The sequence below is a fragment of the Bacillus sp. Root920 genome (assembly GCF_001429445.1).
GTDB classification, from domain to species: Bacteria; Bacillota; Bacilli; order Bacillales; family Bacillaceae; genus Bacillus; species Bacillus safensis.
Map to the genome: position 1 here is coordinate 288,358 of NZ_LMJV01000001.1, position 115,343 is coordinate 403,700.

Below are 115,343 nucleotides of genomic sequence, written 5' to 3' on the forward strand. Positions count from 1 at the left end.
TGCTCGCGTTTCTGCTGCGCCGCTTTGTCCGTCCGGTCACTGTACTGCTGATCTACCCAATCATTACACTTGTTTCCATTTGTGTGCTCTTGGTCGTGAAATCCCCAGTCATAGGAACCGTCAATGCGTTTGTATTGGGATTTTCAACGGCAGGAGTTTTTCAGCTGACGTTAACTGTGATGGCTGAATTCTTCTGGAAAAACAAAGGGACGATGACAGGGATTATCTCTACAGCGGGCGGCGTGTCGGCTATCGTCATCCCGGTCGTAACAGGTTTAATTCAGAGTCACGCGTCCATTTTACAAATCTTTATGTTCGATGCAGTGGTGGCTGTTGCGGCCATTATCGGCGCACTGTATATCCTGTATCGATACCGTCAAATCATGGTACATGAATAAAAAAAGACGACCTCCGCAGGAAGTCGTCTCAGCGTGTAGACAAACCCTCACGCTGAAAAGAAAACAAAGGGCTAAAATGATCATCATTTTAGCCCTTTGTCTTTTTTATTTTAGAAACGGTCATTTTCAAAAAGAATTTGTTTTACTTGATCAACTGGCATATCTTCACCAGTAAAGAGTTTGTAAGCAAGTGCACCTTGCCATAACATCATTCCAAGACCGTTAATGGTTTTGGCGCCAGCTTCCTGTGCTTGCGCAAGAAGCTTTGTTTTTTGCGGGTTGTATACAACATCTGTCACGATCAAATCTTCACGAAGTACATCAAGTGTATCATCGATAATGCTGAGTTGATCTAGTGGTTTCATGCCAAGGCTTGTCCCATTTGCCAGGATCGCGCTTTCTGCTACTTCGCGGCGGAATGCGTCTTTGTCTTCAAGTGGGAAAATGTTTGCTTTGACACCGAAGGATTTCATTTCGTTGTTAATGTAATTTACATTTTCTTCTGCTTGAACAAAGTATTGATCATTACGAGCAAAAATGCTAATTTCACGAATGCCGGACTGTGCAAGCTGAATCGCAATCGGAGTCGCAGCGCCGCCAGAGCCAACAAGTGTAACTTTCTTGCCGGCTAATTCAACGCCATGTTCAATCAAGTTTCTTACATATCCAAGACCATCTGTGTTGTAGCCGATGAGCTTACCATCCTTGTTCACTACAGTGTTACTAGCACGTGTATATCTTGCAGAATCATCTAGTTCGTCTAAGTAATCCAGTACTTTCATTTTGTTCGGCATAGAGACGTTAAATCCAGCTGCACCCATTGCTTTCATACCATTTACGGCTGCTTCTAGTTCATCATTCCCTACTTCAAATGCAAGGTAAGCATAGTTGATACCTGTTAGTGTATAGCCAAGGTTATGCATACGTGGTGAAAGGCTGTGCCCGATTGGTGTAGCAAGAAGGCCGACTAATTTTGTTTTCCCATCAATATTTCGTTCATGTATGTTTGTCATGATTGACATCTCCTTTAATTATCTAAATAATTTTTTCATGCGTCCAAGAACAAAGACCGCTAGTAATACGCTAATAACTGCGATGATCATATCGAAAAATAACGTCATTTTAATATCGTACGAGCTGACCAATCCACTTGTAATGAGCGGCACGAGAATAAACGCTGAGCTTGCCGCAATGTTGACGTAGGATGAAGCCGTTGCTTTGTTTGTCGGGAACAATTTCATCATAATACTCATCGCCAGCTGGAAGATTCCCGCTGTAAATAGTCCTAAGAAGAAGGTGCTGACAATGACAATGCTGTACGTTTCGATTTGGAAAAGTGAAAGCATTGCAAGGAACGCCCCAATTGGATAAATGATCGCCACCATAATCGGTGAAATGAATTTATCTAAGACGATCGAAAGCAATAGAACAGATACCAGTGCACCAATACTAAAATAAGATAGAAGCTGTGTGGCTTGTTCTGTGCCAAGTCCGATTAATTTTAACCCGAGCTGCGGAAGCCATGTCTGCCATACGACAAACAATGCAGTCGATGTGAATCCCATCAGTACAACAGCTAAGCCTTCGCCAAGCATTTTTGGTTCTTCTTTCAGCTGGTCCTGTACTGGAAGAGCGTCTTGTGAAGAAACTTGCTTATGGTTCGGGAATGGCATAAAGATTAAGTAAATCCCTACAAGTAAATAAAGAAGCCCTAGACCAAAGAACGCCCAGCCCCAGAAGATGTCATGTGCCACTAGGAACGCCAAGATAAACGGAAGAACAGTCGCCCCAATGGATACAGACGCTTTTACTAAAACAGAAGCCGAACTTGCTTTTTTCGGAAATGACTCTGACAAAGCAGGATAGGTTCCTGAATCAAGCAGTGAGTTGGCAATACCTGCTGATATCGCAAAGATAAATGCCAGTGTATAACTTGTTGTCGTTGGAATACCGATTAAGAATAATAAGTAAAGAAAATTACCTGTAATAATGACAGGCTTACGTCCCCAGCTGTCGGCTAACCGGCCTGAGAAAAAGAGCGCAATGAGTTTACCAATTCCGATCGCCGATACAAGCAAGCTGATTTTCGGAATATCTACATGGTAGCGTTCAGATAAGCTGTCCATGTTGGAAGCTACAATAATATTGATCATGCCAAGCATGAAGTAGTTTAAATACATGCCAAGTGACGATTTTATATAAGGATTTTTCATGTTCCCACTCCTATATTTGAAACCCCATTTAAGGTCAAATTCTTTGTATACCCTTTGTTATTGTTTCCTTCAAAATGAATAATATGAAGCCCATCACAACACCCCTTATGTGATTGATGAAAAAATAATGAATATTCATCTGTTCTTCAATCAAGTACATCGTTCTACTAAAATGCAAAAAATAATAACACCCTTGATTAGAAAGTGAAACTTCATGATTTGATCAGAATCATAAAAAATCACTTTCAACTGTTTTTTGATAGAAATAAAGATATGACGAAACAGGTATAACGATATACTAAAAGAAGCAACGAGATAAATATACTCCTGCATTTTAAATGTGTCAAGTTTATGACTTTGTGATTTAAAAAAAGAAAAATGAAACAAAGAAATAGTTGACTTGATCAATAAAAAAAGAGAATTGCTGCACGCAATTCTCTTTTTATGATGAGGTAGAGGTTTCTCTAATATGAAGTTGAGGCTTTAAAATCAATCGCTGCAGCTCTTCATCCTGCTCGTTCATTTTATGATATAAAAGGTTCGCCGCTTTTACCCCGATGGATCGGGGGAAGGAGGATACAGTGGTGAGCGGCGGATGATACATTTCCGCTTCAGGAACATTATCGAATCCAACCACATCGATATCTTCACCAGGCTGGATGCCCCGTGCTGACAGTGCTTGAATGACCCCAAAAGCGAATAAGTCACTAAAACAAAAAATAGCAGTAGGGGGCTCAGGCTGATCCATTACTTGGGCAAGTGCTTCTTTCCCGCCTTCACGAGTAGGTTCTATATCAATAATAAGAGAATCATCAATCGTCACATTTTCTTCGTCATGAGCTCTTTTGAAACCTTTCATCCGCTCAATCCAAGTCGAAGAAGTCTTGATGCCGCCTAAAAAAGCGATGCGGCGATGCCCCTTTTGAAGAAGATGATGAACCGCCATCCAAGTACCTTGTTCATAATCAACACCGACATAGTCACATTGCACATCTGATAATTCACGATTTGCCAGTACTTTTGGGGTGCGAATTTGATTTAATTGTTTGACTGTTCGAGCAGAGCTTTTCGAAGCTGGGTTTAAAATAATCCCGCCCACTCGGTGCTCTACCATGGTGGAAATGAGCCGCTCCTGTTTATCGACACTGTCAAAGGTTGTACCAAGTAAAACAGTATAGCCCAGCGATTCAAGTGTGGTCTGTACGCCAATTAAAAACTCCGAAATAAAGGTGTTAGAAATATCCGTCACAATCACACCAACGATATTTGAGCTTTTTGACCGCATGTTAGCAGCAACGCGGTCGTATACGTATCCTAAGTCCTCCATGGATTGCAGTACTTTGTTTCGTGTGGCTTCAGAGATTCTAGGATTATTTCGAACAACGAGTGATGCCGTTGAAGTCGAGACACCGGCATGCTTGGCAACTTCCTGTAATGTAACACGCTGTTTGTTCATTTTTTTCATTTATCTTCACCAACTTCCATGGATTGCTTAACTTTGTTCATATCAAGAGGGATTTCTCCATCAAACGAGCCGAACATCTTTTGATTTATTATACATGAATCAGGGGGGATTGATGAAGTGAAGACATATGCGTACCGCCGTAAATCATAAAAGATTACCATTGACAGCTTTCTGAATGAGGCGTAAAATATGAAATTATTCAGAAATAGCAACATTTTAATTAAATAACGAAGGCTATGAATGCTGTGGGTCACACTATAGCAGGAGCAGCTTCTGGAGAGACCGCATGTGTGTGCGGCGCCGAAGGGTTCACAATCTCAGGCAAAAGGACAGAAGAGTACGAAATATTGTATTTGTGGTGCATGGATGATGCCGTGTATGACTTTTCTCTATTTTGCTATTCTTTTATGACCGTGAGATTGGAGCGCATCCAATCTCTTTTTTTATGGACTTTTTTAAAGGGTTCATTATTTCAGTATAAGATCGTGTCGTAGGAGGGTGTTAGCATTGGCACAACAAGAATTAAAACGAGATTTATCAAACCGTCATGTGCAATTGATTGCCATTGGCGGAACCATTGGTACAGGGTTGTTTTTAGGATCTGGAAAAGCGATTCAATTGGCAGGTCCTTCAATCATTTTTGCTTATTTAATTGTCGGGATGGCTATCTTTTTTGTCATGAGGGCACTCGGAGAATTGCTTTTATCGAAGGCGGGCTATCAGTCATTAACCGATATTGCTGAGGACTATCTCGGCCCGTGGGCATCCTTTGTAACAGGGTGGACGTATTGGTTTTGCTGGATTATGACAGCGATGGCGGATGTCATTGCGGTCGGGGTGTATGTGCAGTATTGGTTTGACATCCCGCAGTGGATTCCTGCCATCATTTGTTTGTTGATTTTACTCGGGTTGAATTTGTTGACGGTAAAGCTTTTCGGAGAAATGGAATTTTGGTTTGCACTCATTAAAGTAATTACGATTCTATTATTGATCGGGGTTGGAATGGTTCTTTTAATCATTGGTTTTCAAACAGATGCTGGACCGGTGACAGTAACGAATTTATGGTCTCATGGCGGGTTATTCCCGAATGGTGTCACAGGTTTCTTATTGTCATTCCAGATGGTGATTTTTGCGTATGTGGGAGTTGAACTGGTCGGTGTGTCCGCAGCAGAAACAGCCAATCCGCAAAAAAACATCCCTTCTGCGATTAATAAGATTCCATTAAGAATTCTATTTTTCTATGTGGGTGCGATCTTTGTTTTACTATGTATCAACCCATGGACTGAGCTCAGTGCATCAGAAAGTCCTTTTGTGAAAACCTTTGGACTCATTGGGATACCAGTAGCAGCAGGGCTTATCAACTTTGTCGTCCTGACATCTGCGGCATCAGCTTGTAATAGTGGCATGTTCTCGACGAGCCGCATTCTGTATAATCTCAGTCATCAAAAGCAGGGGCCAGCTTCCTTCGGACGTTTGAACAAGCACGCTGTCCCAAGCAATGCCCTGTTTGTTTCGACGATTGTGGTATCGGTTGGAGCTCTTTTAAGCAAGCTGATTCCCGAGCAAGCTTTTGGTATTGTTACCACGATCAGTGCCATTTGTTTCATTTGGGTATGGAGTATTATTTTAATTTGTCATTTGAAATATAAAAAAACAAAGCCTGAATTGCATGAAGCATCTACCTTTAAAGCACCGTTCACACCTTTTGTGAATATATGTGTTTTGGTTCTCTTCGCTGCGATTCTAGTGATCATGCTGTTTGCAGATGCAACACGCCCCGCGCTCTTATTAACGCCGGTTTGGTTTGGTTTTTTACTATTGATTTATGCGCGAAAGAAACGCCGCGCGTCATAATGAACGGAAAAAGCACAGCCTTTGCATTAGGCTGTGCTTTTGTTCATTTAACGATTTCTAATCTTTAGCACATAATTTGCATTCAAAATGATCAAAACAAGTCCAATCACCATGATCGAGAACAGCTGAGAGTGATTGGCTCCAAGGGAATACACAATCAAAATAAACATGGCGCTGGTCAATAGGATATTCATCATTTGATACGTATGAAACAGTCCGCCAAGCATCACATGCTTTTCGCCTTCGTCTGAAATGGCGAGCAGCTTTTTGCTATAGTCTTTGTCGGATGGACTTGGCAGGTTCCGATTAGGATAGACAAGCTTTAGAACAGATATCGATATATATGAACTGATAATGGTGACGATAAATAAAGCAGCATTGACCAGAATCAGCCAAATGGGCTGCTCGGTGACGATCGCGATACCGATGGCAACAATGGAAAAAATGGTACTTACCGTATTGGCTAAAGTCAAATCAGTAAAGGTCCGATATTGCTTTGCCTCCAGTTCATCCTCCTCATCTCCAGAAACCGAAAGAGATACTCTTTTCTTCATACGTGAAATCCCTGAAAAACAATAAATAATCAATAAAATCGTCAATCCACTGATGACAAGAGTCGCTTCAAATGCAACATCAAGAAGTGTCATCTCAAATTCGGCTGCCAGCAGACAGTAAGCGCCGAGAAAGCCAAGGAGAGCACCTAAGAGCATTTTGTATACAGTTTTCATGAGAGTTCATCCTCCTCGAATAGAAAAATACGTTCAATGGGTTCCTGAAAAATTCGTGAAAGCTTAACCGCGAGCAAGAGAGACGGCATTAACTCATCTCGTTCCATTAAGCTGATGGTCTGACGAGAGACCTTTGCACGCTTTGCCAGCTCAGTTTGGTTTAAACCATCACGCGCACGAAGCTCTTTTAACCGATTTTTCATTCTGTCACCTCAATTTTGTTAGAAATCTTTCCTTGATTGTAAAGCATTATATTCATTTTGACAAGTAAAGTTGTCAAAATGATAAAAATAATTGTCAGAAGGATCATCTTTATTCAAAAGGAGAACCATGATACGCTAAAGGAAAGAGAAACAGAAAACAGGTGATGTCCGTGTTCATTGATCAATTAAAAAATGACTTACATCAATCACAGCCGTTGTTCATTGGAGAAGAGACAGCGTTCAAAGCAGCAGTCCTTATCCCTTTGGTGCAAGTAAATGGAGAATGGCATATATTATTTGAGGTACGATCGTTGACCATGAGAAAACAGCCGGGGGATATTAGCTTTCCTGGGGGCAAGCTTGACGACAGCGAAACTGCACAGGAAGCTGCACTGCGAGAAACACATGAAGAGCTGGGCATTCCGCCAGAATCGGTCGAGATCCTTGGACAGCTTAGTCCTTATATCGCATCTCCATCCTTCGTGGTATACCCATATGTTGGTATCATTGATGAGCAAAAAGTGAAACACTCCTTTAATCAAGAAGAAGTAGAGGAGACTTTTACCGTGCCTCTATCATGGCTCAGCCAATATGAGCCGTACTTACATCATGTATCCGTTCAGCCAACACCAGGCGAGGACTTCCCTTATGAAAAAATCATGAATGGTGAAAAATACAGCTGGGGAAGCCGTTCGATTGAGGAATGGTTTTATGATTACGAAAACTACACCATATGGGGATTAACAGCCCGCATATTAAAGCATTTTGTGACCGTTGCAAAAAGAAATTCCTAGAGAATCGCTCTCTAGGAATTTGTTGTATTCAGACGTTCTTTCGCTGTTTGTTGTCCATTACTTATTGAAATAGGGGGTTTCGCTTGGCCCAGTCCGTAGGAAGGCATGTTCACATAGATGGATTCATACGAGCCGGCTTGAATTTGGTACGTTTCATGATAAATTCCCACTGCGTCATTATTTCGTGCTCTTTGGTTAAATTCTTTCCAAGCAGCCAAATGCTTCTCCATCTTCGCATAGGCAAGGAGGTCATCGGTTGATTTCCAATATTGAATCATCGCTGTCGTACGTAACCCGAAGTAATTCTCTGTCCCAAGAAACCCAAGCTCATCTTGATGGGTATACAGCTCCTTGATCATGCCAGGCATTGCCATGAACACAGGCAGCCATTGATGAATGGCCCAGCGCTTATTGATCCTCATTCCGATGATGAACACAACAATCGAATCAGAATTGTCCGTTGTAAATCTGCCAGCACGTATGTCTTTTTTCATTCATTTACCCTTCCTTCTTCATCGAATGGAATGTTTCCACGCACCAATCAATTCCTGCTTGAGCCACTCTTTTTCCATAATCTAAAGTAAACAGCCAATACTTCGCATCCGCTTCATCTGGATAAAGCTCTTGAATGTTTTGTTCAATTGAAACATAAGTTTCATAACGAATACGGAGCTGCCGCTCATAATCCTGTAAAAGCACCAATTTTTTCTCAAACGAAAGATACTGACCGAAGAATAACTTTAATAACACTTCATTACGCTCTGTTGGTAACTGATCGAGCGGCTGCGCCAGCCACTTTCTTAACGTATCCAGACCTTTTTCAGTCAAATGATATTCCCGCTTGTCTGAGCGGCCAGAAGCAGCAGCAGGTGAAACTTCCGCAAGCCCTTCCTCGACTATTAACCTTAAAGCTGGATAAATTTGTCCATAACTGATTTTCCAAAAATGATGCAGGCTTCTATCAATTAATTGCTTCACTTCGTACCCCGACTTACAATCTGTCGTTAAAATACCTAAAATCGCATACGTCGTATCATTGTATTTTTTCATATCAGCACACCTATCTAAAAGATATATCATTTAGATATATATAATATGCGATATCCATTGGTAATACAAGAAGTTTTAGAAAAAATCCAATGAAGGAGGTGAAGAGATCGCTGATTTTGTTTATGTAGGAGATGCATCACTCATATATTGATAGAAAAAATAAAAATCCGTCAAATCAATGATCAGAGGAGGTATGTATGAATAGATCAAAAATCTGGATCGTAGCAATTTTAGCGGTACTAGTCATCGTTGCTGTCAGCTGGATAGCATACCAAGCAAATGCAAAAAAGAGTGTATTGAACAACTATTACGCCTTTGTATATAAGACAAAGGATCAAGTGAACTGGTTCAAGGTAACGGAGAGAAAAGGGAAAGTCACTGGTTATCTGAATGAAACCATTTTGGAGGAAAACCCAAAAAGACACTTTGATCCCAACCTATTTATCAACAAATATAAATTAACTGGTAAAACTGTTGAAAACGGTTACGAATTTCAAGTGAAGCAAGGGAAAGAGACGATCACATATAAAGTTCACCTTGATGAAAAAGATCTTTCTGTGAAAAAACAAGGTGAAAAGCAAAGCATCACCTATAAAGCAGTTGATCAAACAAAACTACGTGCTGTTCAAAAGGACATTCATGACCGATATGATGAATTGATGGAGGACTCTGAGAATAGATTCCATGATTATGTAAGAAACTTTATTAAGAAAGTAACAGGCGCTTATGGTTATCTGTATACAGCGGAGGATGGTTCATACCAGCTATTTCTAAAAGTAAAACGGATGTATATGCAGTCTGAATGGGCAGGTTCTTTTTTGATGAGAACGGTCCCAGGAGATGGTGGTGAACCATATAAAGAAACGAAACATACAGCCGGTGGTGTTTCAGATGGGATAATGTTTGATTTGAGTACTTATCCTGCAATTGAAAAGGGGTTTATTTTAGGGGAAACTGATCGAGATGCAACATCAATTAAATTCCCTTTTAAAATGGCAGGCGGTACAATAGAATTTAAAGCTGTCACGAAAGAGGAATATCAAGAACAAACGGAAGCATTCAAAAAGCAGGCTGAAGAAAAGAAAAAATAGATGATGATAAACCAGATGGGTCATTTTAAACTTATCTGGTTTTTAGATGGAAGTAGTTTTTGGTGAGTGATAAAAGGATATTTATTGTATAAAAAACAGGAAGGTTACTTCAACAATGAAAGAAGAGTAATTTGGGTATATAGACCTTAATAATTTTTAGAAAATTAAATGTTGACGCTTTCATATAATCAATATATACTAAAAGCAAATCCAATATGAATAAATTAGACATGTGACTGGTCATGCAGGCAGGATCTAAAAACGATGAATTTCTTTTATTTGTCGTTTTAGGTCCTTTTTTTATTGCCAAAATATAGGTCTCGTGTATGAGAAAAGGGGGAGGAAAAATGAATTACACACAAGTTGCCAAAGACGTTTTACAGCATGTAGGCGGCAAAGAAAACATTGCGCACCTTGAGCATTGTTCAACAAGACTTCGCTTCACACTAATCGATCAGAAAAAAGCAGATGTATCAGCACTAGAAAAAACACCAGGTGTTATAGCTGTCAGAATGTCAGGACAATGCCAAGTAGTCATTGGGAATGACGTCATTGAAGTGTATCAAAAGGTAACAAGTTTAATAGGCAGCAGCTCATCAGGCCAAGACGTGCCTTCCAATCAGCCAAAAGAAAAAAGAAAAGCAGGCACAGTTCTGTTAGATTTCATTGTAGGTGTCTTCCAGCCGCTTGTACCAGCTATCGCAGGCGGAGGAATTTTAAAATCATTTCTTCTCCTTTTCTCTTTATTAGGCTGGATGGATGCAAAGGGACAAACCTATCAAATACTGAACATGGTAGGTGACGCACCACTTTACTTTCTGCCTTTACTAGTTGCTGTAACGACGGCGAATAAACTAAAAGTAAACCCGCTGGTCGCACTATCAGCAGTCGGTGCGCTCCTTCTGCCGAACATGACGGCGATGCTTACAGAAGGTGCGCAATTACTTTCATTCGATGTAAAAAATATAGCTTATGCGTATCAAGTGTTTCCGGCAATCCTTTCTGTATTGCTTTACGCGCAAATGGAAAAATTCTTTACGCGGTTTTCACCAAAACCAATTCGGATTTTCTTCGTTCCGATGATGTCATTGGTCATTACTGTACCAGTTACGCTACTTCTGTTAGGGCCGATTGGTTTTACAGCAGGGCAAGGTTTTTCATCTATTATTCTTGCGATGTTTAATACGGTAGGCTGGGTAGCTGTCGCCATTTTAGCAGCGGTTCTCCCGTTCATGGTGGCATCAGGCATGCACAAAGCAATGGTCCCTTATGCAGTCACAACGATGGGGAACCTAGGGAAAGAAGCACTTTATTTACCAGCATCACTTGCGCATAATATTGCGGAAAGTGGAGCTTGTTTTGCTGTCGCACTTCGAACAAAAGACAAGGTACTCAGATCAACAGCCATTTCGGCAGGAATATCAGCATTTTTTGGCATCACAGAGCCGGCGCTGTATGGTGTGACACTGCAAAATAAGCGAGTCCTTGGAAGTGTTATGATGGGTTCGTTTGTTGGCGGGATTTTCATTGGTTTAGTTGGTATACAAGCCTTTGTGCTTGTTGGCCCTGGATTAGCAAGCATGTCGATGTTTATATCAGATGAGCTCCCGCGAAATTTGATGTTTGCTATCATTGGAGCGGTCATTTCGTTTATTGTCGCCTTTATCGCTGCTTTTGTATTAGGTAAAGATCGAACTGTAGAAGAAAAGACAAAGGACCAAGCTGGGTTTGCTGAAAAAATTGGAGCAGGAGAAACATTCAAAAGCCCTGTGATTGGTCAAATGATCTCTCTATCTGAAGTGAAAGATGATATTTTCTCTTCAAAGGTCATGGGAGAAGGAATTGCCATTGTACCTTCAAAGGGAGCACTTTATGCACCACTAGATGGAGAGGTAACCTTACTGTTCGAAACAAACCATGCACTTGGTATGAAGACGGACCATGGAGTTGAAGTATTATTCCACATCGGCATTGACACCGTTCAGTTGGAAGGTCAGTATTTCCATCCAAAGGTGCAGGCTGGAGAGCGTGTTCAAGCGGGTGATTTATTGATTGAATTTGATCTAGAAAAAATCATGGAAGCAGGGTATGATCCAGTAACTCTTGCTGTAGTCACAAATACAGATCAATATGATATTAAGGTACAGCCATTACAAGAGGTCAATCGTCAAGATACATTGATGGTTGTTACACAATTAGGAGGATAATCATATGAAAAAAATCAAAGGTTTTCCAAAAGGATTTTTATGGGGCGGCGCCATTGCTGCTAACCAGGCAGAAGGCGCCTGGAATATAGATGGAAAGGGACCGTCTGTTGCAGATATTGCAATGTACCGTTCCAACTTGAGTGTAGAAGATTATGAAGGTCATCTTGCTGTTACCACTGAAAATATAGATCGTGCGATGAAAGACCCAGACGATAAAAAATACCCAAAGCGCAGAGGTGTTGATTTCTATCATCACTATAAAGAGGATTTGGCTCTCTTTGCTGAAATGGGATTTCAAACACTTCGCATTTCTATTGCATGGAGTCGTATCTTCCCTACTGGAGAAGAAGCGGAACCGAATGAAAAAGGGCTGCAATTTTATGATCGTGTATTTGCAGAAATGAAAAAACACAACATAGAACCGATCGTGACACTCTCTCATTATGAAATGCCATTAGCCCTTAGTGTGAAATATAACGGCTGGGTTGAAAGAAAAGTAATCGACCTCTTTGTGAAGTTCGCCAATGTTTGTTTCGAACGTTATAAAGATGATGTGAAATATTGGCTCACTTTTAATGAAATTGATAGTATTCACCGCCACTCTTTCATTACAGCGGGAATTATTCCTGATCGCTGTCCAGAAGGAAAAGTGGAAGAGACGGTGTACCAAGCACTTCATCATCAATTTATTGCATCTGCTCTTGTAACAGCAGATTGCCATCGTATCATCCCAGGCAGCCAGGTAGGATGTATGCTGACAAAATTGACAACGTATCCGCATACGTGCCACCCGAATGATGTGGAACAAGCTTTGAAACAAAACTTAGAAAACTATTTCTATGCAGATGTTCAGGTATTTGGCGAGTATCCACCGCTGATCAAGCGCATGCTTGAGAGAAAAGATATTCATATTCAAATGGAAGCAGATGATCTAACCATTTTAAAGGAAAACACAGTAGATTTTATCTCATTCAGCTACTATATGTCTTTAACGGAATCAGCCCAAGAAGGATTAGAAGAGACAGAAGGAAATACCATTCGTGGAGTCAAAAACCCTTATCTTCCTTCAACTGACTGGGGCTGGCAAATTGATCCGGTTGGTCTGAAAATTTCTTTGATCGAATTGTATGATCGCTATCAAAAACCTCTTATCATTGTCGAGAACGGCATGGGTGCAAAGGATGTAGTTGAAAGTGATGGCTCAATTCATGACGACTATCGTATTAACTATTTTAAGGAACATTTCCGTCAAATGAGAGAAGCCATTGAAGAAGGCGTCGATCTCTTCGGATATACGAGCTGGGGCTCAATTGATATTATTAGTGCAGGTACATCACAAATGTCAAAACGCTATGGCTTCATTCATGTAGATCAAGATGATGACGGGAACGGGACATTAAAACGATCTCGAAAAGACTCATTTTATTGGTACAAAAAAGTCATTGAGACAAATGGTGAATCGCTTGATTGAACACCACAATCATGAAAACAGGTGATGACGATGTTTAAAATCAAAAAAGTTTTAAACTCGAGCGTGGTCCTGGCTGAAGATCAGAACCAACAGGAGATGGTTTTGTTCGGCCGAGGAATTGGCTATGGACAGAAACCAGGTCAAATGATAGAAGAGAAAAAAGCGGACCAAGTCTTTATGTCAGTCGATAACATGAGAGCAAAAGAATTTCTTCAACTGTTAGATTCAATGCCTCAGGAATTTATCGATTTAACTCAACACATCGTCCAATATGCAGAAAAACGTTTAAACTCAAATTTAAATTCAGGTATTTATTTTACCTTAATGGATCATTTGAATTTTGCAGTGGAACGTCATAAAAAGAATATTAATATTACGAATCGCGTGTATTGGGAAATCAAAAATTACTATACAGAAGAATTTGAAGTAGGAAATTACGCACTTGAGTTAGTCAATGACACATTTGGCATACAATTACCAAAAGAAGAAGCTGCCAATATCGCCTTTCACTTAATTAATGCATTAGGTGAAGAGTCCGAGTCGAAAGATGGTATGAAATACGCCAAGATGATCGGAAGTATTGTCAATCTTGTGCGCTACACGTTGAATATGGAAATGGATCAAGAGAATATTCATTACAGCCGGTTCATTACACATGTGAAATTCTTCGTAGAAAGATTTTATGCTGATAAATTATTATCAGATCAAGAAAATGAGTTATTTGAACAAATTGCACACTTATATCCTCAAGCGATGGATGTTGCTTTTAAAATCAAAGACTATATTAAACAGGTGCATAATATCGTCATTCCTAATGATGAGCTTACTTATATTGCGGTACATATACACCGCCTCATATGTTATCAGCAACTAAAATAAATGTGGAACCACTTGCCTTGATGAGGCGAGTGGTTCTTTGTATGACCAATGTTATATTAAGTTCCGATAGGGCGTTCTGTTGTACCAGGATTGCCATCATTTAATGTATTGAAAGCCCCTGTTTGTCCTAAAACAACGATGGTCAAAGTGATGATCAATAAACTCATTTTTTTCATTAGAATTCCCCCAGTCAATGATAGGATGTTTCATGCGATCAGCTTCCTTTAAAAAGAGATAGGCTTGATGAATTGCTCCCAGCTCTTCAAAGTGTTTTGCAGCTAATGCACTTAATTCACAGACTCCTTCAGCATCTTTTAATTTTTTAAGAATGCTGATTTCATCGAAACAGGCTTGAGCTTTTTGAGCCATATCTTCAGTGAAGTATAGATGGTAAAGCAAATTCATTTTTGCTGTATAGATGGGGCATTTCTCTGATTCATGTTTTTGGTTCACCAATTCGAAGTAATAGAGAGCTTGTGTCCTTTCATCGATAGAAAGCAGCTCTTTCATTAACATGTACATGGAGTGATGAAAGTAACACGAAGAGAGGTAGTCTTCATCACTAAGAGCCTTTTCTAGGGCATCAATACATTTTTTGGCTTCGCCAGCTTCGGCGTACAAAATGCTGATATTATGATAAAGCTGTGATGTTAGAAAATGATCGTTGAGACTGTCTGCGATGTGTAATGCTTTTTTGTAGTAGTCTTCTGCTCTTATAAAGTCACCAATGTCCATATAATTAGCAGCGGCGATGACAAAGGCTGCAGCTAGTCTTCTCTCATATCCTTCATGACTTTTGAAAATATCAATAGCATTCTGAATATAGTGTAGAGAAATCAGGCTTTGACGAAGCAGCATATATAAGTTAGCGATTTTCGTATGAAATTCTGCTACTTCTATTTCATCAGGAATGTGTTGTAGTTTTTTCTCGGCAATTTTAAACAGTCCAATGGCTGATGCATAGTCTCTTTTATATGAAGCGTAAAGGGCTTTGTATAGGTAAAAGTAGTATTCAATTAAGTCGTTTGTTTTAGAGGGGCAATCTGGCTCTGGCTGTTCCTTCAGTTTTGTACCTCTCCGTTCATATAACATGAGCTTATACTTGCCTTCTAGCAATGAGTAATAGGTCAAAACTTCCTGATTTTCTTCCATTTTTTGAAGTAATTCTTTTAATTCTGTATACATTGCTTTTGCACTGTGTACATCATGCTTGCGAATTGCAATTCTCCAATCATTTAAACGATTCCCCACCTGTTCAGCAGAAATGATAGCCATGGAAATTTCACCTCTTTAAGATCCTTTCACCTGTTTCATAAAAAACGATATCACAATTTTTGGTAAAATATAATCGTTTCTGCGAAGTGATTGACAAGAGGTAATAAAAAGGACCTAAGGTCATGTGATGTACGATATTGTAAGGGTGATTGCTTGTTAGCACAAATGAATAAAATCTCTTTTTGGAAATCTAAAAAAGGGATATATACAATGGATTTTATGATAATGAACGAAAATATCACTCGTATATTTGGAATAAAGCAGTTTTAACTATTTCAGAGGAAAAATGGAAGGTCGATCTAGGAAAGAAAATCATGTATGATGTTGCTAGATCATGAGATAAGAAACTGGTAGATGACGACAAAAGTAAGTATTAAACACAAACTCCGACCTTTTAGAAAGGATGTTGAACTGAAAAAAAGATTTCAAAGTTTAAATAGACAAATCACAGTCATTATCGCGACTCTGTTACTTGTTTTAGTGACTGTTTATATGTCAAAGAGATACTTTTATAGCAAAGAAATTGAGTTGCTGACAGAATCTTGTCAACAAGCTGGCGGCAAAATCATCTTAGAAACAAATAGTTTGTCTATGGATTACTCGTTTGAGTGCCAGAAAAAGTAGAACAGGCAGTTTCCTGCCTGTTTTTACTCAAATTAAAAACCTAAATCTTGCAGCCATTGATTTAATCTCATTTCTCGTTTCTCGGCAGTTGAATGGTCATATCTACCTAATTGTAAACTGTCTGCAATTTCTCCGTCATTCATAAACATGATTTTTTCAGAACGAAGAGCCACCTTAGGGTCATGTGTGACAAGCAGCAGTGTTGCTCCTTCAGCGTGTACTCTTGAAAAAATATTCATCACTTCCTTCGTTGTACTGGAATTAAGAGCCCCTGTTGGTTCATCAGCAAAAAGTATGTCTGGTTCATTCATGAGCGCTCGGCAGATAGCGGCTCTTTGAAGCTGTCCTCCCGATACTTCTGTCAAATATCTATTTGCCAAATGATCAATATCAAGTTTTTCCATTAAATATTGAGCTCGTTCATTCAATTCTGGTCTTGTCTTTTTCTTTCCTAAATAAGCTGCAGCAATGATGTTGTCAAATAGATTAAGATTTTTTAGTAGATGGCTGTGCTGAAAAACAAACCCCATCTCTGTTAAGCGCAGAGCACTTAACTGTTTGTCTGTCATTTCTGATAGTGATTGGCCTTTATATTTGATCTCTCCTGTTGAAGTTGTTTCTATGCCGCTCAGCTGATAAAGTAAGGATGTTTTCCCACATCCAGAAGGTCCCATAATGGTCACGAATTCCCCACGCTTTATCGATAAATGAATATTCTTAAGAATCGTTTGTTTCTGTCCTTTTAATGAATCGATATGCAATGACAATTGCTGCGTTTCAATCAAGTGTTCCATGTGAAACATCTCCTTATAAAAGTGTATGCCTTGTCGTTTGACTAGAAAAAAACGTCTTCAATAACCAGGTGGTCAAAGCTAAATTGACAATAACTAGTGTAACGGGGTACACAACTGACACCCATTGCGGTGACAGCCACTGGAGGCTCGATGCCCCTAATGTTGCTCCACCTATACTCATCAAAGCAGGACCAATGGTACTCACCGCGATTGTTCCAATAAAGGCGCCAAAACACAGAACAACGATAAAACTCGATATATATTGTGCTGTTATATCTGTTATAGAAAATCCAATTGTTCTTAGCATGTGGTTTCGGCTCGAATCTTTCGCCTTTAACATGTGCAGAAACATGAATAGCATTAAGCTGGCGGTTCCAAAGGCAGCTAATGCAGCAAAAAATGCAATGATTTTTACAATAGCTGCTGTGCTGCCGATCGTTTGATGAACGTATTCTTTCATATCTGTCACTTTTGCAGGAGATACCTTTTTTTCATATATTGTCTTTTTCTCTGCAATATTTACTCCTGGCTTTAGTTGGATTTGAATGGTTTGCCAAAGAGCTGGTTGAGGAAATGGCTGTGATATTGCTTTTGCTGTTTTGCCCCCATTGGTTACGTCCTGATAAATACCTGTCACCGTTCTTTGGATTTCATGCCTATTATTTACGAGAGTGATTCTTTCTCCTATCTTTTTCTGAAGTGAATCTGCATTTAATACGGATAAGGCAATTTCTTCATTCTTTAAAGGCTGCCGCCCTTTTAAATAGTTGAGGGGAAATGCTGAGAGCTCACCTGTTTCTAAGTAGAGCGTTTCTAATGTGTTCTCCTTTGATTTCACCTGAAGAGAAGTAGTTTTATAGATGGCTGCTGTTTGTATGCTCTGATCTTGACGAATCATTGATTCTATTTCGTTTGTATTTTTCGCTAGATGATTTCCTTGGCGTATATCCATTCGAAGGTCACTTTTACCAGAGCCAAGGTATGTGATGAAATCCGGTGATTGTAAGGTATGCCATAGCTGAATAGGCATGAGCATTAAAAATGTACAGAGTGCAATAATACAAGAAATCGTTGTGTACAACTTCTTTCGTGATATCAGATCTTTTAAACCAAGCCAAATATTGATTGGTATGAACCTGCTTTTCTTGAGGTGCATAGGTATTTTTTTCTTATGATTCGGTGAATTGATAACGCCTTGAAGTGCTTGAGCAGCCGATATTTGACCAAACTTTCTTAGGACAGCATAGCTGCAAGAGATGACGATCATTGCCGTCGCAATAGAAACAAAAAGCGGGATTAACCAATGAGCAAAAGAAGGCTGATTCCCCATGTAACGGTGAATATTGGTTGTAAACATATCACCAAATATAAGCGTTAACACATATCCTGCTATACACCCTGCACAAGCAAGCGCGGCATACTTACCAACGTATAATTGCTTGATTCTTGTTAAAGGGATCCCAAGCACCTTCAGTATGCCAATTTCACGTTCATCCTCTTCTATAGAAGCCGTCATAGCAAGATGGAGAGAGAGAAGGGCTATACTGATGAGCAGCAGGCAAACAAGCAGGAGAATGGCAATGACCATTCCATCTGTCAATGCATTCAGCATACGCAGTAAAGGTAGTGTGACAGCTGGACCTTGTTGTGGCAGCTGTGATGATTGATAGATTGCTTGAAAGGTATCTGTCTGCGAGGCATCATGTAGTAAAAATTCGATTAAGTACTCTTTGTGATGAAACACTTGATTTATTGCATCCCAATCCTCGTTATGAAGAAGAAATCTTTTTGAACTGACAAGACTGGGGTTCATTTGTGCATCTCGCAAGAACGCTTTGATGCGAAAGGGGAATTGATTAGCTCCTTTCTCAATCAGTAACGTTTCACCTATGTTGAGCTGATACTTTTGTTGAAAATAAATTGGGACAGCCACTTCACCTTTATTGACAGTGAACTTTTCGTTTTGTTCATTTAGAAGAAAATCAAAGTTGCGATTTTGCTTCACAAATAAATGATCCATCACACCTGCTTTGGCAGGCTCATGTCCGAACCTGATGTTTGCATGTTCAATTGGTATCATTGGGACGATTTGATGGGCTTTTACCATGGATTGCTTGCTTGAAAATGCTTTAATGTCTTTTTCATTTAGGTCGCCGTCATGCATTTGGACAAAGTCTGGCGCTTTGGCAGAATGGAGCAGGTTAGAAATGGAACCATTCAGCTGTACGATCATTTGAGCTGCACTTGATGCGAGAAATGAAGTCATCATGATGCAAATGGTTAAGCCGATTGAAATGAGACGGTGTCGGGTTAAGTCTTTCTTTATAAACGCTAATCTCATGAGGCTGCTTCTCCTTCATGCTGAAGCATATTTTTTGTTAAGCAGGCTAGTGCAAACATGAAAGTACTGACGATGAGCACAGTCACATACATGGTGGCTGAAAACGTATTGAACAAAAATCCATACATCATTTGGCCAAGCGGAGCAGCACATTGAGAAACCATTGTCAGATTGGCCATCACTTTTCCTAATTGATGATTTGGTGTTTTCTTTTGAACATGTGAAATCACAACGATTGAGATCATAGTTAGCAGCATAGCAATTGGAAGACATCCTGCTAAAAAGAGAAAATAAGCTGGATAAGTACCAAATTGAAGAGCTGTTTTGGATGTTGAGAATGCCACAGGCAGCAAGATGACTGCGATGACAAGAAGCCAGCGATATAAAGTAGGAATGCGCCAATGCTTCGCTACAAGTCCAACTAGCAGAGCCCCTGCGATGACAGCGAACTCAATCAAGCCCATGCCTATTCCATACATGATGTCACTGCTCTTCATTGTGACCCTTAAAATGATTGGACCCCCAACAATAAAAAATGGTGTAAGGATGAAATTTAACATTGCAGCAAGCAGCATGGCTTTTTTTAAAAATGGCTGGCTGCCAATATAAGAAAATCCTTGTTTCATATCTTTTATGAGCACTTTGCCCATAGACTCTGTCAGCGGACTAGGGGAGAAGGAAATGTTTAACCTTAAAAGCATGCAGGCTGATAGAAAAAATACGATGGCACTTGCACCGATGATGGATTGGCTTCCAATCATTCCGTATAGAACTCCTCCGATAATAGGTGCGAGAACACCTGAAAGTGCCTGAACGCCATTGACAATGCCGTTTGCTTGTTCTAATTGCTCTTGTTTCACTAGCTGTGGAATGCTGGACATGACAGCGGGAGCATAGAACGTACTCATCACGCCAAGCAGTATCATGACAGCTCCGATCATATAGAGTGAATCATTTCCCGAAAATAACCAAAAATAAAAGGCAAGAATCATCATGCCGGTGAGGACATCAAATAAAATCATTAAGTTCCTTCTGTTAAACCGGTCAGCGATTGCACCAGCTAACGGGGAGAGAAGGAGCGGGATATTGGATAAAGCGAAAAGTAAGGCATATAAATCAACTCGATGCGTCATATCCAGTACGTGTAAAGATAGAACAAACCGAATGAGAGAAGATCCGAAAACGGAAATAATCTGTCCGAGAACGAGGTAGATAAAGTGGGATGACCCTCTTTTGGATAACAAAGACATGAATATCACTCTCCTTTTAGACCGACCGTCAGTCTACAATATATGCAGGATTGGTATTGAAGTGACCAATCACTGATTATTTCCATCCAGCTCTCCAGATAATCGCTTCAGCAGGAATGAAAAGCTCCCCTTTTCTGCATGCAATGAGGATTCGAGTATATCAATAAAAGCTAAAGCGCGTTGTATACTTTCTTCGGCTGTCCATCGAAAAAGGCCTTCATCAAATATGACCTGTGCAGAAGCAAGGAGAAATTCAACCGTCTCTTGCGGATACTTCGTTTTGAATGTCCCTTCCTCTACACCTTGCTGAATGACATCTGCCAACACTGGTGATAGTTCTTTAATGGCTTTGATTAAGCTTTTTTGATGCATTTCTGCATTAGAAGGCTGATGGAACTGATCGATCATGCCCTGTTTATGGCTTCCTTGCTGAGGTGATTGCGCCATGATGATACGAAATAGTTTGTCAACGACTGGAAGGTCTGGCTCAGCTGCAATACGCTTTGCTACGATGATATCTTCTTTGATGATCCTGTCAATAATGGCATCCATTACTTCTTCTTTGGATGCAAAGTAGTAATAAAAGGTGCCTTTTGCAATGCCAACGGCTTTTAATATGTCAATAATCGTTGTTTTCTGATAGCCTTTGGTTGAAAAAAGCGCTTCGGCTGCGTTTAATATGTCATTTTTACGTTCCTCAGGATGTTTAACGGTTCTCATAAAGCCGTCCTTTCTTTTAACTAGACTGTCGGTCGGTCCTTTGATTTGATTAAACACTTTTCAGGGTGTCTTTGTCAATGGCTGGTTTTTAAACACTTTGCATTTATTGTTCAAAGACACTATGATACATTGAATGAAAAAAACCTTCAGGGGAGATGACAAATGCAATTTTTGACCAGTGAATTGGCTCAAGAAATGGTTGAACGTACGATGCATATTTTACATAAAAACATCAATGTGATGAATGCAGATGGTGTCATTATTGGTTCTGGTGAACGAAACAGGATTGGCCAGAAACATGATGGTGCACGGCTTGTACTGACAAGCGGGAACAGTGTGGAAATTGACCAGGAGACCTCTTTGCGCTTAGAAGGGGTGAAACCTGGGATTAACTTGCCTATCTGCTTCCATGAACAAGTAGTTGGTGTGATTGGAATTACTGGTGAACCAGAGGACATTCGGCATCATGCCGAGCTGGTGAAGATGGCAGCTGAACTGGTGTTAGAGCAATCTTTTCTGCTTGAGCGGGTTCAATGGCGTCATCGAATAGAGAGTGAAATTGTCAATCAGTTGATTTCATATTCTGATGTTGGGGATCATCAGCTGAAAAATCGAGCTGCTTGGCTGGGGATGGATTTAGACAAGCGCCGAATGGCTATTGTTTTTCAGCCAGTTCCATCCTCAGAGGATGCTGTTCATAAATTGATGCATGCGATTCAATATGATAAGAATGCGGATGATTTACTTGGCATGACCTTTTGTCATGAATTGATTCTTTTAAGTCAGCCCATACCTGAACATCGAGTAAAGCAGGCGGCAGGTCATCTGCAAAAAACAATGCAAAGAGCAGTAGGAAGCCAAGTGTTAGTGGGGATAGGGACTGTCGCTGAAGACATCAGCCAGCTGCCAATTTCTTTTCAGCATGCGAGAGAAGCCCTGAGGTTAGGGAAGGCTCTTGATCCGGAAGAAAGTATGTATTTCTTTGAATCGTATCAGCTGGAAAGCTTATTCATGAAGGTGGGAATTGCTGAAAAGAACAGTCGATGGACTGACTTTTACAAGCCTTTGACACAAGAAGCAGAGCTCGCCCATACATTAAGGGTTTACATTGAAGAGGGCGGTGATTTGCAAAGAATTGTTGATCGTTTATTTATTCATCGGAATACATTGCGTTATCGTTTAGACAAAATTCAAGGATTGACCGGAAAAGACCCTCGTCATGTAAAACAGTTAATCGAGCTTTATATGGCGCAGCTAATGACTCAACTATCTTGATTGTGCAAATGCACAATTCGGAAGAGTGGTCAGTTAAAAAAATTCATCCAGATTCACAACACAATCCCTTAGGGTAAACGCTTACAATTGGAGAAAGATATTTTTAGGGGGATTGAGAATGGGTGGAGATGTGACGGTAAGTACTCTGGGAGCCATGGCGGCGCTTGTGATCGCGATTGTTCTCATTCTAAAAAAAGTATCACCTGCTTATGGCATGCTGGCTGGTGCATTCATAGGCGGATTGGTTGGCGGGGTAGACATTGTTCAGACCGTCAACGTTATGATGGAAGGTGCTAAGGACATGATTCCGGCTGTCCTTAGAATTATGGCCGCAGGTGTACTGGCTGGTGTTCTCATTGAATCAGGTGCAGCGTTATCTATCGCTGAGGCCATCGTGAGAAGGCTTGGTGAGGCGAGGGCACTATTAGCACTCGCTCTTGCAACGATGATTTTAACAACAGTGGGCGTTTTTGTAGATGTTGCGGTTATCACGGTAGCGCCCATCGCACTTGCCATTGCCAAACGCGCAAAGCTCTCAAAAACGGGAATACTCCTTGCTATGATTGGAGGCGGGAAGGCAGGAAATATCATGTCACCGAATCCGAATGCCATTGCCGCTTCAGACGCTTTTGGTGTACCTCTGACTTCAATGATGGCAGCAGGTGTCATTCCAGCTGTGTTCGGGTTGGCTGTTACATATGTATTAGCTAAAAAGCTTGCAAACAAAGGGACACCCGTTCTTGAAGAGGAAACTGGGCAATGTAAAGTTCAAATACCTTCTTTTTTTCAAGCACTGGCTGGTCCGCTGGTTACCATTTTATTGTTGGCTTTAAGGCCGCTTTTTCAAATCAATATAGACCCAATGATCGCTTTACCGATTGGAGGGATTGTAGGTGCTCTTTTCATGAAAAAAGGGAAATTTCTCAATGATTATGCGATGTCGGGGCTTCATAAAATGTCAGGTGTCGCGATCATGTTATTAGGGACAGGTACATTAGCAGGAATCGTATCGAATTCTTCCTTAAAAGATGTGTTTATTCAGGCACTGGATGCATCGGGTTTACCTCCATATTTACTTGCGCCTACTTCCGGGATATTTATGTCAGCCGCGACCGCTTCGACAACAGCAGGAACGGCGGTAGCGAGCGGTGTGTTTAGCGGAACACTGATTGGGCTTGGTGTATCTGCTCTTTCAGGAGCAGCCATGATTCATGCTGGCGCAACAGTGCTTGACCATATTCCGCACGGGAGCTTTTTCCATGCAACAGCAGGAAGTGTTCAAATGGATATTAAAGAGCGTTTGAAGCTCATGCCTTTTGAATCGTTAATCGGTTTGACGTTAACCGTTGTATCGACCATTATTTTTGGCGTTTTCCAGCTGTTTGGCTGAGGACATGATAAGAAAAGAGGGGCTTTAGGATGAAAATTGTGATCGCACCAGATTCATTTAAAGAAAGTTTATCTGCTTATGAGACAGCATGTGCCATTGAACGAGGATTTCGTTCTATTTTGCCAAACGCAGAGTATATCAAACTGCCAATGGCAGATGGAGGAGAGGGGACCGTTCAATCGTTGGTTGATGCGACTGACGGACACATTGTTCATCAAGTGGTCACGGGCCCGCTTGGTGAGCCAGTGAATGCCTTTTTTGGCATGTTAGGAGACGGTCAGACTGCTGTCATAGAGATGGCTGCAGCCTCAGGTTTACATCTTGTACCGCGAGAAAAACGTAATCCATTATGGACCACATCCAGAGGAACTGGAGAATTAATACTTGCAGCGCTGGATAAAGGAGCGAAGCATGTGATCATTGGGCTTGGCGGAAGTGCAACAAATGATGGCGGTGTTGGGATGATGCAAGGATTAGGTGCAGCTTTCCTTGATAAAACAGGACATTCTCTGACGTCAGGCGGCGGGGTACTTCATCAGTTAGCTTCAATTGATTTATCTGGACTCGATCCAAGACTGCAATCCGTCCGTCTGGAGGCGGCTTGTGATGTGGAAAATCCTTTAACGGGTGAGAGAGGAGCGTCTGCTGTTTTCGGTCCTCAAAAGGGAGCAGATGAAGAAATGGTTCAAGTGTTAGACAAGAATCTGGCTCATTTTGCACAAGTAGCTGAAAAGCAGTTCAATGTCTCCTTTGGAGATGCAGCAGGGGCAGGAGCGGCGGGAGGGCTTGGTGCGAGTTTATTAGGCTTTTTAAAAGCTGATTTGCAAAGAGGAATCGATATTGTGCTGAAGGCTGTTCATTTTGATGACGTCATCAAGGAGGCAGACCTTGTCATTACGGGAGAAGGCCGAATTGACCGGCAGACCATTTACGGAAAAACCCCAATCGGCGTAGCCAAAGCAGCAAAGCAGTATAATCTGCCTGTGATTGGGATTGCAGGCTCTCTTGCAAACGACAGTGGAGTCGTACACGATCATGGAATTGATGCACTGTTTAGTATCGTTCCAGGTATTACCTCTCTGTCTGAGGCGATACGAGATGCGGCTCTTCATGTAGAAAGAACAGCCCGGAATGTCGCGGCTGTGTTAGAAATTGGAATAAAAAAGTAAACGATGAAAAATGTTTCCTTTTCCATCACATTCCTTTCTATCGAAATGTGGTAAAATTGTTATAAACGATGTAGAAAGTTGGAGGAAACAAAAATGTCTAATCTACCGAATTGTCCTTCGTGCAGCTCACCTTATACTTACGAGGACGGCAGTCTGCTGGTTTGTCCTGAGTGTGCGCATGAATGGTCACTTGAACAAGAACAAGCGGCAGAGGAACAGCTTGTGGTCAAAGATGCGAATGGGAATCTGTTAAGTGATGGGGACACGGTCTCTGTCATTAAAGACCTAAAAGTAAAAGGTTCTTCATCCGTTTTAAAAATAGGAACGAAGGTCAAAGGCATTCGTTTAGTTGAAGGCGATCATAACATTGATTGTAAAATTCCTGGCTTCGGCGCAATGAAATTAAAATCAGAGTTTGTGAAGAAGATATAATGTATGAAAAGAGGCTGTAAGAGGCCTCTTTTCTTTATTTATAGGTGAAAGGAATAATCTCAAACAAAATTCCATACATATATACCTGTTGAAAAAGGTTCATTTTTTAAAAAATCAAGCCTCTTTTCACATAAAAATCCGCAGTTTTCTTAACTCTACCTTAAAAAAGGCAGATGATTCGCTAAATTTTGGCTAATCCCCTTCACAACTTTTGGGCATTGCTGTACCATATGGAAGTGTTCTTCTATTTTTGACGGATCATGGTGTTTATCAGGAAATAGAATGATAGATGATACTTAGACAAAGAAGGAGAGGTAACGTGACGAACGTTTTAGAACTGCATAATGTATCTAGACATATTAGCGGGAAAAAGATTGTTCAAGACTTGAGCTTTTCTGTCCAAGCGGGCGAAGTCTTTGGCTTCTTAGGACCTAATGGTGCAGGGAAAACAACAACCATTCGTATGATGGTCGGTCTTTCTCCCATTACATCTGGTGACATTCTGATTAATGGCCATAGTATTCAAACATCCTATCAGCATGCCATCCAACATGTCGGTGCGATTATTGAAAATCCAGAAATGTATAATCATTTAACAGCAAGACAAAATCTGGTTCACTTTGCCAGAATGAATGGGAAAGTGGATGAAGCGCGAATTGATGAGCTGTTAGAGCTAGTCAGCTTGCAGCATGTGAAGCATAAACGTGTGCGTACATTTTCATTAGGAATGAAACAGCGATTGGGCATCGCGCAGGCACTCATACATAGACCGAAACTGCTAATCTTAGATGAGCCGACCAATGGACTTGATCCTGAGGGGATTCGAATGATACGAGATTACTTGAGAAGGCTTGCGAAGGAAGAAGGGCTGGCTGTAATTGTTTCAAGCCACCTCATGTCAGAGATGGAATTGATGTGTGATCGCTTTGCAATTATCCAAACCGGAAAGCTGATTGCGATTGAGGATCAGCGTGCTGAGACGAAGCAGGATGATTTGGTTAATTATCGAATGAAGGTAGCAGCCGGGGAGCTTGAAGAAGCACAGAAGCTCATTGATGCATTTGAGGAAGGCGTCACTGTAAGAGAAGAGGAGCAGTACTTATTTTTCTCTATGCCAGAACAAAAAATGCCAGAATTAATCCGTCATTTGAGCAGCGCGTCTATTCATTTGTACGAGATCAAAATTGAAAAACAAACCTTAGAAGATAAGTTCTTAAGCTTAACAGGTAAAAAGGAGGCAGACGTATGATTCGCCTCATTCAAAACGAGTGGATGAAAATCAGTTATCGTGTTGGTACTTGGATTATGGTTGGGCTTCTTGTTTTAGGTATGGTTGCCACGTTGATCTTTGCAGTGAAAACAAATGACGGAGATCAAGCTTCAGGTGATTGGAAAACCCAGCTAGAAATGATGAATAAGGAAAACAAGAAGGAGCTCAAAGAGACAGAGAATGGTTTCTTTAAAAGAGAGCTTGAAAAAGAGATCACTATTAATGATTATCGAATCAAGCATAACTTGCCGCCAGCTGATCAGTTTAGCGACAGTGTATGGGACTATGTGAAAACAAACGCCAATTTACTTCAGCTAGTCGGTGTGTTTGTGATCATTATTGCTTCCACCATTGTATCGGCTGAATACAAGCATGGTACAATTAAATTATTATTGATTCGTCCACCATCAAGGCTAAAGATCCTAATATCTAAATATATTACGGTGCAGCTGTATGCTCTTTTACTTGTTGTGGTGCTATTTATCTTGTCATTCATATTGGGTGCTATTTTCTTTGGACTTAACACTGATTATGTGAATTTGGTGTATCAAAATGGTGAAGTGATTGAACGTTCGCAGTTTGCAAATATGGTCTATTATTATCTCGCTCATTGTGCAATGTTTGTCGTTTTGGGAACCCTTTCGTTCGCCATTTCTACAGTGTTTAGAAGTGAGGCTATCTCCATTGCCATTAGTGTGTTAGCGTATATTGTGGGTGGATCAGTCACAGGTATTTTAATGCTCTTCTTTGATTGGTCAAAATATCTGTTATTTGCAAACGATCCATCCCAATACTTTATGGAACAGGTTACTGTTATCGAAGGTATGTCCCTAGGATTCTCACTAATCGTCCTAGTCATCTATTGGGCTATTTTCTTAGCCATTGCCTTAATCGTCTTTCAAAAGCGAGAAGTGAAAACAGGTTAATTTAACTTTTTAGGAGGTTTACACATGATTAAACGTAAAGGTGAAAAAATTATGGGGATTATTAGTATTGTCCTCAATGCCATTGGTGTTGGCTTTGGGGCATTAATCCTTTCTGTGGGTCCATCTTTTTATGATGAAATCAATGAAGTGTTAAAAGAGGAAGGGGAAACATTGCCGATTGAAACGCTTCAGGCTTCTGTTCATGCATTTGGTACTCAGTTCATGGTCGTTTCCGCAATTGCGGCTGTGCTGTCGATTGTAGGTGTGATTTTCTTGAAAACTGACCGTCGTGCCGTGCTTTCAGGTATTCTTTTCTTGGTTTCTGCTGTGACTCTTTTAATTGGAACAGTTGGCCTTGCATTCGCTCCAATGGTTCTATTGTTTATCATTGGATTAATGTCTCTTATTAGAAAGCCGAATTCAGACATTCACACAAGTGAATATCCTTCATAATGAAAAAAGACATGCGTCGCTGTGCGCATGTCTTTTTTATTTAAATAATGCCTATCAGTTTGGCAACGATCAATAAAACAATACTGAATCCCCACATCCAGAAGAAAGAGTAGCGAATATGTTTCCCCATATCGACTCCTGCAAGACCGATCGCAAGCCAAACGGCTGGAGCGAGAGGACTGACAAAGGTTCCTATGATGTTTCCGATCATCATGGCATACGCCGCAGAAGTGCCCGTCACGCCGACCTCAGATGTGATTGATTCGACAATTGGCAGAAGTGCATAATAATAAGCGTCTGTACTTGTCAGCATATCCAGTGGTACCCCAAACATCCCGACAATGATATGTAAAAATGGAAGCAGGAAAGCAGGTAGAATCTGAATGCTGTCCACAGCGATAGCTTTTAGCATTCCCGTTCCTTCGAGAATTCCTAGAAACGAACCTGCGGAGAAAATAACAGCGGCCATCATGAGTGCACTAGGTGCATGCGCCTTGATTCTCTCCATTTGTACATCCACTTTCGGATAGTTAATTAATAGTGCGAGAGAAAGACCAATCATAAACATATAACTAGCCGGAATCACGTTGAGCACAAGAAGGACAACAACAGCTATAAACAGAATGAAATTCACCCAAATCAAGTGATAGCGTTTTAAAGCGGCATCACCTGTCTCGCTAATGGATTGAATAGCCCGGTCCCAATCTGCGCCTTCTAATTGAACAGCAGCGATTTCATTTGCGGCGATTTTGACCCGAATGCGTTTTTCTTCTCTTTTTCCTAAAATAAATGCCATTCCTAATACGAGAACGACCCCAATGAGCTGAATGGGAATGAGCGGCACCCAAAGTTCAGATGGGTCCATATTAAGGACACTTGCTGCCCGTCCTGTGGGGCCAGCCCACGGCACCATATTCGTTAAGCCAGCACTTGTCCCGATCAATAACAGCAATAAGTACGGACTCATATGTAATTTTTTGTAAAGTGGAAGTAGTGCAGGTACAGTTAATAAAAATGTAGTCGCTCCTGCTCCGTCTAAATGAGCGATGACTCCTATTAGAGCTGTCCCCATCGCAACCGTGACAACATTTCCCTTTGTCAGTTTAATCAGCGTTTTTATTACAGGTTCAAAGAACCCTGTATCTTGTAAAATGCCAAAAAATAAAATGGCGAAGATGAACATGGTCGCCACCGGCAGTACTTTGATAATCCCTTCTTCAAAGAATGATTGAATGTCATTAATCCCAAAGCCTGCGATGAATGCCCCAATTAAAGGCACCATGACCATGGCAACAATTGGACTTGCTTTCCCCCAAATCAGCAGCACAACAATCGTTAAAATAATCATCAATCCAACAAACGTTAACATAAGCCCCTCCCCCTACAAATAAAACGTTTACATTTGTCTATACTTTTCATCCAATGCATTCCCACAAGTACATTGAAAAAAAAGGGTATCAAATTTATGAGTATTAAGCAACCGCTTTCATACCTATACAATGGTAAAAAAGGATGGAGAGACCAGTCGTGTCGCGGCATCAAATATTGTAAAAAAATTTAGATAAAAATAACGATTAAAGCTCACAATAATTAATATGGGTATTTAGACTTATTAAATTAAAAAGCGCCCAATAAATGGACGCTTCTTTCAACGATTTTTCAAGATGACATACTCGTAAGGATCAAGTTGAAGCTGCTCAGGCACTTGCTGTCCAGTCAGCATATTCTCATAGCTTGCCTCTGAATCTAGTGACATGTTCTGCTGGTCTTCTGTGAAATTCATCAAAAACACATAGTCCTGCGTACCGTCTGTTCGTTTTTGTACACTGACTCCTTCTGGAATTGCAGTGGATAGGACGGGCTGTATGCCAATACCTGCGATAAGGTCTTCGTAAAACTCATCATAGAAACCCTGCTCATTTTCTGAGGCCATATAGTATGCTTTCCCTTTTTCTAATGAACGGACAGTCAGGGCCGGCTGTCCTTCGTAGCAGCCATTCTCAAAATGCCCTAACACAGAGGCCGTTTCAGGATGTATAGATTCGCAATATTGTCCGACATGATAGGTGCGTCCATTCCCTGTGGTCATTAACACATGTTCATCTGGCATCAATGTGTTGATTTCCTCTGCCCAAACGCCAAGTACATGGCGGAGAGGACCAGGGAAACCGCCGAGGAAACAGAGATCATTTTCGTCGACTATGCCGCTCCAGTATGTCGCGATAAAAATGCCGCCCGCTTTGACAAAGGCTTCAATTTTTTCTGCAACGCCTGGTTTGATCATGTAGAGCATTGGCCCAATGAGCACACGATAGGATGAGAAATCCTTTTCCATCCCGACAATGTCAACAGGGATGCCTTTTTTCCAAAAGCTTCGATAGTGAGTTTGACAAGCCTCTACATAGCGTTTGTTTGTGTTATTTAAGCCTTGCGCATCATCAATGGCCCAGTGATTTTCCCAATCGTAAATGATGGCGACCTCTGGCTGAACGGACGTGCCCGCAATTGGCTGCAGCTGCTCCAGTTGTTTCCCTAGATCAGCCACTTCTTGGAACACGCGCGTATGTTCATGACCAGAATGATCGACAACGGCACCGTGGAATTTCTCAGAGGCGCCTCGGCCTTGCCGCCACTGGAAATAAAGCACGGAGTCTGATCCGTGGGCAACTGCCTGCATGGCAGAAAGGTGTGCCATGCCTTTATGTTTGACCTTGTTCACTTCATGCCAGTTCACAAGGCTCGGCGTACTCTCCATGACGAGAAACGGCTGTCCGTCCTTTAAGGAACGATACAAATCATGTACAAAGGCAACGTTTGATGCTAATTCGGCCGTTGTTTCTCTGCCGCTATGCCAAGCTGGATAGCTATCCCATGAGATCACATCGACCTCTTTTGCAAATTGATGATAATCCAGACCAAGGAATGGACGCATATGCGGGTAGTCGCCCATAAAGTTCGTGGTGACTGGGATATGAGGTGTTAATTCCCGCAGCGGCTCAATTTCATTTTGATAAAAATTGATCGTTTGTGCTGTGACAAAGCGTTTCCAATCCAGGTTCATGCCGTGAATCATGTGCTCCCCGTGCGGTGCAGGTGACTCGATTTGTGACCAATCGCTATACGTGTGGCTCCAAAATCCCGTCCACCATGCTTGATTCAAAGCCTCAAGATCGTGGTTGTATTTGTTCTTCAAATAGTCTCGAAATGCTTCCTGGCACAGGTCGCAATGACACTCGCCGCCGTACTCATTCGAAATGTGCCACATGATCAGTGCTGGATGATCCTTGTAGCGTTCCGCAAGCAGCCGGTTGAGTGTATTCGTTTTTTCTCGATAAACCGGAGAGGTGAAGCAATGATTATGGCGCAGTCCATGTAAGTTACGCTGACGATTCGCTTCGACGCGTAAAACCTCAGGATAAGCTTGTGACAGCCAAGCAGGTCTTGCTCCGCTTGGCGTTGCGAGAATGGCGTGTGCCCCCTGCGCTGCCAAGCGGTCCATGATGTCATCCAGCCATGCAAAGTCATACTGACCTTCTGCTGGCTCTAGCTTACTCCATGCGAAAATGTTGATGGAGAATGTTTGACAGTGTGCAAGCTTCATTAATCGAAAATCTTCGTCTATGATCTCTGGCATATGGAGCCATTGATCTGGATTGTAATCGCCACCATGCAAAAAGCCTTTCACATTTGGGTGAACGAGTGGGTAACGCTTTCCCATTTTGTCACGTCCTATCCTTTTAGTTACGGTGTCATTTGTTTAAATACATCAAGAGATGGCAGTGCTTTTCCGTTGAAATCAAACATCGCTTGATTTTCCCACGCATTTCCGACAGTCCCGGTTGTTTGGATATAAGCGAGCCCGTATTGACTAGACCACGGAGCACCTTTCGCTGGAATCCAAAGCGGCTCCCAATAAAAGAACCCCTTCCCGCGGTTGTTGTTTACTTGTGAAATCTTTTCGGATAGATCTCGTATAAAAGATGCCTGGCCTTGAGGTGAGGCTGGATAGCCGGCTGTATTCACAGAGTCTTGGTTAAATGAGTTATCTAGGTTGTCACCGTTTGCTGTCGTAAAGCCGTAAGCAGTTTCTACCACGATGACGTCTTTATTATAGCGGGCACTAATATCATTCATATTGGACGTAAGACCGCTAAAGCCGCCGTCCCAATACGGGTAATAAGATAAACCGATCGTATCGAAGGAGACGCCTCGTTTTGTGATTTCATCAAACCACCAGCGGGATGCACCATTGTCTCCGCCATGTGCAAGGTGAAGCATGATTTTGATGTTTGAATCGACAGAGCGGACGGCATTTGTGCCAACTTTTAGCAGAGCAGCGAGCCGGTCAAATTCACCACCGCCTTCACCCCAGCTTTTTCCGTTTGGCCACAGCATACCTGAGTTCAACTCATTCCCGACCTGTACCATATTTGGTAGGGCATTTTGTGCTTTCATCGCTTTAAGTACATCGCTTGTGTAAGTGCCAACAGCTTTTTCTAAATCGCTTTGGGAGAGATTGATCCAAGCTTTCGGTTTGAACTGTTTACCGGGATCGGTCCAGAAATCACTGTAGTGAAAATCAAGCAGCACTTTCATATTTTGTGCTTTTGCACGTTTCGATAAAGCGATGGCTGTGTTGAGATCATTTGTGCCGCCGTTATAGGCACGGCCTTGATTGTCATATGGATGGTTCCACAGTCTGATACGCACATAGTTGACGCCTTTATCCTTTAATAGCTTGAGCGGATCAACCTGCTGTCCGTTCTGGTTGTAGTATTTGCCGCCGCTTTTCTCCACTTCTGCAAGCATCGAGATATCGGCTCCTTTGATGAAATCACCTTGCAATCCATTGATCGGTTTCACCGAAATCGTATCAGCCTTTGCTTCAGGCAGAATACCTAACCCCATTAGAAAGAAAACGACAACAGTGACAAGCAACCATTTCTTCATCAAATCTCCCCTTATCCTTTTGTCCCGCCTTGTGTGAGGCCGGATACAAATTGTTTTTGTAAAACAAGGAACAATAAAGCAACTGGAATCGCAATGAGTAAAGCCCCGGCTGCAAAGGTCGTGTAGCTGGCACCCATTTTGTCTGACACAAGATTGTACAGACCGATTGGGAGCGTATACATTTCGGGTGAGCGGACAATGACACTGGAGATGATGAAATCACCCAGCGGACCTGTAAATGAGTTGATTGCGACAACAGCTAAGATGGGCTTAGCGAGCGGCATAATAATTTGGATGAAAATCCGGAAATGCCCTGCGCCGTCCATTCTGGCTGATTCATCGAGATCCTTTGGAATCGCATCAAGATAGCCTTTCATTAAATACGTATTCATTGGAATTTGTCCACCTGCATAAATCAAAATCAGGGCAAGGTGGCTGTTAATGAGTCCAAGCATTTGAGCAAGAACAAAAATCGCGATCAGTGCTGAAAATTGAGGAATCATTTGCAGCAGCAAAAAGAGCATCAGCCCATTTTTTCGTCCTTTGAAGCGGAATCTGGAAAAGGCATAGCCTGTAAAACTGACAAGAACCAGCGTTAAAACCATTGTGGCAATACTGATCTTCATTGAGTTCCAATACCATTTTGCATAAAGTGCCCCCTGCCCAAAGAACAGCTCGGTGAAGTGGCTGAACGTTGGATTCTTCGGAAACATGCTTGTACTCATGAGGCTGTTCCCAGGGTTAAAGGAAGCACCGATCGTCCAAAGCAGTGGATATAGAATACAAATGGAGGCAATGAAAAGGATAAAATAAGTGATGCTCAGGCGAATGAGCTTGTTTTGTTTTGATCCCATATCACATCATGTCCTCCTCTTTGAATGAATTCGTTCTCTTAAACTGCCAGAGTGCAATGGCGATGACAAAGATTGAAAGTAAGATCGTGACAGCGGCAGCGAGTGCATATTGAGAAGACTGCATCGTGAGTTTGTAAATCCAAGAAACCAAGATGTCCGTTCCCCCAGCAGTTGAGCCAGCGACAGGCGGTCCTCCGCCATTAAATAAGTAGATGATATTAAAGTTGTTAAAGTTAAACGTATATTGCGTGATTAATATAGGCGCAATGGAATAAAGGACAAGCGGTAACGTGATGGACCGGAATTTCTGAAAGAAGTTTGCCCCATCAATGGTCGCAGCTTCGTATAGATCCTCTGGAATTGCTTGCAAAACACCGGTTGTCATAATGAAAACAAAAGGAAATCCAAGCCAAGTCTGCATCGCAATAAGGGCAATTTTGCTCCAAAATGGATCTGTCAGCCATGGTTTTGGATCAATTCCAATCGATGCAAAAAGTGTGTTGTTAATGGCTCCAAATGTATCGTTGAACAGTCCGGCAAACACCAAAATGGTCACAAAACCCGGAACCGCCCAAGGAAGAATCAAAATCGTTCTAAAAAACCGTTTGCCTTTTAAATCCTTCTGATTGAGCAGAACCGCTAGAAAGATGCCGACAGCACATTGAAGGGTCGAAGCAGCCAACGTCCATACAACGGTCCAGCCAAGTACATCAATGAAAGTGTCTCTCCAAATATCAATTGAAAAGATATTTTGAAAGTTCTTGATCCCTACCCAATCGATCAGATTGGCAGGAGGCGAGTGGTATAAATCGTAGTTCGTAAAGGCAAGCGCAAAGCTGAACATAATAGGAAAGACAACAGAGAATAGAAGTAAAAAGAAAGCAGGAGTGCTCATTAAGTAAGGAAAGCCTTGGTCGATCAGCTGATGATATTGAGCTCGGATGGAATGGAGCGGAATCCCTTGATCACGTTTCTTTCCGTTCATAAAAGCATCACGCATCATGAGTACGTAAAAGCCGATACCAAAACCAGCTGTTAACAGCGCAATAATCCCTTTTGCTAAAAGGAAAACAGAATTGTCACGAGGCAGCATTGTACCAAGTGTGAACAGCCCCCAAAAGCCAATATTGAATAAATCATAAAATACGATGAAAAAAGAGACGCCGAACAGGAAAAAAAGTGCCCCTTTGCCGTACTGTTTGTTGTATATCTGCCCCATCCCGGGTATTAAGGAGAACATTAGCGCCCGTCTCCGGTGTGTCTTTGATTCCACTATGTGTGTGCGGTCTAGTTCAAGGTTACCCGTCACGTCTAACACCTACTTCATATGAAATTAGATCAAATACGGGCAGCTTGATAGACTTAAAAGCTACCCGTGTTTGATGATTATTTAGAGTGATTTGCTTTAATTTGAGAGTCAATTTGATTGACGGCATCATCAAATGCCTTTTTCACATCTGTGCGGCCTGTTGCAATGAGACCTAACGCGCTGTCAATCGGCTTCCACACCTCTGCCATTTCAGGGGTATTCGGTGTCAGCGTGGCATATTTCGTTTGTTTTGAAACAGCATCCGCATTGGCGTTTCCAGTAATAATTGGATCCTTCATCAGCTTTTTCACTGGTGGAATTTCCTCTGTTACTTCGAATCGCTTCTTCGAATTTTTTTCATTCGTGATAAACTCAACAAATTTCTCAGCAAGGTCTTTATTTTTAGAATAAGAGGAGACGTTGTAGCTCTTTACACCTAAGAATGAGCTCATATGCTTTCCATTAGGGAGTGTTGGCAGCTCTGTTACGCCATAGTCAATTCCAGCTTCTTTATATGGACCAAATGACCATGGCCCAGAAATGACAGCTGCCGCCTTTTTCTCTGTGAATAAGGAGTTGAGGACATTGATTCCTTGTTCACCAATGATGCCTTTAGGGAAAAGTCCTTCGCTAAAGAATGTTTGAATGTATTTTCCGCCTTCAACCGCGCCATCGTTGTTCAGTCCAATATCATTCACATCATAGGAGCCATCGCTTTTCTGTTTGAAAATATAGCCCCCTGATCCTCCTAATACACTTTGGGCATAGTAAATTTCATCCCATTTCGCAACAAAACCGTATTTCCCGTCTTTTGTCAGCTTTTTCGAAAGGTCATACCAGCCATCAAGTGTAGTCGGTGCCTTTTTGACAAGGTCTTTGTTATAGAAAAGCACTGTCGTTTCAACGGATTTAGGAAGGCCATACAGCTTGCCGTCTACCGTTTGTGATTGAATGGATTCGTCTGTAAAGGAATTGATCACTTTTTGATCAGGCTTGATTTCCTGTAACAGTCCCTCAGTGACAGCTGATCCAATTTGATCGTGAGGCATCGTGATGACGTCTGGGCCTGTCCCGGCTGCTCCATCAAGGCGGAGAGCTTCGATTTGGTCGGCATACGCTTTTTCGACCACTTTGATTTTCACATCGTTTTGTTTTTCAAATTCTTTTACAGCGTCTTGAATCCCATCAGACTTTTTGACATCCTCCCATACTAGCAAGGTCTTTGTACCTGTAGATGCTGGCTGTGTCCCGCTTGAATTGTCATCTCCTGGCCCGCATGCTGAAAGCAGAAGCACAGCAGTACCAACGACTGCTGATAATGTCGCCCATTTTCCCTTTTTCATTGGTAATCCCCTCTCGTTCTTTTTTCACAGATGATAAGAAAACGCTTTCTTAATGTGAGAATATCAACTTAAGTAAAAAAAGTAAACATATTTTATTAAATTTATTAAGTAAAATTTTTTACTCGTATAGAGAGAAAAGAAGCCCTCCACTTTGGCAGGACTTCCAGTTTGTTTATATGGTGCTTTTCCGAAAGACAGGCTCTGAGGCAATCAGCACAGTTTTAGGCAATGTTCTGCCGTCCACAAGTCTTTCTAAAAGTAAATCGATCGCTGTCTCACAAAGTAATGACGTATGGATATGATACGTGGTGAGCGGCGGCGACACATATTGAGACACATGAATATCGTTGATACTAAAGACGCTGACGCGGTTCGGCAGAGAAAATCCTCGCTCATTTAATGCTTGTAAGCAGCCGATGGCAAGAGGGTCACTAGCGACACAAAAAGCGGTGGGCAGATCATCACCAAGCTCGTCGATCGCCTTCATCATCAGCGAATAGCCTTCATCTACTGAGAAATGGTGGCCGATATAGACCAATCGCTCATCAAGCATATGGCGGGCCAGCATGTATTCACGGAAAGTCGTTTCACGAATATCTGGAATGTGCACGTTCGTATTGAGATCAAGGTCTGTACCGCCAATGAATCCAATGGATTGGTGCTCTTTTTCGATAAAGGAATCGATGATCTTTTCAACAATTCGTTTCAGGTTCGGTTTTACTGAATCAAAACGGTCTTCATCAGGCGTTGTATCAATAAAGACAATATGCGGAGTGATCGCATATAATTGGTCAAGCTCTGACGTTTTAAAGCGGCCGATGGCGATGATTCCTTCTGTAGCAGAATCAATGGAATCAAGCCCATCAGATGGATTGTAAGCGGTGACATTTAAGCTCCGAGTATTGGTGAGTTCCTCAATACCGAGTCGAATGGATTTAAAATAAATATCTTCAAGCTCTTCCTTTTCGGTCATCCAATAGAGAAAGGCGATTTTTTTTAATGAATGTTTGAATGTCTTCTTTTGGTAGGACAAAGCTTCTGCGGCGGCATATACTTTTTCGCGTGTTTGATCGGTGACAGATAGGTTGGGATCTTGGTTCAGTACGCGAGATACCGTTGCAATGGATAAGCCTGCTTTTTCTGCAATGTCCTTTATTTTAGCTGCCAAATCAGCACCTCCTATAGGAAATATCTCCTCTTAGTATAGAGTCTTTAAAAAAATTAGTAAATATTTTTATTAAATTGTTTTCGTTTAGGCGGTTCTTTACGTGCTGGAGAGGAATTAGTAAGATATATATAGGTAAGGTGTTGGATTAAGTTTTCTGATAGGAGAGGGACCGATGTATTACGATGCACTGAAGACATTTGTGACAGTGGTGGAGGAGAAGAACTTTACAAAAGCAGCCCAAAAGCTGCGAATTTCTCAGCCGAGTGTCAGTCTTCATATTAAGAACTTGGAGCAGGAATTCCAGACCGTTCTGCTGAATCGTTCACCAAAGCAATTAACCGTTACACCAACTGGGGATATGCTGTACCATCGATCAAAACAAATCATTCGTCTCTATGAACAGGCGAAGCAGGACATTTATGAGCATCATCATTTGGCAAGAGGAAAGCTGACCATCGGGGCGAGTTTCACAATTGGTGAGTATGTGCTCCCGCAAATATTGGCGGAATTTCATCAGCTCTATCCGCATGTTGATATTGAAGTGGTCATTGATAATACAGAGGCGATCGCCAGACATGTCCGTTTATTCCATGTCGACATCGGTTTGATCGAAGGACAGACCAATGACAAGGAGCTTTCTGTAGAAACTTTTCTAGAGGACGAGCTTTATATTGTGGCGCCATTAGATCATCCTTTTGCCAAGAAAAAAGATGTCACCATTGATCAATTACAAAACGAAACATGGATTACGAGAGAAGAGGGATCAGGGACAGGAGAATATTTACAGCATGTCCTGAAATCAAATGGACTGAAAGCGCGAACTTTTGTGACTTTTAGCAGCAATCAAGCGATTAAAGAAGCTGTGATCCATGGAATGGGTCTTTCTGTTTTATCTAAATATGTCCTCCAGCGAGGCAGCATTGGCGGTGAATTGGCTGTTATTTCTGTGAGAGGCATGGATTTCAAACGAAAGTTCTCCTATGTCGAGTCACCGATGACCGGGGGAAATAAAAATAAGGAATTGCTCGTTGAATTGTTAAGGAAAGAGAAAGAAGAAGCTTCTCCTCAGTAGGAGAAGCTTCTTTTTTATAACCCTTTAATTTTGATTTCATCGACTGGAAGGAAGATCTCACCTGTATCAGTGTATTTCATGGTGATCTGATCGCCCTCTTTTAAATAAATGACGAGAGGTTCCTTTTCAGATGACATGGTGTAGCTTTTTCCATCGTCTAGCAGGAAGGTGACGGTTGTATAATCACCGGTCTTTTCTTTGTAGACTCGTTTGACCTTCCCTGCTGCTTCTTTCTTTTCCTGCTTAGAGGAACTGTTAACAGTACCGCCGCCCTTTTGAAGAGCTGTCTTATAGGCTCTCAGTGCTTCGTTTGGTGTAGAAGCGTACGCAGCGATTTCTGGATTGGCTGCAGAAACGATAAAGTAGTTTTGCAGGAACCCATTTGAATCGAGAACAGGTGTGAGCCAGCTGGCTTCCCCATAGAAATTATAGAGAATCGGCATGCGGCCTTTCCATTTTTTCTCGATGAATCGTTTCTCAATAATTTGCAGAGCGCCCTGAGAATCCATGTAGGATTCTTCAAGATTTCCGGTATAATAAGTCGCTTTTCCTGTTCGGGCATTTGTCAGGGCATATCCGAGCATGGAATCAACGCCCTCTTTCGGACTTGTGAAATCTGTGAAGTAATACATATCTCCTTTTGAATCAAATACCGGGCTCACATTGGCTTCCGTTCCTTCATCGGAAGGCAGCTTTACATCTGACTTTCCAAACATACTATTCCAGAATCCGTGAATATAGTTTCCGAAATAGCTGTTTTGCAGACTGACCGCCTCTGGTGAAACAGCACCGTCGATAAAGGCAGGTACTTGATCTAGAGCATATTTCTTCGTCGCACCTGTTTTGGCATCAACAACGACGACACCGGAAGCTTTAAAGCCGTTTCGGGCAGAGATGAAATCGCCATACGTTTGAATGTAATAAGGCTTGCCGTCATCATTGATTTCCAGCTGTGTACCGCCGTAGAAAATCAAATCTGGGTACTGGAGACGGATATGCCGCTCAATTTCTTTGTTGAAATAGGAAGAAGGCGTATAGACCATCTCTGTTTTCACGAACTTTGGATTAGCAGAGGAGTCGGTCGCACTTAATGTAAAGTAACCCGGCGTGCTGCCTGCACGAATCCATTTAAAGAAGTCCGAGAACTCCACTGGAGCGATGTATACATACTCACCGTTGACCTTCTGAATTTGCAAGCTGCCAAGCTCATAGTAGCTTGTGTTTGGCACCTGTCCGAACGATTTCTTCATTTTGTTCCGAGCAAATTGAGGCGGCACACTCGCAGGTGTTTCTTTTTCATCAAATGCTTTGATTTCTACTTTTTGCTCCATTTTGGAGACATCGAATTTCTCATTCGCATTGAATAAAAAAGCTGTCGCCATGTAAACACCGAGCAGCAATAGAATAAGAAACAGCACGCCTTTGATTTTACGCTCCAATCCAACTGACAAAAAGGCGCCTGCTGCTGTCACAACAAGTCCAATCAGCCATAGAGATGAAGGGTTACGGTCTAAATTGGTAATGTAATAGAAAACAAAAATACCGATCATGAACAGCAAAGCAAGGCCTGCAATCCACATGAGCGGCACCTGCTGTTCTGTTCCTTTCTTTCTAACGATCAACCTGAGCGGTGTGAGCAAAAGGGTCAAGACAAGACCGATCACAACCGAAAATAACAAAATATATCCCACAAACAGATCTCCTTTCAAATCAATCACTCTTTTAGTATATACGAGTGAAGCGGGGAAAAGATTCAGAAGAATCATACCAATTCGATTTTATGAAAAAATGAGTTGAAAAGGGCCTTTTAATATTTCGGTAGGTTAAATGATATTGTCAATTGCGCTAGATTTTATTCATTACTTTATGAATTTATATTGTAATAAATAAGATTTTAAAAGATAGAGATATCTTTTAAACAGTATAAAGATTCATTTTAATTTTCTACAGAATGAAATAGTTATAACGTTCCTAGTATGTTATATTGTGTTTTATATAGTTAATATTAGGAGGTAATTTAAATTGAAAAGACGTATTCCTTTTCTCATTATTTTTACTTTAATTGTATCGTTATTTTCACCGTCTATAACATTCAATATTAATCGAGAGGCTTCTTCAAGAGACAAAAGTGTCCAAATTGGTTATAAAGAAGCCGATGCTGTATGGGGTCTTGTCATCCGGACTATTTTTGTAAACGGGGTGAAAGCAAGTAAACATTTGTATAAATCAATAAAATATGCCCCTAAATATCCTGCTGGTTTTAAAGCTGTTCAAAATGGAACTAAAAAAGTTACAGTAAATAATAAGAAGTTGTTATCTGAGTTAAAACAGATTGAAGGAGGGACTTGGAAAAAAGTATATAAAGATGGCTATAAAGACGGAAAAAAGGTTTCTGTACATTATTTTCAAAGTAAATCTGGGTTGGTGTATGATGTGAAAGTTAAAAAAGGTTGGAGTGTGAAATGATTTATGAATAAAATAGAACTAAGATATTCTTCACATGAAGATTTAGATAGGATTATTGTTATAAATATCATTGGTATAATCATATCGCTAAAAGAAGGTTTAATCACTATAGAAGAAGCGGAAAAGCTCATGTTCAGTCCACGAACAATCGATGTTTTAAAAAAGAAAGGGATAAATGAAGAACTGATAAATATACTTCATTTGGGAACAGAACTTGAAGATGTAGAAAGTTTAATACCACATGAATTAAGTGATAGTTTAGAAGAAATAAGGGTAAAATGCTTAAGATTCCTAGAAAGAAATACAGAAAATGAAGTTAAAAATAATGTGGTAGATTGTTGAGCTAAAAGTGTATATTATAAAATTTTGAGTAAATCTTTTTTGATTTATTGATCAAAACGATGAATTCATAAAAAGAGAAGTCTGTGCAAACAGGCTTCTTTTTTATAAGATGGGAACATGAGGAAATGTATACGCTCACATGAATAAGGAAGGAGTGAAGTCAATTGGCTTCTGTCAGTTTAAGTAGTATTGAAAAAATACGAGCAGCAAGCAGAGGATTGCCGCCAAAACTGAAAGGAATTGCAGAACATATTACGAGTGAACCTGGCGACATTATTCATTTGTCTATTGTTGAGCTTGCCAAAAAAACAGCGAGTTCAGAGGCAACGATTTTTCGTCTTTGTAAAAGGCTTGGATTTGAGGGCTTTCAAGATTTGAAGATTGCAATTGCCCAGGAAATAGATCAAACAAAGCCTGATTATGTAGATGAAGAAATGAGTCTTGATGATGATACGGCCGTTTTTATGCAAAAGGTTTTTCAGGCGAATATATCTGCATTAAAGGATAGCTTTCAATTACTGAATCCAGAAGATGTAGAAAAAGCCATTCAAATCATTCATGAAGCAAAGCGCTTAGAGTTTTATGGGAGTGGCGGGTCCGGACTCATTGCAACAGACGCTTTTCATAAATTTATGAGGACAGGCATCAACTGTATTGTTCACACCGATTCTCATTTTCAAGCGATGTCTGCCGGTCTTCTCGACCAGCACAGTACAGTAATTGGTATATCTCATTCTGGCCGTAATAAAGATTTACTCGATGCAATGAAAACAGCAAAGGAAAAAGGAGCGAAAACCATCGGTATTACAAGCTATCAGCGCTCTCCATTGAGCCAGCTTGCCGATGTCACATTGTATACTTCGACGCAGGAAACGGCTTTTCGAACAGAAGCGATGTCTGCAAGACTTGCTCAGCTCACTGTCATTGACGTACTATACTTTGCACTTGCTCACTTAAGACAGCAGGAAACTTTAACCAATTTAAAACAAATGAGAGAAACCATTTCACAAAAAAGGGTGTAATGGTTTCAAAAATAAATTTTTCTATTAGTGAAAAATGCCGTTGTGGTAACGATTTTGAGCTTTTAAGTGAAAATAATTTTCTTTTTAGTCGTTGAATGTCGAAAAAATTATTCCTATAATGGGATTTAACAGGTATATCAAAACAATAAAATATGATTTCAAATCAATGATTGGGCGTGATACAGATGAAGGGAAACCAGGCGGTAATTGGTTTGGATATTGGAACAACAAGTACAAAGGCGGTTCTGTTTGGACCACAGGGGAAAGTGATAGCAAAGCATTCGGTTCCTTATGATCTCATTCAGCCCCAGCCAGCATGGGTTGAACAGGACCCTGAACATATATTAGAAGCCGTCATTGCAAGTGTAAGAGGTGCGTTGACGAAAGCAGCATTTGATGCAAAACATCTCATAGGCGTCGGGATTAGTACAGCGATGCATTCCTTGATTGTGATGGATAAGCATGGCAAGGCGTTAACGAACAGTATCATTTGGGCAGATAACAGAAGTGCAGAACAAGCGAAGCGAATCACTTCAGACATGGACGGCTTCCAAGTGTATAAAAGAACCGGTACACCGATCCATCCAATGTCACCGCTTTCAAAAATACGGTGGATCAAGGAAATGGCACCTGATGTCTTCAAGAAGGCAGCGAAATTCATTTCCATCAAAGAATATATTCTTTATCATTTCTTCGGTCAGTATGTCGTCGATTATTCAATCGCTTCAGCAACGGGACTGTTCCGTTTGGAAACGCTTCAATGGGATGAGCAGGCGCTGCGTATTGCTGGAATTGAAGCTGATCAATTGTCTGAACTTGTTCCCACGACGTATCAGCTGAGAGGGCTTCAGCCAGAGATCGCCCTGCGAATGGGCATTGCGGAAGATACACCATTTGTTGTTGGTGCGAATGATGGGGTTCTAGCGAACTTAGGTGTGGGAGCGATTGGAAAAGGTGAGGTGGCTGTCACGATTGGGACAAGCGGTGCAGTCCGTACGGTCGTGGACAAACCAATAACAGATGAACAGTCAAGAACGTTCTGCTATGCGTTGACTGATAAGCATTGGGTGGTTGGAGGACCGACGAATAATGGCGGGATCATGCTGAGATGGCTGAAGGATGAATTCGGATCCTCGGAGGTAGAGGTAGCAAAGCGTCTTGGAGTGGACCCTTACGACCTGATGATTGATATTGCGAAAAAAGTTCCAGCCGGCTCAGAGGGACTGCTGTTTCTGCCATTTTTAACAGGTGAGCGTGCACCATATTGGAATCCAAATGCGAGAGGCACTTTCTTTGGGATCGGTCTTCAGCATAAGCGGGAGCATTTTATAAGAGCTGTGTTAGAAGGCGTCATTATGAGTGTGTTCTCAATCGGTGTTGCCTTAAGGGATTTAACCGGTTCAGCAAAGGATGTCAGGGCGTCGGGTGGATTTGCGCGATCTCCGTTGTGGCGGCAAATTTTAGCGGATACGATGGGCAGGGAAGTACTTGTCCCAGAAAGCTACGAAGCATCAGCACTTGGGGCGGCTGTGCTCGCACTTCATAGTTTAGGTTATATGGAAGAGATAGAAGAGGTTCAAGATTGGATTCGAATCTCTGCCCGTCATGAACCAAATATGGAGAACAATGAAACATACATAGAACTGTTTTACTTATATGAGCGTCTCTATGACAAACTCAAGGATGAATTTGATGTCATTAGTGCGCTTCAATTAAAACAAAATCATTAAACATCAGGGAAAAGGTGGGAGAGCATGCTTTTATTCATCGTGATTGCCGCAATTGTCCTTTTACTCATCCTCATAACAGTTGCTAAGTTGAATCCGTTTGTGAGTTTAATTATTACCTCTATGTTAGTCGGCTTTGCCACAGGGATGGACCTGCAGGAAATCATTCAATCCATCAAAACGGGGTTAGGCAATACGTTATCATTGCTGGCCATCGTTCTAGCGCTTGGAACCATGCTTGGGAAAATGATGGCTGAATCAGGTGGAGCTGAGCGGATTGCTCACACATTAATCGGCCGGTTTGGGACGAAAAATGTGCATTGGGCGATGATGTTTGTTGCTTTTATTGTGGGAATACCTGTCTTTTTCCAGGTTGGTTTTGTTCTTCTTATTCCTTTATTGTTTACGATTGCGATTGAAACGGGCATCTCGCTCGTGACAATTGGGATTTCGCTCATTGCTGGCTTGTCTGTCGTTCACGGTCTTGTGCCGCCTCATCCAGCTGCTATGGCAGCTGTCGGCATCTATCATGCCAACGTGGGGAAAACCATTTTCTTTTCCATTATTGTCGGTTTGCCGACAGCTATTATTGCTGGGCCGCTGTATGGAAAGTGGATTGGAAAGCGGATTCATAAACCAGTTCCAGAGCTGCTGAGAAAGCAATTTACTGAACGCAATGAAGATCGAAAACTTCCCGGCTTTGCAAATACGATGTTTACGATTTTGGTGCCAGTGATTCTAATGCTTCTTGCCACACTGGCGGATATTATTTTACCAGAGGACAATATTTGGTATCAGGTATTTAAGTACATTGGAGATCCAATTACAGCACTGCTGATTGCAACGGTGTATTCTTTCTTCAGTCTTGGCTTTGTGCAAGGGATGAGCCGTGACCGGGTGCTTTCCTTTAGTAATGAGTGCTTAGGACCGATTGCTTCTATTCTGCTTGTCATTGGAGCAGGCGGGGCTTTCAATAATGTGCTCATCGATTCGGGTGTTGGTGATTATATTGCAGATTTAGCAAAACACTCGCCGATCTCGCCAATTTTGCTTAGCTGGCTGATTGCTGCGGTTATTCGTGTGGCAACAGGATCTGCTACGGTCTCCATGATGACCGCAGCTGGTATTGTCGCACCGATTGCTGCATCTATGCCGGATGTGAGCAGAGAGCTTCTAGTGTTAGCTACAGGGGCGGGTTCATTGATTTTGTCTCACGTCAATGACTCAGGTTTTTGGCTGATCAAAGAGTATTTTGGGATGACCATTAAAGAAACGTTTTTGACATGGACGGCTATGGAGACGATCATTTCCGTTTGTGCCATTGCATTTATTATGATCATTAATATGTTTATTTAGTGAAACGCAACAGCCTGATTCTTCGGAATTGGGCTGTTTTTGCTTTTGGCAATACCACCTTTGTCAGATTGGGGTAAAATAAAGATATTGAGAAGCGGGAGGCGGACACGATCGAACCATTAAAACATGTTTATCATGAATTATTTATTGAAGAATTAGCGGAGAAACTTGCACAAGCGTCGACTGGGTTTGATGCTGGAGAATTCCAGCGGCTTGTGTTTCAAAAGGATTGGCAGCAGCTTGAGTTAAAAGGCAGAATGAGAAGAGTTACTGAATCGATGCATGCTTGTCTGCCTAAGGATTATGAGCAGGCAATTGAGGTGCTGCGTCAGACAGCCCCGCATTTTTCAGGACTTAGTGCGCTTGTATTTCCAGACTACGTCGAAACATATGGCCTAGCACATTGGGATATCTCGATCAAGGCGCTCGAATTCTTTACGCCTTTTTCCACTTCTGAATTTGCCGTTCGGCCTTTTCTGATTCAGGATCAAGACAAAATGCTGGCGCAAATGCTTGTATGGTCACAGAATCAAAATGAGCATATTCGGCGGCTGGCTAGTGAAGGATGCAGACCACGTTTGCCATGGGGATTAACTGTTCCTGCACTTAAAAAGGATCCTTCGGTTACGCTGCCTATTTTAGAAAATTTGAAGTCGGACCCAGCGCGCTATGTGCAAAAAAGTGTAGCGAATCACTTAAATGACATTTCAGCGATTCGGCCTGATCTGATGAAGAAGACGGCTAAAAGCTGGTATGGAACGAATGAACATACGAACTGGATCATCAAACATGCATCTCGTACCTTACTAAAAAAAGGCGATCCAGATATCATGGCTTTGTTTGGCTATGGGGATGATCCATCTGTTCAAGTAACAGTTTTGAAGGTAGTGCAAGACCCTATTCGTATTGGAGAGAAAATGACCTTTCAATTTACACTTCAGGCTGCTAAGCAACTAAAGCTGCGTGTAGAGTATGCCATAGACTATGTCAAAGCTCGGGGTACCCGCAATCAAAAGGTATTTAAAATCACAGAGTTTGAAACAAGTTCAGCGTTACATAGAGAATTTATCAGGTCACAGTCCTTTCAAAATATGACGACGAGAAAGCACTATGAGGGAACCCATACTTTAACGATTATCATCAACGGCATTCCAAAAGCGTCGATTGATTTTGAGGTAACAGAAGATAGCAGCTCATAAAAAAAACCGCCAATTCGGCGGGTTTTGGCGTTTAAGCCTTCTTTTTCATTAAGAATGAAGCGATGATGGCAGCGACTAAGAAGCCGATACTGATAATGGAGCTAGGCAGGTTTTCTTGTCTGAATAGGAACAAAACAAAGCTCAAACTGAGTACAAGACCTGCAAATAAAGTTAGATACGGAAACAGCCACACCTTGAAATACGGCTCCTGTGGATATTTTGGACGCAGCTTCAGATGTGCCAGACAAATGCTGATCCAAATGAGTGAAACAGCAAAACCAGGAATAGCCAGCATGTAGCTGAAAATTTGGTCTGGATATAAGTAAGCAAAAAATGTTCCGATGAGAAGAAATAGAACGGTAACCCATAAACTTAAAATGGGTACGCCTCTTTTGTTGACCCGTGCCAGTTTTTTCGGACCGCCTTCTGATTTAGAAAGAGAATGAATCATTCTCGTCGTTCCATAAATACCGGAATTCGCCGCAGATAGAACGGCTGTAATCAAGACGAAATTAATGAAGTGAGAGGCGCCTTGCATACCAGCAGCAGAAAAGACTTGGACAAAAGGACTGTTATTTGGGTCAATTTGATTCCAAGGAATAAGGCCGCAGATGATCAAAATCGGCAATGTGTAAAATAAGATAATCCGCCACATCATACTTTTGACTACTCCAGGCAGAACCTTCTCCGCATCCTTTGTTTCAGTGATGGTCAGCCCGATCAATTCAGAGCCTCCATAAGAGAAAATAACCACTAAAAGTGATGCAAAGATCGCACCCCATCCGTTCGGGACGAAGTTTTGATAGTTGGTAAGCGCTGGTGTGCTTTGTTCGTTTGGAATGATCCCAAATAATAATGCTGCACCGAGAATAATAAAGACAATAATAACGAAAATCTTCATTCCAGCGAACCAAAACTCAATTTCACCAAAGTATTTTACATTATTTAAGTTAATTCCGATGACTAAGAGTGAGCAAAGTAAACATAGTGACCATAACGGCACGTTCGGCAGCCAGTATTGAAGCAGACTTCCAGCTGCAATAATCTCAATGACACATACAGTGAGCCACATAAAACAGTAAACCCAGCCGACGACAAATGAAAAACGTTGACCAAGCGCAATTTGTATAAGGTCACGAAGATTATTTCCCGGATAGACAATGGCCATTTCGGCTAATGCTGCCATTACAATGAGGAGCAGCAATCCGGCAAATACATAGGAAAAAATGACCCCAGGGCCTGCTAAACCAATTGTATCGGCACTTCCTTTAAAGATTCCTGTACCAATGACCCCGCCCATCGCAATCATGCGAATGTGACGCGGTGATAAAAGCTTTTTTAATTCTTGTTGCTCCTGATTCGCGCTCATGACGTTCTCCTTTTTTAAAAATGCTTATGTTCCATTTTCTTTTTTCAAGACGTCAGTGTCAATATAAAAAAAGAGATTTTTCAGACAAAAATAGAGGTTGATTCTATCAAAACATATATTTATATCCATAATTAACTTATTTTATCCATACCCTAAAAGTGAAACTTCAAATAAATGAACATTTGCCTTATTTATGACATAAACAATTTTCAGTTTTTGTCGATATATCATTTGTATTACTAAAGTCCTAATAAAGAATTGTTTATAACTGTAAAATATTTCAAGAACGTTAGAGTTGGAAGGAGTTATGAAAGATGTTTAAGAGAAAAGCAAATGATTCATCGGCTGAAGTCCTTCTGAGTGAAAGCAGCCAATTAATAGAACGAATTGAAAAGGGAGACTTTTCAGCAAGATTAGATACTGCTGCATTTTCTTCTAGCCAAACGATAGAAGCAGTGGCACAAATGAATGAAGCTTTGCAAAAGATGCAGGAGGCCAATGAAAATATTCAAATGCGGATGGATTTAGTGACAAAAGCCATTCAAGTTGGCTTATGGGATATGGTCGTCATCGCTGGAGACCCGGTCAATCCAAAGAATGAATTCACATGGACGGATGAATTCCGCAAAATGCTCGGCTTTCAAAATGAGCATGATTTTCCGAATCTATTAGACAGCTGGGCGTCTCGAATTCATCCGGATGAACAAGAATATACTCTAAATGCATTCTCTTCGCATTTATTGGATCATTCAGGGCGTACGCCGTATGATATCGAATATCGCTTAAAGTTAAAAAACGGGGATTATCGTTGGTTCAAAGCAACTGGAACGACCGTTCGTGACCGAAATGGTGTCCCTCTTCGTGTGGCGGGAGCTCTTTTTGATATACATGATCAGAAATTGAAAGAAGAAGAGCTGCAAGCATTTGTCACAAGATATGACTTAATCAACCGTGCGCTTGTCGAAGCTCCTTGGGACATGGTGGTAGAGGCAGGCGATCCAGTCAATCCAAATAACGAATTCTGGTGGTCTCCGCAGTTCAGAAAAACGCTTGGTTTTACAGACGAAAAAGATTTCCCGAATGTTCTGAGCAGCTGGAGCGACCGTCTGCATCCTGAGGATCAAGAAATGGCTCTGCAAGCTTTTGCAGATCATTTAAATGATCACTCTGGCCGCACACCATTCGACATTGATTACAGATTACAAAGTAAAAATGGTGAGTTTCGCTGGTATCATGCAGGTGGTGAAACCATTCGTGATGAAAAAGGTGTGCCTCTTCGAGTGGCAGGAACCATTCGTGATATCACGTTAGAAAAAAACAAAGAGAAAACAGCGAATGAAATGGCGTCACAAGTAGAACAGCTTTCAAGTTCTATTAGCGAGATGGTATCGGGCATTAGCTCTGTGACCAATCAAGCACAGGAGCTTGCTGTTGCTCAAGAGCAGTCAACGTCTGCCGCAAATTTAGCAAAAAATAGTGCAGATGAGACGAAAAATATTTCTGACTTAATCAAAGAAGTGGCGAACCAAACGAACCTGCTTGGTCTAAATGCTGCGATTGAAGCAGCTAGAGCTGGTGAACAGGGCCGCGGATTCTCTGTCGTTGCAGATGAAGTACGAAAGCTCGCGCTGCATAGTGCCAATGCAACGGAAAATATCGAATCTAGTTTAACAGATATGAAAACACAAATTGATGAAATTCTTGAAAATATCTCGAATATGACAGCTCTTACGCAAACTCAGGCTGCTTTAACAGAGCAGGTGAACGCTGCAGTCGATGAAGTGAATCACATGTCTCAGCGTCTTGTGGCGTATTCAAAGAGTATTTAATCGTCAAAAACCGCCCTCTCATAGAAGGCGGTTTTTTTCATTAAATTTGATCAGCTGGGAAAACAATACCTGCATCTTTTCTTGCGGCATCAAGAACTTTCATCACGGAGAGACTTTCATCAAGCCATGCATAGCACTGTTCATGATTTTTTGTTTCAATGATCTGCTGGAAAGCTTCTGCTTCATAAAACAGCCGATTTGGGTTCGTTTGTGCATTGAGTGAGATGACCCTGTCATCAACATGCAGCAGCACTTCCTCGCAGCCATTCGCCCCATTTTTCACATGAATGAAGCCTTTTTCTCCTTGAATCAATGCAAAGTTCATGCTGCTTGTATCCTTACTGCCGACACTTGTCGCAATAAAATCATTGTAAGTGAACGTCAAAACACCAGATGTGTCTATACCGTTTGGATGGCGGTTTGCCTGATATCGGACTTGCTCTGGTGATCCAAAGAGGTTCATGATGAAATGGACATTATAGATATTAATATCCATCAGCGCTCCCCCAGAGAACGCAGGGTTAAAGACATTTGGCGTTTCGCCGGCTAGCAGCTGATTATATTTGCTTGAATATTGACTATAGTTGCATTGAACCAGTTTGATTTTACCTAATTGATGAAGGTGCTTTTTGATCAAATGATAGTTTGGCATATGAACGGTCGTAATGGCTTCAAATAGGAGAAGCTGCTTTTCCTTTGCGAGAGCGATTAAGGCTTCCAGCTCTTTCACATTAGAGGTGAAAGGCTTTTCGCATATCACATGTTTTCCGTGTTTCAATGCAGCGGTTGCATGCTCGCTATGTAAACGATTCGGTGATGCGATGTAAACGGCTTCTACGTGAGGATCTTCTAGCATAGCAGTTAGATCCGTATAAGTTGTCTGCACCCCAAATTTGTCTGCGAGCTTCTTTGCTGTTGCTTCCTTTCTTGAATAGACAGCGTGACAAGAAGCACCGTCGAGCTGTTCAATCGCTTGCAGGAAGCCTTCCACAATGATACCTGTTCCGATGGTTGCGATGTTCAATCTCAAAACCCCTTCCACTCGTTTAAGCTGACTCTAGTATAACCGATGTTTTCATTGAACGTGTACTAAGATACCTGAGCAAAGGTGTGCCAGTGATCAACACCGGCACACCTTTGGCAGCCCTTACAATCAGCTGATATTTGCTAATGTTTGCTTTGTTAACAATTGAATAGCTGCCTTCCTTTTTTTTAACTCTTGAATAGAGTGCTGGATATCTTCGACTTTTTGCTCGAGCAGCTGTTCAGCTTCTGTTTTTGACTTTTTTTCGAAAAGTGATTTGATAATTTCACGAATTTCTTTAAGTGAGAAATCTAGCTTTCTCGCTTCGGTGATAAATGACAGCATGAGTACATATTTTTTATCATATAGACGATAGCCGTTATGCGCTCTTTTGGGCTCTGGGAGCACCCCTTCATTTTCGTAAAAACGAATGGTTTCAATATGTACTCCAGACATTTTTGACAATTTACCTCTCGTAAACGTAATCATTCCCTGCACCTCCTTTCTTTGCTATTCATCATACAATTAGATTTGCTCGTTTCAAAACATTCTATAGTGGTGGACAATTGTTCTGTTTTACTTGTTTCAAATGGGTGATCAGCACGATGAATAGAATGCGTTATAATAGAGTAGACTCATGTGATATTTGTTACAGATAAGAACAAGTAGACAGCGTGAAGAAAAAACGATAGGCTAAAATAGGTAAATAGTAATGAAATAACCTGTCATCATCGTAATGGTGGCTCAAAATAGTGACAGCACGTTTTTGCTGAGAAAAGGGGACCAGTGAATGTATAAATTAGTCGCAATTGATATGGATGGTACGTTATTAAATGATCAACATATGGTGCCGGATGAAGTGTTTGAAGCCATTCAACAGGCTAAGGCAGAAGGAATTAAAATTGTTTTATGTACAGGCCGGCCAATTGGCGGGGTAAATCGCTATTTAGCTGATCTTCAGCTTGATCAAGAGGGAGATTATGTGATCGCCTATAATGGAGCGCTTGTTCAAAACAGCCATACAAATGAAGTGGTGTCAGAGCTTACATTATCCTATGATGACTTAACTTCGTTATATGAATTGAGCCGTCAGCTGGACACGCCGATGCATTATTTCGATTCAGCCAATTTATACACACCGAATCGCGATATTAGTGAATACACAGTGCTTGAATCCTACTTAACAAAACTGCCGCTGAAATATATGCCTGTTGAAGAGGCAGATTCATCGATGAGACTTCCAAAAATGATGTATATTGATCAGCCAGAACGGTTGGAAAAAACGATACAAGCCATTCCATCTGAAGTGAAGGAAAAGTATATGATGGTAAAAAGTACAGATTTCTTCCTTGAAATCCTGCATCCTGATGTGAGTAAGGGAAATGCCGTGAAGCTTCTAGCGAAGGAGCTGGGAATTCCTCGTGAAGAAGTCATGGCTATTGGTGATAACGGGAACGACGTCTCAATGCTAGAGTTTGCGGGCTGCGGCGTCGCTATGGGAAATGCCATTGATGATGTCAAAGCCGTAGCTGATGTTGTAACAAAATCTAATAATGAAGCCGGAGTAGCACATGTCCTGCATGAGCTGGTTTTAGGAAAATAAGAAAAGAGCGGTCTGCCAGTGCGGTAGCCGCTTTTTTATATATTGGAGAAAAAGTAAACAAGCATACGTCTGCTGCTTAAATTCGTCTTTTGCAGCATCGCTTTCACATGATCATGAACGGTATGGGGTGAAATATATAACGTACTCGCAATATCCTTTGTCGACTGGCCCTTTAATAAGCAGTCGAGGACGTTCATCTCTCTTTCTGTCAGCCTGTACGTTTTCGCTGCATAAGGAAGAATATCATTTGTTTGGGCTCGTTTGACGTGAATCATGACAGCCTCCTCCTGCCTGTCAGACTGCGCCAATCGAAAGGCTTGAAGGGAAAGAAAGACTCCCGTAGGCATTCTTGTGATGCTTGCTGCTGTTTGATCGGTGCCGCCGTATAAAAGTTTAGCGCCTAATGCTCTGAATGGGCGGGGCATGACGGCTTGGTCATGGATTTGTTCAAAGGCTTGAAATGTACGAAGCCAATGGAGCCCTGTCTCATTTCCATAAAGAAGCTTGTAATGAGTTGAAAGAATGAGAAATCCTTGCTGCTCCGCCGCATCATCATCTTCAGTGTCTCTTTTTTTGAAAAGCTCATCTCTCAGCTTGGCTGCCAGTGCCGGTGTTAGATCGATGACTGCTTGTATATCTCGCTTCTGAAAAGGTTCCTTGCCCTTTTGACGATAAAGGCTGGCGATACCCCAGCATTCTCCTTGAATCACAAGGGCTGCCCGCAATTCATCAGACCAACCGTTAGGTAACAAAATATGCTGATAGCGCTCGCTGTTCAAATATGCCCCGCTTTGGATGAGACTCGCAGCATGATTAGGGCCTTTGGCTAGAATCTCATGCTGATGCACGTCCCTTTTTAAAAATTCATTTTGAAAGAGCTGGTCATGAATTTCTTCAATCGGTTCATCAGTGTAGGAACCTGTCGAGAGGAGAGTGGCTGGATCGATGGTTGTGATACAGACGGCATCAAAATCAATGACAGCAGCAAGCTCGTCCCGAATGTGCTGCCTTATCTGCTGAAAATGAGTGGCTGGATTGACCACATGATCTCCTCCTCAAAAACCCCCACTTTTAGGGATCGTTTTTTCTGGTGCCTCTTTTTACAATAAAGATGTCATATCGTTAGTGTACAGGAAACGATGGAAAGCGGAAAGGAACTGGAGGAGAATCATATGAAAGGAAACCAGCATTGGCACGACCCTGTTGCTGAATCATACGCAGCAACGATTTCACATAAAGTACCCGGCTATCACCTTTTGCATGAGTTATCAGTAGATGTATTAGAAACTGAAATAAAGGGAGCGGCCTCTCGTATTCTAACTGTCGGAGCGGGTGGGGGCGAAGAGATCATCAACATGCTTCAGAGAAAAGAAGACTGGCTCATCACAGGAGTCGATCCGTCTGCATCTATGCTGGATATGGCGAAACAGCGGGTTTCACAGCTCCATATGGAGGCGCGTGTCACCTGGTATGAGACCGCATTAAACAAGGTGTCTGCTGAAGCTGTATACGATGCCGCAGTGAGCCTGCTCGTGATTCATTTTGTAGAAAATCGGCTGCCATTTTTACAGGAGATTGCCCGAAGGCTTCAACCAGGGGCCCCGTTTGTACTCGCATTTATACAAGGAGAGATGAATTCCAGCGCATTTCAGCAGGAGCTTCATATGCTGTCTCTTTTCATGAAGCGGCAAGGTCTAGGAAAAGAAGTGTTTTCGTCCTTTCATGACAGGCTGGGACGTGCAACATATCCTGTGCCTGAGGAGGAGATGAGAGGACATTTAATTGAGGCGGGGTTTCGAGACATCAGACCTTATTTTCAGGCAGGAATGATCAAAGGGCTTGTTTGCAAGCGAGGTCGTAGAGAGGCGGATGAGAGATGAGATCACAGGTGATGGTAATTGGCGGCTATGGACATGTCGGACAGCAAATATGTCTTCAGTTAAGTGAAGTGTATCCAGGGCAAATTGTTGCGGCGGGCAGGAGCTATGAGAAGGCCGAACAATTTTCACAGCAGACAAAAAGAAGAGTCCGTCCTTACAAACTAGATGTTAGTCAGCCATTACATTCTGACTGGATGGATGAAACAAAGCTGGTGATCATGTGTCTCGACCAAGATGACACGTCATTTGCTGAAACCGTTCTGCGGGCAGGCATTGATTATATCGATATTTCTGCAAAGGGGGCGTATATGGAGCAAATGGCACAGCTGGATCAGCAGCAAATCAGTGCAACGGCTTTGCTCAGTGTAGGTCTCGCGCCCGGTCTTACAAATTTATTAGCTGCAAAAGCGGCATCTATGCTTTCATCAGTGGATCAAATAGATATTGGGATTATGCTTGGGTTGGGGGATCAGCATGGAAAAGCCGCGATTGAATGGACGATTGATCATGTCCATACTGAATATGAACTCACTGAACATGATCAGCGGAAAAGAGTGAAAAGCTTTACTGGAGGCAGACAAGTCAACTTTGGTGAACAGCTTGGAAAGCGGTATGCCTATCGATTCCCCTTCTCTGATCAACAGACATTGCCTTCCACACTTCATGTGCCATCTGTGACGACAAGGCTTTGTTTTGATTCACGTCTCGCGACGGGTGCATTGGCCTTCACAAGGAGCCTTGGACTGACGTCGTTCCTTACACTGCCGAAGATGAAGGACAGAGCCATTTCAATGATTCAATCTTCTCAAGTGGGAACAGATCAATATGCAGTCAAAGTGGAAGCAGCAGGGACGGATGGGAAAAAGGTTCATCATGCAGCGCTTGGTATAAAAGGACACGACGAGTCTCAAGCAACAGCTCAAGTCGCCTGTGCTGCGGCCCTGCATTTATTGAACAGGCGGTTTCAGTCAGGAGTTTTTCATATTGAACAATTATTTTCACTAGCATATGAGAACGGGCATTTTGCTTTGATGGATCAAAAAACAAAGGAAGAGCAGACATTAGCGATAAGGGCCAGCCTTTTGACAGCATAAAAAAAGACTAGCATTCTGCTAGTCTTTTTATGATGAAGTCGACACATCCCCTTTTTTCTTAATGCTTGCTGTGATGAGCTGTGTCAGTGTGTCAGAACCTTTTTTTGAAAGGTGGACACCATCGGACTGAAAATAGGATGGCTGTCCAGTAGCGGCTGAATGCCAATCGACCAAGGTAACATTTTGATCTTGATCGGCCACTCGCTGAATGACCGCATTCACATCATTTTCCCATGACCTTGGAACCCTCGTATTCACTAGGAAAATATGTGCCTTAGAAAAGTTTTGAATGAATGCTTTCAGCGTGTCCTCAGTAAAATAACCATTTGTACCAAGTTCAATGATAACAGCAGCATCAGATTGATTAAATGATTTGTATTGAGGGGCAATGCTGACGGCTTCGTTCATTTGTCTGCCAACTTTCCCATCGATGGTAATTTGTTTATATGCTTTTTCGAGATTCGGCGCAATGTCTAACATGACAGAATCACCAATGGCAAGAACTTGGTGAAATTGTTTTTGATCAGCTGCTTTTTTCTCGTGCTTTTCTTTCTTATTCTTCACTTTTGATTCCGGTGGTTCGGCTGTTTTTTTCGGTGCTGTCTTAATTTGCGTCACTTCCTTCACATGTGGGGAGGAAGTGGACGAGTTAGACATGCCAATGATAAATAAGATCAAAAGAGCTGCGGTGATCCCAAGGAACACCTTATTAGATGTAGACCACTGTTTGATTCCTTTTTTCCAAATAGACCAAGAGGAAAAATATTGTCTGAAGCCATGCTGGCGGATCGGCTGTTCGATGAAGCGATAGGAAGCCTCAGCAACTAGTAAAATGGCGATGAGCTGCAATGTGACACGCGCTATGGAAGGCTGTCCAATTTCAATGACCGGTGTGGTCAGTACGATAATGGGATAATGCCACAGGTAAATACCATAAGACCGTTTACCAAGCCAGACGAGCGGCTGAAACGACAGCCATTTTCCTATAAGACTTGCAGGGTGGCAAACGCACGCAATTAAGATGGCCGCATTCAGACAGAATAAAAGCATGCCGCCCTGATAGAGAAAGGCATCGAAATCGTCCACTGCATAAACACAAAGAAGGAAAATCGCAAACGAACCGAACCCGGCAATATGTAAAATACGTCTGCCAACAGGAAGTAATTTTTTGCTGGACAGTCTTTGCATAGGCCACACAAATGCCAGGGTGCATCCAATCAGGAGCGCAAATGCACGAGTATCTGTTCCATAATAAACCCTGCTTGGATCAGTATCTGGTGAATAAAGAATCGCCATCCATAAGGCAGAGACAAGTGCAAGTCCAAAGGTGATCATAGGCAGATGGGATCTGTTTTTTACCCATTTCAGCCCTGCAATCAACAGTACCGGCCAAATGATATAAAATTGCTCTTCTATTGCCAGAGACCACAAATTTTTCAGTGGAGATAGGGCATTGAAGCTATCAAAATATGAAAGCTGGTGAAAAATGTACCACCAGTTACTGACATAAAAAAAGGACGATATGGCATCGCCACGAATGGACAATAATGCGTTTGATCCAGCAATCGCGCACCAGCTGACGGTTATAAAAATCATGATGTAAGCGGCTGGAAGAAGCCTCCTAATCCGTCCCATCCAAAATGGCAAAAGCTCTTGATAGCCTAAATCCTGCTTATGTAACAAGATCGTTGTAATCAAGTAACCAGAAATGACAAAAAATAAATCAACGCCAAGAAACCCGCCGCTTGCGGGTCTGATATGTAAGTGATAAGCAATAACTGCCAATACAGCAACGGCTCTTAGTCCATCTAATCCTAAAATATAACGAAAACGATTTTCCTTGCTGTTCATGAAAATGAATCCCCCATCAATTGTAAAAGAACCTTTATTTAATAAAGGTTACTCATATATTGTATATATAATAGACGTCAACGCATAATATTTAGTTTGAATTTATTCAATAAATTTTTATTGTAAACCACCATATATTAATATATAACATTTTTGGTTTTATATTGACTCAAAACCATAATATAGAATAATATATGAAAAAAGGAGTGGTGTTGAATCAATAGTTTGATAAAAAGATTTTTGATAATATTAATAGTTCTTTTAATTTATTTTAAGTGTTTTGAATTGCACTCAAAAAATTTAAACTTCACTAATAATATTCATCAACAGATTCCATGGAGCATAAAGCTAACAAAAAAATATGTGGAAAATAATAGAGGAGGAGAAAGTGTACGAATAGCAATAATTGATAGTGGGATAGATGGGACTCACCCTGATTTGGTAGGTAAAGTTAAAAAAGGACTTAACACAATTGGTACAGGAGGAGAACAAGAGGACAGTTTAGGGCACGGTACTGCTGTAGCTGGAATAATCACAGCTAATGATAATGAAATTGGACTTGTGGGTATAACGCAGAATGTAGAGTTATATCCTGTTAAAATTCTAGATTCAAAAGGCAAGGGTTCAATAAAAAATTTTGTTAAAGCTGTTCAATGGTGTATTGATAATAAAATTGATGTTATCAATGCTAGTTTTGGATTAATGAAAGATGATCCATCTGTTAAGAAAATTATAGACAAAGCAATACAAAAAAACATAATTATAGTAGCTGCTGTTGGTAATAAGTATGGAAGGAAAATGGATTACCCAGCTGCTTATGAGAATGTTTTTTCTGTAACCGCTGTGGATAAGCATAAGAAGGTAGCTGAATTTTCATCTAAAGGAAATTACAATTTTGCTGCCCCTGGTGTGGATATACCAGTTCTAAAGCCTCATAACAACTATGCGATTGAAAGTGGTACCTCTTTAGCGAGTGCCCATATTACAGGTGTAGTAAGCTTAATTTTACAGTACCGGGAACGTTTTAATATTAATTCTGAAGAACGTTTAAACCAACAAATATATAAAGTTTTGAAAAAATGGTATTGATGATTATTTGAATAAAATTGTTTTTTAGAACAAGAAACTCGGAGGTTTAGTTTAGGATGAATAAAATAAGTAAGTTAATCTCAATTGTTATATGTCTATCGCTGGTTATAACTTTGTTTTTCCAATTTCCAAATAAAACAGAGGCTGTTACCACAAAAGATTTTCATGTTTTAGAAGATAGTAATGAAAAATATGTAATTTCACAGGAGCAAGACGGAGTAACTGGTATTCTAACTCTAAATAAAAAAACAACAGAAATCAGTTATCAAACTGAAGAAATTGGTAGTGAAGGTGAAAAGGTTTCAAAGGATTATGAAGTTGACTTGCAGACACTTTTAAATGATAATTTAGATGTTACATTTAAAGATACAAAAGATGATAAAAAATATGAAGTGAATTCTGAAGATATTCAAGCATCTTTTGCATTTGTTATCCCTATTGGTATTGCTATTGGGGCAGTTCTATTAGAACATTTATTAGCTTTGGGACTTGCAGTAACAGTAGTAGGTGTTACCTATATTGCTTATTCTGAATTTATAAAAAGGAAAGACAATAAACATAATCACTTTATTGCTTATCGAGACAAAGATAAACCTCATTTATTTATTGGAAAAGGCGTAAGTCGTGCAAACGCTGTAAAAAGATTAGCTCAGAAAAAAGATACATGGTCTACTTCCAAAAGCAATGCACAATCTATTGCTAAAGCAGCCAGTCCGATTGGAAAAGTAATAGGTGCAGAAATTGACAAAAAAGGAAAAAATAAACATTATCACTATCATCCAGTTTATAAATTAAAAGGTAAATATGAAAGAACAGGAGCACATGCTTTTTTTGGCGCCCCTAGATAAGAAATTGAGATAGAGGAGGTTTTCGATGATTGTTCTTAATCGTGAACCAAGAAAGAAGGAATACAATGCGCTCATCGATTTATGTTGTGAAGTATGTGATGAGTTCCAATTAGTTTTTAGAAAAGATTTTGCTGATTTTGCTGATTATCGTGAAATTCTAGATAAACTTTCACCATCTCTTAAAGAAATGAAGGAAGAGTCTGAATGGGCTACCACGATTCTAGGAGATGGTCAAACAGCATATGTTTATTATTATTATGCCAATGAACACACAAAAAATCTTTTGAAAGAACTTTCGAACTCTCTATACGGGTGGGTTCACCCTAATTTACTGGAGGATTTATCATTCTTCAAAAATGGGAAAGAGTGGATGGTTTCAAGCTCACATGAAGAGGAGAGCTATATTTTTCCTGAAAACGAAGAAGAAATTGAGAGTTTAAAACAAATCAAAGGTCTTAGATGGACTATAGAAGAAGATGATGAATAAGTAATTTAAACGGCTTTTCCCTAGAAGGGAGAAGTCTTTTTTATTCTAACTAACTCTTTTATACTCAAAACCAAAATCCCTGTCATAATAAAAGAAGAAGGAAAGGGGATGTATTGAATGAAAACGATTGAAAATGATCAGTTATTGGTTCAGATTCATGAAAAAGGAGCGGAAGTCAGGGAGGTGCTTGACAAGGAAAGCGGGCGTCACTATATGTGGTCTGGTGATCCAGCTTATTGGGGCAGGGTGTCGCCTGTCTTATTTCCGATTGTTGGGCGATTAATGAATGACCAATACAAGATTGACGATCAAACCTTTGAGCTCACGCAGCATGGTTTTTTACGTGATGTCAATTTTGATTTATATGAAGAAACGAAGCATACGGTGACCTTTCAATATGAATCAAGAGGCCGGCATGTGAAGCAATACCCGTATGAATTTACAGCGCGAATTCGTTATGAACTATTGGAAAATGGACTGAAGATTTCCTGGGAAATTGATCATGACGGAGAGGATACGATGTATTTCTCCATTGGAGGGCACCCAGCATTTCGTGTTCCTCTTGTTGAAGGCGAGCAAACAGCAGATTATTCACTCACATTGACACCTTCCACTGATCATCTCCCTGTGCAATATGAACTGCGGAATTCACTTGTCAGAGAGAAAGAAAAAGGTATTGAGCTTGAGTCGATCCAGCTTCGACCGGAGCTTTTTCAGCTTGATGCGATGATCTTTAGCCATATCAATCGAGTGTCATTGACTTCAGGTGCAGGTCACGGAGTTGAGGTCGATCTCACAGGCTTTCCTTTCGTTGGCATTTGGTCGCCTTATGATCAAGAAAAAGGAACGATGGCTCCTTTTGTTTGTATTGAGCCGTGGTATGGCATCGCCGATATGGAAGGGACGAATGGACAGTATAAAGAGAAGTTTGGGATTCAAACATTAGAAAAAAATGAGACCTTTCATGCCGCTTATACGATTTTCTTCAAATGAACATTTGTGCATGATGAGGTGAACAATTTGTTATGATAGAAGAAAAAGGGGGCGTATGAATGGATCGAGAGAAACAACAGCTGAGTATTGAAGCGGCAAGGCTTTACTATATGTCTGATTACAGCCAGCAGGAAATTGCCAAACAGCTCGACCTGTCGAGACCGACTGTATCTCGGCTGCTTCAATATGCGAAAGAGAAGGGGTACGTCCAGATTACGGTGATGGATCCGTTTGAGGATTTAAATGAGCTTTCTTCATTGCTCAAGGAAAAATATGACCTGCTCGAAGCTCATGTGGTGTTTTCGCCAAAGGACGACTATCCAACCATCACCGATTATTTGAGCCGATTTGGTGCAGATTACTTGCAAGAGACGGTGAAAGACGGTGATATCGTTGGCGTGAGCTGGGGAACGACTATGTATCAAATTGCACAAAAGATGCAACCTAAACAGGTAAAAGGTGTAGAGGTTGTCCAGCTCAAGGGCGGAATCAGCCACTCTCATGTGAATACATATTCGGCGGAAACCATCCAGCTGTTTGCTGAGGCCTTTCAAACAGCACCGCGTTATTTGCCGCTTCCTGTAGTATTTGATAGTGCTGCCGTCAAAGAGATGGTTGAGCAGGACAGACATATTCAGCGAATTATTGAAATGGGCAAGCAGGCGAATATCGCTGTGTTTACTGTTGGAACGGTAAGAGATGAAGCACTTTTGTTTAGACTAGGTTATTTCCGTGAAGAAGAAAAAGCGCTCCTCAAGGAATCCAGTGTCGGAGACATTTGCTCGCGTTTTTATGATCAAGATGGACGCATTTGCAGTGAAGCCATTAACAATCGCACAATTGGCGTAGAGCTAGATGATTTAAGGACAAAAGAACGATCCATTCTTGTCGCTGGCGGTCATCGAAAGGTGGCTTCTATACACGGTGCACTAAGAGGAAAATATGCGAATGTATTGATCATCGATCAGCACACAGCGAGGGCTCTTTTAAATGTCACAAAATAGATGAACAAAATTTCATAACTATGTTTACAATTGTTCACTCGTCATATATGATGAAAGTATCATAATTAAAAGGAAGTGTGAAGCATGACGATAGCAAAGCTCATTGATCATACAGCACTAAAACCAGATACAACTAGAGCTGCAATTATGCAGTTACTTGAAGAAGCAAAGACTCATCAATTTGCATCTGTTTGCGTAAACCCAACTTGGGTATCTCTAGCGTCGAAAGAACTAGCAGGAACAGGTGTTGATGTATGTACAGTCATCGGTTTCCCGTTAGGCGCAAACACAACAGCGGTGAAAGCATTCGAAACAAAGGATGCCATTGAAAACGGTGCAACAGAAGTGGACATGGTCATCAATGTTGCGGCATTGAAAGACGGCGAATATGATGTGGTTGAACAAGATATTCGTGCAGTTGTAGACGCAGCAAAAGGCAAAGCATTAGTGAAAGTCATTATTGAAACATGTTTACTGACTGATGAAGAAAAAGTCAAAGCCTGTGAGCTTTCAGTGAAAGCGGGCGCAGATTTTGTGAAAACATCGACTGGATTTAGTACAGGCGGTGCAACGGCTGAGGACATTGCATTAATGCGTAAAACAGTAGGGCCTGACTTCGGTGTGAAAGCATCAGGCGGCGTGAGAACAAAAGAAGACGTTGAGGCAATGACAGCTGCAGGTGCTACCCGTATTGGCGCAAGTGCAGGCGTTTCCATTATCAAAGGGGATCAATCAGCTCCTTCGAAAGACTATTAATTCATACGATCCTATGGTAGGATAACATTCATGACTCATAAATGATGAAAAAGTCATATGCGGAAGGAACTCACTTCTGGGAATTTCTTCCGCGTTTTGTTTGCGAAATAGGGTTTGTTCCATACAAGCGCATTAATGTAAACGAATTCATTCAAGGAGGAAAAACATGAAATACGTGATTGGTATCATCGGTTTGCTAGTGATTCTCGCCATTGCATGGCTAGCTAGTAATGGAAAAAAACGAGTGAAATTCCGTCCAGTAATTGTCATGATTGTACTGCAATTTATTTTAGGTTATATTCTGCTCAATACAGGTGTTGGAAACTTTCTAGTCGGAGGCTTTGCAAAAGGATTCCAAATGCTTCTAGGCTATGCCGGCGAAGGAATCAACTTTGTATTTGGCGGGTTAATGAATGATAAAGCGTCAACTTTCTTCATCAACGTCTTACTGCCGATCGTCTTTATCTCGGCGTTAATCGGTATCCTACAACATTGGCGTATTCTTCCGCTTATCGTACGCGGAATCGGATATTTGCTTAGTAAAGTAAACGGTATGGGGAAACTAGAATCTTACAACGCAGTAGCGTCTGCGATTTTAGGTCAATCAGAGGTCTTTATTTCTATTAAGAAACAGCTTGGATTATTACCTCAGCAGCGTCTTTATACGTTATGTGCATCTGCAATGTCGACGGTATCGATGTCGATTGTCGGTGCATACATGCAAATGATTAAACCAGAGTACGTGGTTACAGCACTTGTGCTGAACCTATTTGGTGGATTTATTATCGCATCAATCATCAATCCATATGAAGTGTCTAAGGACGAAGACATGCTTGAAGTCGTCGAGGAAGAAAGACAATCCTTCTTCGAAATGCTTGGCGAATACATTATGGATGGTTTCAAAGTAGCGATTGTTGTTGCTGCAATGTTGATTGGATTCGTTGCATTAATTGCGATGATTAACGGTATCTTTACAGCTGCCATCGGTGTTTCTTTCCAAGATGTACTTGGATATGTCTTTGCTCCATTTGCGTTCCTTGTCGGTGTTCCTTGGAGCGAAGCGGTACAAGCAGGAAGCATTATGGCGACCAAAATGGTATCTAACGAATTTGTGGCAATGCAAATTCTATCCGGTGATGCTTTCCAATTCACTGCTCGTACAGAAGCGATCATTTCTGTATTCCTTGTATCATTTGCGAACTTCTCTTCTATCGGCATCATTGCTGGAGCAGTTAAAGGCTTAAACGAAAAGCAAGGAAACGTAGTCGCACGCTTTGGATTAAAGCTGTTATTCGGTGCAACTCTTGTCAGCTTCTTAACAGCAGGCGTTGTCGGTTTGATTTACTAATTTAAAAAAAGGAATGGTGAAAACAATGAGAATGGTAGATATCATTGCGAAAAAACGTGACGGAAAAGAATTAACTTCAGAGGAAATTTCTTTCTTTGTCAAAGGTTATACGGACGGAACAATTCCTGACTACCAAGCAAGTGCCTTGGCTATGGCGATTTTCTTCCAAGATATGACGGATCAAGAACGTGCAGACTTAACACTCGCTATGGCGAACTCAGGAGATACAATTGACCTGTCTGCCATTGAAGGTATTAAAGTAGACAAGCACTCAACAGGCGGTGTAGGCGATACAACAACGCTTGTACTCGCTCCTCTTGTTGCGGCACTAGATGTACCTGTTGCGAAAATGTCTGGGCGCGGTCTTGGGCATACAGGCGGTACAGTGGACAAGCTTGAAGCGGTCAAAGGCTTCCACGTAGAAATTACAAAAGACGAATTCATCGAGCTCGTGAACCGTCATAAAGTAGCCGTTATTGGCCAATCAGGCAACCTGACACCAGCTGATAAAAAGCTGTATGCTCTTCGTGATGTGACAGGAACTGTTAACTCAATTCCGCTTATTGCAAGCTCCATTATGAGTAAGAAAATTGCTGCTGGTGCAGATGCGATTGTACTTGATGTGAAAACAGGTGCAGGTGCTTTCATGAAAACACCAGAAGACTCAGAAAAGCTTGCAAAAGCAATGGTTCGCATCGGAAACAACGTTGGCAGACAAACGATGGCGGTCATCTCTGACATGTCTCAGCCGCTAGGATTAGCGATTGGAAATTCCCTTGAAGTGAAAGAAGCGATTGACACACTCCGAGGCGAAGGTCCTGAAGACTTAAACGAGCTTGTGCTCACATTAGGAAGTCAAATGGTCGTTCTTGCGAAAAAAGCAGACACACTTGATGAAGCAAGAGAAAAGCTGATTGAAGTGATGAAAAACGGCAAAGCACTTGAGAAATTCAAGGAATTCTTAGAAAACCAAGGTGGAGACAGCTCAATTGTGGATCAGCCTGAAAAACTGCCGCAAGCACCTTACAAAATCGAAGTACCTGCAAAAGAATCAGGTGTCGTAGCTGAAATCGTCGCGGACGAAATCGGTGTTGCAGCGATGATCCTTGGAGCAGGACGCGCAACAAAAGAGGACGATATTGACCTATCTGTCGGCATCATGCTGAACAAAAAAGTGGGCGATCGTGTTGAAAAAGGAGATTCACTTGTGACTCTCCATGCGAATCGTGAAGATGTTGCAAATGTCATGGAGAAAGTTTATGACAACATCCGCATTGCTGATCATGCTGATGCACCAACTTTGATCCACACGGTCATTACTGAATAAAGAAAAAGGACAAAAGTGATTCGTCGCTTTTGTCTTTTTTTATGCTTGTCATTTTCTATTGAAATAAAAAAATTCACTTTATGAAACAAACCTCTTGCAATCATCAAACAATGGGTGTATATTAATTGACGAGTCAATGATTGATATATCAAGTAATTGATTTCTGAATAGAAAAGAGGGGATGGCATTGACTGCATTTTGCTCTGAAGAGGCAGAGGTATTATATCGTTTGCAGTGCGTGAACCGTATGATGGGCGTGAAGTTCGAAGCATGCACGGGCATCAGCCAATCAAGACTTGAGTTGCTATCGCTGTTATTCCAAGCCGATGAAATCAGCCAATCAGATTTGCAGAAAAAAGTAAATATTGATAGTGCAGCTGTGACGCGTCATTTAAAACAGCTAGAAACAAAAGGAATGGTCACACGCAGAAGAAAACCAGAAGATAATCGAGTCACACTTGTCCGCTTAACAGAAGAAGGCAGAACGAGAATCGAAGCTTCTAAAATAGAAAAAGAACGATTTATCTCAGAAATGCTTGAAAACGTAAGTGAAGAAGAACGAAGGCTTCTCACTGATGTGCTCATCCGTATACAACAAAACATCGAAAAGATTCAAACAACCTAAAGGAGTGTTACACATGGCTACAACATTAAAAACAAACGATTTTATGGAAATTATGAAAGGGCGCCGCTCTATTCGTAACTATGATCCATCTGTGAAAATCAGCAAAGAAGAAATGACAGAGATTTTAGAAGAAGCAACAACTGCACCATCATCAGTAAATGCACAGCCTTGGCGCTTCATGGTGATTGACAGCCCAGAAGGAAAAGAAAAGCTTGCACCACTTGCAAAATTCAACCAAACTCAAGTGTCAACATCAGCAGCTGTCATTGCAGTATTTGCAGATATGAAAAGCAATGAATACTTAGAAGAAATTTATTCAAAAGCAGTAGAGCATGGCTACATGCCGCAAGAAGTGAAAGAAAGACAAATTGCTGCATTAACTGCACACTTTGAGGTTCTTCCAGAACAAGTGAACCGCGAAACCATCTTAATTGACGGTGGGATTGTGTCTATGCAGCTTATGCTTGCTGCACGTGCACACGGTTATGATACAAATCCAATTGGCGGATATGATAAAGAAGTCATCGCTGAAACATTTGGATGGGATAAAGAACGTTATGTACCAGTCATGCTGCTATCAATTGGGAAAGCAGCCGACGAAGGCTATGCATCTTACCGCTTACCAGTTGATCGTATTGCTGAGTGGAAATAATATCTTTTCAAAAGGAGACGATCAAATGATTATTATTCATGCAGGGATGACCATTCATCCAGAAAAAGAAAACGTATTTTTAGAAGAAATCAATGAGTTAATGAAAGCTTCACAGGCTGAAGAAGGCAATGTTTCCTACAAGCTGTTCAAGGATACAGAAAAGGAAAATACCTTTTTAATGGTAGAAGTGTGGAAAGATGACGCTGCGGTTCAGAGCCATAATGCAAGTGCTCATTTCCAGGCTTTCGTAGCGAAGGCAAAAGAATTCTTAGCCGCTCCACTTGACGTGGTTGCCTTTCAAGGCCAGCAGCTTTCATAGAAAAACTACAAACACCCTAGGCGGTTATCGCCTAGGGTTCTTTTATTTTCGACATATGGTTCCACCCATTTCATTCACGTATTGTGCATTTTCCACAAAATTTCTGAAAATAAAATGTTTTTCGACTTAACTATATTGGAATATGCTAGAATTAGATATTATTTATTACCAAAATAGGGAGGAACCAATATGAAAAAAGGGAAATGGACGAAAATTGCACTAACCGCTGTCCTAAGTTTAGGCACATTGACAGCTTTCAGCACCCCTCTATCTGCCCACACCACAGAAAAATCAACATCCTCTGATGGCGGTCATTATTCAGGTATTCCATTTGACTCAAGTGTCGTGAATGAAGACCGTCTTGTCAAAGCCTTGAAAAAACAAGGAAAGATCAAAAAGAATGCCAATGAGGCAGAAACCCAAAAAGCATTAAAGAACTATCTAAAGAAAAAAGAAGAATCAGCAATGAAACAAAGTGCCAGCACCTTAACAGAAGAGCCTGAATTCCTGAAAGAGTACAAACAAGAGGTACATAACAAACTTGCCAAAAAGAAAAAATTAAAGAAGCATAAAGGAAAAGAAAGCAATCAAGTAAAACCGGTCAAAAAGGAAAAGTATAAAGGTGATGTCCGCAATGATAAAGTATTGGTTTTATTAGTAGATTTTAAAGATTATAAGCATAATAGTATTAAAAAAGAAGAGACTGATATGTACTATGACAAGTACGATCAACAGCACTATCAAGATATGCTTTTCGGAAAAAATGGCTACATCGGTCCAGATGGGAAACGGAAAGTATCCATGAAGCAATACTATGAAAAGCAGTCCGGCGGGAGTTACACAGTTAGTGGAACAGTTGCAGGATGGTATACAGCGAAGCATGAAGCAGCTTATTACGGCGGGAACGTACCTGACGATTCAGGCAGTGACGGCAGACCGCGCGAATTGGTGAAAGAAGCACTCGAAGCAGCAGCAAAAGATCCGAATATTGATCTAAGCGAGTATGATCAATGGGACCGCTATGATATTGATGGCGACGGTGTTTATAACGAGCCAGACGGTATCATTGACCATCTAATGGTCGTTCACGCCGGCGTAGGTGAAGAAGCAGGCGGCGGACAACTTGGTGCTGATGCGATTTGGTCACACCGCTGGTCACTTGGTGATGTATTTGAAATTCCGGATACTGAATCTGAAGTTGGTCAAGGCGGGAAATTAGGCGCGTTGGATTACACCATCGAGCCTGAAGATGGCGCAGCCGGTGTGTTCACACATGAATTCGGACATGATCTTGGTCTTCCTGACGAGTACGATACACAGTACACAGGCAGAGGAGAGCCCGTTTCTTACTGGTCGATCATGTCAAGCGGAAGCTGGGCAGGTAAAGTTCCTGGTACGGAACCAACAGGCTTTAGCCCATATGCGAAAGAAATGCTTCAAAATCTGCATGGAGGCAACTGGCTTTCTGGACAAACCATCGATGGTAAAACATTAAAGAAAAGCAAAACAGTATTAATTGATGAAGCAGCAACAAAAGGAACGAACCATGATGCCGTTCGAGTCGATTTACCAGATAAAGAGATTGTCGTCACGACACCTGCTCAAGGGAAATATTCGTACTTCAGCGGAACGGGTGACAATTTGAATGCAACCATGACGACAACAAGTATTGATTTGTCAAAAGGAAGCAAAGCAGAGCTGACATTTAAAGCATGGTACGATATTGAAGAAGATTATGATTATGCGTATGTCGAAGTGCGTGAAACAGGGACTGATCAATGGAAGACCATCGCGGGTAACATCACGAATGATCGAAATGAAGCAGGTGCAAACGAAGGCAATGGCATCGACGGAAAATCAGACGGCTGGGTAGATGCAGCCTTTGACCTGTCTGCTTATGCAGGGAAGAAAATCGACCTGCAATTCCGTTACACAACTGATGCAGGCTATTCACTTCCAGGCTTATTCGTAGATGACCTGAACATCACGGCAGATGGAACGAAAGTATGGTCAGATGATGCCGAGGACACGCCTACTTTTACCTTTAATGGATTCTCAAAATCTAATGGAAAACAATATGCAGCACAATACTATTTACTAGAGTGGCGCTCTTATGCTGATGTCGATAAAGGCTTAAAGCATATTAAACGCGGGGCAAGTCTGATGAGCTATAATAACGGGTTGGTCGTTTGGTATGTCGATCAATCATACAGTGATAACTGGGTAGGAAAACATCCGGGGAACGGCTTCCTTGGCGTAGTAGATGCAGATCAGCAAGTATTAAAATGGAGTGACGGTTCCATTGCCGCAACAGGGTTCCAAGTACATGATGCAGCATTCTCTTTGAATCCAAGTACGAAGCTGAATATAGATTATACAGCAACAACGGGCTTAACTTTGCAAGATCGCTACATTCGCCCGGCTCGTACATTTAGTGATAAAAAGAACTATGTGAATCCAAACAACCCAGATGCAGGACGCGATGTACCGACATATGGGTTATCCTTTAAAGTCGTTGGACAAAGTAAGGATCGTTCTGTTGGAAAGGTGTTAATTTCGAAAAGTAACTAAATAGAAAGCCGGATTCTACCATTGAATCCGGCTTTTTGATATGTGAGAAAAGGATTGTGAGGGCACGATTGTTTTTTAAATCGAATGTCTGTTCTTTTTTATTTTGATATCCGAATGAAACCATTATATAATAGACACTGGAAGGTTTTTCTTTCAACCATGATTCTTTTTAGCTGTTAAAACAAAGGAAAGGATGAGCGTTACCAATGAGTTGTGTCACTGCCAAGCAATTAAAGGTGATTCGAGGGACGATGCAGACTTTTTGCAGCCATTTGGAGTATGCTGGCCACGGTAAGCTTCATATCAATACCATCATGGCTTTTATTAAAAAGGAATTCGGCGTGAGAAAAATGAAAGACATTCCACAAAGTCGCTTTACAGAAGCGCTAGAATTGATACAAGACTTTGATTTATACACGGACAAAATAGAGATTCGTGAACGTCTATCAGAAAGGAATTAACTAAATTGAATATTTTAGCAATCATTTTAGTAGGAATTGTCGCATTAGAACACATTGTCATCATGTTATTAGAAATGTTTTTTATGGAATCAAAGATGGCGAAGCGGTCTTTTAAACTGCCAGAACACTTGCAAAAAGATCCAAATGTCAAAGTAATGTTTGCCAATCAGGGGCTTTATAACGGGTTTTTAGCTGCAGGACTCATTTGGGGGCTCATTCTTGGATCGAATACCGTTGGATATATGATTCAGCTGTTTTTCATTCTTTGTGTGCTCATCGCAGCAGTATTTGGCGGTGTAACATCCAATAAATCAATTATCATCAAACAAGGAGTACCAGCACTGCTTGCACTCATTGCACTGATGCTGGCGATCTAAACTTAAATAAAGCCGCCCCTAGTGAGGGCGGCTTTTATCTTTTTCGAAGACCCATCAAACGAATAATGGATGTTAGACAAAGGGCTACGGCAACGGCCAAAATGATTTTTCCGTACATGACCCCCGTTAGGTTCATCAAAAAGACAGCCAATATAATACAGAGCGTGATGATGATCATCACAATCGAATAGGTTTTCATCTCTTTTCCACTCCTTTAAAAATCCCCTCATGTGACGAGAGAACTGTCAATCTTTCCTCATATTATATCACTCAATGACAATTTTACATGAAATTCCCTACCAATAGAATGTGACATATTGATTAGATTTGGAGTCATACCATATTTTTTAGAAAATCGGGTATAACATAATGAGCTGGCCTAAAGTCATATTGCTTGATATTTAATTGTGCAAAATATAAAATAGCCACAGGATAAATCGAAAGGATGATCAAGATGAGTAAGAAAGTGTTATTAGTGTCAACAAGCAGCCCGGAAATGAATGGACATCCAACAGGCTTATGGCTAGAAGAGTTAGCAGAGCCATTTCATATTTTTAAAGAAAATGAACTAGAAGTACAAATTGTCTCTATTCAAGGTGGCACTGTACCAATTGACAAAAATTCAATTCCTGAAGGTGTCCCAGCGCAATATCAAGATGTATATGAATTACTTCAAGACACAAAGGCGCTTACAGATGTGAATCCCGCTGATTATGACGGAATTTTCTTTGCTGGAGGGCACGGGCCTATGATCGACTTTGCGTCTAATCAACTGGTAGCGGATGCGATCTTAGCAGTTTCAGATAAAAATGGTGCGATCGGAGCCGTTTGTCATGGTGTTTCAGCATTCGTTGATGTGAAGGACCAAAATGGCAAATCATTTATCGAAGGCAAAAAAATCACAGGCTTCACAAACGAAGAAGAGGAAGCCGTGCAGCTGACATCAAAAGTTCCATTTTTATTGGAAACAAAACTTCGTGAGCAGGGGGCAGCGTTTGAAAAAGGAGATGCCTTTGCGCCATTTGCTGTCGTTGACGGACAAATCATCACTGGACAAAACCCGGGATCAAGTGCAGAAACAGCACGCTTGTTTGTCAAAACCATTGCATAAAACGATCAAAAACCAGTCGTGACTCATACGGCTGGTTTTTTGTTATAAAAATGTCCCAAAAAAGACCAAAACAATAATTAGAATAATGGTAAAATAATCACAGGGTAAAAAACCCAAATGAGGAAAAAGGGGATGTTCCTGTGAGAGCATTTTATGTCAAAATCACCGCAGCTTTACTGTCTGTTTTACTCGTCGCAACAGGTTTGTTTTCACCAGCATTAAAAGCAGAAGAAGCACCGAAATCAGAAGGGAAAATATCACCACTGACGGAAAAAGCGATTCAGCAAGTGCAAGAATCGTTTTTGAAGCAGGATGAAGGAACCGCTATTCAACAGAAGCAAGTGAAAAAATCATTTAAAGTGAATAAGAAGAAAGGAATCAGTATCAAACGAAAAGCTGCTAAAGAAGGCAAAATGCGCACGTCTGCCGTTCGCTCCATTGATGGACTAGCTATTAATCAATCAGCTGTCTTAACACAGGACGACCCAGTTGATTTATGGTTTTTAAGCACATCTTCACCTCAGGCACTTATCAGCCGGATTACCTCTTCAAACCCTGATTATTTTGTTCAATTATTTGTTGTTGATTATGAAACAGGACAAGCCTACCCGACAGATTTAATTCAACCGGCAGGCAGCCTGCTTGGATTGACCAATTTACCAGCAGGTGATTATGCATTCGGTATTACAAGCGGCGGAGAATTTGGAGACTCCTACACGATACAAGTGAATGCAAAAAACCCGCCCAATTTCACGGGGGCTGTATCCCTTTCGTCCACCTTGCAATATTTTGTAGCTGAGTATGCAAACGGTGATGTTTTCGCAAATGGTACAAAAGTATACAATAAGCAAACAAAGACCGCCGATTATAAATGGGAGCGTGTGTTTTACTTCTCATATGATGGAAAATATGAACAGAGAACTCATTCTGTTGACAGTGTGAAAGTGAAAAGTATTTCGGCACCAGTGTCGTACTCCGCTCCATATGCAAGTTCCTCTGAGGCCATTCTCGTCTACTTAGATGTGGAGACTTTATTTATGTATCATGAATCATCGTTTGCTAGCGGGCAGTACTACCATAGTAGCTTTGTTGATACACTCGGGAAGACAACACCAAGACGCCTAGATATTGATGATATGACAAATTACGGTGATCATATTTTAGCTGTAGATTTAAAAACAGGAAAGCCGATTGATTTCTTCAGTGTGCTGAATTTCTACTATGCTGCAGGGATCGAGAAGCTGCCAACAATCAGAACGTTGAATTAAGAAAGGCGGTTGACATCAAATCGCCACATGTGTAGAGTAAAGATAATTAAATGACAAAAGTCCACTAGGGGAGTCATGTATGACTGAGACAAGAGAAAATCTTGGACCCTTTGAACCTGATCTAGTTCGTACTAGCGGAGGGAAGTGGAGCTGGACCTTGTCTTATTCATGATTGAATCGATAAGAAGGCCGCTCCATTTGGGGTGGCTTTTTCATTTATTCAACTGAAGAAGAGGAGGCTTTTTTTATGACATTTTCTACGCAATTAAGGAAAGAAGCAGAACCGTTATTTGAAGCCATTTATCAGCATCCGTTCGTCAGAGGCTTGGCAGCAGGAAAGCTGGAAAAGGAACAAATCATTCATTACGTCAAACAAGATGCAGAATACTTACAAGCATTCATTAAAATTTATGCAGCAGCACTCAGCAGATGTACAGACAGGGAGGATATTGCGTTTTTCCATCAGCAGATTGCGTTTGTACTAGATAGTGAGACACACCCTCATCAAAACCTTTGCCGAGTGGCAGGAGTCGCATATGATGAGCTCCAAGGTGCTTCTTTGGCTCCGAGTGCTCACCACTATATTCATCACATGCTGCAAGTTGCGCAAGAAGGCACGCTTGGTGAAATCATCGCTGTCCTGCTTCCATGTCCTTGGACATATTGGGAAATAGGGAAACGAATGCTTACAGATGTGCAGCCAGACCCGTCACATCCGTTTTATGAGTGGATCACGTTTTATGGAGGATTAACTGATTCTGTTACAGGTGAGCTTTGCAAGCGGCTCGATCAGTTGGCGGAAGCAGCAAGTGAGAAGGAAAAGGAAAAAATGAAACAGCACTTTATCTTAAGCTGCCAGCTCGAGTACAAGTTTTGGGAAATGGCCTTTACTATTGAAGAGTGGCCAGTTCAACTGGAGGTGCATTCATCATGACATGGAAGATGAAAGAAGTCGTCCTTGCGGTGATTTTATCCGTTGCGTGTGGTGTGATCTATTTAGGATGGTCCACGCTATACTTACCGATTACAGCACTTGTTGGCCCAGCAGGAGGCAACATCATGTTTGGAATATGGGTCATTGCCAGTCCAATCGTTGCATATATCATTCAAAAGCCGGGGGCTGCTCTGATTGCAGAAACAGCCGCCGCGGCTGTGGAATTATTGACAGGCAGCCACTTTGGACTTTCAGCTCTGCTGATTGGTGTATGCCAAGGGCTTGGGGCAGAAATCGCCTTTGCTCTTTTTGGTTATAAACGATATCGCATGTGGACACTGATGCTCTCTGGTGCCTTTGCCGCTATCGGAGCGATGGCGTACAGTCTCGTGGCAAATGGCTTTGGTTATTACACGCCTCAAGTTTTACTTATGACCCTTGTGACTCAAATGATCAGTGGAATGATACTTGGCGGCTGCCTTGCGAAAGTGGTGGTAGACGCACTATCCAAAACAGGTGTACTGAATCAATATGCCATCATGAAAGAAAAACGAAACAAAGGTGAACAGCATGAATTCATTTCTCGCGTGCAATGAACTCTCTGTCCGTTTTTATGAACAGCCTAAGCCCGTTTTGCATCAAATCTCCCTTACGATTCAAAAAGGGGAAAAGGTGCTTATTTTAGGACCGAGCGGAAGCGGGAAATCCACGCTCATTTCGGTTCTGGCTGGAATCATTCCAGAGCATGTGGAAGCAGACATGCAGGGTGAAGTGGTGCTGCAAAGACATACAGGCGTCATGTTTCAAGATCCAGACTCTCAGTTTTGTATGCACCGCGTCAATGAAGAAATTGCCTTTAGCTTAGAGAACCGTTCCGTTCCTCGTGAAGAGATGGATGACATCATTCAGCAGCTCATGCAAAAAGTCCAACTGAATGTCGATCCGCATACAGAGATTCACACTTTATCTGGCGGCATGAAGCAGCGATTGGCACTTGCTTGTTTACTAGCATTACAGCCGGATGTTCTATTCTTTGATGAACCAACCGCACAGCTTGATCCGGCAGGTAGAATGGACATATTTCAACTGCTGCAGCAGCTTGCAGCCGGTCAGCAGCAGACCATGATTTTTATAGAGCATGTGCTTGACGGTGTCATCGAATGGATGGACCGGGTGATTTTATTAGATGATCAAGGCAGCATTTTAGCAGATGGAGCTCCAAAAGATGTGCTCACGGCATATGAGGAAGAAATGAAAGAGGCTGGTATTTGGCGGCCCAAATTATTTCCCGAGAAATGGTCCACGATCATTCAAGATCCATTTCATCCACTGAGTCAAACCTTTATGCAAACTTTTAAAGCACGAAAAGAGCAGCGAGAAAAAGTGCCATCAATCGAACGAAAGACAATGATTCGTACAGAAAATCTTCAATTAAGCTACGGGAAAAAAAGGATTATGAGTGATCTCCAGCTTGATATCAAATCAGGGGATTGGGTGGCGATCATTGGGGAAAATGGAAGTGGAAAAAGCACACTTCTCAAACATTTGGTTCGTTTAGAGCCAACGAAAAAAGGCCACATTTTCTTAAAAGATACACTCCTAAAAAAGTGGTCAGACCGAGAACTATATGAAAAAGCAGGCTTTGTGTTTCAAAATCCGGAGCTTCAATTTATACAAGACACAGTATTCGATGAAATTGCCTTTGGCGGCAGACAGCGAAACTGGCCAGAATCAGTCGTACAAGAAAAAACGGTTCAGCTGCTGAAAGAGTTCGGTTTAGAGAATCATGCAAAAGCACATCCCTTCACCTTAAGTTTAGGGCAAAAAAGAAGATTAAGTGTTGCCACGATGCTCCTTTTTGATCAAGATGTATTGCTGTTAGATGAGCCGACTTTCGGGCAGGATGAAAAAACGGCGAAGGAATTGATGAGGCGTTTAAAAGAGCGTCAGCGCCAAGGTACGACCATTGTGATGGTCACACATGATATGGAGCTTGTCGATGAGTGTGCCGATCAAGTGCTTCTGTTTCATCAAGAGAAGCATGTGTATGATGGCACCCCTTATGATTTATTTTCAAATCAAGAACTTGTCGATGCTTATCAGCTGAGAGCTCCTTTACATTATCGCTATGTGGCAGAAAGAAAGGACGTGCTGACGATTGCAAAGTAATCAATCCTTTCTTTCTACTGTGAATCCAGTCATGAAATTACTCGCTCATCTGCTTGCGATGGGCTGTCTCATGGCGATTTCTGACCCTAAAACTACCTTTATCATTTGGCTGTTTGCTCTTGGCATTGGAGTTGTTTTAGGTGGATGGAATATGAAGTATCTCGTTACAAGGCTTGTCCCTTATTTGCTCTTTTTTATTCTCGTCTTTTGGATGATGGCTGCCTTCGGCAAGGGGGATCATACCGTTTGGAAGTGGGCGTGGTTTCATATCACAGAGGAGAGTTTAAGAAATGGGCTCACCATCGCTTTTAGAATGCTGGGATTTGTGACATTTGGTCTCCTTTTTACGTCCACAACAGATTTGACGGCATTTATGATGAGTCTGATTCATCAGTGCCGAATGTCCCCAAAATGGGCGTATGGCATGCTTGCCGGTTTCCGGTTTATTCCGTTATTTCAAAGTGAATTAAAACAAATGAAAGCTGCACACAAAATCAGAGGCTACAAGCAAAAAAACAGCTGGAAAGCCTTTATGCGTTATGCATTGCCCCTTTTTACGCAAGGCGTACGAAAATCAGAACGCTTAGCGATTGCAATGGAAGCCAGGGGCTTCACAGGGACGAGAGAGCGAACGTATTATCATATCATCAGCACCTCATGGATTGACTACATGTATCTTTTTCTCATCGGTATCAGTGTCTTCATGTGCATTTACTTTGTTTAAAAAACACCCACATTCTCTTGATAGAATGTGGGCTTTTTATATGTCTTAGGTCATTTGATTGATATTAGTACACATTACAGGCTGTAATAGATCATATAACGAACCGATAAAGAAGGTGTACTGAGAAAAAGAGAGGATGAACGTAAGCGAATGTCACAGAGAATTGATAACATAATAGACGCTTTACCAATCATTGGACTCGCTATGAGAGAGCAGCTAACCTTTTCTGTTTTAGGGAAAGAGAAGGTTCTTTACTATCAGCAGCATGGGAATATTGATTTAGGATTTAAAGCTGGTGATGCACTAGATGCTGGATTCCAAAACTTTGCGATGTTGAAAAATGGGAGAGAACCATCGTTTATCCAAATTCCGAAAGAAGTATACGGGATTCCAATGGATATCGTAGCCGTTCCAATTAATGATGAATCAGGTCAAGTGGTTGCTGCCTTCTGTGTGGCATATGACCAAACGAATCAACAACGATTAGATCACATCATGACGGAGAGCAACGAAGCTTCCGAAAAACTAGTCGCAATGGTACAGCAGGTTGCCGCACATTCAGAGGAACTACAAGCGACAAGTGAACAAATTCTACAAAATACGAAAACCACTGTCGAAAATTCCTCTAAAATCAATCAAGTGTCCAATCTCATCAAAGGTATCTCTGATCAAACGAACTTACTTGGACTCAATGCATCAATAGAAGCTGCAAGAGTAGGGGAAGCAGGAGCAGGCTTTGGAGTGGTCGCAACAGAAGTGAGAAAGCTGTCAACTCATGCGAAACAGGCGACGACTGATATTGAAACAGCCCTAAAAGATGTGCAGGGGTCGATCAAAGGAATGGAAGAAGAAATTGCGCAAATTGTCGCTTCCTCTGAGCATCAAGCAGAACTAGTAGGCACTTTTACGAAAATTATTGAAGGTCTTCACGAAACAAACGAAACGATGAAAGCATTAGCAAACGACTTAGTAAACTATCAAGTGAAATAAAAGAACGACAAAACCTCCAGCTGAATCGGAGGTTTTTTTATCATTTCAAGGTGAGAAACTTGTTAGGATTATGACCGTTTTATCGCTGACAGGCAGGATACACTTCTGTATGATAGAAAAAGAGAGACTAGTTTTGTCATTAGACCTATTCATAAGGAGGAAGATCATCGTGACACAATCAGCGAAGCTGAAAGAAATACTTGCACCCTACCGTCCGTTGTTAGATGAAACGGAAAAACCAATGATTCAATTGCAGATGAAACAAGGAAAAACAGGACCATACGACAGCAAAATAGCTGGTGATCCTTATTTTCCAAAAAACGACGAATATCCAGTTAACGGCGAAGGACATCCTATGAAACTTTTGGCGCAAATTAATTTCGGCCAGCTGCCCAAGGTGAAGGATTATCCAGAAACAGGACTTTTGCAAGTTTTTATTTCTGTGCATGATGATCTTTATGGGATGAATATTGACCATAAAACAGAGCAAAAAGATTTTCGCATCAAATTTATTGAGGAACCTTTCTTGGCAGAAGAAGAGTTAATGACTGATTTTTCTTTTGTGAAAATTCCAGACGATTTTTATTTTCCTGTGACGAAGGAAGGCGCAATTACAGGTGAATTATCAAGCGAAACGATCAGTGTAGGAGATTTCCGCTTTGAAAAAGTCACAGGAAAGAACAGCTGGGACCTATTCGAAGATGCAGATGGTGTTAATGGCGATGAAGCAGATGCCCTGCTGGATGAATTTTATGAAACAGCGAGTGGCTTTGGTCACAAATTGGGCGGGTACCCAGGGTTTACACAAGAAGACCCGCGTACCTATGTAGATCAAGAACATACCGTTCTGTTATTGCAAATTGACTCAGATGATGAAGTAGATTTGATGTGGGGAGATTGCGGTATTGCCAACTTCTTTATCAAACCAGAAGACCTTAAACGAAAAAATTTCGAGAATGTCGTCTATAATTGGGATTGCTCCTGATTTTGTAAAAAACACACTTTAAACACTCTTTTTAGAGTGTTTTTGTGTATGTTTTTAGACTTTTTTGCCCCTATTTCGTCATTTTTGAGAGGTAATATGTCATTCTTTCTAGTTGACCGGATCAAAAAAAATGTAAAATCATCTTAAAGTCCTCTTTTTTGAAAATAATAATAACATGACATATCAATCAACGATAAAATGCTCGAAAAAGCGGAATGTACTGGGGGGTATCAATTGATCATTTCTAAAGTAATCAATAATAATGTTGTCAGTGCGTATGATGACGAGCAGCATGAGCTGGTCATTATGGGCAGAGGGATCGCGTTTCAAAAGAAAAGCGGAGACCCGATTGACGAAGAACGAATCGAAAAAGTATTTTCTATTCAAAATAAAGATATATCAGAAAAATTCAAAACCCTGCTTTATGATATTCCAATCGAGTATATGCAAGTGTGTGAGGCGATTATTGAGCATGCAAGAACAACGCTTAACAAAAATCTAAATGACAGCATCTATGTGACGCTGACGGATCATATCACCTTTGCCATTGAACGTCATCAAAAAGGAATGGACATCAAAAATGCCTTGCTCTGGGAAATCAAACGGCTGTATAAAGATGAGTTCAGATGTGGTTTAGAAGCTATTCGGATCATTGAGGACAAGCTGAGCATCCATCTTCCTGAGGATGAAGCCGGCTTTATTGCCATGCATATTGTCAATGCAGAGCTCAATGAAGAAATGCCAAACGTGATTCAAATCACCAAACTTATTCAAGACATTTTAAACATCGTTAAATATCACTTTCAAATTGATTTAGACGAGGAATCATTAAATTATTTCCGATTTGTGACGCATTTAAAGTTTTTCGGACAGCGTCTGTTTAACGAAACACAAATGGAAAATCAAAATGAGTTTCTGTATGAAGTGGTAAAAGAGAAAAACACTGCAGCTTTTCAATGCGCAGAAAAAATTAACGAGTATGTTCAAAAAGAATACAACCGAAGTCTCATAGAAGATGAAATGCTATATTTAACTTTGCATATAGACAGAGTAATAAAAAGAAAATAAATTCAAAAAGAAAGCGTTGACATCACAAAATTAACATGATAATTTATAACTATAAACTAAATAACCCACAATCTTTTAGGATTGTTACTGGTCAAGCAGGCAAAACCTAAATCATTGTCCCTATCTTTGATAAGGCGTGATTTAGGTTTTTTTATATCTAAAGACTTATAAAAATTAAATAACGATCAATCGCTATGAAGGATTGTTACTGGTTAAGCAGGCAAAACCTAAATATCGATTAATGTCTGAATCGCTATTTCTCGGACATTAATGGATGTTTAGGTTTTTTCTATATCAAGATGAAATCAACGATTGGAGGGTAACACAATGAACCACAAACAAACAGCAAAAGAAGTGCTAGAACTTGTCGGCGGTGAAAAGAATGTTAAACACGTCACGCATTGTATGACAAGACTTCGCTTCAACTTATACGATGAAAGCAAGGCAGATAAAGAGAAGCTGCAATCAACAGACGGCGTCATGGGCGTGAATCAAAGCGGAGGCCAATATCATGTCATTATCGGCAATGATGTCTCAAATGTCTATCAAGCGATGGTCGCTGATTCAGGTCTATCATCTGATGTCAAGTCAGGCGGTACAGAAGAAGCGTCAAAACAAAATGTGATATCAAAGCTTTTCGATTTTATCTCTGGTGTCTTCACACCGATTCTTCCAGCCATCGCTGGGGCCGGTATGATCAAAGGGATTTTGGCACTGATGCTCACGTTCCAGTGGATATCAGATAAAAGCAGTACGTATGCGATTTTAACAGCCATCGGAGATGGAGCCTTTTACTTCTTACCGATTCTGCTTGCTGTAAGCGTAGCCAAAAAAATTGGCACAAATCAGTATATCGCGGCTGCCATTGCAGCAGCAGCACTGCACCCGCAGTTAACCGCTTTACTGGGCGCGGGAAATACAGAATTTCTAGGCTTGCCAGTGGTTGCCGTTGTGTACTCTTCATCGGTGATTCCAATTCTACTCACCATCTGGCTTGGTTCATATGTTGAAAGATTCGCAGAAAAATATAGTCCGAAATCATTAAAGATCATCCTTGTTCCAACAGTCACACTTCTAGTCGTTGTACCAGTTATGCTCATCGCGGTTGGACCGCTTGGCGGGATTATCGGAAGTGGCCTTTCAGGTGGAATTGATTTATTGTTCAAACATGCAGGTCTTTTGGCAGGACTCTTGATCGGCGGATTCATGTCACCATTGATCATTACGGGCATGCACTATGCACTGCTTCCAATCATGATCAACAACATTACGTTAAACGGTTTTGACTACATTCTTCCAATGATGTTTGTAGCGAATATGGCACAAGCAGGCGCAGCATTCGGTGTCTTCTTAAGATCAAAAAACAAAACATTCAAATCATTGGCGATGTCTACAAGTATCACAGCCTTAATGGGTATTACTGAACCTGCTATGTATGGTGTGAACATGCGATTGAAAAAACCGTTCCTTGCAGCCCTTATTGGTGCAGCAGCAGGCGGCGTGTTCATGTCAATCTTTAAAGTAAAATCATATGTGATATCTGGATCAGCAGGCCTTCCAGGTCTCCCAACATTCATTGGACCAACATTTGTCTACTCAATCATCGGTTTAGTCATCGGATTTGTTGTAGCAACGATCATGACACTTGTTCTAGGATTCAAAGATGTACCAGTGAAAGATGATACAAAAGCAGACAAACCAGAAGAAAAGAAAGACACAGCAGCACTTCAAAATGAAGTGGTACAAAGCCCGCTTGAAGGTCAACTAAAGCCGCTCAATCAAGTAAATGATGCAACATTTTCTAATGAAATTATGGGTAAAGGTGCAGCCATTGTACCAACAGCTGGGCGTGTTGTAGCACCGTTCAACGGCAAGGTTGAAACCATTTTCCACACAAAACATGCCATTGGCTTGAAGAGTGAACAAGGTACAGAACTTCTCATTCATGTCGGGATTGACACGGTAAAACTTGGCGGAAAGTATTTCACAAGTCATGTGCAGTCAGGTGATCTGATTCAAGCAGGAGATGTACTCATTGATTTTGATATCGAGGGCATTCAGCAAGAAGGCTATGATGTCACCACACCTGTTATTGTCACCAACACGAATGATTATGCACAAGTTGATGCGAAAACAGATGGAACGATTACAGTAAAAGAGACACTGCTTACAGTCAGTGTAGAAGAAAAAGAGGAGGGTATTCAACATGAACAAGTTAGAAAAAACATTTCCTAAAGGTTTCTTATGGGGCGGCGCTGTTGCAGCCAACCAAGTTGAAGGCGCATATAATCAAGATGGAAAAGGCTTATCGACAGCTGATGTATCACCAAATGGTATTATGCACCCATTCGATGAATCAATGAAAGACCTTAACTTATATCATGATGCAATCGATTTCTACCATCGCTATAAAGAAGATATTGCACTCTTTGCAGAAATGGGATTCAAGTGCTTCAGACTATCCATTTCTTGGCCGCGTATTTTCCCAAATGGCGACGATGCGGAACCGAATGAAGCAGGCCTCGCTTTTTATGAAAAAGTATTTGATGAACTGCATAAGCACGGAATTGAGCCAGTTGTCACCATCTCTCACTATGAAATGCCGCTCGCACTTGTGAAAAACTACGGCGGATGGAGAAACCGCAAGCTTGTCGATCTTTATGAAACATACGCGAAAACATTGTTCACTCGCTTTAAAGACAAAGTGAAATATTGGATGACATTCAATGAAATCAATGTCGTGTTACATGCGCCTTTCACTGGCGGCGGACTTGTATTTGAAGAGGGTGATGACGAGAAAAGCATTCAATATCAAGCAGCGCATCACCAATTTGTTGCAAGTGCTTTGGCTGTCAAAGCAGGACACGAAATCATTCCTGATGCGAAAATCGGCTGTATGATTGCAGCGATGACAACTTATCCGTACAGCTCAAGACCAGAAGATATGTTTGCTGCAATTGAGCAAGACCGTAAAACATTATTCTTCTCAGATGTACAGGCAAGAGGTTATTACCCAGGTTACATGAAACGTTATTTCCTTGAAAATGACATCAACATCGAGTTCCAAGAAGGGGACGAAGACATTTTAAGAAACCATACAGTGGACTATATTGGCTTCAGTTATTATATGAGCTTTGTGACAAGTACAGATCCAGAGATTCTTGGACAAGTGACTGGCGGTAACTTATTTGAAGGTGTGAAAAACCCTTATCTAGAAGCAAGTGATTGGGGCTGGCAAATTGATCCGAAAGGACTTCGTACAACACTGAATCAGCTGTATGACCGCTACCAAAAGCCATTGTTTATCGTAGAAAATGGATTGGGTGCTGTCGATCAAGTAGAAGAAGACGGATCAATTCAAGACGATTACCGAATTGATTACCTCAGAAGCCATTTGCTAGAGGCGAGAGAAGCGATCGCAGACGGAGTTGACCTGATCGGTTATACAAGCTGGGGCCCAATTGACCTTGTCAGCGCATCAACGGCTGAAATGAAAAAACGCTACGGCTTCATTTATATTGACCGTGATAATGAAGGAAACGGTACATTAGATAGAAAGAAAAAGAAAAGCTTCGATTGGTATAAACAAGTGATTGCGACAAATGGTGAACATTTGGATTACTAAACAGAGGAAATATTGTTTCGATCCTTTAAGAACATCTAGTGTCTTGAAATGGTGAAAACAATTTGAATCAGGCATTATCATTCATTGGGTCTCCTCTAGGGGCATGATGGGTGATAATGCCTTTTTTATGAAAAAGACATTATCGAACAAAAAATAAACCACACTTTAATTTGTTGCGTGGTTCATATAAATCATATAATGGTTTTAATTCGGTAATACCCATTCTTCAAGTATTTCTTTTATATCTTCAATGATTAGGGTATTTAAAATTAAATTCTAGTAGACTTAACCCTTTCCCAATTGTGGTCTAAGAAAAGAATCCTATTCTCAAATGGTTATCAGCAGCAATTCTGTCTTCAATTCAGTAATTATACATCTGAATCTTTCTCCACTGTATGAATTCATAATCAATATTATAAAATTTAACTAGCCCAGGATAGACTATTAATAACTTGGTAGTACTTATGGAACTAGTCAGTCAGCTTTTTATAGTCATTGTATCAACCTTTTTTCAAATTCTAATTCATCTTTGACATGTATTCCGTAATTTCCTATAGAGGGAATTGTAGGTTTAACCATTCTTGCTTTATCAATTGCACCAATATAGATGTTTTTGAAAGAATATCCCTTTCTTTGATAAAACCTAATTGCATTTAAGTTATCATTACTAGTGATTAAATTAATAGAGTGTATATTTTGTGTTTTTAGATTTTGTTCTAACTCAAAAAGTAATCTACTTCCAACACCATGGTACTTTTCTAGAGCCTCCAAAGTCAGGATTTCTGCCTCTTCTTTGAATATTTTGTAAACTAATATTCCTACTATATAATCTCCACGTTTAGCCAACAAAATGTTTTCATTTAAAACATTATAAGTTGTCCCTTTAGACACCATAGTCGTTCCACCCCAATGTTCATTAAAAAACCATGTTAACCACGAAAAGTCTTTTGAACTTGGCTGAGTTATTATCAATTCTTCTGAAAGAGAACATTTTTTTGACAGCTGGATATGGGCTATTTCTTTTTCATGCGCTTGATCCTCAGAAAAATGGATTGAGATGCCTAGTTTTTCGGCGTTTATTTGAGCAAGTTTTTGTGCATAGTTCGAAAAATCTTCAGGGTCAATACCAAAATAAAAAAAACTCTCAGGTGGATTCTTTTTGTACCACAGTTTGCTACTGATGACATATTCGTTTTGTTTTGTTTCAGTTATGCTGATATCATCATATAATAGTGCTCTTCCTTCAATAAACTCTAAGACAAATTCATCTAATTTGTTTTGAGTAAATATACGGTTTTTTTCTTGAAAATATCCTATTTCACTTAATTTGCTGTGAATCCAATTAATTAAATCATCCTCGTTTAGTTCATTATCTCTCGCTAGTGCCATTAGCATTGCAATGTAATTAACGATTGTTTTGCTTCTCTTAGTTGAAATGTTTTTATAGATGTTTTCTAAAATATCGTTGTTAAGTTTATTCATTTTACATATACAACTTCCTTTTCAATTAATTGTTTACTCAATGCTTGCAGGTCTTCGATACAAGTTTGAACATCTGTATCATATTCTTCAGTAATTTCTAACAAGTTACCAAGATTGTGGCTTTGGCTCGTTTGTATCCATACTTGTTGGAATATCTCCGTTCAACGGAGAATTCTAAAGGATGGAATGAATAATTTGAATACCTGTGCTGGTGTAATGGGGGTATGGTTTATAATTTTATTACCTATCGACGGATAGTTTATTTTCTTTGGCGAAATCATTATATAAATAACATTCATCATAAGTTAGCCATGAATGTACACTCCTTTCCTAAAGTGTTAAGGTATGAAAAAACAAGTTTATAATACATGTCCATTAGCAATAACTACATTACTAAACTCAACAAGAAGAGTAGTTTTATAAACTTTATTCTTGTAATCATTTTTCTATTTATGTATTAAATTTCAAGTTAATACCCTAACGGAAGTCATAATATCACATTTTTCTTATTTTTTTAATTTAGATCAATAAATTTTTGACAAGTTTTTATATCGATACTCTCTATCTAATAAAGTGAATATCATTGAGGAGGCAGTGACCTTAACGAATTTTTAGTACCACCTGTAGGGGGCAAAGAGTTGGTATGAAAAAGAGTTGCCTTAGCATTTGATTTCACCGATATATTTAAACCAAAGCTTCGAGACCCCATAAACTATAGTCACACTTTTAGGTTTGCTTGAGGGAACGATGGAAAAAGCAGTATTGTAATTTCTAATAATTAGGGTGGATTTTCAGTAGGAGATATTCTGGCTAGGAAGATGACTTGAATGTATCAATCCACTTAACTTGTTAGACAACTTATGAGTATAAAAATGGTTTTTAAGAAGATAACGTATGTTCAATATCTTCTTAAACTTAACTATAGAAGTAATACGATTAAACTTAATATCAAGTTGATTGAGATGACAAAAAATAAAGAACCGCTTAAAAAAGCGGTTCTTTATTATGAAGGTCAGCTTTTTCTGTAAGTTTCCGCCTATTTCCACACTTGATCAGCAATCTCAATCACATGACGCAGCTTTTCCCATTGCTGCTCTTCTGTTAACAGGTTACCTTCCTCTGTTGAGGCGAATCCGCATTGTGGACTCAAACAAATTTGGTTAATGTCCACATATTGAGCCGCTTCCTCAATGCGTTTTTTAATCTGTTCAACTGGCTCAAGCTCTCCATATTTTGAAGTGACAAGGCCTAGTACGATTTGAAGGTTTGGGTTCTTCACATATCGAAGGGGCTCAAATCCGCCAGAACGATCGTCGTCAAACTCTAAAAAGAGACCATCAAGATCTAAGCCGGCAAAAATTGTTTCTGCCGCTGCTTCGTAACCACCTTCAGCTGCCCATGTCGATTTAAAGTTACCGCGGCAAATGTGCATCGTAATCACCAAATCCTCTGGGCGGTCAGCAACAGCTTCATTGATTGTCTTCGCAAACGATTCGCGAAGTTCATCTTCTTCTCGGCCAAAGGCTTTGATTTGTTCGTGGCCTTTTTCAGAAAAGAACACCGCCCATGCCGTATCATCCAGCTGCAAGTAGCGGCAGCCTGCATCATAAAAAGCACGGATTGCTTTCTTATATGCCTGTGCCACATCATGGTGGAATTCCTCTAAGCTGTCATACACCCCTTCTTCAAGCTTTCCACGGAAAAAGAGCATATTCGGACTTGGAATCGTCATTTTAGCCGTATGATCACCAGCGATGCTGTGAAGGAAACGATAATCCTCCAGCATTGGATGATCTGTAAAATCGATCTTGCCTGTTACCTTGATGCCTCTAGCTTTTGTCGTTGTGTTATGAAATTGAATGCCTTGATCTGCTTCAAACCCTTCAACCCCATCGAGTCCTTCAAGAAAGTCAAAATGCCACCATGCACGTCTGAATTCACCATCTGTGACAACCTCTAACCCAATTTCTTTTTGCTTCTCTACAATACGTGTAATTTCTTCGTTTTCAATTTGTCGGAGCTGCTCTGCTGTCAGCGTACCGTCTGCTTTTTGCTTGCGTGCTTCCTTGATGCGCTCTGAACGAAGTAAACTTCCTACTTGATCTGCGCGGAATGGCGGTTTCGTTGTTTTCTTTCCAATGGTTTGTACTTGAGTCATGCTGAATCCCTTCTTTCTTCAGGTTAAAAAATCAAATAAAAAAGCTCTTCCTTAGATAAGGAAGAGCATCATATACTGTGAGAACTCTGCCTTATCTTCAAACAAGCATTTGCTTGCTTAAGGAATTAGCACCATTCTGTTCCTAGGAACAGCGGTTGCCGGGTTTCACAGGGCCAGTCCCTCCACCACTCTTAATAAGGTTACCTTTTGATTCAATTTTCTTAATAAACACAATTATTCAACGTTTTCAGGGAAAAGTCAATGGTTTTTACAATTTAATTTCCTACATGAACAAATCAGCGACAAGAACACCAGCTAGTCCGACAAGTGAAAGCACGGTGACCATCAATGTCCACGTTTTAAAAGTTTGAGCCATTGATAGGTTAAAGTATTCTTTATAAATCCAGAAACCCGCATCATTCACATGAGAGAACGTGATACTGCCGGCACCTGTTGCGATCACCATTAATTCAGGGCTGACACCCGTCAGGCCAATCAGTGGTGCAGAAATGCCAGCCGCCGTGAGACCGGCGACAGTGGCTGATCCTAAAGAGACACGAAGGACAGCAGCAATGAGCCAAGTCAGAAGCAGGGGAGAAAGTGTGCTTCCTTGCATGATTCCTGCAATGTATTGATCGACGCCGCTATCAATGAGCACTTGTTTAAAGGCACCGCCGCCTGCAATAATTAATAGAATCATAGCAATAGAGCCGATAGAATCCGTGATGGACTTCATCACATCCTGCATGCTCTTTCCTCTTCCAAGCCCAAACGTGTAGATGGCAAGCAGCACTGAGATTAATAGTGCAATCGCCGGTTCGCCTAAAAACTCAGCGGTTGGCAGCAATGGGGAGGATGGGAAGAAAATTTCTAGAAATGCTCTGAATGTCATAAGTAATACAGGCAAAACAGCAGTGAAAATGCTAATGCCGAAGCTAGGCATTTCTTCTTCTGTGAATTCCTTTGGATTAAATAAGTTCTTTGGGATATGTGCGTGCAACTGATCTTTTTTAAATAGTTTCGTAAACAGAAGTCCGCCTACTAAAACAGCAGGAATCGCTAAAATAATCCCAACCAATAAGGTTTGTCCCATGTTTGCCTGAAAGACATTCGCAATGGCAGTTGGTCCTGGGTGAGGAGGGAGGAAGCCATGTGTGGTGATGAGTGCAGCGACGAGCGGCATACCCACATACAGCACAGGAAGTCTTGCAGCCTGAGCGATTGTAAAGACTAATGGAATTAAGATAATGAATCCGGTTTCATAAAATAGAGCAATTCCAATCACAAACCCAGTCAGCATCGTCGCCCATTGGATTTTTCCGATGCCAAATCGGTCAATAAGTGTCATCGCGATCCGCTGAGCTCCGCCAGAATCAGCCATCAATTTCCCAAGCATCGCTCCAAAACCGAGAACGAGTGCCAGATGTCCGAGCGTACTGCCAAGTCCTTTTTCGACGGAAGCGATCGCTTCTAGTGGTGTCATCCCTTCTAACACAGCAACAATTAAAGAGACAATAATCAAAGAAATGAAAGCGTTTAACTTAAAGACAACCATGAGTAACAGCAATAACAAAACGCCAAGTCCAATAAACACTAATGACATGATCTTTCCTCCTTTGTGGTGCATAAGGGGGCGCAAACCCCCCCTATGCCTTATCCTTCAAGTATGTCTACAGCTTCTTTTAACGTATCCTTTGCCCCAACATTTCCCGGGAAAATCACATAAGACATGAAAGGGAATTTACTTTCTTCTCCTGTTTGCCAAACAGGGATCCCTGGTTTGATTTGACCTGCCACGGTCGCACGTTTCACGCTAAGTCCTCTTGTCCCAATATCGCTGGAGGTAATTCCACCTTTGGCAATAAGATACTTAGGACGAATGGTGAGACGCTGGACAATACTTGTCACAGCATCACTAATCTGTACAGAGAGCTTTAGTTCTTCCTCTTGGCGATCATCCCCAAGATCAAGCCGTTCTCTTCTTGTATAAACAGCCACAGATTGACCAGCTGCCAACAGTGTTTCAGTTTGCTGAATGACGCGGTCAATTTCTTCGCGAAAGGCATCAGGCTTTAACACGAGGTGGGTATTAAATTCAATAAAAGCCATCTCTTTATTTTGCTCAAGCGCTTTTAATTGTTCTGTTGTTTTTTTCACATGAGAACCGACCATAATGAGACCACCATGAGGGCTTTCTTCTTGTATCAAGTCATCTCTTGTTAATAAGGCTTGATCCCCTATACCGCCAAGTACTTTTGTGAGCGCCGCCGCACTTCTGAACATCAGCTGCTGTCCTGCTTGAATGGCTTCAATGAGAGCGGTGACAAAGACTTTGACATCGTCATAATCCACTGCGTTTACAACCACCTTTTTGAAATCCTTCACACCCATGAGCTGATGTTTGATTTGATCAATGCGTAAAGCCCGCAGATCAGCTAACGAAATGTAGGTCGTGTTCTCTTTTGTGAACATTCCTTCTGACTTTTCTTCAATCCATTCTCCAAGATGAGATGATTGAAAGCCGAATGTGCGGTCTCTTGCAAATTCTGTGTTACCAGCAGGAATTAATTCATGTCCTTCCTGTACGTAATGAATATTGTCGATCGTAAAGCGTCCACCTTCTTGGAAAAAAGGAAGAAGGATTTCACCATCGAAATGGCGGGAGCTTTGCTGTTCAATGGTCGTTTTGAGTACTTCAGTTTCAAGCGGAAAGTGTCCACGAAGAGTAGAATCCCCTCTGCTGACAATGACGAAGTCCTGATTAAGCCGTTTAGCCACCTTTACAATGGTTGCTGCGATTGTTTTGTGCGCAGCGGCAGTTTCTTTCTCTGTCATACTGCGAGAATTGGTCAAAATAAAGAACATGCGGCTGTCTTCAAGAAAACCAGCTTCAATGCTTTCCTCTGACCAATCGGTGAAAACAGAGACGCCATGTACGGTTTGAATCCCTGTTGGATCATCGTCTAATACAATAACTTTATGCTGAAAGCTGCTCAGTGCTTGTTCGTATGCTGATTGAATGGCCTTTGAATCTGCTTTCGGAATGGCATTCAGTATGTCAGTGCTTTGTTTCATGACCATCTCATCCTTTCTTTACTTCGACATGAGCCATTTTTTCGTAATATTGAACGATGCCGCCATGATCAAGCCCGGATTTTCCGTCCGCTTTGAGGGCGTGGAAGATTTCAAGCAGCTGACTAGAAAGCGGAAGAGGAACACCGATATCGTGAGCAGTTTCCATGACATTGGTTAAATCCTTCAAGTTGATGTCGATGCGTCCGCCAGGTTCAAAATTTCGTTCTAAGATGAGAGGGACCTTTGCATCGAGCACGGCACTTCCTGCCAGTCCGCCGCGGATGGCTTCATACATCTTATCAATGGCAATGCCTGATTTAGCAGCTAGAACGAGCGCCTCGGACATGGCCGCAATATTTAAGTTGACGATGATTTGATTGGCAAGCTTCGCTGTTGTCCCGCTGCCATTTGCTCCAACTAATACGACTTCAGTGCCCATTGCAAGCAGGACATCCTTCACTTGCTCAAAGATGGATTCTTCGCCGCCAGCCATGATGGCAAGTGTTCCGTCTATTGCCTTCGGTTCTCCGCCGCTGACAGGTGCATCGATAAATTCCACCTGATGCTGTTTGGCAAGAGCAGCTAAAGCCCTGGAGGTGACAGGAGAAACTGAGCTCATATCTACGATGATAGTGCCAGGTGCAGCTGTCGTTAAAATGCCTTGATCACCTGAAACGACTGCCTCTACATGCTCTCCTTTAGGAAGCATTGTGATGATGATATCGCTTTCAGAAGCTGCCTCAGCTGCTGAAACAGCACCTTTTGCTCCGGCTTCTTGTAACGATCGAATCGCTTCCTCATTTAGGTCAAAAACTGTCAAAGTATGACCAGCTTTTAATAGATTGAGTGCCATAGGTTTCCCCATAATACCTAGTCCAATGAATCCAATCTTCTTTGTCACGTTGCCTGCCTCCTATATAGAAAACCCTTACAAAAAGCGCTTTCTTTTCATTTTGTTAGTATATATACTATCTTTTAAATTTGATAGTAGGAAATAAACTATTGTTCATTTAATGTACATGACGTGATAGGAACGTGTCAACGGAAAATATGAAAAAAGTCACAAAAAAAGACCGGAATCAGCTCCGGTCTTTTGTGTTTATGTTTTATTTTTAGCTACGGCTAAACGAGATCGTTTCACGTTTTCAATGGCATTTGATCCTAGCTCTAAAACAGCGGTGACGTATAGTACATCAATGATCACAAGCTGGTTGATACGGGAGATCATGGAGTCTGATCGATAGGTTGTCTCTCTTGAAGAACTAAGCAGATGAAAGTCAGACCGCTTTGCGAGCTCAGATTTCGGATAGCTGGTGATAGAAGCAACCTTTGCCCCTTTTTCTTTTGCAAACTGTACGGCGTCAAGAATTTCTCTGCTCTCTCCTGAATGGGAGATTGCGACGATAAAATCGTGTTCCGTGGCGTGTGTGGCAATCATATTCATCATATGCGGATCACTGCATAGGCTCACTTCAAAACCAAGCTGCAGGAACTTATGATAAGCATCCCCAGCAATAAAGCTGGACGAGCCTGCTCCAAAAAAGACGGTTTTATGTGCCTGTTTCATGTGTTCAATGAATTGTGTGACGGCATGATCTTCTAAAATATGCTTCATATCTTGTATAGAGTTTGTTGTTAACTCTATGACCTTATGTTTAATATCAGCTACACTATCGGTTGCCTCGATCTCACCGTATATGGATTGAGGTGTATTGGTCGCGATATCCTGTGCGACATGGACACGAAACACTTGATACGATTCATAGCCAATTTTTCTTAGAAACCGAAAGATCGTCGTTTCACTTGTGCTGCATTCAGCAGCGAGTGCACTTATAGAATGAAGCACAACTTTCTGAGGGTTTTGTAAAATGTAATTGGCAATCTTTTTCTGGGTTGGGGACAAACTATGAAACGTTGTCCGAATGTGACTAAAAATATTCTCTTCTATGATAAACACCACACTTCATCTAGCATTCTACATTAAGCATACAGGAACTTATGAAAACGGTAAACAAACCCGATGTGGAAAAATGAAGAATAATATGGAAAAAATACTTCTTTTGGTTCTTTTGTCATGGTATACTCATTTGGTAATAGACAAAAATGGGGGTTTTTACTATGACAATGAAAAAAGGCCTAACGATCAGCCTGCTCATTTTCTCACTGATTGTTTCCTTGTTTGCGCCAGTTGGATCTGCTGATGCCAAACAAGCAAAAAAAGCAAAAGTAAGCACACACTATTATAAGAAGAAAAAAACGTTCAAATATGCACAGGTGAAAAATCTAAGCAAGACGCATATGAAAACCATCAATCGTGATTTAAAAGAAGATATCGCCTTCTCTTATTCTACTTACTTGTACCTAAAGGACGAAGCGAAAAAGGAAGGCTACGGGAAGGTCACGTATGAGAGAACGTATAAAACGAAATTTAACAATGGTAAGAAACTGAGTATCTTAAACTATGATTACATGTATAACGGTGGAGCGCACGGAGACACAATGGTTTCCAGCATGAACTATGTGTTAACAAAGAAAAAAACAAAGCAGTTGTTCTTGACAGACGTTGTGAAAACAAAGAAAAAGCGTACGAAAGTAAGAGATTATATTTATAACTACACAAAGAAACATAAAAGCAAATTCTACGCGAACCTGAAAAAAAGCGACATTGAAATCAACTACAACACGCAGTATTACTTCACGAAAAAGGGAATTGCTGTTGTCTTCCAGCCATATGAAATTTCACCTTATTATGTTGGAATTCCTATGATTCAAGTTCCTGCGAAGGTATATAAATAAAAAGAAAAACGACCAGATTCAGTGGTCGTTTTTTGCTGTTTATTCAACAAAAAGAGCCCCCTCATGAGGCTCTTTTATTTGGATTTATACTTGTTTAGGTGCATCGTTTAGTGGGTGACGGCGTTTTCCGTTGTAGTGGCGGCGCATACGAAAGATTTCAAACTCCGAAAGCTCTGCGCTTTTTCTTTTTTGGGTGCGGTTATCTTTTTTGAAAGAGAATAGTAAGTAGCAGCAAAGTGAAGCGATAATCAATAAAATCATCATATGACATTCCTCCAATTCATCCTATTCTTTAAGTGTAGACAGGGTGAGTGATGTTTATAACTGAAAATAAGCAGTAGAGTCGGTTTAGTTCTTAAGGTCCATTCAATCTGCTATTTTAGGTCTAAAATACTGGTTGTTTTTAACTATTATATTTCCAGTTATTTCACTCGTCAAGAAGAATTTTTTCTGGGGTTGTCTCTATTAGTACGAATAAGTGTCATAAAAGTTTCAGAAAATTGTAAACTTTTATTAAAAAACCGTTCCCGAACAGGAACGGTTGTAAACATGTTTATGCTTTTTCTTCAAATAAACGGGCAATTTCAACGATAACTTCGGTTGCTTTCACCATGTTTTCAACGGAAATAAATTCATATTTACCGTGGAAGTTTTCCCCGCCAGTAAAGATGTTTGGCGTTGGGAGACCTTTATATGAAAGCTGGGAGCCGTCTGTGCCGCCGCGAATTGGTTCAATGACCGGTGTTACTGAGCGATTTTCCATGGCTTCATGAGCAATGTCCACAATATGTTTCACCGGCTCAATTTTTTCTCTCATATTATAATATTGATCCTGAATGCTGAGGGTGATGCTGTTTTCTCCGTACGTGGCTTTTAAGTCATTTGCTATTTTTTCAAACAGTGCCTTGCGATTGTTGAATTTCTCTTTATCAAAATCACGGATAATATATTGCAGCTCGGCCTCTTCTACTTCCCCTACAAATTTCGTCAGGTGGAAAAAGCCTTCGTAGCCTTCTGTATATTCTGGAGATTCGTCAGAAGGCAGTTTGTTGTGAAAGAGCATCCCAATTTTCGCAGCGCTGACCATTTTGTCCTTTGCTGTTCCTGGGTGGACGTTGTTTCCTTTAATGGATACTTTCGCGCCCGCTGCGTTGAAGCTTTCATATTGCAGCTCGCCAAGCGGTCCGCCGTCAATTGTGTACGCATAGGAAGCGCCAAAGGCATCAACATCAAACTTGTGCGGCCCTCTGCCAATCTCTTCATCTGGCGTAAAAGCGACGCGGATTTTCCCATGCTTGATTTCTGGGTGTTCGATGAGGTAATGCATAGCTGTCATAATTTCTGCGATACCAGCTTTGTTATCTGCACCAAGCAGGGTTGTGCCATCTGTTGTAATCAGCGTATGTCCTTGGTACTTTTGTAAATTTGGAAACTGTTGTGGAGATAAAACGATATGTAGATCTTCATTTAAGGTAATGTCGCCGCCTTGATAGTTCTTATGAAGCTGCGGTTTTACATTTTTGCCGGTGAAGTCAGTGGCTGTGTCGATATGAGCCAGGAAGCCAATGGTCGGCACGTCTTTGTCTGTGTTAGATAGGATTGTCCCCATGACATAGCCGTTTTCATCCATAGTCACTTCTTGAATCCCGATGGATTTCATCTCTTCAACAAGCTGTCTCGCCAGGTTCAATTGTCCTTCAGTAGATGGGCAGCTTTCCTTTTCTGCATCTGACTGCGTATCTACCTTCACATAACTTGTGAAACGCTGAATCATTTCCTCTTTCATCTATACGTCACTCCTTTTGTAGAATACGTCCATTTTATCACGTCTTGAATGCGCTTCATAACAAGAAAGGCTTTCTCTGGCAATTAGAGAGGAAAAAGGCCTACTTTCATTAGGTAATGTGCTGAATGGTTCTTTAGGGTGATTTTTTTGGGTGTCTTTTTATTTATAATGAGGACATATAAAATCATCCATTTGTACGTTAAATTGGGAGAAAGGGGTGCGAAAGTTGGATTCTAGTCAAACGCTGGCACTCGCTCAAAAGTTTCAGGAAGCGGCTGATGAGATTCGGCAGTCCAAGCAGCTGCTGGAAAATCGGCTGAAGGCAGTAGGATCAGGCTGGCAGGGAGAAGCAAGGGATAAATTTGATCAAAGCTTTGAAGAAACAAAGGCACGCTACGATCAATTTGAAAAAGATTTGCTTGAAACAAGTCAGGAACTGCGGGATGCAGCGGTCAAAATTGAGGAGCGTAAAGCTGAAATTGCCAGAATGGAAGAGCTTGAGCGAAAGAGACGAGAAGAACGGAGAGAAAGAAACCGAGAAGGGAGATGATGTGATGGCACGTGACATTGTGGTTGATCCAGATCAGCTGACTGGGCTGGCGAATGATTTTGTAGGCGAGCTGTCAGCCATTGAAACGAAGCACCGCGATTTACATAGTGAACTGGACGGGCTGATTTTAGGCTGCGATCCTCGGTATAGAAGCTGTTTTTCTGGTGTCGGGGATGCATGGGGAGCAGGACAGGCATTAATCAGCAAATTGAGCAGTGATGATATTGCCATTCGTCATGCAACCGATAAAATGGTCGAAGCAGATGATATATTGCGGAAATTGTACAGTATCTATGATCAATATGGTACACTCACGAGCTTAGCTGGTATCGTGATGATGCAGGCGAAATATTACGGGCTTGGGATGACGACTTTCATTAAAGAGAATGGCCGATATGCAGCGCAGCATTCAAAGCTGCTGCTTGATCTGACCAGCCGGGTAGAAGGAACGAGATTTGACCGGTTAGCAAGGATTTGGCTGAGTAAAAAAGAATTATTAAAACGATCGAACTGGCCGATGGCTGACTTGGTCCATAAGAAATTCACAAAATTTTATCCTGACGATACAGTTGCGTTCACAAACAGTGTTCGTGATTTTACAAAAGGAAGTATTAATTGGAAGGACACGGCTGCGATTAAGTCTGTTCTGAAAAATGGTGCAAGATTTGCGAAAGGAAATGCCATTATTGTAACAGTTGTCACTGGTGCAACAGAAACGGTTGGCTGTGGATTGAAAATTGCCGAGAACTATGCAGAATTCGGAGATCAGCCCGAAGTTCTTAAGCGTGAAAATGCAAAGGCTGTTGGAAATGCAGTGAACAATACGGTCTTTATCGCTGGCGGTTCTGTCGCAGGTGCCGTTGTCGGCGGTGCTCTTGGCAGCTTTGCAGGTCCGATTGGAACCGTTGTTGGCGGAGCCATTGGTTCAGCTGTAGGTGGATTTATTGGAGAAAAAGTCGCCAAGCTGACTTCCGGTTTTGCTGAACAGATGGCAGTGAAATTAAAGGACCCGATTCATGCAGTCGTGGATAAAGGGAAAAAAGCATTCGAACTGGCGGGTCAAGGTGTGAAAGCAGTGAATGATACCATTGATCAGGCAAATCAAGTGATACATAAAGGGATAGAAAAAACAAAAGAAACCGCAGATTCGCTCATAAAGGGTGCAGGCGATTTCTTTAAGGGTGCATTTTCTTTTGGATAAGGAGAGATCAAGTTGGATCAGCTAAGTCTAAGTATTGAGGAACTCATCTTTAGTTTTTACAGTGAAGGCTATTTTGAACAAGGCATGTCCTTAAAGGAGGCCTATTATCCTGAAGTAGAGGACGAGCGCCTTGGGTTTTTATTTGAAATTGCGTGCCGCTCTTTGCTTGCAAAAGGTGTACTGGAATTTCGAAACAGACAATACCGTTATAAAGCGGAATACCGTCATTTCATCCAGGCGATGAATGATGCCTCTCACACGATCAAGGCATCTAAATTTGGAGACACAGATGAAGAAGTCAGCACCTCTTTTCACACAACACAGGCGGGTGTATATGCGCATCATACGCTTTATGATCAACAAGTGCATCAGATTCGCAAACTGGACGGCGATCAGCAGGCAGAGGAGCAAGTGACAGCCTTTTTCAATATACAGATGAATGATCACCCTGAACCTGTCATCAGCCTCCAGGCAGAGGAATTTGAAATGCTGTTAGAGCAAGCAAGCGAAGCGAAAAATGAGTGGCCATCCTTCCTGAATAAAGCGGAGAATCAAGAGCTCGTGAAGGCATTTGTTTCTGATGTACAGACGAGAAAAGGAAAGATGGACTCCCTCATGAAGGTCGTCTATGACAAAAATAATACGCCTGATGTGGAGTCGATGATATTTGTAATTCCAGGTGAGAACCAATCGTGGCTTGTATCAGGAATAAAAGAAAATGAATTTCGCATTGAGACGGCTCATCTAGACGGGTTACGTTCTATATTCTAATGGAGAAAAGGAGAATGACGCTTGAATCCAAGTGAAGTAATAGAAGTAAGGAGCAGACCTTTTTTAAGAGTATGGGCATTCTTAGCAACGGGCGGCTTCGGTATCATCGGTATTTGGTTATTTTCAGAAGCCCTTACATTTGAATCAAACTATACATTGTTTTTATTTTTAGGCGGACTATTAGGTATTGTCTATGGCTGGATCTCCTTTTTGATGATTTTGCCTGCTTTTACGAAGAGGGGAAATGTGATTTTTCGCATTCAGCGCGGAGAGAATGGCGCTGTGCTGCACCGGGAGCGAACGATCTCTTTTCAAGATATTCAATCAATTGACATGCGCAGGCATCGTTACAGTATAAGAGGATTTCTTTTCATGGATGTGCTCATTCGGAAAGTAGATGGGAAATTGATCAAAATTCCGGCGTACAGCATTTTAGATGAAGAAGTATTTGAACAGACCGTCAAACAGGAGATCTATCCATATTTACATCAGACAGCCCAAGAAAATTGGAGACAGCAGCATGGCCAAGGAGAAGAGAAGACCGACTAAGCTGTTTTTGTCAGAATTCTATAGGATGAGGCGCCACTTTTTCGAAGAAATCGTGTATGATGTCAGTAAAGACTGAACACTCGAAAGAGGCGATGAGAGATGGATAAAGAGATGGTAATCGACCTCGTCACAGAACAAATGGCACGGATTCGAAAAGAAAAGGATTATACGCAGGATCGTATGGCGGAGGTACTTGGTCTATCGAAACGGCATCTACAGCAGGTTGAAAAAAACAGGCTGCGTCTCAACTGGACGCAATCCGCGGCCGTATGTGCATTATTCAGAGATAGTGACATTCTGAAAGGGACACTAGGGGATGACCCGCTTGAGATTTTGGAAGTTGTGGCACATGATGAATTACATCTATCAGTTGAGCGTACGATTGGCGGAAAGGTTTGGTGGAGGACGTCTGTCAAAAAAGGCACGTTTCGACTTCAGCAAAATGTGCTTAGTCAGCATTACCGCATCTTAGATGAGGAGAATTATCGCTATTATAGTTCGTTTAATAAAGAAGAAGCGAAGCGGCGGCTAGAGGAATTAAGCCAGCTGTCTTCTCCGTATTGAGATTGGAAAAGGAAAGAGAGGCACCTGTTTATAAGGTGCCTCTCTTTTCTGTGTTTATACTTTTAGAGTGTTTTTCGCCCGAATAAAGGCAACAAGCTGTTTGATTTCTTCATCATTTAGGGGAACGCCGTCTACATGAATGGTTCCTTCTTTTGCTTCCGTCAGTTCAATTTTGATATCAGAGATTTTGCGTTGTATCTCTGGCTCGTCCGTTCTACCAAGTAAAAAATCAATGGACGTATCATACAAATCAGCCAGCAGCTTCACTGCTTCAAGCGAAGGTCGTCGGTACCCAGATTCGTAACCGGCATAGGTGCTTTTGGCGATACCTAGGCGATCTGCCGTATGCTGGAGAGACCATTTTTTCTTTTTTCTAAGGGTGGTTAAACGATCGAGTATCATACATGAACGCTCCTTTATTTACAACAACAGTATATCATATTTTGACATAGAATGTACGCGTTATGCGTAACAATTTCTTGATTAATTCGCGTTATGTGACTATAATGGCAATGAAGGTACGCGTAAAGCGTATATTATAGAATAGCACAAGCTAGCTTATAATATGTGTGACAAACGAAGTAATTTTACGAAAGAGGTGGACCTGTTGAAGAAATTATTGCTTTTAACGACTGGTGGGACGATTGCATCTGTAGAGAGTGAAAATGGTTTAGCTCCAGGTGTTAAAGCTGAGGATCTTTTGAGCTATTTAAACGAAATTAATGCAGAATATACAATGGACACAAAGTCCCTAATGAGTATAGATAGTACAAATATGCAGCCTGAATACTGGGTTGATATCGCAACAGCCATTTATGAAAATTATGATCAGTATGACGGGTTTGTCGTTACTCATGGAACCGATACAATGGCCTATACATCAGCAGCGCTGTCTTATATGCTGCAAAACCCTGATAAGCCGATCGTGATTACAGGTTCACAAATTCCGATTACTTTTAAGAAAACAGATGCGAAGAAAAACATCACAGATGCCATTCGCTTTGCATGTGACGGTGTTGGCGGCGTGTATGTCGTGTTTGATGGCAGGGTCATCCAAGGAACACGTGCGATCAAACTAAGAACGAAAAGCTACGATGCATTTGAAAGCATTAACTACCCATATATTGCATCAATTGAAAACCATCAAATTGAATACAATAGCAAAGTAAAAAGAACACCAATGAAACCGCTTAAATTAGATGCATCCTTGAACACAGATGTGTGTCTGTTAAAATTGCACCCAGGCCTGAAGCCTGAGTTTTTAGATGCAGTCAAAAGCATGTACAAAGGCGTCGTCATTGAAAGCTACGGCAGCGGCGGAATTCCTTTCGAAGGAAGAAACCTTTTAGAAAAGATCAACGAATTGCTGGAAGAAGGCATTTCTGTTGTCATCACCACTCAGTGTCTTGAAGAAGGAGAAGACATGAGTGTGTATGAGGTAGGACGCAAGATCAATCAAGAATTGGTGGCACGTTCAAGAAACATGAATACAGAAGCTATCGTGCCGAAACTGATGTGGGCACTAGGCAAAACAACAGATCCAAGAGAAGTCAAAAAGATTATGGAAACGCCAATCGCAGAAGATTTAGTGATTTAACTATTCTATAGAAAGCAGGTCATAAGAGATGGTTCAAGCAACTTATCGCTATGAGAAGGATTTTCTTGGTGAAAAAGAAATTCCAGCAGACGTGTATTATGGGGTTCAAACCCTTCGTGCAAAAGAGAATTTCCCGATTACAGGATATCGGATGCACGAGGAACTAATCAGAGCCTTTGCCATCGTGAAAAAAGCAGCAGCTCAAGCCAATATGGAAGTTGGACGTTTATATGAGGGAATTGGAAATGCCATCGTTCAAGCGTCTGATGAAGTCATTGAAGGCAAGCTGCACGAGTACTTTATTGTCGATCCAATTCAAGGCGGCGCAGGAACGTCCATGAATATGAATGCCAATGAAGTGATTGGAAACAGAGCACTAGAAATCATGGGACATCAAAAGGGTGAATACATCCATTTAAGCCCAAACACACATGTGAACATGTCGCAATCAACGAATGACTCATTCCCAACGGCGATCCACATTGCTGTGCTCAAGCAGTTAGACATTCTGCTTGAAACGATGCAAGTCATGCAGGACGTCTTTCAAAAGAAAGCGAAAGAATTCGATCATGTGATCAAAATGGGACGTACGCACCTTCAAGATGCTGTTCCAATCCGTTTGGGACAGGAATTTGAAGCTTACAGCCGTGTGCTGAGCCGTGATATTAAGCGGATCAACCAATCAAAACAGCATTTATATGAAGTCAATATGGGTGCAACAGCTGTTGGGACAGGCTTAAACGCAGATCCTCGTTATATTGAGATCGTGGTGAAGAAGCTCGCTGATATATCTGGTCTTCCTCTTGTAGGCGCAGAGCATCTCGTGGATGCAACGCAAAATACAGATGCTTACACAGAAGTATCCGCCGCTTTAAAAGTATGTATGATGAACATGTCTAAGATTGCCAATGACCTCCGCTTAATGGCATCTGGTCCGCGCGCAGGTCTTGCTGAAATCGCATTGCCGGCCCGCCAGCCTGGATCATCCATCATGCCTGGGAAAGTCAATCCAGTCATGGCAGAGCTCATTAACCAAATCGCATTCCAAGTCATTGGGAACGACCACACGATCTGTCTTGCTTCTGAAGCAGGCCAACTTGAGTTAAATGTGATGGAACCTGTTCTGGTCTTTAACTTGCTTCAATCTATTAGTATAATGAATAACGGATTCCGCTCATTCACAGATCATTGCTTAGCGGACATTGAAGCAAATGAAATACGTTTAAAAGAATATGTAGAAAAAAGTGCAGGCGTGATCACTGCCGTGAACCCTCACTTAGGCTATGAAGCAGCCGCTAGAATTGCAAGAGAAGCCATTTTAACAGGACAATCGATCAGAGATCTTTGCTTGCAGTACGATGTTTTAACGGAAGAAGAACTTGATATTATCTTAAATCCATACGAGATGACAAAGCCTGGTATTGCGGGTGCAGAGCTCCTAGAGCGATAATAATATCAAAAATTTTATTTTATTAATATGTGGAATTGCCTGTGAAAAAGAGAAAAACAGGCAATTCACTTTCTTTCGAATTGACACACTTTTTTCACAATATTTTGAAAACGCTTAACGCACGCACAAAGGGAGGAAACAACATTGAAATCGGTTCGCTTGCCATCTATGGTGGAGATCATCGCCGTACTAGGTTTATTTTTGGCGATTGTCTTATCATTTACTATTTATTTCGACTTGGATATTCAACTGGCTTTATTTATTTCTTGGTTTCTAGCAATTGGGCTTGGTCTTCATTTAGGACACTCTTACAAGGATTTACAGGGTGCTATTACAAAAGGGATATCAAATGGATTAGATGCTGTTTTGATTTTACTTGCTGTAGGTGCTTTAATTGGAACTTGGATCGCTGGCGGAGTCGTGCCGACACTGATCTATTATGGTCTTGAATTTATTCATCCAAATATCTTCTTACTGGCAACACTCATTATTTGTGCCATTATGTCTGTCGCAACAGGGACATCTTGGGGAACAGTTGGTACAGCTGGGATTGCCATGATTGCCATTGGTGAAGGTTTAGGGATTCCTCTCCCAATCGTTGCAGGTGCCGTCTTGTCAGGTGCTTATTTTGGAGACAAGCTTTCTCCACTGTCAGACAGTACAGTTCTCGCCTCGTCCTTATCAAAGGTTGAAGTTCTGGCGCATGTAAGAGCGATGATGGTCTTATCCATACCTGCTTTTGTTATTACAGCTATTATGTTTACGGTCACTGGTTTTATCTATGGAGGTCGTAATATTGATCAAGAAAAGGTTGAATACTTAAAGAATGCATTGCTCGATACATTCAATATTAATGTATGGATGCTCATTCCAGCTCTAATTGTTGTGGTTTTACTTGTCATGAAAAAGCCTGCTCTGCCGGTTATTGCAATCGGTGCTTTGTTTGGGGCGATCTGGGCCTTTGCTTTTCAAGGTGCGAATCCTAGTGATGCAATTGGTGCAGCATACAATGGATTTTCAATTCAATCAGATGTAGACTTTCTAAACCAACTTCTCAATCGTGGTGGAATGGTCAACATGCTTGGCTCTTTGGTAGTGATTATTCTTGGGCTTGGTTTTGGGGGAGTATTGGAACATCTGGGTGTATTGAAAGTCATTGTCTCAACCTTTGAGAAAAAACTGCACAATGCGGGAAATGTTACTCTTTCCACTATTCTTGTTGCATTCTTTGCTAACATTTTTGGTTGTGCAATGTATGTATCAATTATCCTTACACCAAAAATTATGGAAAAGAGCTACGATAAATTAAAGTTAGACAGACGAGTTTTATCCAGAAACTCTGAGGTCGGTGGTACGCTTACGTCTGGTATGGTTCCATGGTCAGATAACGGTATTTACATGGCAGGAATTCTCGGCGTATCGACATTCTCTTATTTACCATTTATGTGGTTGAGTTTTGTCGCCATTGGTCTTGCAATCATTTACGGATATACAGGTAAATTCATTTGGTACGTGAAAGATCAACAAGAAAGAGAAGAATCGGCCTCATAAGCCGTTTGCAAAAGCCGCTCCTGAACGGGGCGGCTTTGTTTGTCCTAGGACCGTGAGACTATATGTGACATATAGCAAACGAACAGGAGTTTAGACCTCCTATAAATGAGGTCGAAAGGGGTGGTGTGAAGCAGAATGAAAGCATATTTATCCCATAAAAAGGGTACAAATCCCTATTCAAACATGAGTCTTTGAACCTTATAATAACAATATTGGAAAAAGTGCTATTCACCTTACGCTCGTTTAGAGGGACTCTAAGCAGCGTTTTTATTTTTTGACAGGAGGAGGAACCCATATGAGCTTATCGGATATGCTGTCTGCCCTTAACGGTGGCATTTCAAATAAAAAAGCAGAAATTGAAGAGAAAATCGCTCGACTCAAAAAGGCGAAAAGCAAGGTTGAACGTGAACAAGATGCGGCAGAAACAGATTTAAAGCAAATCAAGCAGCCAAAGCTTGGGACCTCTTGGAAAGGTGAGCGAAGCCAGGATTTCAAAACAGACCGAAATGAAGCACATGATGCGCTGCAAACGATCGTGAACGATCAATACCCACGCTACGTGAGCCGTATCGAATTCAAAATCAGTACATTAGAAGCAGAACAAGCTGCGTTATCCTTTGCCAGTTCCTTAGCTGGAGACGCCGCACGTCTTGCTGAAAAAGGAGAAGACGCAGTAGAGGACGCAAAACGCTTGATCTCAAAAGCATGGAGCAGCTTGTAAACGAGTTTCATGCTGAACAAATCTGGAGGATATCACAATGGGACAAATTAAGTTAAACTACCAAACAGTTATGGATAAACTAGATGAAGTCTCCCAAGCCGTCGAAGCTTTAGCGATGAAAAAAGCAGCAGATAAAGCAGGTGAAAACAGCCTTGAATTTGTAACCAAGTGGACGGCACGTGAAGCAGAAGTGAGCGAAATGGTCTCAAGCTTTAAAGAAGCCTTAATTAAAAATGTTCAGGATACACGCTCTAACGTGAAAACATTAAAAGAACAAGACGAAGCGATTGCTGCAAAATAATCAGCACAATCGCTTTTATTTATGGGTACCATTGACATAATATGATTCTAGTCTTAAAGACTCATATAAAATAAGGGGTGTAAGACCTTGTATTATTCCGTTTTTCTTCCAAACGCGTCGCTAAAAGGACACCTTTTCCCTATTTAAGCCTGAGGCTTTTCGCCTTATACTATACTTAATGAAAGCAGAACGATAGAAATGTCAGGATTGGAAAAATCAAGTGAGTCGATGGTTTCCAAAGGCGCTCACGCCGTGCTTTCGTATGAGGTCAGATAGAGGTGGATGACATGAGTTTATCCGAGATGCTGCACCATCTGCATATGGGAATTGAGAACAAACGTGCAGAATTTGACGAAATGATCTCTCGGTTAAAGACAGCCAAAAGTAATATTCGAACAGAACAAGATCTTGCCCAGTCAGATATCAAAGAAATTAAGAAGCCTGCACTAGATTCGTCATGGAAAGGCGAGAGAGGAACCGACTTTCATCGCCACCGGAAAGATGCTTACAGCGTGATGCACGACGTCGTCAACAATGAATATGAAAAATATATAACAGAGATTGATCAAAAAATCTTACACTTTGAATTGAAAAAAATGGAGCTGGCTGTTGCCAGTAACTTTGCAGGAAGAGCTCAGGACGTGATGGAAAAGGGCGAGGATTTTGCAAAGGATGTTAAACATTTGATTGAACGGGGCTGGAAAGCTCTTTAAAACCATAAACGAAACAGCCGTCTCTTAAAAGGCGGCTGTTTTTTTGTTTAGTCACATCCACCACCGCCGCTGTCACCTGAATCACTCCCACAGGAGGCTTCAGAAGCGTGATGGGTATACGAATCAGTATAAGTGCTCGTCGTTGAGCTATGATGTGCAGAACGCTTAGCAGATGCACGTTTATCATTTGATGCGAACAAGCTGGCAATGATGGCTCCTAAAAAAGCTAATATGATAATGACAACAAACATAAAAGCATCCCTCCTCTAGTTTCATATTCATACGAATGAGCCATATCTAGGTTCCCGATTTGAAAGAAATACTGGGCAAAGAGTTCTATTTTCGTTTATGATGATAGGCAAAAGTAAATGCCAAGGGAGGAGAGCCCATGCTATCTCTACGTCAGGAGGAGCTTCTGAAACGATTGATGCAAGCGGAGCAGGAACTGACAAGTGAAGAAATTGCACGTGTGATCGGAGTCACATCACGAACCATCCGCACAGATATGAAAGCGCTTAAAGTGATCTTAGAAGAACATGGTGCCGCACTGCATATTAAACGCGGGGCAGGGTATACATTGAGCGTTGAAGATTATGGAGCATTTCGTACATTTTTGAAAACCTCACTGAGAGAAAGGAATGAGAAAAAGGAACCGTCCATTCCCAATCAGCCTGAGGACCGTGTGGCTTATCTATTAAAAAGGCTGCTTCTGTCAGAAGACTATATCAAATTAGAGGGATTGGCAGAGGAATTATTTGTGAGTGAATCTACAGTGAAAAATGATTTGAAAGCTGTCAGGCACTTGTTTTCATTGCATGGACTTTCTATATCGCACCGGCCTAAATATGGCCTTCGTCTGACAGGCGATGAAATGAAATTAAGATATTGTATGGCAGAGCATGTGTTTCAGCAGGAGCATGCGAATGCTGCACTGTTACCTGAAGAAACGTATCAATTGATTCAGGACATCGTGCGTTCACGTACAAAAGCTACCGGACTTCATCTATCAGAAATCGGTTTAAGTAATTTAGTGACCCACATTGCCATCGCATGCAAACGAATTGAAGAAAAAAAGCTGGTCAAGATGCCAGAAGCGGAATTGAGAGAAATTCAAGTGCAGCCAGTTTTTCAGGTAGCTCAACAAATGGCAGAAGATATTCGCCGCGTATTAGCGATTGATTTTCCGTTATCTGAAATGGCGTACATTGCGATTCACTTAATGGGAGCAAAGATGATGGCATATGGAGAGGCTGGCCATACGCTATTTCATCTGCTGGACGAAGACCATTTTCGTTTCACTCACCAATTGCTTGCTTATGTAGAGGAGCACATGTCACTTGATATTCAGTTTGATAAGGAGCTGATCGTTGGTTTAAGTCTTCATTTGCGTTCTGCCATTCATCGTTTTAGATACGATATGAACATCCGAAATCCTTATTTACCAGACATTAAAAGGCATTATCCCATTGCGTTTGAGGCGGGTGTTTATATGGGCAGATGGCTGAAGGAAAAAGAGGGTGTTGAGATTCCTGAGGATGAAATCGGATATTTGGCACTTCATATTGGGGCTGCAATCGAGCGGACAAAATCACAGCATGTAAGAAAGACATGTCTTATTGTGTGTGCGACGGGTGTCGCCAGCAGCCAGCTTCTTCTTCATAAACTCACGGCAGCTTTTAACGGAAGGCTGGAGATCGCTGGAACTGCAAGTGTCGGGGAACTTCCTTTGTATGATTTAAGAAGCATTGATTTTATTATTAGTACCATTCCGCTTCAGAATACATTGCCGGTGCCAGTCATTGATGTACATACGATTCTAAGTGACGATGATATTGTGCGGCTGAAACGATTTGTGCAGAATTCACAGGATACAGGAGTTTTGCGGTATGTGAGTCCGGCGCTGACATTTTTTCAGCAAGATCTCCAATCAAGGGAAGAGGTTCTTCAATTTTTTGTGAACGTGCTAAAGGAGCAGCATCGAATCCCAGACGAGTTTGAACAATTATTGTTAGAAAGAGAGCAAGTATCACCCACATCTTTCGGTCATTTGGTTGCGATTCCTCATCCAATTAAACCGGCAACAGATGACACGTTTTGTGCGATCTGTACGTTGAAAAAGCCGGTACTGTGGGGAGAAGATCGAGTACAAGTCGTATGCTTGTTAAGCATCCAGAAGACGTATCAAAAAGAATTACAGTCGCTTTATCAATTTCTTGTGCGGCTGACAGAACGGAAGGAAGTGGTGGAACAACTCATCAAAGCTGCTTCATTTGAAGAACTGGCAGCTGCGCTTCAAGTATTGGAGCATTCAAATGAAAAAACGCGGCACCCATTTCCGCATCTGTGAGGAAAAAGATTAGATGTTAATGAAAGCGCTTTTAAAATAACATCAAAAAGGAGGATGATCACGAGTTTTTGCAAAGGGGGAGACGGATCATGAGCTTCAAGGAGAAAGCGGCAGATGTCATGGGGCATGTGGCTTATCGCATCACCAACCAGAAATATATTATGGCGATTAAACAGGCATTTGTCACACTGATGCCGATCATCATTACAGGAGCTTTTGCTGTACTGGTGGCGAATATGATTATGAGCCCGGAGACAGGGCTTGCTCATTTTGAGATATTCAGGTTTTTAGCAGAGCTTCAGCCTATTATGAAGGCAATCAATTATGCCACGCTGAACTTTTTAACCATTGGGGCTGTGTTCCTCATTGGGATTGAGCTTGGGAAAATCAACGGTCACAAGTCTCTGTTCCCAGGATTGATGGCATTGATTTCATTTATATCTGTTATTCCAACGACACTTCTTCTTGAAGTCGATGGATCGATGCGTGAGGTTGTTGACGTGTTGGCAAGACAATTTTCTGATCCAAAAAGCTTATTTTTAGGGATGATCATTGCGATCGTATCTGTGGAGATTTTCTGTAAGCTGACCGAGGTGAAATGGCTGCAAATCAAGATGCCGGATTCGGTTCCGTCGAATGTGGCAACATCTTTTTCGTCACTTTTCCCATCCATCATTACAATTACAATCATTAGTTCATTCGGCTTTGCATTTCATCGTGTGACAGGCATTTATTTGCATGAAGCAGTGTATAACGTGGTGCAGCGTCCTTTAGAAAGTGTTGTACAGGGGCTGCCTGGGATTTTAACGTTGATGTTTGTGGCGCAATTTTTCTGGGTGATCGGCATCCATGGCAACCAGATGATTAAGCCGATCCGGGAGCCGCTCTTATTAGGATCGATTGCAGTGAATATGACAGCATTTCAAGAGGGAAAAGAGATACCGAATATCATCACGATGCCGTTTTGGGATGTGTATATGAGCATCGGTGGTTCAGGTGTGACCATTGGTCTTTTGGTTGCGATTTTTATTGCTGGGAGAAGGGAAGAGATGCGAAGTATTGCCAAGCTCTCATCAGGACCCGGACTGTTCAACATCAATGAACCCGTTATTTTTGGATTACCTGTGATGCTAAACCCTGTGATGGCGATTCCATTTATCGTCACACCGCTTGTGACAGGTACGATTGGTTATATTGCGACGGCTACAGGATTCGCTGGAAAAGCGGTCGTGATGGTGCCGTGGACGACACCGCCGCTTGTGAATGCATGGCTGTCCACCGCTGGCAGTATGGGCGCTGTCATCACACAGCTTATCTGTATTGTGGTTGCTGTTTTCATCTATTTACCGTTTGTTCTCTTGTCTAACCGCAAGCCAGAAGCAGCACCAGATTCAGAATAAACATTCAGACGAAGAAAAGGGAGGCGGCGACATGAACAGAATTGAGATTCCAAGTGATTTTATCCTAGGTGCTGCGGCTTCTGCTTGGCAGACCGAGGGATGGAAGGGAAAGCGGGCGCATCAGGACTCGTACATCGACTTATGGTATAAGGAAGGATATCACGTGTGGCACGAAGGCTATGGTCCTGCTGGTGCGACAAACTTTTACGAGCGCTACCCTGAAGATGTAGCCTTAATGAAAGAGATTGGGCTGACACATTACAGGACATCGATCAATTGGTCGAGGTTTCTCATAGATTACGAGAATGGGATAGTGGATGAGGCCTATGCTCGTTACATTGATGATCTGATCAATGAATTAATCGCAGCAGGTGTAGAACCAATGTTTTGCTTAGAGCACTATGAGCTTCCTGCCGTTTTGTTTGAGAAGTACGGCGGATGGTCATCAAAGCATGTTGTCGAGCTGTTTGTACTTTATGCAGAAAAGGTGTTTGAGCGCTACGGAGACCGGGTCAAGCATTGGTTTAGTTTTAATGAACCGATTGTTGTCCAGACACGTGTTTATCTAGATGCCATCCGATATCCGTTTGAGCAAAATACGAAGAAATGGATGCAGTGGAACTATCATAAAGCACTAGCGACAGCAAAAGTAGTGAAGCTGTTTCAGGAGATGGGTTTGAAGGAATCGGCAGGAGCCAAAATCGGCGTGATTCTCAATCCAGAAGTGACGTATGCAAGATCGTCTGCCCCGCATGACCAAGAAGCGGCACGTATGTATGACTTGTTTTTTAATCGAATGTTCTTAGATCCTTCCATCAAAGGGGAGTATCCAGAGGAACTGATCGATGTGTTGAAAAAGCATGATATTCTTTTCGATTCTACAGAGGAAGAGCTTCAGATCATCAAGAATCATACGGTGGATGTCGTTGGGCTTAACTTGTACTATCCGCATCGTGTCAAGGCACCGAGTAAGGCTTGGAACGAAGGAACACCTTTTCATCCATCCTATTATTACGATATGTTTGAGCTTCCAGGGAGAAAAATGAATCCTTTCAGAGGCTGGGAAATCTACCCGAAGATTGTCTATGATATGGGGATGAGAATAAAAGAAGAATACGGAAATATTGAGTGGTTTGTGGCCGAAAATGGCATGGGTGTCGAAAAGGAAGAACGGTTTAAAACAGAAGACGGTATCATTGATGATCAGTATCGCATTTCATTTATCAGCCAGCATTTGAAGCGGGCACTTCAAGCGAAAGCAGAAGGATCAAATTGCACAGGCTATATGCTTTGGGCATTTACAGACAATGTCTCACCGATGAATGCCTTTAAAAACCGCTACGGATTAGTCGAAATCCAGCTGGAGAATGAACGAAATCGTCAGCTGAAAGCATCTGCGTATTGGTATCAGACATTAATCAAAACTAGGGAACTGACAGTTGAAACAGAAGTCATTTATCAATAGGAGTGATGAGAAATGAAACGAATCATTCTCGCTTGTGCAGCAGGAATGTCAACGTCCATTGTGGTGTCCAAAATGAAGGCTGCCGCAGAAGCTAAAGGACTGGATTACTATATTTATGCTATACCTGAAGGAGCCATTGCGGATGAACTAGAAGAGCATGGAGAGGATGTACAGGCGATTTTACTTGGACCGCAAGTTAGTTTTATGAAAAAAGCAGCAGAAAAAACAGCGGCACCTTATCAAATCCCTGTCGATGTCGTCAATGTGAGATTATACGGAACAGCAAACGGAGAAAAAATTCTAGAGCATGCACTGAAACTAGCAAATGAATCTTAAATAATTGGAGGAGAAGCAGATGACGGTATTAGAGGAAATGCAGGGAGCAGCCTTTCAAATCATTGCCCATGCAGGCGAGGCAAGAAGTCATTATGTAGAAGCGATTCGTCTAGCAAGAGCTGATGATTTTGAAAAAGCGCAGCAGTTGATCGAAAAAGGGGAGGAAGCGTTTCGAAGCATCCACAACCTGCACTTGTCGCTGATTCAAAAAGAAGCGGCAGGTGAACAGCTTCCGTTTTCTTTACTGCTGATACACGCAGAAGATCAAATGCTCACAACAGAGACCATTCATCTGCTCGCCATCGAAATGATCGAAATGTGTAAAAAAATGAATACCCTGTCAAAATAGTTGTCAATGAATAACCAATTTCTGTTATAATCATTCGGTAGATAAAGAGAAAGCAGGATTGGTGAATGAAGAAAACATGTAGGCTGATGACGATTGGTTTTATGCTGCTGCTCATTTCGGGCTGTATGGGAATGAAGGAGCAGGCGGAAGGAAGCCAGCAAGTCGTCAAAGAGGAAAAGGGTCCATTACAAACAAAAGAGATTCAGCAGAAAAAAGAAACGGCAGTGATAGAGACAAAAACCTGGATGAAGCAAAAGGAGCCGGTCGAGCTCCCGATTTTGATGTATCATAGTATCTCAAGCGGCAACTCGTTACGTGTGCCAAAGAGCGAATTTGCATCTCATATGAAATGGCTGAAGGACAATGACTATGTCACACTGTCGCCAGAAGAGGCGTACCGCGTTTTCACAACAAATTCGATGCCAAGTAAGAAGAGTGTCCTCATTACATTTGATGATGGATATACGGATAACTATACAAAGGCATTTCCAATTTTAAAGCAGTATGGAATGAAAGCAACGATTTTCATGATTGAGCAATCCATTGGCCGTCCAAATCACTTAACGGATGAGCAAATGGATGAGATGATGGCACATGGGATATCGATTGAGAGTCATACGATTCATCATTTAGAGCTCAATCGATTATCAAAGCAGCAGCAGGAAGATGAGTTAAAAGGATCAAAGACATTCTTCGATCAGCGGTTTTCTCAGCGTACGAGAATGGTCAGCTATCCTGTCGGGCGCTATAATGAAGAGACGTTGAAGCTGGCGAAGGAAGCTGGATATCAAATGGCTGTCACCACTGAACCAGGACATGCGAAGAAGGAACAAGGCATGATGTCCTTGCACCGCGTCCGCATTTCATCGGGACTTTCACCAGAAAGCTTTGGCAGGCTGGTCGAAGGGAAGTAACGATCAATGTTTCACATGAAACATTTTACGACAAGTTTCACCAAAATGAATCACCGCCCATACACCTTGACATGATATGTCTTGGTTTCAACTGTTATTATAAGAGACACTTAGATAGACAGAACTTTCATGACCAGGGGAGTTCTGTTTTTTAAAATTGTCATTCAAACCCTACATCGTAAGAAACACCTCAATGAAAGACTCAAAGTATCAAGCCCGCCAATGAAGTAAGAATCAAATATTGCTCAGCAACGCAAAACTTAAGAAACCCTACATAGAAAACCAATTGAGAAAAGAAAGGGAGAGGGAATATGTCAAACTTTTTTGGAATCGACCATGTTCAACTAGCTGCCCCAAAAGGCAGTGAAGAGAAAGCTCGTTTGTTTTTTGGCGAAATTTTAGGGATGAAAGAAATACCTAAGCCTAGTAATTTAGCTAAACGCGGAGGTGTCTGGTTCCAATGCGGTCATCATCAGCTTCACATTGGCATTCAGGAACATTTTCAAGCTGCAAAGAAAGCTCATCCAGCTTTTCTTGTAAAGAGCCTATCGGAATTAAAAGAGGTATTATTGAAGCATCAGATTAGTATAAAAGAAGATGAGCCATTGGAGGGTGCCAATCGGTTTTATGTAGAAGATCCTTTTGGGAATCGAATTGAGTTTTTAGAGAGAAGAGACTAGAAGACAAAAATAAGGCTGTCGAGATTTTCTCGACAGCCTACTTGTTATTGATAAACGGGATAGCCCGTTATTTTAATATCTTTTCCAAGTGGTTCCACGGTGAGTTGATCCAGTTCAATGGCATCACTCATGAGGCGAATGCCTTCGCCTCCAAAAAAGGAAGGGGAAAGTCGTCCGCCAATGAGCTTAGGCGCCATATAGATGACCAATTTATCTACAAGCTGCTGTTCTAAGAACGAGGCGTTAATCTGGCCGCCGCCTTCAATCATGAGAGAGGAGATATTTTTTTCTCCCAGCACTTGAAGCACTTCTTGCAGGGGCACCCGCGTGTCGTTGTCTGTCATGAAGACACGAACGCCAGCTTCTTCTAAGGCCACTCGTTTTTCCTCATCGGCTTGCTTTGTTGTAAAAATCCATGTAGGTGCCATCTGATCGGTGACGATCTTTGCTGTCAGTGGTGTTGACAGCTTTGAGTCTAAGACAATTCGAATCGGATTGTTTCCATTTGGAATCCGCGCAGTTAATGAAGGGTCATCGTGAATGACGGTTTGAGCACCGACCAAAATCGCATCATTGATACTGCGGATATGGTGAGCATCATAACGGGATGTCTCAGATGTAATCCACTTGCTGTCAGACGTGGAAGAGGCGATTTTCCCATCTAAGGTAATGCCCGCTTTGAGCGTCACAAAAGGTGTTTTTTTCGTAATAAAGTGATTAAATACTTCATTCATTAGAATGGATTCCTGTTCAAGTACGCCCGTGATGACTTGGATACCCGCGTCTTGTAAAATGGCAATCCCGCGGCCAGCGACAAGCGGGTTTGGATCAAGTGCCGCCACGACAACGGTTTCGACGCCGGCTTTCACAAGTGCTTCCGCACAAGGGCCTGTGCGCCCATGGTGGGAACAAGGCTCAAGGGTCACATAAATCGTGGCTCCTTTTGCCTTGTCCCCGGCCATGTTAAGTGCATGAATTTCAGCATGCGGTTCACCGGCTTTCATATGAGCACCGACTCCAACAATTTCATTCTCTCGCACAATCACAGCCCCGACGAGCGGATTCGGAGATGTCTGACCTTTCATTGCCCGTGCATTATCAAGGGCTAGCTTCATATATCGCTCATGATGTGGCAATCGTACGCACCTCTTGCTCCGCCTTCATGTGACCTGAGCGGTTGATTTTTGTCTGCAAGTATTTTTCGTTAAATTCAGAGACATCTCCCCAAAGCGGAATGCGTCCAGAAAGAGATAAACCTGCATGGCTGATCGCATCTGTCTTTTTCGGGTTATTGGTAATGAGTCTGACCGGCTTTGTACGAAGTGTTTGAAGAACGGCAATGGCTTCTTCGTATTGACGTGTGTCATCTTCAAAACCAAGTGCTTCGTTCGCTTCTACTGTATCATAGCCGTTTTCTTGAAGAATATAAGCCATGGCTTTACTGAAAAGACCAATGCCGCGGCCTTCATGATTGGCTAAGTAAAACAGGGCTCCTGCTCCATTGTCCTCAATCATTCGCATAGACTGCTTCAATTGGAATCCGCAGTCGCAGCGCTTGCTTCCGAAAATATCGCCAGTGTGGCAAATGGAATGCATGCGGATAAGAGCTTCGTCAGCATGCTCAAAATCCCCATATACAAGAACGCTTGACTGCTGATGATCAGCAAGCTGGCGGGACGAGAGGCTTTCAATTAAAGCTTCATCCGACAATGGCTCTTTTCCATCATCTTTTAACCATGAATACCAGTTAAACATGACGGTTCTGCCGTCTAAATTCACTGGCAGTTTAATGGGTCCAGTGATATATATATACCCGTCTTCTTGCTGTACTCGTTTGATTTTATCTTTTAATATGGCTGTTTTAAGCTCTGTGTGTTTGTCCATATTCTGCACCTTCTTTTTAGTCTGTTTCTTCAATCTGTAAACGAACGAGAACGCCAAATGGATCAACAAATTCGCTGCTTTTTCCTGTCGTGTTGACTAGGGTGCCTGCTTTTGTCAGGCGTTCGATGACGGATTGTCTGTCTGCTTCTTCTGGGAAAACCAGTGTATAGCTTCTAATTCCTGAGAAACGTGGATCAATGGCTCCTTTTCGTCCGCGTCCCCATGCATTAAAGGCAAGGTGGTGGTGGTATACACCAGCGGCGATAAATAGGCTTGCTGGTGGAGCCATTCGGATATGAAAACCGAGCGTATGGACATAAAAAGGATCTGCTTCTTCTGGGTTGAGATGGAAATGCAAGTGTCCCATCACTGTGCCCGCAGGGAGTCCTTCCCATGTGGTATCAGCGGCTTCCTGCAGGAGTCCATCTCCATCAAGCGGTGAATTTCCGCCACCTTTCAGTTCTCCATGCTCACCTACCCAAATGTCCTGAGGACGGTCCGCATAAATTTCTACGCCAATGCCGTCAGGATCACTTAAATAAATGGCTTCACTGAAAAAGTGATCGCTTGCTCCAATTAAAGGATAGCCTTTTTTGATCACATGTGCCAGCCATGTGCCCAGGTTTTTTCTGGTAGGTAATAAAACAGCAAAATGATAAAGTCCTGGCTCATGATCAGGCTTCTCTTTGAGCTGTGCATCTTCTTTTAACAAAAGAATCGGTTCCTTTGCATTGCTGCCAAGTGTCACCGTGGAATCTGTTTTTTCTAATATAGAAAATCCTAAAATGTCTGTATAAAAAGGTAAAGAACGATCAAAGCTGGACACATGTAATTCTGTCACACCCAGCCTTAGCTGCTCAATTGTCTTCAAGCTCGGTCATCTCCTTCATGATATATGCATCGGCATGTTCAAATGTTTTTGAAAATCTATAAAAAATGAATACCTTGTTACTTTTAGTAACTAAACTATATAATAGTTAGTGACTTATTTCAAGTAATTAATTATGTTATAATGAAAAAAAGAGAAAAAAGCAGGAGGGAGTAAGATATGGCACAAGTAGATGGCTGCCCAATTACAGATGCCATGGAGATTCTAGGCAAGAAGTGGGTCATTCTCATCATCAATCAGCTTCTGACAGGGCCTAAGCGTTTTTGTCAGCTTGAAAATGAAATGAACATCAGCGGAAGATTACTATCAGAAAGGCTGAAGGATTTAGAAGCTGAGGGACTTGTTGAGAAAAA

At 41.5% G+C, this 115,343-nt stretch carries 108 protein-coding genes, 1 pseudogene and 3 riboswitches (2 of these 112 only partly in view); of the genes and pseudogenes, 70 read left to right on the plus strand and 39 right to left on the minus strand.

The features are described from left to right. Window positions 1–398 carry the 3' end of an MFS transporter gene (locus ASE42_RS01160; protein ID WP_041105811.1) on the plus strand. 796 nt of this gene lie to the left of the window's left edge, so 398 of the gene's 1,194 nt are visible here — the last part of the coding sequence; its start codon lies off the left edge, out of view; it ends in the stop codon at window positions 396–398. A 110-nt stretch (window positions 399–508) separates the two neighbouring features. Here the strand turns inward: ASE42_RS01160 and ASE42_RS01165 are convergent, their stop codons facing one another. The 3 genes from ASE42_RS01165 to ASE42_RS01175 form a co-directional block, all read right to left on the minus strand. Then, window positions 509–1,411, minus strand: a complete 903-nt coding sequence (locus ASE42_RS01165; protein ID WP_024423990.1) for a shikimate dehydrogenase — start codon at window positions 1,409–1,411, stop codon at window positions 509–511. Window positions 1,412–1,429: 18 nt separating this feature from the next. Next, window positions 1,430–2,611, minus strand: coding sequence for an MFS transporter (locus ASE42_RS01170; protein WP_056765233.1), 1,182 nt, complete (start codon window positions 2,609–2,611; stop codon window positions 1,430–1,432). A 442-nt stretch (window positions 2,612–3,053) separates the two neighbouring features. Then, on the minus strand, window positions 3,054–4,076 hold the full coding sequence (locus ASE42_RS01175; RefSeq protein ID WP_056765236.1) for a LacI family DNA-binding transcriptional regulator: 1,023 nt from the start codon (window positions 4,074–4,076) through the stop codon (window positions 3,054–3,056). Between the two features lie 263 nt (window positions 4,077–4,339). Further along, window positions 4,340–4,419: riboswitch (glycine riboswitch) on the plus strand. Window positions 4,420–4,583: 164 nt separating this feature from the next. Here ASE42_RS01175 and ASE42_RS01180 point away from each other — a divergent pair. Continuing rightward, window positions 4,584–5,930 (plus strand): amino acid permease, encoded by a 1,347-nt coding sequence (locus tag ASE42_RS01180; protein WP_056765240.1) that lies wholly within the window; start codon window positions 4,584–4,586, stop codon window positions 5,928–5,930. 47 nt (window positions 5,931–5,977) lie between these two features. On the opposite strand, the gene ASE42_RS01185 is transcribed toward ASE42_RS01180, so the two are convergent. Continuing rightward, window positions 5,978–6,658 (minus strand): DUF3169 family protein, encoded by a 681-nt coding sequence (locus ASE42_RS01185; protein ID WP_056765243.1) that lies wholly within the window; start codon window positions 6,656–6,658, stop codon window positions 5,978–5,980. Further along, entirely contained in the window at window positions 6,655–6,861 is a 207-nt protein-coding gene (locus ASE42_RS01190; protein WP_003215336.1) for a helix-turn-helix transcriptional regulator, read from the minus strand. Before ASE42_RS01190 ends, ASE42_RS01185 begins: the two co-directional genes overlap by 4 nt. Before the next feature lie 170 nt (window positions 6,862–7,031). Here ASE42_RS01190 and ASE42_RS01195 point away from each other — a divergent pair, with 170 nt between their 5' ends. Continuing rightward, a complete protein-coding gene (locus tag ASE42_RS01195; RefSeq protein ID WP_056765246.1) occupies window positions 7,032–7,655 on the plus strand; it encodes an NUDIX hydrolase in 624 nt (207 codons plus the stop codon). Between the two features lie 11 nt (window positions 7,656–7,666). Here the strand turns inward: ASE42_RS01195 and ASE42_RS01200 are convergent, their stop codons facing one another. Both ASE42_RS01200 and ASE42_RS01205 read right to left on the minus strand, forming a co-directional pair. After that, window positions 7,667–8,149, minus strand: coding sequence for a DUF4188 domain-containing protein (locus ASE42_RS01200; RefSeq protein ID WP_056765249.1), 483 nt, complete (start codon window positions 8,147–8,149; stop codon window positions 7,667–7,669). A 4-nt stretch (window positions 8,150–8,153) separates the two neighbouring features. Next, window positions 8,154–8,705 carry a PadR family transcriptional regulator gene (locus ASE42_RS01205; RefSeq protein WP_056765252.1) on the minus strand — a complete coding sequence of 184 codons (552 nt, stop codon included), beginning with the start codon at window positions 8,703–8,705 and terminating at the stop codon, window positions 8,154–8,156. Window positions 8,706–8,902: 197 nt separating this feature from the next. On the opposite strand from ASE42_RS01205, the gene ASE42_RS01210 reads away from it, so the two are divergent. The 4 genes from ASE42_RS01210 (at window position 8,903) to ASE42_RS01225 (ending at window position 14,353) form a co-directional block, all read left to right on the plus strand. Further along, window positions 8,903–9,796: a hypothetical protein gene (locus tag ASE42_RS01210; protein WP_056765255.1), complete on the plus strand. Its 894-nt coding sequence runs from the start codon at window positions 8,903–8,905 to the stop codon at window positions 9,794–9,796. Window positions 9,797–10,143: 347 nt separating this feature from the next. Next, entirely contained in the window at window positions 10,144–12,003 is a 1,860-nt protein-coding gene (locus tag ASE42_RS01215; protein ID WP_056765258.1) for a beta-glucoside-specific PTS transporter subunit IIABC, read from the plus strand. A gap of 4 nt (window positions 12,004–12,007) precedes the next feature. After that, entirely contained in the window at window positions 12,008–13,474 is a 1,467-nt protein-coding gene (locus tag ASE42_RS01220) for a glycoside hydrolase family 1 protein (protein ID WP_024423979.1), read from the plus strand. A 30-nt stretch (window positions 13,475–13,504) separates the two neighbouring features. Beyond that, a complete protein-coding gene (locus tag ASE42_RS01225) occupies window positions 13,505–14,353 on the plus strand; it encodes a PRD domain-containing protein (protein WP_056765262.1) in 849 nt (282 codons plus the stop codon). A gap of 96 nt (window positions 14,354–14,449) precedes the next feature. Here ASE42_RS01225 and ASE42_RS01230 read toward each other — a convergent pair whose 3' ends face one another. From ASE42_RS01230 to ASE42_RS01255, 5 genes are all read right to left on the minus strand, one after another. Next, window positions 14,450–15,628 carry a Rap family tetratricopeptide repeat protein gene (locus ASE42_RS01230; RefSeq protein WP_056765265.1) on the minus strand — a complete coding sequence of 393 codons (1,179 nt, stop codon included), beginning with the start codon at window positions 15,626–15,628 and terminating at the stop codon, window positions 14,450–14,452. Between the two features lie 656 nt (window positions 15,629–16,284). After that, window positions 16,285–17,046: an ABC transporter ATP-binding protein gene (locus ASE42_RS01240; RefSeq protein ID WP_056765270.1), complete on the minus strand. Its 762-nt coding sequence runs from the start codon at window positions 17,044–17,046 to the stop codon at window positions 16,285–16,287. A gap of 13 nt (window positions 17,047–17,059) precedes the next feature. Beyond that, window positions 17,060–19,387, minus strand: a complete 2,328-nt coding sequence (locus ASE42_RS01245; protein WP_056765274.1) for an FtsX-like permease family protein — start codon at window positions 19,385–19,387, stop codon at window positions 17,060–17,062. Then, window positions 19,384–20,637 carry an MFS transporter gene (locus tag ASE42_RS01250; protein ID WP_056765278.1) on the minus strand — a complete coding sequence of 418 codons (1,254 nt, stop codon included), beginning with the start codon at window positions 20,635–20,637 and terminating at the stop codon, window positions 19,384–19,386. The genes ASE42_RS01245 and ASE42_RS01250 overlap by 4 nt, the downstream gene beginning before the upstream one ends. 69 nt (window positions 20,638–20,706) lie before the next feature. Continuing rightward, a complete protein-coding gene (locus ASE42_RS01255) occupies window positions 20,707–21,357 on the minus strand; it encodes a TetR/AcrR family transcriptional regulator (protein ID WP_056765281.1) in 651 nt (216 codons plus the stop codon). Between the two features lie 162 nt (window positions 21,358–21,519). On the opposite strand from ASE42_RS01255, the gene ASE42_RS01260 reads away from it, so the two are divergent. The 7 genes from ASE42_RS01260 to ASE42_RS01290 all read left to right on the plus strand — a co-directional run bounded on the left by ASE42_RS01260 (window position 21,520) and on the right by ASE42_RS01290 (window position 28,272). Then, window positions 21,520–22,632, plus strand: coding sequence for a CdaR family transcriptional regulator (locus ASE42_RS01260; protein WP_024427577.1), 1,113 nt, complete (start codon window positions 21,520–21,522; stop codon window positions 22,630–22,632). A gap of 118 nt (window positions 22,633–22,750) precedes the next feature. Continuing rightward, entirely contained in the window at window positions 22,751–24,022 is a 1,272-nt protein-coding gene (locus tag ASE42_RS01265) for a GntP family permease (protein ID WP_056765283.1), read from the plus strand. Between the two features lie 29 nt (window positions 24,023–24,051). Continuing rightward, window positions 24,052–25,191, plus strand: a complete 1,140-nt coding sequence (locus ASE42_RS01270; protein WP_056765286.1) for a glycerate kinase — start codon at window positions 24,052–24,054, stop codon at window positions 25,189–25,191. 93 nt (window positions 25,192–25,284) lie between these two features. Beyond that, a complete protein-coding gene (locus ASE42_RS01275) occupies window positions 25,285–25,623 on the plus strand; it encodes a zinc ribbon domain-containing protein YjdM (RefSeq protein ID WP_056765288.1) in 339 nt (112 codons plus the stop codon). A gap of 319 nt (window positions 25,624–25,942) precedes the next feature. Next, window positions 25,943–26,872 carry an ABC transporter ATP-binding protein gene (locus ASE42_RS01280; protein WP_025093740.1) on the plus strand — a complete coding sequence of 310 codons (930 nt, stop codon included), beginning with the start codon at window positions 25,943–25,945 and terminating at the stop codon, window positions 26,870–26,872. Then, on the plus strand, window positions 26,869–27,819 hold the full coding sequence (locus tag ASE42_RS01285) for an ABC transporter permease (RefSeq protein ID WP_056765292.1): 951 nt from the start codon (window positions 26,869–26,871) through the stop codon (window positions 27,817–27,819). Before ASE42_RS01280 ends, ASE42_RS01285 begins: the two co-directional genes overlap by 4 nt. A gap of 24 nt (window positions 27,820–27,843) precedes the next feature. Beyond that, the gene (locus tag ASE42_RS01290) at window positions 27,844–28,272 is read left to right on the plus strand and encodes a DUF4064 domain-containing protein (RefSeq protein WP_024427571.1); all 429 of its coding nucleotides are present in this window, start codon (window positions 27,844–27,846) and stop codon (window positions 28,270–28,272) included. A gap of 40 nt (window positions 28,273–28,312) precedes the next feature. Here ASE42_RS01290 and ASE42_RS01295 read toward each other — a convergent pair whose 3' ends face one another. The 7 genes from ASE42_RS01295 to ASE42_RS01325 all read right to left on the minus strand — a co-directional run bounded on the left by ASE42_RS01295 (window position 28,313) and on the right by ASE42_RS01325 (window position 37,896). Continuing rightward, a complete protein-coding gene (locus ASE42_RS01295) occupies window positions 28,313–29,641 on the minus strand; it encodes a CitMHS family transporter (RefSeq protein WP_056765296.1) in 1,329 nt (442 codons plus the stop codon). Between the two features lie 279 nt (window positions 29,642–29,920). Continuing rightward, entirely contained in the window at window positions 29,921–31,990 is a 2,070-nt protein-coding gene (locus ASE42_RS01300) for a beta-galactosidase (RefSeq protein ID WP_056765301.1), read from the minus strand. A gap of 23 nt (window positions 31,991–32,013) precedes the next feature. Continuing rightward, window positions 32,014–33,222, minus strand: coding sequence for an arabinogalactan endo-beta-1,4-galactanase (locus tag ASE42_RS01305; protein WP_056765304.1), 1,209 nt, complete (start codon window positions 33,220–33,222; stop codon window positions 32,014–32,016). A gap of 11 nt (window positions 33,223–33,233) precedes the next feature. Next, window positions 33,234–34,076 (minus strand): sugar ABC transporter permease, encoded by an 843-nt coding sequence (locus ASE42_RS01310; RefSeq protein ID WP_024423962.1) that lies wholly within the window; start codon window positions 34,074–34,076, stop codon window positions 33,234–33,236. A gap of 1 nt (window position 34,077) precedes the next feature. Further along, window positions 34,078–35,316: a carbohydrate ABC transporter permease gene (locus ASE42_RS01315; RefSeq protein WP_056765307.1), complete on the minus strand. Its 1,239-nt coding sequence runs from the start codon at window positions 35,314–35,316 to the stop codon at window positions 34,078–34,080. 146 nt (window positions 35,317–35,462) lie between these two features. Beyond that, window positions 35,463–36,728, minus strand: a complete 1,266-nt coding sequence (locus ASE42_RS01320; RefSeq protein WP_041105761.1) for an extracellular solute-binding protein — start codon at window positions 36,726–36,728, stop codon at window positions 35,463–35,465. A gap of 172 nt (window positions 36,729–36,900) precedes the next feature. Continuing rightward, window positions 36,901–37,896, minus strand: coding sequence for a LacI family DNA-binding transcriptional regulator (locus ASE42_RS01325; RefSeq protein ID WP_041105759.1), 996 nt, complete (start codon window positions 37,894–37,896; stop codon window positions 36,901–36,903). Between the two features lie 172 nt (window positions 37,897–38,068). Between ASE42_RS01325 and ASE42_RS01330 the strand changes: the two genes are divergently transcribed. Further along, window positions 38,069–38,968: a LysR family transcriptional regulator gene (locus ASE42_RS01330; RefSeq protein WP_056765311.1), complete on the plus strand. Its 900-nt coding sequence runs from the start codon at window positions 38,069–38,071 to the stop codon at window positions 38,966–38,968. Window positions 38,969–38,982: 14 nt separating this feature from the next. On the opposite strand, the gene ASE42_RS01335 is transcribed toward ASE42_RS01330, so the two are convergent. Further along, window positions 38,983–40,659: a hypothetical protein gene (locus tag ASE42_RS01335; RefSeq protein WP_056765314.1), complete on the minus strand. Its 1,677-nt coding sequence runs from the start codon at window positions 40,657–40,659 to the stop codon at window positions 38,983–38,985. A 331-nt stretch (window positions 40,660–40,990) separates the two neighbouring features. Between ASE42_RS01335 and ASE42_RS01340 the strand changes: the two genes are divergently transcribed. The 6 genes from ASE42_RS01340 to ASE42_RS01365 all read left to right on the plus strand — a co-directional run bounded on the left by ASE42_RS01340 (window position 40,991) and on the right by ASE42_RS01365 (window position 47,080). Continuing rightward, window positions 40,991–41,434, plus strand: coding sequence for a hypothetical protein (locus ASE42_RS01340; RefSeq protein WP_041105755.1), 444 nt, complete (start codon window positions 40,991–40,993; stop codon window positions 41,432–41,434). Between the two features lie 3 nt (window positions 41,435–41,437). Beyond that, complete coding sequence (locus ASE42_RS01345; protein ID WP_052462922.1) at window positions 41,438–41,776, plus strand: DUF3969 family protein; 339 nt, start codon at window positions 41,438–41,440, stop codon at window positions 41,774–41,776. A 164-nt stretch (window positions 41,777–41,940) separates the two neighbouring features. Continuing rightward, window positions 41,941–42,798, plus strand: a complete 858-nt coding sequence (locus ASE42_RS01350) for a MurR/RpiR family transcriptional regulator (protein ID WP_024423955.1) — start codon at window positions 41,941–41,943, stop codon at window positions 42,796–42,798. A 185-nt stretch (window positions 42,799–42,983) separates the two neighbouring features. Beyond that, window positions 42,984–44,528 (plus strand): gluconokinase, encoded by a 1,545-nt coding sequence (gntK, locus tag ASE42_RS01355; RefSeq protein ID WP_056765317.1) that lies wholly within the window; start codon window positions 42,984–42,986, stop codon window positions 44,526–44,528. 24 nt (window positions 44,529–44,552) lie between these two features. Further along, entirely contained in the window at window positions 44,553–45,881 is a 1,329-nt protein-coding gene (locus ASE42_RS01360; RefSeq protein WP_024427563.1) for a GntP family permease, read from the plus strand. Window positions 45,882–45,991: 110 nt separating this feature from the next. Then, a complete protein-coding gene (locus ASE42_RS01365; RefSeq protein WP_056765320.1) occupies window positions 45,992–47,080 on the plus strand; it encodes a hypothetical protein in 1,089 nt (362 codons plus the stop codon). A 31-nt stretch (window positions 47,081–47,111) separates the two neighbouring features. Here ASE42_RS01365 and ASE42_RS01370 read toward each other — a convergent pair whose 3' ends face one another. Next, window positions 47,112–48,449 (minus strand): amino acid permease, encoded by a 1,338-nt coding sequence (locus tag ASE42_RS01370; RefSeq protein WP_056765323.1) that lies wholly within the window; start codon window positions 48,447–48,449, stop codon window positions 47,112–47,114. 314 nt (window positions 48,450–48,763) lie between these two features. Here ASE42_RS01370 and ASE42_RS01375 point away from each other — a divergent pair, with 314 nt between their 5' ends. After that, window positions 48,764–50,278: a PAS domain-containing methyl-accepting chemotaxis protein gene (locus ASE42_RS01375; protein WP_056765326.1), complete on the plus strand. Its 1,515-nt coding sequence runs from the start codon at window positions 48,764–48,766 to the stop codon at window positions 50,276–50,278. Between the two features lie 40 nt (window positions 50,279–50,318). Here ASE42_RS01375 and ASE42_RS01380 read toward each other — a convergent pair whose 3' ends face one another. Both ASE42_RS01380 and ASE42_RS01385 read right to left on the minus strand, forming a co-directional pair. Continuing rightward, complete coding sequence (locus tag ASE42_RS01380; protein ID WP_024427559.1) at window positions 50,319–51,302, minus strand: Gfo/Idh/MocA family protein; 984 nt, start codon at window positions 51,300–51,302, stop codon at window positions 50,319–50,321. 129 nt (window positions 51,303–51,431) lie between these two features. After that, window positions 51,432–51,791: a MerR family transcriptional regulator gene (locus tag ASE42_RS01385; RefSeq protein ID WP_024423948.1), complete on the minus strand. Its 360-nt coding sequence runs from the start codon at window positions 51,789–51,791 to the stop codon at window positions 51,432–51,434. A 301-nt stretch (window positions 51,792–52,092) separates the two neighbouring features. On the opposite strand from ASE42_RS01385, the gene yidA reads away from it, so the two are divergent. Further along, window positions 52,093–52,905, plus strand: coding sequence for a sugar-phosphatase (yidA, locus tag ASE42_RS01390; protein WP_024423947.1), 813 nt, complete (start codon window positions 52,093–52,095; stop codon window positions 52,903–52,905). A 35-nt stretch (window positions 52,906–52,940) separates the two neighbouring features. Here the strand turns inward: yidA and ASE42_RS01395 are convergent, their stop codons facing one another. Next, a complete protein-coding gene (locus ASE42_RS01395) occupies window positions 52,941–53,948 on the minus strand; it encodes a helix-turn-helix transcriptional regulator (protein ID WP_056765329.1) in 1,008 nt (335 codons plus the stop codon). 129 nt (window positions 53,949–54,077) lie between these two features. On the opposite strand from ASE42_RS01395, the gene ASE42_RS01400 reads away from it, so the two are divergent. After that, window positions 54,078–54,785: a class I SAM-dependent methyltransferase gene (locus ASE42_RS01400; RefSeq protein WP_056765330.1), complete on the plus strand. Its 708-nt coding sequence runs from the start codon at window positions 54,078–54,080 to the stop codon at window positions 54,783–54,785. Beyond that, window positions 54,782–55,879: a saccharopine dehydrogenase family protein gene (locus ASE42_RS01405; RefSeq protein ID WP_056765333.1), complete on the plus strand. Its 1,098-nt coding sequence runs from the start codon at window positions 54,782–54,784 to the stop codon at window positions 55,877–55,879. Before ASE42_RS01400 ends, ASE42_RS01405 begins: the two co-directional genes overlap by 4 nt. Before the next feature lie 27 nt (window positions 55,880–55,906). Here ASE42_RS01405 and ASE42_RS01410 read toward each other — a convergent pair whose 3' ends face one another. Continuing rightward, a complete protein-coding gene (locus ASE42_RS01410; RefSeq protein ID WP_056765335.1) occupies window positions 55,907–57,730 on the minus strand; it encodes an acyltransferase family protein in 1,824 nt (607 codons plus the stop codon). A gap of 285 nt (window positions 57,731–58,015) precedes the next feature. Here ASE42_RS01410 and ASE42_RS01415 point away from each other — a divergent pair, with 285 nt between their 5' ends. The 14 genes and pseudogenes from ASE42_RS01415 to ASE42_RS01480 all read left to right on the plus strand — a co-directional run bounded on the left by ASE42_RS01415 (window position 58,016) and on the right by ASE42_RS01480 (window position 70,587). Continuing rightward, on the plus strand, window positions 58,016–58,819 hold the full coding sequence (locus tag ASE42_RS01415) for a S8 family peptidase (RefSeq protein ID WP_162253743.1): 804 nt from the start codon (window positions 58,016–58,018) through the stop codon (window positions 58,817–58,819). Window positions 58,820–58,875: 56 nt separating this feature from the next. Continuing rightward, window positions 58,876–59,667 carry an SAR2788 family putative toxin gene (locus ASE42_RS01420; protein ID WP_140352791.1) on the plus strand — a complete coding sequence of 264 codons (792 nt, stop codon included), beginning with the start codon at window positions 58,876–58,878 and terminating at the stop codon, window positions 59,665–59,667. 25 nt (window positions 59,668–59,692) lie between these two features. Next, complete coding sequence (locus ASE42_RS01425; protein WP_056765343.1) at window positions 59,693–60,154, plus strand: hypothetical protein; 462 nt, start codon at window positions 59,693–59,695, stop codon at window positions 60,152–60,154. A 117-nt stretch (window positions 60,155–60,271) separates the two neighbouring features. Continuing rightward, window positions 60,272–61,147, plus strand: coding sequence for an aldose 1-epimerase family protein (locus ASE42_RS01430; protein ID WP_056765349.1), 876 nt, complete (start codon window positions 60,272–60,274; stop codon window positions 61,145–61,147). Between the two features lie 59 nt (window positions 61,148–61,206). Next, window positions 61,207–62,151 (plus strand): sugar-binding transcriptional regulator, encoded by a 945-nt coding sequence (locus ASE42_RS01435; protein ID WP_056765350.1) that lies wholly within the window; start codon window positions 61,207–61,209, stop codon window positions 62,149–62,151. A gap of 84 nt (window positions 62,152–62,235) precedes the next feature. Further along, window positions 62,236–62,907 (plus strand): deoxyribose-phosphate aldolase, encoded by a 672-nt coding sequence (deoC, locus tag ASE42_RS01440; protein WP_056765351.1) that lies wholly within the window; start codon window positions 62,236–62,238, stop codon window positions 62,905–62,907. Between the two features lie 166 nt (window positions 62,908–63,073). Further along, complete coding sequence (locus ASE42_RS01445; protein ID WP_056765352.1) at window positions 63,074–64,255, plus strand: NupC/NupG family nucleoside CNT transporter; 1,182 nt, start codon at window positions 63,074–63,076, stop codon at window positions 64,253–64,255. Between the two features lie 25 nt (window positions 64,256–64,280). Continuing rightward, the gene (locus ASE42_RS01450) at window positions 64,281–65,582 is read left to right on the plus strand and encodes a pyrimidine-nucleoside phosphorylase (RefSeq protein WP_056765353.1); all 1,302 of its coding nucleotides are present in this window, start codon (window positions 64,281–64,283) and stop codon (window positions 65,580–65,582) included. A 140-nt stretch (window positions 65,583–65,722) separates the two neighbouring features. Further along, window positions 65,723–66,207: pseudogene (locus tag ASE42_RS01455) on the plus strand (MarR family winged helix-turn-helix transcriptional regulator). A gap of 13 nt (window positions 66,208–66,220) precedes the next feature. Then, complete coding sequence (locus ASE42_RS01460) at window positions 66,221–66,859, plus strand: nitroreductase family protein (protein WP_024427550.1); 639 nt, start codon at window positions 66,221–66,223, stop codon at window positions 66,857–66,859. A gap of 25 nt (window positions 66,860–66,884) precedes the next feature. Then, window positions 66,885–67,178 (plus strand): putative quinol monooxygenase, encoded by a 294-nt coding sequence (locus ASE42_RS01465; RefSeq protein WP_024423933.1) that lies wholly within the window; start codon window positions 66,885–66,887, stop codon window positions 67,176–67,178. Window positions 67,179–67,367: 189 nt separating this feature from the next. Beyond that, window positions 67,368–69,749 (plus strand): immune inhibitor A domain-containing protein, encoded by a 2,382-nt coding sequence (locus tag ASE42_RS01470; RefSeq protein WP_056765355.1) that lies wholly within the window; start codon window positions 67,368–67,370, stop codon window positions 69,747–69,749. Between the two features lie 206 nt (window positions 69,750–69,955). Next, window positions 69,956–70,210, plus strand: a complete 255-nt coding sequence (locus ASE42_RS01475; protein WP_024427548.1) for an ORF6C domain-containing protein — start codon at window positions 69,956–69,958, stop codon at window positions 70,208–70,210. Window positions 70,211–70,215: 5 nt separating this feature from the next. Continuing rightward, a complete protein-coding gene (locus tag ASE42_RS01480; RefSeq protein ID WP_034624120.1) occupies window positions 70,216–70,587 on the plus strand; it encodes a DUF1304 domain-containing protein in 372 nt (123 codons plus the stop codon). 34 nt (window positions 70,588–70,621) lie between these two features. Here the strand turns inward: ASE42_RS01480 and ASE42_RS19005 are convergent, their stop codons facing one another. After that, a complete protein-coding gene (locus ASE42_RS19005) occupies window positions 70,622–70,786 on the minus strand; it encodes a hypothetical protein (protein ID WP_003214630.1) in 165 nt (54 codons plus the stop codon). A 255-nt stretch (window positions 70,787–71,041) separates the two neighbouring features. On the opposite strand from ASE42_RS19005, the gene ASE42_RS01485 reads away from it, so the two are divergent. From ASE42_RS01485 to ASE42_RS01535, 11 genes are all read left to right on the plus strand, one after another. Continuing rightward, on the plus strand, window positions 71,042–71,698 hold the full coding sequence (locus ASE42_RS01485) for a type 1 glutamine amidotransferase domain-containing protein (protein ID WP_024427546.1): 657 nt from the start codon (window positions 71,042–71,044) through the stop codon (window positions 71,696–71,698). Window positions 71,699–71,838: 140 nt separating this feature from the next. Beyond that, a complete protein-coding gene (locus tag ASE42_RS01490) occupies window positions 71,839–72,966 on the plus strand; it encodes a hypothetical protein (RefSeq protein WP_024427545.1) in 1,128 nt (375 codons plus the stop codon). A gap of 56 nt (window positions 72,967–73,022) precedes the next feature. Next, window positions 73,023–73,126, plus strand: a riboswitch (TPP riboswitch). Window positions 73,127–73,213: 87 nt separating this feature from the next. Beyond that, a complete protein-coding gene (gene tenA / locus ASE42_RS01495) occupies window positions 73,214–73,900 on the plus strand; it encodes a thiaminase II (RefSeq protein ID WP_024423928.1) in 687 nt (228 codons plus the stop codon). Then, window positions 73,897–74,496, plus strand: coding sequence for an ECF transporter S component (locus ASE42_RS01500; protein ID WP_024423927.1), 600 nt, complete (start codon window positions 73,897–73,899; stop codon window positions 74,494–74,496). The genes tenA and ASE42_RS01500 overlap by 4 nt, the downstream gene beginning before the upstream one ends. Beyond that, window positions 74,471–76,069 (plus strand): ABC transporter ATP-binding protein, encoded by a 1,599-nt coding sequence (locus tag ASE42_RS01505; protein WP_056765358.1) that lies wholly within the window; start codon window positions 74,471–74,473, stop codon window positions 76,067–76,069. The genes ASE42_RS01500 and ASE42_RS01505 overlap by 26 nt, the downstream gene beginning before the upstream one ends. Further along, a complete protein-coding gene (locus ASE42_RS01510) occupies window positions 76,059–76,793 on the plus strand; it encodes an energy-coupling factor transporter transmembrane component T family protein (RefSeq protein WP_025093770.1) in 735 nt (244 codons plus the stop codon). Before ASE42_RS01505 ends, ASE42_RS01510 begins: the two co-directional genes overlap by 11 nt. 534 nt (window positions 76,794–77,327) lie before the next feature. Further along, complete coding sequence (locus tag ASE42_RS19425) at window positions 77,328–77,783, plus strand: methyl-accepting chemotaxis protein (RefSeq protein WP_404841210.1); 456 nt, start codon at window positions 77,328–77,330, stop codon at window positions 77,781–77,783. Window positions 77,784–77,952: 169 nt separating this feature from the next. Further along, window positions 77,953–78,768 (plus strand): YwqG family protein, encoded by an 816-nt coding sequence (locus ASE42_RS01520; RefSeq protein ID WP_056765361.1) that lies wholly within the window; start codon window positions 77,953–77,955, stop codon window positions 78,766–78,768. A 234-nt stretch (window positions 78,769–79,002) separates the two neighbouring features. Continuing rightward, a complete protein-coding gene (gene licT / locus ASE42_RS01525) occupies window positions 79,003–79,836 on the plus strand; it encodes a BglG family transcription antiterminator LicT (protein WP_024423922.1) in 834 nt (277 codons plus the stop codon). A 327-nt stretch (window positions 79,837–80,163) separates the two neighbouring features. Beyond that, window positions 80,164–82,071, plus strand: a complete 1,908-nt coding sequence (locus ASE42_RS01530; RefSeq protein ID WP_056765366.1) for a beta-glucoside-specific PTS transporter subunit IIABC — start codon at window positions 80,164–80,166, stop codon at window positions 82,069–82,071. Further along, entirely contained in the window at window positions 82,043–83,461 is a 1,419-nt protein-coding gene (locus tag ASE42_RS01535; protein ID WP_056765368.1) for a glycoside hydrolase family 1 protein, read from the plus strand. The genes ASE42_RS01530 and ASE42_RS01535 overlap by 29 nt, the downstream gene beginning before the upstream one ends. 492 nt (window positions 83,462–83,953) lie before the next feature. Here ASE42_RS01535 and ASE42_RS01540 read toward each other — a convergent pair whose 3' ends face one another. The 6 genes from ASE42_RS01540 to ASE42_RS01565 form a co-directional block, all read right to left on the minus strand. Further along, complete coding sequence (locus ASE42_RS01540) at window positions 83,954–84,943, minus strand: GNAT family N-acetyltransferase (RefSeq protein WP_034667859.1); 990 nt, start codon at window positions 84,941–84,943, stop codon at window positions 83,954–83,956. A gap of 1,036 nt (window positions 84,944–85,979) precedes the next feature. After that, complete coding sequence (locus tag ASE42_RS01545) at window positions 85,980–87,101, minus strand: 5-methyltetrahydropteroyltriglutamate--homocysteine S-methyltransferase (RefSeq protein WP_024423919.1); 1,122 nt, start codon at window positions 87,099–87,101, stop codon at window positions 85,980–85,982. Between the two features lie 88 nt (window positions 87,102–87,189). Continuing rightward, window positions 87,190–87,302, minus strand: a riboswitch (SAM riboswitch). 82 nt (window positions 87,303–87,384) lie between these two features. Beyond that, a complete protein-coding gene (locus ASE42_RS01550) occupies window positions 87,385–88,704 on the minus strand; it encodes a gluconate:H+ symporter (protein ID WP_024423918.1) in 1,320 nt (439 codons plus the stop codon). Between the two features lie 50 nt (window positions 88,705–88,754). Next, window positions 88,755–90,176 carry a four-carbon acid sugar kinase family protein gene (locus ASE42_RS01555; RefSeq protein ID WP_056766807.1) on the minus strand — a complete coding sequence of 474 codons (1,422 nt, stop codon included), beginning with the start codon at window positions 90,174–90,176 and terminating at the stop codon, window positions 88,755–88,757. Window positions 90,177–90,183: 7 nt separating this feature from the next. Continuing rightward, entirely contained in the window at window positions 90,184–91,077 is an 894-nt protein-coding gene (gene garR, locus ASE42_RS01560) for a 2-hydroxy-3-oxopropionate reductase (RefSeq protein WP_056765369.1), read from the minus strand. A 198-nt stretch (window positions 91,078–91,275) separates the two neighbouring features. Next, window positions 91,276–92,133 (minus strand): MurR/RpiR family transcriptional regulator, encoded by an 858-nt coding sequence (locus ASE42_RS01565; RefSeq protein WP_200956583.1) that lies wholly within the window; start codon window positions 92,131–92,133, stop codon window positions 91,276–91,278. A gap of 161 nt (window positions 92,134–92,294) precedes the next feature. Between ASE42_RS01565 and ASE42_RS01570 the strand changes: the two genes are divergently transcribed. Beyond that, entirely contained in the window at window positions 92,295–92,972 is a 678-nt protein-coding gene (locus tag ASE42_RS01570) for a DUF3298 and DUF4163 domain-containing protein (protein WP_025093777.1), read from the plus strand. A gap of 84 nt (window positions 92,973–93,056) precedes the next feature. Here the strand turns inward: ASE42_RS01570 and ASE42_RS01575 are convergent, their stop codons facing one another. After that, window positions 93,057–93,236 (minus strand): hypothetical protein, encoded by a 180-nt coding sequence (locus ASE42_RS01575; RefSeq protein ID WP_008345664.1) that lies wholly within the window; start codon window positions 93,234–93,236, stop codon window positions 93,057–93,059. 289 nt (window positions 93,237–93,525) lie between these two features. Further along, the gene (gene pepT, locus ASE42_RS01580) at window positions 93,526–94,758 is read right to left on the minus strand and encodes a peptidase T (RefSeq protein ID WP_056765374.1); all 1,233 of its coding nucleotides are present in this window, start codon (window positions 94,756–94,758) and stop codon (window positions 93,526–93,528) included. 226 nt (window positions 94,759–94,984) lie between these two features. On the opposite strand from pepT, the gene ASE42_RS01585 reads away from it, so the two are divergent. From ASE42_RS01585 to ASE42_RS01605, 5 genes are all read left to right on the plus strand, one after another. Further along, entirely contained in the window at window positions 94,985–95,308 is a 324-nt protein-coding gene (locus ASE42_RS01585; protein WP_056765375.1) for a WXG100 family type VII secretion target, read from the plus strand. A 4-nt stretch (window positions 95,309–95,312) separates the two neighbouring features. After that, window positions 95,313–96,509 carry a DUF6861 domain-containing protein gene (locus ASE42_RS01590; protein WP_056765376.1) on the plus strand — a complete coding sequence of 399 codons (1,197 nt, stop codon included), beginning with the start codon at window positions 95,313–95,315 and terminating at the stop codon, window positions 96,507–96,509. Window positions 96,510–96,521: 12 nt separating this feature from the next. Then, window positions 96,522–97,280, plus strand: a complete 759-nt coding sequence (locus ASE42_RS01595) for a hypothetical protein (RefSeq protein ID WP_056765377.1) — start codon at window positions 96,522–96,524, stop codon at window positions 97,278–97,280. Between the two features lie 21 nt (window positions 97,281–97,301). After that, window positions 97,302–97,829 (plus strand): YfjD family protein, encoded by a 528-nt coding sequence (locus tag ASE42_RS01600; protein ID WP_024427529.1) that lies wholly within the window; start codon window positions 97,302–97,304, stop codon window positions 97,827–97,829. Between the two features lie 99 nt (window positions 97,830–97,928). Then, on the plus strand, window positions 97,929–98,393 hold the full coding sequence (locus ASE42_RS01605; RefSeq protein ID WP_024423909.1) for a helix-turn-helix domain-containing protein: 465 nt from the start codon (window positions 97,929–97,931) through the stop codon (window positions 98,391–98,393). A gap of 54 nt (window positions 98,394–98,447) precedes the next feature. Here the strand turns inward: ASE42_RS01605 and ASE42_RS01610 are convergent, their stop codons facing one another. Beyond that, window positions 98,448–98,795 (minus strand): helix-turn-helix domain-containing protein, encoded by a 348-nt coding sequence (locus ASE42_RS01610; protein ID WP_039182556.1) that lies wholly within the window; start codon window positions 98,793–98,795, stop codon window positions 98,448–98,450. Between the two features lie 205 nt (window positions 98,796–99,000). Between ASE42_RS01610 and ASE42_RS01615 the strand changes: the two genes are divergently transcribed. From ASE42_RS01615 to ASE42_RS01640, 6 genes are all read left to right on the plus strand, one after another. Continuing rightward, window positions 99,001–99,990: an asparaginase gene (locus tag ASE42_RS01615; RefSeq protein ID WP_024427527.1), complete on the plus strand. Its 990-nt coding sequence runs from the start codon at window positions 99,001–99,003 to the stop codon at window positions 99,988–99,990. 28 nt (window positions 99,991–100,018) lie between these two features. After that, window positions 100,019–101,440: an aspartate ammonia-lyase gene (gene aspA / locus ASE42_RS01620; protein ID WP_034624136.1), complete on the plus strand. Its 1,422-nt coding sequence runs from the start codon at window positions 100,019–100,021 to the stop codon at window positions 101,438–101,440. 144 nt (window positions 101,441–101,584) lie between these two features. Beyond that, window positions 101,585–102,991: a Na+/H+ antiporter NhaC gene (gene nhaC, locus ASE42_RS01625; protein ID WP_024427525.1), complete on the plus strand. Its 1,407-nt coding sequence runs from the start codon at window positions 101,585–101,587 to the stop codon at window positions 102,989–102,991. Window positions 102,992–103,286: 295 nt separating this feature from the next. Further along, window positions 103,287–103,712, plus strand: a complete 426-nt coding sequence (locus tag ASE42_RS01630; RefSeq protein WP_024423906.1) for a YwqH-like family protein — start codon at window positions 103,287–103,289, stop codon at window positions 103,710–103,712. 37 nt (window positions 103,713–103,749) lie between these two features. Then, window positions 103,750–104,013 (plus strand): YwqI/YxiC family protein, encoded by a 264-nt coding sequence (locus ASE42_RS01635; RefSeq protein ID WP_024423905.1) that lies wholly within the window; start codon window positions 103,750–103,752, stop codon window positions 104,011–104,013. Window positions 104,014–104,300: 287 nt separating this feature from the next. After that, entirely contained in the window at window positions 104,301–104,726 is a 426-nt protein-coding gene (locus ASE42_RS01640; RefSeq protein WP_024423904.1) for a YwqH-like family protein, read from the plus strand. 47 nt (window positions 104,727–104,773) lie between these two features. Here ASE42_RS01640 and ASE42_RS01645 read toward each other — a convergent pair whose 3' ends face one another. Continuing rightward, a complete protein-coding gene (locus tag ASE42_RS01645) occupies window positions 104,774–104,977 on the minus strand; it encodes a hypothetical protein (RefSeq protein ID WP_024427523.1) in 204 nt (67 codons plus the stop codon). Between the two features lie 137 nt (window positions 104,978–105,114). Here ASE42_RS01645 and ASE42_RS01650 point away from each other — a divergent pair, with 137 nt between their 5' ends. The 7 genes from ASE42_RS01650 (at window position 105,115) to ASE42_RS01680 (ending at window position 112,217) form a co-directional block, all read left to right on the plus strand. After that, window positions 105,115–107,073: a BglG family transcription antiterminator gene (locus ASE42_RS01650; RefSeq protein WP_056765378.1), complete on the plus strand. Its 1,959-nt coding sequence runs from the start codon at window positions 105,115–105,117 to the stop codon at window positions 107,071–107,073. A gap of 89 nt (window positions 107,074–107,162) precedes the next feature. Then, complete coding sequence (locus ASE42_RS01655; RefSeq protein WP_024423901.1) at window positions 107,163–108,473, plus strand: PTS sugar transporter subunit IIC; 1,311 nt, start codon at window positions 107,163–107,165, stop codon at window positions 108,471–108,473. A gap of 31 nt (window positions 108,474–108,504) precedes the next feature. After that, on the plus strand, window positions 108,505–109,938 hold the full coding sequence (locus tag ASE42_RS01660) for a glycoside hydrolase family 1 protein (RefSeq protein ID WP_056765380.1): 1,434 nt from the start codon (window positions 108,505–108,507) through the stop codon (window positions 109,936–109,938). A 12-nt stretch (window positions 109,939–109,950) separates the two neighbouring features. Continuing rightward, on the plus strand, window positions 109,951–110,274 hold the full coding sequence (locus ASE42_RS01665; protein ID WP_024423899.1) for a PTS sugar transporter subunit IIB: 324 nt from the start codon (window positions 109,951–109,953) through the stop codon (window positions 110,272–110,274). A 19-nt stretch (window positions 110,275–110,293) separates the two neighbouring features. Further along, a complete protein-coding gene (locus ASE42_RS01670) occupies window positions 110,294–110,623 on the plus strand; it encodes a PTS lactose/cellobiose transporter subunit IIA (RefSeq protein ID WP_024423898.1) in 330 nt (109 codons plus the stop codon). A gap of 65 nt (window positions 110,624–110,688) precedes the next feature. Further along, entirely contained in the window at window positions 110,689–111,537 is an 849-nt protein-coding gene (locus ASE42_RS01675; RefSeq protein WP_056765381.1) for a polysaccharide deacetylase family protein, read from the plus strand. A gap of 311 nt (window positions 111,538–111,848) precedes the next feature. Further along, window positions 111,849–112,217 carry a VOC family protein gene (locus tag ASE42_RS01680; RefSeq protein ID WP_024423896.1) on the plus strand — a complete coding sequence of 123 codons (369 nt, stop codon included), beginning with the start codon at window positions 111,849–111,851 and terminating at the stop codon, window positions 112,215–112,217. A gap of 44 nt (window positions 112,218–112,261) precedes the next feature. On the opposite strand, the gene ribD is transcribed toward ASE42_RS01680, so the two are convergent. From ribD to ASE42_RS01695, 3 genes are read right to left on the minus strand one after another with little or no spacing between them, the layout of a single operon-like run. After that, entirely contained in the window at window positions 112,262–113,353 is a 1,092-nt protein-coding gene (gene ribD, locus ASE42_RS01685; protein WP_056765382.1) for a bifunctional diaminohydroxyphosphoribosylaminopyrimidine deaminase/5-amino-6-(5-phosphoribosylamino)uracil reductase RibD, read from the minus strand. Next, window positions 113,340–114,101, minus strand: a complete 762-nt coding sequence (locus tag ASE42_RS01690) for a GTP cyclohydrolase II (protein WP_024427515.1) — start codon at window positions 114,099–114,101, stop codon at window positions 113,340–113,342. Before ASE42_RS01690 ends, ribD begins: the two co-directional genes overlap by 14 nt. A 16-nt stretch (window positions 114,102–114,117) precedes the next feature. After that, complete coding sequence (locus tag ASE42_RS01695; RefSeq protein WP_056765383.1) at window positions 114,118–114,972, minus strand: VOC family protein; 855 nt, start codon at window positions 114,970–114,972, stop codon at window positions 114,118–114,120. A 177-nt stretch (window positions 114,973–115,149) separates the two neighbouring features. Here ASE42_RS01695 and ASE42_RS01700 point away from each other — a divergent pair, with 177 nt between their 5' ends. Next, window positions 115,150–115,343, plus strand: partial view of a winged helix-turn-helix transcriptional regulator gene (locus ASE42_RS01700; protein WP_025093788.1) — the 5' portion only. 139 nt of this gene lie beyond the right edge of the window; the window shows 194 of its 333 coding nt (coding positions 1–194); its start codon is at window positions 115,150–115,152; the stop codon falls past the right edge of the window.

Coding starts and splice junctions, on each gene's coding strand:
- ASE42_RS01165 (WP_024423990.1), bottom strand. CDS start 1,411: ATGACAAACATACATGAACGAAATATTGATGGGAAAACAAAATTAGTC.
- ASE42_RS01170 (WP_056765233.1), bottom strand. CDS start 2,611: ATGAAAAATCCTTATATAAAATCGTCACTTGGCATGTATTTAAACTAC.
- ASE42_RS01175 (WP_056765236.1), bottom strand. CDS start 4,076: ATGAAAAAAATGAACAAACAGCGTGTTACATTACAGGAAGTTGCCAAG.
- ASE42_RS01185 (WP_056765243.1), bottom strand. CDS start 6,658: ATGAAAACTGTATACAAAATGCTCTTAGGTGCTCTCCTTGGCTTTCTC.
- ASE42_RS01190 (WP_003215336.1), bottom strand. CDS start 6,861: ATGAAAAATCGGTTAAAAGAGCTTCGTGCGCGTGATGGTTTAAACCAA.
- ASE42_RS01200 (WP_056765249.1), bottom strand. CDS start 8,149: ATGAAAAAAGACATACGTGCTGGCAGATTTACAACGGACAATTCTGAT.
- ASE42_RS01205 (WP_056765252.1), bottom strand. CDS start 8,705: ATGAAAAAATACAATGATACGACGTATGCGATTTTAGGTATTTTAACG.
- ASE42_RS01210 (WP_056765255.1), top strand. CDS start 8,903: ATGAATAGATCAAAAATCTGGATCGTAGCAATTTTAGCGGTACTAGTC.
- ASE42_RS01215 (WP_056765258.1), top strand. CDS start 10,144: ATGAATTACACACAAGTTGCCAAAGACGTTTTACAGCATGTAGGCGGC.
- ASE42_RS01220 (WP_024423979.1), top strand. CDS start 12,008: ATGAAAAAAATCAAAGGTTTTCCAAAAGGATTTTTATGGGGCGGCGCC.
- ASE42_RS01225 (WP_056765262.1), top strand. CDS start 13,505: ATGTTTAAAATCAAAAAAGTTTTAAACTCGAGCGTGGTCCTGGCTGAA.
- ASE42_RS01230 (WP_056765265.1), bottom strand. CDS start 15,628: ATGGCTATCATTTCTGCTGAACAGGTGGGGAATCGTTTAAATGATTGG.
- ASE42_RS01240 (WP_056765270.1), bottom strand. CDS start 17,046: ATGGAACACTTGATTGAAACGCAGCAATTGTCATTGCATATCGATTCA.
- ASE42_RS01245 (WP_056765274.1), bottom strand. CDS start 19,387: ATGAGATTAGCGTTTATAAAGAAAGACTTAACCCGACACCGTCTCATT.
- ASE42_RS01250 (WP_056765278.1), bottom strand. CDS start 20,637: ATGTCTTTGTTATCCAAAAGAGGGTCATCCCACTTTATCTACCTCGTT.
- ASE42_RS01255 (WP_056765281.1), bottom strand. CDS start 21,357: ATGAGAACCGTTAAACATCCTGAGGAACGTAAAAATGACATATTAAAC.
- ASE42_RS01260 (WP_024427577.1), top strand. CDS start 21,520: ATGCAATTTTTGACCAGTGAATTGGCTCAAGAAATGGTTGAACGTACG.
- ASE42_RS01265 (WP_056765283.1), top strand. CDS start 22,751: ATGGGTGGAGATGTGACGGTAAGTACTCTGGGAGCCATGGCGGCGCTT.
- ASE42_RS01270 (WP_056765286.1), top strand. CDS start 24,052: ATGAAAATTGTGATCGCACCAGATTCATTTAAAGAAAGTTTATCTGCT.
- ASE42_RS01275 (WP_056765288.1), top strand. CDS start 25,285: ATGTCTAATCTACCGAATTGTCCTTCGTGCAGCTCACCTTATACTTAC.
- ASE42_RS01285 (WP_056765292.1), top strand. CDS start 26,869: ATGATTCGCCTCATTCAAAACGAGTGGATGAAAATCAGTTATCGTGTT.
- ASE42_RS01290 (WP_024427571.1), top strand. CDS start 27,844: ATGATTAAACGTAAAGGTGAAAAAATTATGGGGATTATTAGTATTGTC.
- ASE42_RS01295 (WP_056765296.1), bottom strand. CDS start 29,641: ATGTTAACGTTTGTTGGATTGATGATTATTTTAACGATTGTTGTGCTG.
- ASE42_RS01300 (WP_056765301.1), bottom strand. CDS start 31,990: ATGGGAAAGCGTTACCCACTCGTTCACCCAAATGTGAAAGGCTTTTTG.
- ASE42_RS01305 (WP_056765304.1), bottom strand. CDS start 33,222: ATGAAGAAATGGTTGCTTGTCACTGTTGTCGTTTTCTTTCTAATGGGG.
- ASE42_RS01310 (WP_024423962.1), bottom strand. CDS start 34,076: ATGGGATCAAAACAAAACAAGCTCATTCGCCTGAGCATCACTTATTTT.
- ASE42_RS01315 (WP_056765307.1), bottom strand. CDS start 35,316: ATGTTCTCCTTAATACCCGGGATGGGGCAGATATACAACAAACAGTAC.
- ASE42_RS01320 (WP_041105761.1), bottom strand. CDS start 36,728: ATGAAAAAGGGAAAATGGGCGACATTATCAGCAGTCGTTGGTACTGCT.
- ASE42_RS01330 (WP_056765311.1), top strand. CDS start 38,069: ATGTATTACGATGCACTGAAGACATTTGTGACAGTGGTGGAGGAGAAG.
- ASE42_RS01345 (WP_052462922.1), top strand. CDS start 41,438: ATGAATAAAATAGAACTAAGATATTCTTCACATGAAGATTTAGATAGG.
- gntK (WP_056765317.1), top strand. CDS start 42,984: ATGAAGGGAAACCAGGCGGTAATTGGTTTGGATATTGGAACAACAAGT.
- ASE42_RS01360 (WP_024427563.1), top strand. CDS start 44,553: ATGCTTTTATTCATCGTGATTGCCGCAATTGTCCTTTTACTCATCCTC.
- ASE42_RS01370 (WP_056765323.1), bottom strand. CDS start 48,449: ATGAGCGCGAATCAGGAGCAACAAGAATTAAAAAAGCTTTTATCACCG.
- ASE42_RS01375 (WP_056765326.1), top strand. CDS start 48,764: ATGTTTAAGAGAAAAGCAAATGATTCATCGGCTGAAGTCCTTCTGAGT.
- ASE42_RS01385 (WP_024423948.1), bottom strand. CDS start 51,791: ATGATTACGTTTACGAGAGGTAAATTGTCAAAAATGTCTGGAGTACAT.
- yidA (WP_024423947.1), top strand. CDS start 52,093: ATGTATAAATTAGTCGCAATTGATATGGATGGTACGTTATTAAATGAT.
- ASE42_RS01400 (WP_056765330.1), top strand. CDS start 54,078: ATGAAAGGAAACCAGCATTGGCACGACCCTGTTGCTGAATCATACGCA.
- ASE42_RS01405 (WP_056765333.1), top strand. CDS start 54,782: ATGAGATCACAGGTGATGGTAATTGGCGGCTATGGACATGTCGGACAG.
- ASE42_RS01410 (WP_056765335.1), bottom strand. CDS start 57,730: ATGAACAGCAAGGAAAATCGTTTTCGTTATATTTTAGGATTAGATGGA.
- ASE42_RS01420 (WP_140352791.1), top strand. CDS start 58,876: ATGAATAAAATAAGTAAGTTAATCTCAATTGTTATATGTCTATCGCTG.
- ASE42_RS01425 (WP_056765343.1), top strand. CDS start 59,693: ATGATTGTTCTTAATCGTGAACCAAGAAAGAAGGAATACAATGCGCTC.
- ASE42_RS01430 (WP_056765349.1), top strand. CDS start 60,272: ATGAAAACGATTGAAAATGATCAGTTATTGGTTCAGATTCATGAAAAA.
- ASE42_RS01435 (WP_056765350.1), top strand. CDS start 61,207: ATGGATCGAGAGAAACAACAGCTGAGTATTGAAGCGGCAAGGCTTTAC.
- deoC (WP_056765351.1), top strand. CDS start 62,236: ATGACGATAGCAAAGCTCATTGATCATACAGCACTAAAACCAGATACA.
- ASE42_RS01445 (WP_056765352.1), top strand. CDS start 63,074: ATGAAATACGTGATTGGTATCATCGGTTTGCTAGTGATTCTCGCCATT.
- ASE42_RS01450 (WP_056765353.1), top strand. CDS start 64,281: ATGAGAATGGTAGATATCATTGCGAAAAAACGTGACGGAAAAGAATTA.
- ASE42_RS01460 (WP_024427550.1), top strand. CDS start 66,221: ATGGCTACAACATTAAAAACAAACGATTTTATGGAAATTATGAAAGGG.
- ASE42_RS01465 (WP_024423933.1), top strand. CDS start 66,885: ATGATTATTATTCATGCAGGGATGACCATTCATCCAGAAAAAGAAAAC.
- ASE42_RS01470 (WP_056765355.1), top strand. CDS start 67,368: ATGAAAAAAGGGAAATGGACGAAAATTGCACTAACCGCTGTCCTAAGT.
- ASE42_RS01475 (WP_024427548.1), top strand. CDS start 69,956: ATGAGTTGTGTCACTGCCAAGCAATTAAAGGTGATTCGAGGGACGATG.
- ASE42_RS19005 (WP_003214630.1), bottom strand. CDS start 70,786: ATGAAAACCTATTCGATTGTGATGATCATCATCACGCTCTGTATTATA.
- ASE42_RS01485 (WP_024427546.1), top strand. CDS start 71,042: ATGAGTAAGAAAGTGTTATTAGTGTCAACAAGCAGCCCGGAAATGAAT.
- tenA (WP_024423928.1), top strand. CDS start 73,214: ATGACATTTTCTACGCAATTAAGGAAAGAAGCAGAACCGTTATTTGAA.
- ASE42_RS01500 (WP_024423927.1), top strand. CDS start 73,897: ATGACATGGAAGATGAAAGAAGTCGTCCTTGCGGTGATTTTATCCGTT.
- ASE42_RS01505 (WP_056765358.1), top strand. CDS start 74,471: ATGAATTCATTTCTCGCGTGCAATGAACTCTCTGTCCGTTTTTATGAA.
- ASE42_RS19425 (WP_404841210.1), top strand. CDS start 77,328: ATGGTACAGCAGGTTGCCGCACATTCAGAGGAACTACAAGCGACAAGT.
- ASE42_RS01530 (WP_056765366.1), top strand. CDS start 80,164: ATGAACCACAAACAAACAGCAAAAGAAGTGCTAGAACTTGTCGGCGGT.
- ASE42_RS01535 (WP_056765368.1), top strand. CDS start 82,043: ATGAACAAGTTAGAAAAAACATTTCCTAAAGGTTTCTTATGGGGCGGC.
- ASE42_RS01540 (WP_034667859.1), bottom strand. CDS start 84,943: ATGAATAAACTTAACAACGATATTTTAGAAAACATCTATAAAAACATT.
- ASE42_RS01545 (WP_024423919.1), bottom strand. CDS start 87,101: ATGACTCAAGTACAAACCATTGGAAAGAAAACAACGAAACCGCCATTC.
- ASE42_RS01550 (WP_024423918.1), bottom strand. CDS start 88,704: ATGTCATTAGTGTTTATTGGACTTGGCGTTTTGTTATTGCTGTTACTC.
- ASE42_RS01555 (WP_056766807.1), bottom strand. CDS start 90,176: ATGAAACAAAGCACTGACATACTGAATGCCATTCCGAAAGCAGATTCA.
- ASE42_RS01570 (WP_025093777.1), top strand. CDS start 92,295: ATGACAATGAAAAAAGGCCTAACGATCAGCCTGCTCATTTTCTCACTG.
- ASE42_RS01575 (WP_008345664.1), bottom strand. CDS start 93,236: ATGATGATTTTATTGATTATCGCTTCACTTTGCTGCTACTTACTATTC.
- pepT (WP_056765374.1), bottom strand. CDS start 94,758: ATGAAAGAGGAAATGATTCAGCGTTTCACAAGTTATGTGAAGGTAGAT.
- ASE42_RS01590 (WP_056765376.1), top strand. CDS start 95,313: ATGGCACGTGACATTGTGGTTGATCCAGATCAGCTGACTGGGCTGGCG.
- ASE42_RS01605 (WP_024423909.1), top strand. CDS start 97,929: ATGGATAAAGAGATGGTAATCGACCTCGTCACAGAACAAATGGCACGG.
- ASE42_RS01610 (WP_039182556.1), bottom strand. CDS start 98,795: ATGATACTCGATCGTTTAACCACCCTTAGAAAAAAGAAAAAATGGTCT.
- aspA (WP_034624136.1), top strand. CDS start 100,019: ATGGTTCAAGCAACTTATCGCTATGAGAAGGATTTTCTTGGTGAAAAA.
- ASE42_RS01630 (WP_024423906.1), top strand. CDS start 103,287: ATGAGCTTATCGGATATGCTGTCTGCCCTTAACGGTGGCATTTCAAAT.
- ASE42_RS01635 (WP_024423905.1), top strand. CDS start 103,750: ATGGGACAAATTAAGTTAAACTACCAAACAGTTATGGATAAACTAGAT.
- ASE42_RS01640 (WP_024423904.1), top strand. CDS start 104,301: ATGAGTTTATCCGAGATGCTGCACCATCTGCATATGGGAATTGAGAAC.
- ASE42_RS01645 (WP_024427523.1), bottom strand. CDS start 104,977: ATGTTTGTTGTCATTATCATATTAGCTTTTTTAGGAGCCATCATTGCC.
- ASE42_RS01650 (WP_056765378.1), top strand. CDS start 105,115: ATGCTATCTCTACGTCAGGAGGAGCTTCTGAAACGATTGATGCAAGCG.
- ASE42_RS01655 (WP_024423901.1), top strand. CDS start 107,163: ATGAGCTTCAAGGAGAAAGCGGCAGATGTCATGGGGCATGTGGCTTAT.
- ASE42_RS01660 (WP_056765380.1), top strand. CDS start 108,505: ATGAACAGAATTGAGATTCCAAGTGATTTTATCCTAGGTGCTGCGGCT.
- ASE42_RS01665 (WP_024423899.1), top strand. CDS start 109,951: ATGAAACGAATCATTCTCGCTTGTGCAGCAGGAATGTCAACGTCCATT.
- ASE42_RS01670 (WP_024423898.1), top strand. CDS start 110,294: ATGACGGTATTAGAGGAAATGCAGGGAGCAGCCTTTCAAATCATTGCC.
- ASE42_RS01675 (WP_056765381.1), top strand. CDS start 110,689: ATGAAGAAAACATGTAGGCTGATGACGATTGGTTTTATGCTGCTGCTC.
- ASE42_RS01680 (WP_024423896.1), top strand. CDS start 111,849: ATGTCAAACTTTTTTGGAATCGACCATGTTCAACTAGCTGCCCCAAAA.
- ASE42_RS01690 (WP_024427515.1), bottom strand. CDS start 114,101: ATGGACAAACACACAGAGCTTAAAACAGCCATATTAAAAGATAAAATC.